At 37.3% G+C, this 115,343-nt stretch carries 113 protein-coding genes, 3 tRNA genes, 1 pseudogene and 1 CRISPR repeat array (2 of these 118 cut by a window edge); of the genes and pseudogenes, 98 read left to right on the top strand and 19 right to left on the bottom strand.

The annotated features are described in order from the left end of the window. The 9 genes from leuS to AC3B6Y_RS01685 all read left to right on the top strand — a co-directional run. On the top strand, nt 1-2,125 hold the 3' portion of the coding sequence (gene leuS, locus AC3B6Y_RS01725) for a leucine--tRNA ligase (RefSeq protein ID WP_489791216.1). Its footprint begins 296 nt before the window's first position; the window shows 2,125 of its 2,421 coding nt (coding positions 297-2,421); the start codon falls outside the window, past its left edge; its stop codon occupies nt 2,123-2,125. A 31-nt stretch (nt 2,126-2,156) separates the two neighbouring features. Continuing rightward, entirely contained in the window at nt 2,157-3,821 is a 1,665-nt protein-coding gene (locus tag AC3B6Y_RS01720; protein ID WP_489791215.1) for a putative polysaccharide biosynthesis protein, read from the top strand. Between the two features lie 219 nt (nt 3,822-4,040). Then, nucleotides 4,041-4,535 carry a hypothetical protein gene (locus AC3B6Y_RS01715; protein ID WP_489769656.1) on the top strand — a complete coding sequence of 165 codons (495 nt, stop codon included), beginning with the start codon at nt 4,041-4,043 and terminating at the stop codon, nt 4,533-4,535. Continuing rightward, nucleotides 4,532-5,254 (top strand): GntR family transcriptional regulator, encoded by a 723-nt coding sequence (locus AC3B6Y_RS01710; RefSeq protein ID WP_489791214.1) that lies wholly within the window; start codon nt 4,532-4,534, stop codon nt 5,252-5,254. The genes AC3B6Y_RS01715 and AC3B6Y_RS01710 overlap by 4 nt, the downstream gene beginning before the upstream one ends. Before the next feature lie 124 nt (nt 5,255-5,378). Further along, the gene (locus AC3B6Y_RS01705; protein WP_489791213.1) at nt 5,379-5,807 is read left to right on the top strand and encodes a PTS sugar transporter subunit IIA; all 429 of its coding nucleotides are present in this window, start codon (nt 5,379-5,381) and stop codon (nt 5,805-5,807) included. 14 nt (nt 5,808-5,821) lie between these two features. Next, nucleotides 5,822-6,295 (top strand): PTS sugar transporter subunit IIB, encoded by a 474-nt coding sequence (locus tag AC3B6Y_RS01700; protein WP_489769659.1) that lies wholly within the window; start codon nt 5,822-5,824, stop codon nt 6,293-6,295. Between the two features lie 11 nt (nt 6,296-6,306). Continuing rightward, nucleotides 6,307-7,092: a PTS mannose/fructose/sorbose/N-acetylgalactosamine transporter subunit IIC gene (locus AC3B6Y_RS01695; protein ID WP_489757733.1), complete on the top strand. Its 786-nt coding sequence runs from the start codon at nt 6,307-6,309 to the stop codon at nt 7,090-7,092. Continuing rightward, complete coding sequence (locus AC3B6Y_RS01690) at nt 7,082-7,909, top strand: PTS system mannose/fructose/sorbose family transporter subunit IID (RefSeq protein ID WP_489791212.1); 828 nt, start codon at nt 7,082-7,084, stop codon at nt 7,907-7,909. The genes AC3B6Y_RS01695 and AC3B6Y_RS01690 overlap by 11 nt, the downstream gene beginning before the upstream one ends. 21 nt (nt 7,910-7,930) lie before the next feature. Beyond that, on the top strand, nt 7,931-8,932 hold the full coding sequence (locus AC3B6Y_RS01685) for an SIS domain-containing protein (protein WP_489791211.1): 1,002 nt from the start codon (nt 7,931-7,933) through the stop codon (nt 8,930-8,932). A gap of 152 nt (nt 8,933-9,084) precedes the next feature. Here the strand turns inward: AC3B6Y_RS01685 and AC3B6Y_RS01680 are convergent. Then, nucleotides 9,085-9,168: transfer RNA gene (locus AC3B6Y_RS01680), tRNA-Leu, on the bottom strand. Nucleotides 9,169-9,226: 58 nt separating this feature from the next. Between AC3B6Y_RS01680 and AC3B6Y_RS01675 the strand changes: the two genes are divergently transcribed. After that, entirely contained in the window at nt 9,227-10,069 is an 843-nt protein-coding gene (locus AC3B6Y_RS01675) for an NAD(P)H-hydrate dehydratase (RefSeq protein WP_489791210.1), read from the top strand. Between the two features lie 92 nt (nt 10,070-10,161). Here the strand turns inward: AC3B6Y_RS01675 and AC3B6Y_RS01670 are convergent. Beyond that, nucleotides 10,162-10,232 (bottom strand) — tRNA-Gly (locus tag AC3B6Y_RS01670). Nucleotides 10,233-10,315: 83 nt separating this feature from the next. Here AC3B6Y_RS01670 and AC3B6Y_RS01665 point away from each other — a divergent pair. The 9 genes from AC3B6Y_RS01665 (at nt 10,316) to argS (ending at nt 22,825) form a co-directional block, all read left to right on the top strand. Further along, nucleotides 10,316-11,161 carry a YitT family protein gene (locus AC3B6Y_RS01665; RefSeq protein WP_489757737.1) on the top strand — a complete coding sequence of 282 codons (846 nt, stop codon included), beginning with the start codon at nt 10,316-10,318 and terminating at the stop codon, nt 11,159-11,161. A gap of 277 nt (nt 11,162-11,438) precedes the next feature. Beyond that, a complete protein-coding gene (gene cas9 / locus AC3B6Y_RS01660; protein WP_489791209.1) occupies nt 11,439-14,822 on the top strand; it encodes a type II CRISPR RNA-guided endonuclease Cas9 in 3,384 nt (1,127 codons plus the stop codon). Nucleotides 14,823-15,090: 268 nt separating this feature from the next. After that, nucleotides 15,091-16,005, top strand: coding sequence for a type II CRISPR-associated endonuclease Cas1 (cas1, locus tag AC3B6Y_RS01655; RefSeq protein ID WP_489791208.1), 915 nt, complete (start codon nt 15,091-15,093; stop codon nt 16,003-16,005). 62 nt (nt 16,006-16,067) lie between these two features. Next, nucleotides 16,068-16,376 carry a CRISPR-associated endonuclease Cas2 gene (cas2, locus tag AC3B6Y_RS01650; RefSeq protein WP_489791489.1) on the top strand — a complete coding sequence of 103 codons (309 nt, stop codon included), beginning with the start codon at nt 16,068-16,070 and terminating at the stop codon, nt 16,374-16,376. Further along, nucleotides 16,373-17,398 carry a CRISPR-associated protein Csn2-St gene (gene csn2-St / locus AC3B6Y_RS01645; RefSeq protein ID WP_489791207.1) on the top strand — a complete coding sequence of 342 codons (1,026 nt, stop codon included), beginning with the start codon at nt 16,373-16,375 and terminating at the stop codon, nt 17,396-17,398. Before cas2 ends, csn2-St begins: the two co-directional genes overlap by 4 nt. Before the next feature lie 16 nt (nt 17,399-17,414). Further along, nucleotides 17,415-18,836: a CRISPR direct-repeat array (repeat unit 36 nt; unit sequence GTTTTTGTACCCTTAAAGATTTAGCAATAGAAAAAC). A 168-nt stretch (nt 18,837-19,004) separates the two neighbouring features. Next, on the top strand, nt 19,005-19,265 hold the full coding sequence (locus AC3B6Y_RS01640; RefSeq protein ID WP_489757742.1) for a SemiSWEET family transporter: 261 nt from the start codon (nt 19,005-19,007) through the stop codon (nt 19,263-19,265). Between the two features lie 23 nt (nt 19,266-19,288). Next, entirely contained in the window at nt 19,289-20,635 is a 1,347-nt protein-coding gene (locus AC3B6Y_RS01635) for a hypothetical protein (protein ID WP_489791206.1), read from the top strand. Between the two features lie 79 nt (nt 20,636-20,714). Next, entirely contained in the window at nt 20,715-20,837 is a 123-nt protein-coding gene (locus AC3B6Y_RS01630; protein WP_489757744.1) for a hypothetical protein, read from the top strand. Between the two features lie 284 nt (nt 20,838-21,121). Then, complete coding sequence (gene argS, locus AC3B6Y_RS01625) at nt 21,122-22,825, top strand: arginine--tRNA ligase (RefSeq protein ID WP_489791205.1); 1,704 nt, start codon at nt 21,122-21,124, stop codon at nt 22,823-22,825. Nucleotides 22,826-23,045: 220 nt separating this feature from the next. Here argS and AC3B6Y_RS01620 read toward each other — a convergent pair whose 3' ends face one another. After that, a complete protein-coding gene (locus AC3B6Y_RS01620; protein ID WP_489757746.1) occupies nt 23,046-23,912 on the bottom strand; it encodes an RluA family pseudouridine synthase in 867 nt (288 codons plus the stop codon). A 43-nt stretch (nt 23,913-23,955) separates the two neighbouring features. Between AC3B6Y_RS01620 and AC3B6Y_RS01615 the strand changes: the two genes are divergently transcribed. From AC3B6Y_RS01615 to AC3B6Y_RS01605, 3 genes are all read left to right on the top strand, one after another. Continuing rightward, nucleotides 23,956-26,064 carry a transglycosylase domain-containing protein gene (locus AC3B6Y_RS01615; RefSeq protein ID WP_489757747.1) on the top strand — a complete coding sequence of 703 codons (2,109 nt, stop codon included), beginning with the start codon at nt 23,956-23,958 and terminating at the stop codon, nt 26,062-26,064. 15 nt (nt 26,065-26,079) lie between these two features. Continuing rightward, nucleotides 26,080-26,421 carry a YlbF family regulator gene (locus AC3B6Y_RS01610; protein ID WP_489757748.1) on the top strand — a complete coding sequence of 114 codons (342 nt, stop codon included), beginning with the start codon at nt 26,080-26,082 and terminating at the stop codon, nt 26,419-26,421. 170 nt (nt 26,422-26,591) lie between these two features. After that, nucleotides 26,592-27,548 carry a 3'-5' exoribonuclease YhaM family protein gene (locus AC3B6Y_RS01605; RefSeq protein WP_489775256.1) on the top strand — a complete coding sequence of 319 codons (957 nt, stop codon included), beginning with the start codon at nt 26,592-26,594 and terminating at the stop codon, nt 27,546-27,548. A gap of 140 nt (nt 27,549-27,688) precedes the next feature. On the opposite strand, the gene AC3B6Y_RS01600 is transcribed toward AC3B6Y_RS01605, so the two are convergent. The 3 genes from AC3B6Y_RS01600 to AC3B6Y_RS01590 form a co-directional block, all read right to left on the bottom strand. Continuing rightward, nucleotides 27,689-28,612 carry a peptidylprolyl isomerase gene (locus tag AC3B6Y_RS01600; protein WP_489757750.1) on the bottom strand — a complete coding sequence of 308 codons (924 nt, stop codon included), beginning with the start codon at nt 28,610-28,612 and terminating at the stop codon, nt 27,689-27,691. A gap of 110 nt (nt 28,613-28,722) precedes the next feature. Next, nucleotides 28,723-28,995, bottom strand: coding sequence for a hypothetical protein (locus AC3B6Y_RS01595; RefSeq protein WP_489757751.1), 273 nt, complete (start codon nt 28,993-28,995; stop codon nt 28,723-28,725). Further along, on the bottom strand, nt 28,992-29,438 hold the full coding sequence (locus AC3B6Y_RS01590) for an HIT family protein (protein WP_489791204.1): 447 nt from the start codon (nt 29,436-29,438) through the stop codon (nt 28,992-28,994). Before AC3B6Y_RS01590 ends, AC3B6Y_RS01595 begins: the two co-directional genes overlap by 4 nt. Before the next feature lie 91 nt (nt 29,439-29,529). On the opposite strand from AC3B6Y_RS01590, the gene AC3B6Y_RS01585 reads away from it, so the two are divergent. Genes AC3B6Y_RS01585 through trmB form a run of 3 tightly spaced genes read left to right on the top strand, consistent with a single transcriptional unit; the run spans nt 29,530 to nt 32,137 of the window. Beyond that, nucleotides 29,530-30,258: an ABC transporter ATP-binding protein gene (locus tag AC3B6Y_RS01585; protein ID WP_489757753.1), complete on the top strand. Its 729-nt coding sequence runs from the start codon at nt 29,530-29,532 to the stop codon at nt 30,256-30,258. Nucleotides 30,259-30,264: 6 nt separating this feature from the next. Beyond that, the gene (locus AC3B6Y_RS01580; RefSeq protein WP_489791203.1) at nt 30,265-31,473 is read left to right on the top strand and encodes an ABC transporter permease; all 1,209 of its coding nucleotides are present in this window, start codon (nt 30,265-30,267) and stop codon (nt 31,471-31,473) included. Between the two features lie 13 nt (nt 31,474-31,486). Next, nucleotides 31,487-32,137 carry a tRNA (guanosine(46)-N7)-methyltransferase TrmB gene (gene trmB / locus AC3B6Y_RS01575; RefSeq protein ID WP_489769673.1) on the top strand — a complete coding sequence of 217 codons (651 nt, stop codon included), beginning with the start codon at nt 31,487-31,489 and terminating at the stop codon, nt 32,135-32,137. Between the two features lie 141 nt (nt 32,138-32,278). Here the strand turns inward: trmB and AC3B6Y_RS01570 are convergent, their stop codons facing one another. After that, nucleotides 32,279-32,593, bottom strand: a complete 315-nt coding sequence (locus AC3B6Y_RS01570) for a hypothetical protein (protein WP_489757756.1) — start codon at nt 32,591-32,593, stop codon at nt 32,279-32,281. A 119-nt stretch (nt 32,594-32,712) separates the two neighbouring features. Between AC3B6Y_RS01570 and AC3B6Y_RS01565 the strand changes: the two genes are divergently transcribed. The 12 genes from AC3B6Y_RS01565 to AC3B6Y_RS01510 all read left to right on the top strand — a co-directional run bounded on the left by AC3B6Y_RS01565 (nt 32,713) and on the right by AC3B6Y_RS01510 (nt 49,687). Then, entirely contained in the window at nt 32,713-33,036 is a 324-nt protein-coding gene (locus tag AC3B6Y_RS01565) for a thioredoxin family protein (protein WP_489757757.1), read from the top strand. 18 nt (nt 33,037-33,054) lie between these two features. Continuing rightward, the gene (gene ytpR / locus AC3B6Y_RS01560) at nt 33,055-33,705 is read left to right on the top strand and encodes a YtpR family tRNA-binding protein (RefSeq protein ID WP_489791202.1); all 651 of its coding nucleotides are present in this window, start codon (nt 33,055-33,057) and stop codon (nt 33,703-33,705) included. A 26-nt stretch (nt 33,706-33,731) separates the two neighbouring features. Further along, a complete protein-coding gene (gene murC / locus AC3B6Y_RS01555) occupies nt 33,732-35,051 on the top strand; it encodes a UDP-N-acetylmuramate--L-alanine ligase (RefSeq protein ID WP_489791201.1) in 1,320 nt (439 codons plus the stop codon). A 184-nt stretch (nt 35,052-35,235) separates the two neighbouring features. Beyond that, a complete protein-coding gene (gene polA / locus AC3B6Y_RS01550; RefSeq protein WP_489791200.1) occupies nt 35,236-37,896 on the top strand; it encodes a DNA polymerase I in 2,661 nt (886 codons plus the stop codon). A 4-nt stretch (nt 37,897-37,900) separates the two neighbouring features. Beyond that, nucleotides 37,901-38,728: a bifunctional DNA-formamidopyrimidine glycosylase/DNA-(apurinic or apyrimidinic site) lyase gene (gene mutM / locus AC3B6Y_RS01545; RefSeq protein ID WP_489757761.1), complete on the top strand. Its 828-nt coding sequence runs from the start codon at nt 37,901-37,903 to the stop codon at nt 38,726-38,728. Further along, the gene (gene coaE, locus AC3B6Y_RS01540; RefSeq protein ID WP_489757762.1) at nt 38,701-39,324 is read left to right on the top strand and encodes a dephospho-CoA kinase; all 624 of its coding nucleotides are present in this window, start codon (nt 38,701-38,703) and stop codon (nt 39,322-39,324) included. Before mutM ends, coaE begins: the two co-directional genes overlap by 28 nt. 3 nt (nt 39,325-39,327) lie before the next feature. Continuing rightward, nucleotides 39,328-39,831 (top strand): transcriptional regulator NrdR, encoded by a 504-nt coding sequence (gene nrdR, locus AC3B6Y_RS01535; protein WP_489757763.1) that lies wholly within the window; start codon nt 39,328-39,330, stop codon nt 39,829-39,831. Continuing rightward, nucleotides 39,812-41,107, top strand: a complete 1,296-nt coding sequence (locus AC3B6Y_RS01530) for a DnaD domain protein (protein WP_489791199.1) — start codon at nt 39,812-39,814, stop codon at nt 41,105-41,107. Before nrdR ends, AC3B6Y_RS01530 begins: the two co-directional genes overlap by 20 nt. 9 nt (nt 41,108-41,116) lie before the next feature. Next, nucleotides 41,117-42,028 (top strand): primosomal protein DnaI, encoded by a 912-nt coding sequence (gene dnaI / locus AC3B6Y_RS01525; protein WP_489769678.1) that lies wholly within the window; start codon nt 41,117-41,119, stop codon nt 42,026-42,028. A gap of 263 nt (nt 42,029-42,291) precedes the next feature. Further along, entirely contained in the window at nt 42,292-44,238 is a 1,947-nt protein-coding gene (gene thrS / locus AC3B6Y_RS01520) for a threonine--tRNA ligase (protein ID WP_489791198.1), read from the top strand. Nucleotides 44,239-44,807: 569 nt separating this feature from the next. Beyond that, nucleotides 44,808-48,392, top strand: a complete 3,585-nt coding sequence (locus AC3B6Y_RS01515) for a BspA family leucine-rich repeat surface protein (protein ID WP_489791197.1) — start codon at nt 44,808-44,810, stop codon at nt 48,390-48,392. Nucleotides 48,393-48,721: 329 nt separating this feature from the next. Beyond that, nucleotides 48,722-49,687, top strand: coding sequence for an alpha/beta hydrolase (locus tag AC3B6Y_RS01510; protein WP_489775264.1), 966 nt, complete (start codon nt 48,722-48,724; stop codon nt 49,685-49,687). 69 nt (nt 49,688-49,756) lie between these two features. Here AC3B6Y_RS01510 and AC3B6Y_RS01505 read toward each other — a convergent pair. Continuing rightward, a tRNA-Glu gene (locus AC3B6Y_RS01505) sits at nt 49,757-49,828 on the bottom strand. A 51-nt stretch (nt 49,829-49,879) separates the two neighbouring features. Next, complete coding sequence (locus tag AC3B6Y_RS01500; RefSeq protein ID WP_489775265.1) at nt 49,880-50,530, bottom strand: CPBP family intramembrane glutamic endopeptidase; 651 nt, start codon at nt 50,528-50,530, stop codon at nt 49,880-49,882. Between the two features lie 39 nt (nt 50,531-50,569). On the opposite strand from AC3B6Y_RS01500, the gene AC3B6Y_RS01495 reads away from it, so the two are divergent. Genes AC3B6Y_RS01495 through AC3B6Y_RS01485 form a run of 3 tightly spaced genes read left to right on the top strand, consistent with a single transcriptional unit; the run spans nt 50,570 to nt 55,132 of the window. Further along, a complete protein-coding gene (locus AC3B6Y_RS01495) occupies nt 50,570-52,300 on the top strand; it encodes an ABC transporter ATP-binding protein (RefSeq protein ID WP_489757770.1) in 1,731 nt (576 codons plus the stop codon). Continuing rightward, entirely contained in the window at nt 52,293-54,134 is a 1,842-nt protein-coding gene (locus AC3B6Y_RS01490) for an ABC transporter ATP-binding protein (RefSeq protein ID WP_489757771.1), read from the top strand. Before AC3B6Y_RS01495 ends, AC3B6Y_RS01490 begins: the two co-directional genes overlap by 8 nt. After that, nucleotides 54,134-55,132, top strand: coding sequence for a serine hydrolase domain-containing protein (locus AC3B6Y_RS01485; protein ID WP_489791196.1), 999 nt, complete (start codon nt 54,134-54,136; stop codon nt 55,130-55,132). The genes AC3B6Y_RS01490 and AC3B6Y_RS01485 overlap by 1 nt, the downstream gene beginning before the upstream one ends. Before the next feature lie 59 nt (nt 55,133-55,191). Here the strand turns inward: AC3B6Y_RS01485 and AC3B6Y_RS01480 are convergent, their stop codons facing one another. Both AC3B6Y_RS01480 and AC3B6Y_RS01475 read right to left on the bottom strand, forming a co-directional pair. Then, entirely contained in the window at nt 55,192-55,818 is a 627-nt protein-coding gene (locus AC3B6Y_RS01480; protein ID WP_489791195.1) for a response regulator, read from the bottom strand. Further along, nucleotides 55,796-56,509: a sensor histidine kinase gene (locus AC3B6Y_RS01475; RefSeq protein ID WP_489791194.1), complete on the bottom strand. Its 714-nt coding sequence runs from the start codon at nt 56,507-56,509 to the stop codon at nt 55,796-55,798. The genes AC3B6Y_RS01480 and AC3B6Y_RS01475 overlap by 23 nt, the downstream gene beginning before the upstream one ends. Before the next feature lie 91 nt (nt 56,510-56,600). Between AC3B6Y_RS01475 and AC3B6Y_RS01470 the strand changes: the two genes are divergently transcribed. From AC3B6Y_RS01470 to AC3B6Y_RS01455, 4 genes and pseudogenes are all read left to right on the top strand, one after another. Continuing rightward, nucleotides 56,601-56,792 carry a hypothetical protein gene (locus AC3B6Y_RS01470; protein ID WP_489791193.1) on the top strand — a complete coding sequence of 64 codons (192 nt, stop codon included), beginning with the start codon at nt 56,601-56,603 and terminating at the stop codon, nt 56,790-56,792. Between the two features lie 215 nt (nt 56,793-57,007). Next, nucleotides 57,008-57,939: pseudogene (locus AC3B6Y_RS01465) on the top strand (ABC transporter ATP-binding protein). Nucleotides 57,940-57,946: 7 nt separating this feature from the next. Then, nucleotides 57,947-59,077, top strand: coding sequence for an ABC transporter permease (locus AC3B6Y_RS01460; RefSeq protein WP_489791192.1), 1,131 nt, complete (start codon nt 57,947-57,949; stop codon nt 59,075-59,077). After that, a complete protein-coding gene (locus tag AC3B6Y_RS01455; protein ID WP_489757778.1) occupies nt 59,064-60,206 on the top strand; it encodes an ABC transporter permease in 1,143 nt (380 codons plus the stop codon). Before AC3B6Y_RS01460 ends, AC3B6Y_RS01455 begins: the two co-directional genes overlap by 14 nt. 83 nt (nt 60,207-60,289) lie before the next feature. Here the strand turns inward: AC3B6Y_RS01455 and AC3B6Y_RS01450 are convergent, their stop codons facing one another. Next, nucleotides 60,290-61,645, bottom strand: a complete 1,356-nt coding sequence (locus tag AC3B6Y_RS01450) for a MurT ligase domain-containing protein (protein ID WP_489791487.1) — start codon at nt 61,643-61,645, stop codon at nt 60,290-60,292. A gap of 141 nt (nt 61,646-61,786) precedes the next feature. On the opposite strand from AC3B6Y_RS01450, the gene AC3B6Y_RS01445 reads away from it, so the two are divergent. The 19 genes from AC3B6Y_RS01445 (at nt 61,787) to AC3B6Y_RS01355 (ending at nt 75,895) form a co-directional block, all read left to right on the top strand. After that, nucleotides 61,787-62,380, top strand: coding sequence for a thymidine kinase (locus AC3B6Y_RS01445; protein ID WP_489757780.1), 594 nt, complete (start codon nt 61,787-61,789; stop codon nt 62,378-62,380). Then, nucleotides 62,381-63,478: a peptide chain release factor 1 gene (prfA, locus tag AC3B6Y_RS01440; protein WP_489775267.1), complete on the top strand. Its 1,098-nt coding sequence runs from the start codon at nt 62,381-62,383 to the stop codon at nt 63,476-63,478. Beyond that, nucleotides 63,456-64,301, top strand: coding sequence for a peptide chain release factor N(5)-glutamine methyltransferase (gene prmC, locus AC3B6Y_RS01435; protein WP_489757782.1), 846 nt, complete (start codon nt 63,456-63,458; stop codon nt 64,299-64,301). Before prfA ends, prmC begins: the two co-directional genes overlap by 23 nt. A 3-nt stretch (nt 64,302-64,304) precedes the next feature. Further along, complete coding sequence (locus AC3B6Y_RS01430; protein WP_489757783.1) at nt 64,305-65,324, top strand: L-threonylcarbamoyladenylate synthase; 1,020 nt, start codon at nt 64,305-64,307, stop codon at nt 65,322-65,324. A 12-nt stretch (nt 65,325-65,336) separates the two neighbouring features. Beyond that, complete coding sequence (gene upp, locus AC3B6Y_RS01425) at nt 65,337-65,966, top strand: uracil phosphoribosyltransferase (protein ID WP_489757784.1); 630 nt, start codon at nt 65,337-65,339, stop codon at nt 65,964-65,966. A 118-nt stretch (nt 65,967-66,084) separates the two neighbouring features. Continuing rightward, nucleotides 66,085-66,801, top strand: a complete 717-nt coding sequence (atpB, locus tag AC3B6Y_RS01420; protein ID WP_489757785.1) for a F0F1 ATP synthase subunit A — start codon at nt 66,085-66,087, stop codon at nt 66,799-66,801. Nucleotides 66,802-66,815: 14 nt separating this feature from the next. After that, complete coding sequence (gene atpE / locus AC3B6Y_RS01415; protein ID WP_489757786.1) at nt 66,816-67,025, top strand: F0F1 ATP synthase subunit C; 210 nt, start codon at nt 66,816-66,818, stop codon at nt 67,023-67,025. A 27-nt stretch (nt 67,026-67,052) separates the two neighbouring features. Continuing rightward, entirely contained in the window at nt 67,053-67,583 is a 531-nt protein-coding gene (gene atpF, locus AC3B6Y_RS01410; protein ID WP_489757787.1) for a F0F1 ATP synthase subunit B, read from the top strand. Then, nucleotides 67,570-68,115: an ATP synthase F1 subunit delta gene (gene atpH, locus AC3B6Y_RS01405; protein WP_489757788.1), complete on the top strand. Its 546-nt coding sequence runs from the start codon at nt 67,570-67,572 to the stop codon at nt 68,113-68,115. Before atpF ends, atpH begins: the two co-directional genes overlap by 14 nt. Before the next feature lie 22 nt (nt 68,116-68,137). Continuing rightward, entirely contained in the window at nt 68,138-69,664 is a 1,527-nt protein-coding gene (gene atpA / locus AC3B6Y_RS01400; RefSeq protein ID WP_489757789.1) for a F0F1 ATP synthase subunit alpha, read from the top strand. A gap of 18 nt (nt 69,665-69,682) precedes the next feature. Then, nucleotides 69,683-70,606, top strand: a complete 924-nt coding sequence (locus tag AC3B6Y_RS01395; RefSeq protein ID WP_489757790.1) for a F0F1 ATP synthase subunit gamma — start codon at nt 69,683-69,685, stop codon at nt 70,604-70,606. Between the two features lie 17 nt (nt 70,607-70,623). Then, entirely contained in the window at nt 70,624-72,078 is a 1,455-nt protein-coding gene (gene atpD, locus AC3B6Y_RS01390; RefSeq protein WP_489757791.1) for a F0F1 ATP synthase subunit beta, read from the top strand. 18 nt (nt 72,079-72,096) lie between these two features. Next, on the top strand, nt 72,097-72,525 hold the full coding sequence (locus AC3B6Y_RS01385; RefSeq protein WP_489757792.1) for a F0F1 ATP synthase subunit epsilon: 429 nt from the start codon (nt 72,097-72,099) through the stop codon (nt 72,523-72,525). A gap of 128 nt (nt 72,526-72,653) precedes the next feature. Further along, nucleotides 72,654-72,884 carry a DUF1146 family protein gene (locus tag AC3B6Y_RS01380; RefSeq protein WP_489769689.1) on the top strand — a complete coding sequence of 77 codons (231 nt, stop codon included), beginning with the start codon at nt 72,654-72,656 and terminating at the stop codon, nt 72,882-72,884. 88 nt (nt 72,885-72,972) lie between these two features. Then, entirely contained in the window at nt 72,973-73,962 is a 990-nt protein-coding gene (locus AC3B6Y_RS01375) for a rod shape-determining protein (protein WP_489757794.1), read from the top strand. 8 nt (nt 73,963-73,970) lie between these two features. Further along, the gene (locus AC3B6Y_RS01370; RefSeq protein ID WP_489757795.1) at nt 73,971-74,141 is read left to right on the top strand and encodes a DNA-directed RNA polymerase subunit beta; all 171 of its coding nucleotides are present in this window, start codon (nt 73,971-73,973) and stop codon (nt 74,139-74,141) included. 5 nt (nt 74,142-74,146) lie between these two features. After that, complete coding sequence (gene yidD, locus AC3B6Y_RS01365; protein WP_489757796.1) at nt 74,147-74,428, top strand: membrane protein insertion efficiency factor YidD; 282 nt, start codon at nt 74,147-74,149, stop codon at nt 74,426-74,428. Between the two features lie 11 nt (nt 74,429-74,439). Beyond that, nucleotides 74,440-74,676 (top strand): DUF2969 family protein, encoded by a 237-nt coding sequence (locus AC3B6Y_RS01360; RefSeq protein WP_489757797.1) that lies wholly within the window; start codon nt 74,440-74,442, stop codon nt 74,674-74,676. Between the two features lie 10 nt (nt 74,677-74,686). Further along, on the top strand, nt 74,687-75,895 hold the full coding sequence (locus AC3B6Y_RS01355; protein ID WP_489791191.1) for an FtsW/RodA/SpoVE family cell cycle protein: 1,209 nt from the start codon (nt 74,687-74,689) through the stop codon (nt 75,893-75,895). Nucleotides 75,896-76,014: 119 nt separating this feature from the next. Here the strand turns inward: AC3B6Y_RS01355 and AC3B6Y_RS01350 are convergent, their stop codons facing one another. The 4 genes from AC3B6Y_RS01350 to rpsD form a co-directional block, all read right to left on the bottom strand. Next, nucleotides 76,015-76,500 carry a universal stress protein gene (locus tag AC3B6Y_RS01350; RefSeq protein ID WP_489757799.1) on the bottom strand — a complete coding sequence of 162 codons (486 nt, stop codon included), beginning with the start codon at nt 76,498-76,500 and terminating at the stop codon, nt 76,015-76,017. 74 nt (nt 76,501-76,574) lie between these two features. Beyond that, nucleotides 76,575-76,853, bottom strand: a complete 279-nt coding sequence (locus AC3B6Y_RS01345; protein ID WP_489769692.1) for a hypothetical protein — start codon at nt 76,851-76,853, stop codon at nt 76,575-76,577. Continuing rightward, nucleotides 76,850-78,145: a replication-associated recombination protein A gene (locus AC3B6Y_RS01340; RefSeq protein ID WP_489791190.1), complete on the bottom strand. Its 1,296-nt coding sequence runs from the start codon at nt 78,143-78,145 to the stop codon at nt 76,850-76,852. The genes AC3B6Y_RS01345 and AC3B6Y_RS01340 overlap by 4 nt, the downstream gene beginning before the upstream one ends. Before the next feature lie 65 nt (nt 78,146-78,210). Continuing rightward, nucleotides 78,211-78,819, bottom strand: a complete 609-nt coding sequence (rpsD, locus tag AC3B6Y_RS01335; protein ID WP_489757802.1) for a 30S ribosomal protein S4 — start codon at nt 78,817-78,819, stop codon at nt 78,211-78,213. A 339-nt stretch (nt 78,820-79,158) separates the two neighbouring features. On the opposite strand from rpsD, the gene AC3B6Y_RS01330 reads away from it, so the two are divergent. The 14 genes from AC3B6Y_RS01330 to AC3B6Y_RS01265 all read left to right on the top strand — a co-directional run bounded on the left by AC3B6Y_RS01330 (nt 79,159) and on the right by AC3B6Y_RS01265 (nt 94,699). Next, nucleotides 79,159-80,850, top strand: a complete 1,692-nt coding sequence (locus AC3B6Y_RS01330) for a septation ring formation regulator EzrA (RefSeq protein WP_489791189.1) — start codon at nt 79,159-79,161, stop codon at nt 80,848-80,850. A gap of 48 nt (nt 80,851-80,898) precedes the next feature. Further along, on the top strand, nt 80,899-82,044 hold the full coding sequence (locus AC3B6Y_RS01325; protein WP_489791188.1) for a cysteine desulfurase family protein: 1,146 nt from the start codon (nt 80,899-80,901) through the stop codon (nt 82,042-82,044). Nucleotides 82,045-82,059: 15 nt separating this feature from the next. Continuing rightward, on the top strand, nt 82,060-83,277 hold the full coding sequence (gene thiI / locus AC3B6Y_RS01320; RefSeq protein WP_489757805.1) for a tRNA uracil 4-sulfurtransferase ThiI: 1,218 nt from the start codon (nt 82,060-82,062) through the stop codon (nt 83,275-83,277). 274 nt (nt 83,278-83,551) lie between these two features. Continuing rightward, nucleotides 83,552-86,197 carry a valine--tRNA ligase gene (locus AC3B6Y_RS01315; RefSeq protein ID WP_489791187.1) on the top strand — a complete coding sequence of 882 codons (2,646 nt, stop codon included), beginning with the start codon at nt 83,552-83,554 and terminating at the stop codon, nt 86,195-86,197. A 168-nt stretch (nt 86,198-86,365) separates the two neighbouring features. Continuing rightward, nucleotides 86,366-87,649 (top strand): bifunctional folylpolyglutamate synthase/dihydrofolate synthase, encoded by a 1,284-nt coding sequence (locus tag AC3B6Y_RS01310; protein WP_489757807.1) that lies wholly within the window; start codon nt 86,366-86,368, stop codon nt 87,647-87,649. Nucleotides 87,650-87,679: 30 nt separating this feature from the next. After that, nucleotides 87,680-88,327 carry a JAB domain-containing protein gene (locus AC3B6Y_RS01305; protein ID WP_489757808.1) on the top strand — a complete coding sequence of 216 codons (648 nt, stop codon included), beginning with the start codon at nt 87,680-87,682 and terminating at the stop codon, nt 88,325-88,327. Between the two features lie 98 nt (nt 88,328-88,425). Beyond that, nucleotides 88,426-89,418 (top strand): rod shape-determining protein, encoded by a 993-nt coding sequence (locus tag AC3B6Y_RS01300; protein WP_489791485.1) that lies wholly within the window; start codon nt 88,426-88,428, stop codon nt 89,416-89,418. A gap of 42 nt (nt 89,419-89,460) precedes the next feature. Beyond that, complete coding sequence (gene mreC, locus AC3B6Y_RS01295; protein ID WP_489757809.1) at nt 89,461-90,312, top strand: rod shape-determining protein MreC; 852 nt, start codon at nt 89,461-89,463, stop codon at nt 90,310-90,312. Continuing rightward, on the top strand, nt 90,305-90,841 hold the full coding sequence (gene mreD / locus AC3B6Y_RS01290; protein WP_489769697.1) for a rod shape-determining protein MreD: 537 nt from the start codon (nt 90,305-90,307) through the stop codon (nt 90,839-90,841). The genes mreC and mreD overlap by 8 nt, the downstream gene beginning before the upstream one ends. Before the next feature lie 19 nt (nt 90,842-90,860). Then, a complete protein-coding gene (locus AC3B6Y_RS01285; protein WP_489757811.1) occupies nt 90,861-91,523 on the top strand; it encodes a septum site-determining protein MinC in 663 nt (220 codons plus the stop codon). Between the two features lie 10 nt (nt 91,524-91,533). Continuing rightward, nucleotides 91,534-92,358, top strand: a complete 825-nt coding sequence (gene minD, locus AC3B6Y_RS01280; RefSeq protein WP_489757812.1) for a septum site-determining protein MinD — start codon at nt 91,534-91,536, stop codon at nt 92,356-92,358. 271 nt (nt 92,359-92,629) lie between these two features. Then, nucleotides 92,630-93,271: an amino acid ABC transporter permease gene (locus AC3B6Y_RS01275; RefSeq protein WP_489757813.1), complete on the top strand. Its 642-nt coding sequence runs from the start codon at nt 92,630-92,632 to the stop codon at nt 93,269-93,271. Beyond that, on the top strand, nt 93,264-93,908 hold the full coding sequence (locus AC3B6Y_RS01270) for an amino acid ABC transporter ATP-binding protein (RefSeq protein WP_489790292.1): 645 nt from the start codon (nt 93,264-93,266) through the stop codon (nt 93,906-93,908). The genes AC3B6Y_RS01275 and AC3B6Y_RS01270 overlap by 8 nt, the downstream gene beginning before the upstream one ends. Continuing rightward, nucleotides 93,905-94,699: an amino acid ABC transporter substrate-binding protein gene (locus AC3B6Y_RS01265; protein WP_489757815.1), complete on the top strand. Its 795-nt coding sequence runs from the start codon at nt 93,905-93,907 to the stop codon at nt 94,697-94,699. Before AC3B6Y_RS01270 ends, AC3B6Y_RS01265 begins: the two co-directional genes overlap by 4 nt. Nucleotides 94,700-94,760: 61 nt before the next feature. Here AC3B6Y_RS01265 and AC3B6Y_RS01260 read toward each other — a convergent pair whose 3' ends face one another. Beyond that, nucleotides 94,761-94,874 carry a DUF4044 domain-containing protein gene (locus tag AC3B6Y_RS01260; RefSeq protein WP_489757816.1) on the bottom strand — a complete coding sequence of 38 codons (114 nt, stop codon included), beginning with the start codon at nt 94,872-94,874 and terminating at the stop codon, nt 94,761-94,763. 334 nt (nt 94,875-95,208) lie between these two features. Here AC3B6Y_RS01260 and rsmH point away from each other — a divergent pair, with 334 nt between their 5' ends. From rsmH to AC3B6Y_RS01185, 15 genes are all read left to right on the top strand, one after another. Then, nucleotides 95,209-96,156: a 16S rRNA (cytosine(1402)-N(4))-methyltransferase RsmH gene (gene rsmH, locus AC3B6Y_RS01255; protein ID WP_489791484.1), complete on the top strand. Its 948-nt coding sequence runs from the start codon at nt 95,209-95,211 to the stop codon at nt 96,154-96,156. 26 nt (nt 96,157-96,182) lie between these two features. Beyond that, the gene (gene ftsL, locus AC3B6Y_RS01250; protein WP_489757817.1) at nt 96,183-96,551 is read left to right on the top strand and encodes a cell division protein FtsL; all 369 of its coding nucleotides are present in this window, start codon (nt 96,183-96,185) and stop codon (nt 96,549-96,551) included. Further along, the gene (locus tag AC3B6Y_RS01245) at nt 96,548-98,716 is read left to right on the top strand and encodes a penicillin-binding transpeptidase domain-containing protein (RefSeq protein ID WP_489757818.1); all 2,169 of its coding nucleotides are present in this window, start codon (nt 96,548-96,550) and stop codon (nt 98,714-98,716) included. The genes ftsL and AC3B6Y_RS01245 overlap by 4 nt, the downstream gene beginning before the upstream one ends. Nucleotides 98,717-98,731: 15 nt before the next feature. Further along, the gene (mraY, locus tag AC3B6Y_RS01240) at nt 98,732-99,697 is read left to right on the top strand and encodes a phospho-N-acetylmuramoyl-pentapeptide-transferase (protein WP_489791186.1); all 966 of its coding nucleotides are present in this window, start codon (nt 98,732-98,734) and stop codon (nt 99,695-99,697) included. A 10-nt stretch (nt 99,698-99,707) separates the two neighbouring features. Then, entirely contained in the window at nt 99,708-101,057 is a 1,350-nt protein-coding gene (gene murD, locus AC3B6Y_RS01235) for a UDP-N-acetylmuramoyl-L-alanine--D-glutamate ligase (protein ID WP_489791185.1), read from the top strand. Nucleotides 101,058-101,068: 11 nt separating this feature from the next. Beyond that, on the top strand, nt 101,069-102,169 hold the full coding sequence (murG, locus tag AC3B6Y_RS01230) for an undecaprenyldiphospho-muramoylpentapeptide beta-N-acetylglucosaminyltransferase (protein WP_489791184.1): 1,101 nt from the start codon (nt 101,069-101,071) through the stop codon (nt 102,167-102,169). A gap of 4 nt (nt 102,170-102,173) precedes the next feature. After that, a complete protein-coding gene (locus AC3B6Y_RS01225; protein ID WP_489791183.1) occupies nt 102,174-102,977 on the top strand; it encodes a cell division protein FtsQ/DivIB in 804 nt (267 codons plus the stop codon). Between the two features lie 77 nt (nt 102,978-103,054). Beyond that, entirely contained in the window at nt 103,055-104,362 is a 1,308-nt protein-coding gene (ftsA, locus tag AC3B6Y_RS01220) for a cell division protein FtsA (RefSeq protein ID WP_489791182.1), read from the top strand. Between the two features lie 35 nt (nt 104,363-104,397). Then, the gene (gene ftsZ / locus AC3B6Y_RS01215; protein ID WP_489769702.1) at nt 104,398-105,597 is read left to right on the top strand and encodes a cell division protein FtsZ; all 1,200 of its coding nucleotides are present in this window, start codon (nt 104,398-104,400) and stop codon (nt 105,595-105,597) included. A 14-nt stretch (nt 105,598-105,611) separates the two neighbouring features. Next, nucleotides 105,612-105,998: a cell division protein SepF gene (locus AC3B6Y_RS01210; protein ID WP_489769703.1), complete on the top strand. Its 387-nt coding sequence runs from the start codon at nt 105,612-105,614 to the stop codon at nt 105,996-105,998. A gap of 17 nt (nt 105,999-106,015) precedes the next feature. Further along, nucleotides 106,016-106,279: a YggT family protein gene (locus AC3B6Y_RS01205; RefSeq protein WP_489757826.1), complete on the top strand. Its 264-nt coding sequence runs from the start codon at nt 106,016-106,018 to the stop codon at nt 106,277-106,279. Further along, complete coding sequence (locus AC3B6Y_RS01200) at nt 106,279-107,040, top strand: YlmH family RNA-binding protein (protein WP_489769704.1); 762 nt, start codon at nt 106,279-106,281, stop codon at nt 107,038-107,040. Before AC3B6Y_RS01205 ends, AC3B6Y_RS01200 begins: the two co-directional genes overlap by 1 nt. A 29-nt stretch (nt 107,041-107,069) precedes the next feature. Further along, nucleotides 107,070-107,735, top strand: a complete 666-nt coding sequence (locus AC3B6Y_RS01195; RefSeq protein WP_489757828.1) for a DivIVA domain-containing protein — start codon at nt 107,070-107,072, stop codon at nt 107,733-107,735. A 201-nt stretch (nt 107,736-107,936) separates the two neighbouring features. Continuing rightward, the gene (ileS, locus tag AC3B6Y_RS01190) at nt 107,937-110,717 is read left to right on the top strand and encodes an isoleucine--tRNA ligase (protein WP_489791181.1); all 2,781 of its coding nucleotides are present in this window, start codon (nt 107,937-107,939) and stop codon (nt 110,715-110,717) included. Next, the gene (locus AC3B6Y_RS01185; RefSeq protein ID WP_489757830.1) at nt 110,714-110,932 is read left to right on the top strand and encodes a cold-shock protein; all 219 of its coding nucleotides are present in this window, start codon (nt 110,714-110,716) and stop codon (nt 110,930-110,932) included. Before ileS ends, AC3B6Y_RS01185 begins: the two co-directional genes overlap by 4 nt. Nucleotides 110,933-111,109: 177 nt before the next feature. Here the strand turns inward: AC3B6Y_RS01185 and AC3B6Y_RS01180 are convergent, their stop codons facing one another. Both AC3B6Y_RS01180 and AC3B6Y_RS01175 read right to left on the bottom strand, forming a co-directional pair. Then, complete coding sequence (locus tag AC3B6Y_RS01180) at nt 111,110-111,748, bottom strand: DUF421 domain-containing protein (RefSeq protein WP_489757831.1); 639 nt, start codon at nt 111,746-111,748, stop codon at nt 111,110-111,112. 10 nt (nt 111,749-111,758) lie between these two features. Then, the gene (locus tag AC3B6Y_RS01175) at nt 111,759-112,208 is read right to left on the bottom strand and encodes a DUF3290 family protein (protein WP_489757832.1); all 450 of its coding nucleotides are present in this window, start codon (nt 112,206-112,208) and stop codon (nt 111,759-111,761) included. A gap of 87 nt (nt 112,209-112,295) precedes the next feature. Here AC3B6Y_RS01175 and AC3B6Y_RS01170 point away from each other — a divergent pair, with 87 nt between their 5' ends. The 6 genes in view from AC3B6Y_RS01170 to mnmA are tightly spaced (at most 20 nt apart) and all read left to right on the top strand, a layout consistent with a single transcriptional unit that may run on beyond the window. Beyond that, nucleotides 112,296-112,838: an NUDIX hydrolase gene (locus AC3B6Y_RS01170; RefSeq protein WP_489769705.1), complete on the top strand. Its 543-nt coding sequence runs from the start codon at nt 112,296-112,298 to the stop codon at nt 112,836-112,838. A 5-nt stretch (nt 112,839-112,843) separates the two neighbouring features. Continuing rightward, nucleotides 112,844-113,017 carry a hypothetical protein gene (locus AC3B6Y_RS01165; protein WP_489791180.1) on the top strand — a complete coding sequence of 58 codons (174 nt, stop codon included), beginning with the start codon at nt 112,844-112,846 and terminating at the stop codon, nt 113,015-113,017. Nucleotides 113,018-113,037: 20 nt separating this feature from the next. Then, nucleotides 113,038-113,727, top strand: a complete 690-nt coding sequence (locus AC3B6Y_RS01160; protein WP_489757835.1) for a 5'-methylthioadenosine/adenosylhomocysteine nucleosidase — start codon at nt 113,038-113,040, stop codon at nt 113,725-113,727. 16 nt (nt 113,728-113,743) lie between these two features. Further along, nucleotides 113,744-114,889, top strand: coding sequence for a cysteine desulfurase family protein (locus AC3B6Y_RS01155; protein WP_489791179.1), 1,146 nt, complete (start codon nt 113,744-113,746; stop codon nt 114,887-114,889). 11 nt (nt 114,890-114,900) lie between these two features. Further along, nucleotides 114,901-115,245: a cysteine desulfurase gene (locus tag AC3B6Y_RS01150; protein WP_489757837.1), complete on the top strand. Its 345-nt coding sequence runs from the start codon at nt 114,901-114,903 to the stop codon at nt 115,243-115,245. 14 nt (nt 115,246-115,259) lie between these two features. Beyond that, nucleotides 115,260-115,343, top strand: partial view of a tRNA 2-thiouridine(34) synthase MnmA gene (gene mnmA / locus AC3B6Y_RS01145; RefSeq protein WP_489757838.1) — the 5' end (the start) only. Its footprint extends 1,026 nt past the window's final position; only the first 84 of its 1,110 coding nucleotides appear in the window; its start codon is at nt 115,260-115,262; its stop codon lies beyond the right edge, outside the window.

The following is a 115,343-nucleotide window of genomic DNA, read 5'->3' as shown; positions in this document are numbered from 1 at the left end:
TACGCAACAAAATATTGATACATTTAAGCGACAAATTAATTCGCTAGGTTTTTCTTACGATTGGGAGCGCGAAATTAATACTACTGATCCCAATTATTATAAATGGACACAGTGGATCTTTGAACAATTGTATAAACAGGGGTTAGCTTATGAAGCCAAAGTTCCTGTTAATTGGAGTCCAGATTTAGGTACAGTAGTCGCTAATGAGGAGATTGTCAACGGTAAAACTGAACGTGGTGGTTTTCCAGTTTACCGTAAGCCAATGCGACAATGGATGCTCAAAATTACGGCTTATGCGGATCGTTTATTGGATGATTTAGATTTAATCGATTGGCCCGTAAATATTAAGGAAATGCAGCGCAACTGGATTGGCCGGTCAGTCGGTGCTGAAGTTAAGTTTGAGATTGCCGATCATGATTTAACGTTTAATGTCTTTACGACACGGCCAGATACGTTATTTGGTGCTACTTATGTAGTCATGGCTCCAGAGCATGAACTAGTGGATCAAATTACTACCCCACAACAAAAAGCACAAGTTCAACAATATCAGGAAGCAACTGCTAAAAAGAGTGATTTGGATCGGACCGATTTAAATACTGAAAAAACAGGTGCTTTCACAGGCGCTTACGCTATTAATCCGATTAATGGCGATCGATTACCAATTTGGATTTCTGATTATGTCTTGGCTAGCTACGGGACGGGTGCTATCATGGCTGTTCCAGCACATGATGACCGGGATTTCGAATTTGCTAAAATGTTTGACTTACCAATTAAAGCAGTCATTGCGGGTGGTGATGTCAGTGATCATGCTTATACAGGTGATGGTGAACATATTAATTCGGAGTTTTTAAATGGTTTAAATAAACAGCAGGCAATTGATAAGGTTTTGGCGTGGTTAGAAGATCATCAGGTTGGCCAAAAGAAAGTTAATTACCGCTTGCGAGATTGGGTCTTTTCACGGCAACGTTACTGGGGTGAACCCATTCCAATTATTCATTGGGAAGATGGAACCACGAGTTTAGTTCCTGAAGATGAATTACCATTACGTTTGCCAGCAGAACATGATATTAAACCTTCAGGTACGATTGAAAGTCCGTTGGCTAACTTGACTGACTGGGTCAATGTGGTTGATAAAAATGGCCGCAAAGGTCGGCGGGAAACCAATACAATGCCACAATGGGCTGGTAGTTCTTGGTATTTCTTGCGTTATGTAGATCCACATAATGATGAAGCAATCGCTGATTATGAAAAATTAAAACAGTGGATGCCCGTTGATTTATACGTCGGTGGAGCCGAACATGCTGTGCTGCATTTACTGTATGCAAGATTTTGGCATAAGTTCTTATACGATTTAGGTGTTGTACCGACACCAGAACCGTTCCAAAAATTATTTAATCAAGGAATGATTTTGGGTAATAATCACGAAAAAATGTCGAAGTCCAAAGGCAACGTTATTAATCCTGATGATGTTGTCGATGAATATGGTGCTGATACGTTACGTCTTTACGAAATGTTTATGGGACCGTTAGATGCTTCCATTTCTTGGAGTGAAGATGGCTTAGCTGGTTCTTATCGTTTCTTAGAGCGGGTTTGGCGCTTATATATTAATGCAGATGATGACAACACTTTGCGGACTGATTTTATTACCGAGCAGCCGAATGCTGATTTGAAAAAGATTTATAGTGAAACTGTGAAACAAGTTAGTGATCATTATGAAAAGTTACAATTTAATACGGCAATTTCGCAAATGATGACTTTTGTCAACGCTGTGCAAAAGCAAGATCAGTTTCCAAAGGATTACGCTGAAGGTTTAATTAAAATGTTAGCCCCAATCGTACCGCATATTGCTGAAGAAATTTGGCAAAAATTAGGTCATGATGAATCCATCACTTATGCTCAATGGCCAACTTACAATGAAGAAGATCTAGTTAGTGCTGAAGTCGAAGTTATTTTGCAAGTTAATGGTAAGTTAAGAAATAAGATTACGGTGCCAGTTGATATTTCCAAAGCTGATTTAGAACAAAGAGCATTAGCTGATGAAAAGACACAATCATTTATTGCTGATAAAAAGATTGTAAAAACCATTGTGGTTCCGCAAAAAATTGTGAATTTTGTGGTAAAATAATAATTCATCAATTTTAGAGAGGATCAATTTGATGGATCAAGATGTCGAAGAGAATACAGTGACAACTGCGGTAACTGGTGGCAAAAATGATTTAATTAAGGGTTCAGCTTGGATGACGGCGGGAAGTATTTTTTCGCGAGTCTTGGGTGCTATTTATATCATTCCGTGGAATATGTGGTTTGGTTCCGTTTTAACGGCTACCTTGGCCAATGCCCTATTTGCTAAGGGCTATAATATCTATAGTCTGTTTTTGATAATTTCGACGGCGGGTATTCCCGGGGCAATTTCCAAACAAATTGCGCATTACAATGCTTTAAACGAGTATGCGGCGGGAAACCAGTTATTTAAACAAGGCATCAAAATCATGGCTTGGATGGGCATAATTAGTGCAGCGCTGATGTATTTTGGCGCACCGCTTTTGAGTGATTGGTTTGCTGATGGCAATGCCAATGCCATTCCAGTTTTAAGAGCCTTGGCGATTGCGTTATTAATCATTCCGTTGATGAGTCTCATGCGGGGCTATTTTCAAGGCTATTCACAAATGGCACCTTCAGCGGTTTCTCAATTAATTGAGCAAGTGGCGCGCGTAATTTATATGTTAGCGGCAACGTATTTAATTATGAAGGTGCAAAAGGGCAGTTATGTTAGTGCCGTAACGCAATCGACCTTTGCAGCTTTCATTGGTGCGGTCTTTGGTTTAGGAGTGTTGGTAATTTACTTTTTAAAGCAATTACCGCAAATTCGCCGTCTATCACGACAAAGTAAATTTGAAATTGATACACGTCATCAGAATTTTTTTGGAGAAATTATTCGCCAAGCAGTTCCTTTTATTATTCTGGATTCTGGCATTATCTTATTCCAATTATTTGATCAGTCGACGTTTAATTCAATGATGTCGTCGTTTCAACATTTTAGTAAAGACACATTGAATGCCATGTATGCTCTATTTGCCTTTAATGCAAATAAATTAATTATGATTGTGGTTTCTTTATCAACAGCGATGGCTGTTACTGCGATCCCCTTATTGTCAGCAGCTTATTCGCGTCATAACCAAAAAGAAATTCAAGATCAAATTGGTAATATCTTACAATTGTTTTTCTTAGTTATGTTACCGGCAGCTTTAGGCATGTATGCAGTAGCTAAGCCTTTGTATATTTTGTTTTATCGATATGATCAGTTGGGGATTTACTTGTTACAATTTAGTTGTGTAGTAGCTATCTTGTTAGGGTTATTTACGGTTTTGTCAGCTATTTTACAAGGACTATATCAAAATAAAATGGCGATTAAATATTTTGTGATTGGTTTTATTGTTAAAATGCTTGTACAATATCCATGTATTTTAATTTTTAGTAGTTTTGGGCCCTTAATGGCGACTGCTATTGGCATGGCGGTCACGTGTTGGCTGATGTTGCGATTATTGTGTGTGAAATTTGAGTTTAAATTACAGCCGACCATTAACCGTACTTGTGGCATTTTTATGTTAACAGTTGTGATGTTAGTATCCATTTTAATCTTGGATTTTGTTGCATATCATTTGGTGAATAATCAAGGTCGCCCGTGGGCTATTGTGTTATTATGCCTGGAAGTTGTATTAGGTGTTGGGATCTATGGTTATTTAATTTTAAAATCGCACTTAGCGGAGAAGATTTTAGGCTCCAAAGTTGCTAATTTACGGCAAAAATTGCATATCAATTAATCTGTTTTAAAAAACAATAAGGTTGGAACGCAATAATGAATTAATGTTCGTTTACTTCTAGATAGAGTACGATCATTAATCTTATTGTTCCAACCTTATTTTTTTGCTATTACAAGTTGATTAGAATCAGAAACAGTGGCTGAAAGTCTGAATAATTAGCGATTAAACGGTGGTATATAATATGTTAGTAATAAGCAATTTACCAAGCATGGAACGCTATTGATAGAATGGTCTGAAAATAATATGGAAGTAATTGATTTAAAAAAATATACGACTCCTCTTCAAAAAGTTAAGCAGCATCCGAAGTTGATTAACGTACAAGAAGTCGCAGAATCAGGTTTTTATAATACAATGTTTGCACAAAAAATAGGCCGCTTAAGAAAGCGCGTCTTCGTTTTGTTAGAACAACAGCAACCAACTGCCATTATCACTTCCTTAATTCCCAACCGCTTTTTACCACAATTGGATCAAAGTGATTTAATGGATTTGGAAAATCTAGTAGATTATCAATGTCAGGTTAATCAAATCACTCAAAATGTGATGTTGACATGGGCTAATGAACAGGAACGTAAATTGTTCAAACAAGAAGTTGACCGCTTACAAGTTTTGGTAGAAAAAGCAATTTTTCGTAACAATCAAGGAACGATTATTCGCTCGGAAGAAACAGTGCTGTTGCCGGACCAATTTATTTTTCAAAAAGGAGAAGGAGATTGAAGACCTATTTGTATATTGAAGCTAAGGAAAAAATTCTCAATTTAATTACTAGTGGGACTTTTAAATTTAATGAACGGATTTGGAATGAACGAACTTTAGTTAGTCAATTAGGTTACAGTCGTACAACTATTAAAAATGCGATTAATTCATTAGTTGCTGATAATATTTTGGAAAAAAGGCGCGGTGATGGGACGTATTTAGTGGAAGTGGGCACTAACAATTTGGTGAAAATTGGTGATGATGCGCCCAATTCGTTTACACAAATTATGCGTATTAATAAAATAAATACTACTAGTCGTGTTTGGTCATTTAAAGCCATTTATCATTCTCCCAAATTGCAATTGATTTTTGATAATAAATATGAAGATTTTTACGAGTTAATTCGGACTAGAATGGTGTCACAACAAGTAATCGCCTTTCAAAAATCTTATATTCCGTTTAGAGAATTTGAAGATGCCCATCGCTATGATTTTGGAAAATTGTCGTTGTATGATTATATGGCTTTTAGAAATAAAAAGCCAATTATGTTTCATACGATTTTTCAGGCCCAATCTGTTGAAAAAGCGCCCTTTGTTGCGGAGCAGTTGAAGTTAGCCGAAGAGCGTTATTTGCTTTATTTTGAATATCAAGGTTTTACTAAAAGAAAAAAAATAGTTGAATATACACAGTCATGGTATAATCCTAATTTTATTAATTATAAAAATACAATTCAGAGATGATTGGTCCCTAAATTGGTTTTAAAAATGAGGTCATTTTAAGAAATGGTCTTTTTTTTATTGCCTGAATTTGAAAATAGCTCTAGATTTAATAAATGAAGATATGGCTATAAAGAAGGTGAAAACTGTGGAAATAGTACTGGCAAGTCATTCAACTTTGGCGTTAGGAATGTATCAAACGGTGTCATTAATTATGGGGCAACAGCCGAAATTACATTATATTACAGCTTATGTTGATGACAATCTTAGTTTTCAGAAGCAATTATTGAAAACCATCACGCCCATAAAGAATGAACAAATTATTTTCTTAACTGATGTGTTAGGAGGATCTGTGAATAATGAGTTAGTTCAATTTGTCCAAGGAGAAGATAACTACTTTTTGATTACCGGAATGAACTTGCCCTTGGTCTTGGAACTGATCAATTACGTTAATGTAACTAGTCAAGTTGATGCGGTCACATTAATGCAAAAATTACAGGAATTAGTTTCCATGGGCAAGGATGGTTTACAGATCGTTATGGATGTCGCAGATTCCGTCGAGGATGAAGATTTTTAAGGAGAAACGAGAATATGATTGTAATGACTAGAATTGATTACCGTTTGTTACACGGCCAGGTGGCTTTTGCTTGGACCAATAATTTGTCTGCGAATGCGATTTTGATTGCTAATGATGCAGTAGCACAAGATACTTTTCGCAAAAAAACTTTACAATTAGCCAAACCAGCTAGTGCCAAATTGATTTTTAAATCAATTGCAGATTCTGCCAAAGCAATTAAGAGTGGTGTGACGGATAAATATCGAGTGTTTATTATCGTGGAGACAATTAATGACGCTTATCGCTTAGCTAAGTTAACACCAGATATCAAATTAATTGATTTAGGTTTAGCTAATAAAACAGAAAATAGTCAAAATATCGCTAAATCAGTCTATGTAACGGCAGCTGATGTGAGACAGTTAACGGATTTAGAAAATAACGGGGTTAAAGTGGTAGTTAAGCAGGCACCTAATGATCCGGACACTGAATTTTCAGCTTTAATTAAGTAAAGGAGAAAGTAATGATATTACAAGTTATCGGCATTTTCATTATTTCCTTAATTGCTAATATGCAAGATTTTTTGGGATCATCTTTTATTGGACGGCCAATTGTAACCGGTTTTTTGGTAGGCGTTTTGTTTGGTGATATTAAGCAAGGACTATTGATGGGAGCTACTTTAGAGTTAGCTTTTATGGGCTTAATGGGAGTTGGAGCAACTGTCCCGCCAGATGAAATTATTGGAGGAATTTTGGCAACAGCCCTGGCTTTAAAAAATGGTTACGGCGTGAGTGTTGCCTTGACATTGGTTTTACCAATTGCCACTTTGGGTTTACTAGTTAAGAATTTGTTGTACGTTGTCGTCTTTCCAGCCATGACACACAAAGCTGATCACTTAAGTGATGAAGGTAAAATCAAGGCTGCGGGCAACATGCATCTCTGGGCTGCCTTGACTAGAATTTTAGTTATGACTTTAGTGACAACGATTTCTTTTGCTTTGGGTAGTGGTTTGGTTAAAGCATTCGTACAAATCATTCCGAAAGCTTTAATCGATGGGATCACGATTACAACTGAAATTTTACCGGCAGTAGGTTTTGCAATGCTTATCAATATGTCGTTTTCCAAAAGTGTTGCGCCCTTCTTTTTCTTAGGTTTTGTCTGTTCCGCGTATCTAAAATTAGATATGGTTGCTGCATCGATTATCGGGGCTATTTTTGCCGGAATAATGTACCTAATAATGAATGAAATTCATAAAAATTCAACGACTAGTGCGAATACGCAGACGGAGGTACAAGAGGATGACTTCTAAGTCTCAAGAGCAAAAAAAGTTAACTAAAAAAGATTTACGTGGCATTTTTTGGCGCAGTATGCCCATGGAAGCGTCGTTTAACTATGAGCGGATGATGAGTATGGGCTTTGCTTATACGATGTCTGGAATTATTGATAAGTTATATGATCGTGTTGAAGATAAAACTGCTGCCTTAAAACGGCACCTAGAATTTTTTAACTGTACTTCAGCAACTTCGCCGTTTATTGCTGGTGTCTTGGCATCGATGGAAGAAAAAAATGCCAATGATCCTGAGTTTGATCCGAGTGCTATTAACGCTATGAAAACTGGATTAATGGGTCCTTTATCTGGCATTGGTGATTCTGTTTTCTGGGGTAGCTTGAAAATTATCGCTAGTGGAATTGGCATTTCTTTAGCGCAAAAAGGCAGTGTTTTGGGACCCATATTATTTATTCTAATTTATAATATTCCCAATTTATTAGTTCGCTACTATGGAACGATGTGGGGCTATCAATTAGGCAGTGCTTTTGTGGATAAAATGGCCAATGGTCTCATGAATATGATTACTTACGCCATTAATATTTTAGGTAATACGGTGATTGGGGTCATGGTGGCTTCCATGGTGGTCATTAAAATTCCGGTAGCAATTAGTGCAGGTAAGCATCCTGAAACAATTCAATCGGTTTTAAATTCAATTATGCCGGACTTAATGCCATTGCTGGTTACCTTCTTTATTGCCTGGCTGTTAAAGAAAAAGCATATTAAAATGATTTGGATTTTATTAACAATTCTAGTCATTAGTGTTGTCGGTGCATTCTTTGGCTTCTTGAAGCCTTAGTTAAATGAGGAGAATAAATCAATGTATTTTGATAAGCAAGTTTTTATCACCAATTATGAAGCAGCTGTCAATGAATTAGAACATGTTAGTACTGTGGCTGAGCAATTACAAGCAAAGCCCATTAGTAAAATTATTTTTACAGGATGTGGTGGTACCTATACGAAATTTGTAGATCTACGGCCCATGATGTTCAAACAGTTAAAAATGCCGTTTTTAATCGTTAGTCCCGAAGAATTAATTTCAGAATATTTTTCAGTGATTGATGAACAAACTTTGATTATTGCTGGCAGCAAAACCGGTGCCACTCATGAACTAATCCAAGCGTTAACAACTATTAGAGCGCAGAAAAAATGTCTGATGATTGGATTTATTGGTGATGACAATAGTCCTTTGGAACAGGCTGATTTGTTAGATGAACGCTTAAAGTCTATCGACACTGACGCTAATTTAATTGAGTTAGGTTGGTTAATTTTAAATTTATCAGGCAATTTGGCTAATGTTCAGGTGACCACCATCCAAAAGCAATTGTCTACTTTAGATACTAATTTAGTTCGGGGAATGGAAACTTTAATGCCCCAAGCTTTAGATAAAGTTAATAATACTGATTTAAAAGCACATCAGTTGTGGGTCGGTTCAGGTTTAATGTGGGGTGAAGTTTGCTGCTTTGCCAATTATTTATTAGAGGAGATTCAACGGATCAAAGCGCAAGCGGTTCATTCTGGAGAATTTTTCCATGGGCCAATGGAAATCGTCGATCGCAAGCAAAATGTCAATATTGTAGTTAACAGTGGTGGCAATCGGCAGAATGATTTGAGAGTGGTGAATTTTGCCAAGCAATTTACGAATGATTTGTTGGTAGTTGATATGCAAGCCTTTGAATTGGATCAATTAGACCAATCTTTGCGCGATTTTATTGAACCATACGCGTTAAATCACTACTTTGATACTTTGTTTAATATGTATTCAGTTAAGACGGGGCGCTCCGCCAAAACTCGTAGATATTATCGTTTATTAAATTATTAATTCAACAAAAAAAGCTCCCAATGTGGGAGCTAATACATAGGCTTTACTCATATAATATATGTTAAACTGATGTTGAAAAAAATTAATTCATAGTTTTAGCGGACATATGGTGAACCAATGCTTGCAAAACGTTGATAGATCAAGCGATTTTATGCCGTTGACAGGAGTCGAACCTGCACATGGTAACCCATACAGCGACCTGAACGCTGCGCGTCTGCCAATTCCGCCACAACGGCTTTACAAACAATTATTATAACAAATTTATACCAGAAAGTAACTAAGGATTTGATAAAAATGGAAAAATTAACAACAAAAATTTTACAAACGGTCATTCAACCACGGCCAGTTGACTCGTATAAAGGTACTTTTGGCAAATGTTTGATCATTGCAGGCAGTCAACAATTTGGTGGTGCGGCTTTAATGGCAACTGGTGCGGCACTTTATACCGGAACCGGATTAGTGACTTTAGCTACTGATCCAGAGAATCTCACTAGTTTAAGAACCACATATCCAGAAGCGATGGGCTTAGACTTGAATGATCCAAGAGCCATTTTAACAATGGTCCGAACTGTTGATGTCGTAGCGTTTGGTCCGGGATTACAAATCACAGCACCAATGGGCGATTTGTTAATTCAAATGGCGACCTTGTTGACGTCCAAACAAACACTGATTTTAGATGCTAGTGCTTTTGGATTGATCGCGCAAACTAAACTGAATTTAAAAAAAATTCAGGCGCATTTGATTTTGACACCACATGTGATGGAATGGAAAAAGCTCAGCCATTTATTACCATCACAACAACAGTTTGAGCGCAATCAGGCGACGCTTGATCAATTAACATTACCCCAAACGGCTTTGATCTTGAAAGGCGCCCCTAGCCATATTTATTTTAGTGGTAGTCAACAAATTTTTGAAAATACTGCTGGAACTCCTGCGATGGCTACCGGTGGCATGGGTGATACCTTAACTGGGATAATGGCCGGCTTTGTAGCCCAATTTGATTGGAGTCCAACAACTGTGTTGGCGGCTACTTTTGCACATAGTTATTTGGCAGAGCAATTAGCCCAAAAGCAGTACGTAGTTTTGCCAACACATTTAATTCAAGCGTTACCTCAGTTTATGAAATTGTGGCAATAATTGTTTTAAACTGGTTCGTGGCAAAGCCAAGTGCCTTTTTTCCAGCGCAATAAAAAAGAGCCCCTCAGGCTCATTGGTCAGTAAAATTATGAAGCGGATGACGAGAATCGAACTCGCGACGCCAGCTTGGGAAGCTGAAGTTTTACCATTAAACTACATCCGCAAAATATAAAATTATTATACACCTATTTAAACAAAATAGATATTTTTTTTGATATTTTTTTCAATTTCAGGCATAATATAGTTATGATAACAATTAGAAAAAACAAATACATCAAAAAAATATCGCGAATTTTGGGCGTGCTAGTGGGCCTGGAATTAATTGCAGTTAGTGTTTCAATGTTCTTCGATCCTCATAAAATTGCTGCTGGTGGGGCCACAGGAATTGCTATTTTAGTTAAGCAATTGTGGCAGGTGCCGCTATCCATGACACTTTTAATCTTCAATGTATTTATGTGGATTTTAACTTTGATCTTTCTTGATAAGGTTGCTGCAGCTAAAATCACGTTTGGCAGTTTGGTATTGCCACTCTTTTTAGCGATCACGCCGGATTTAATGATTATTAAAAATCCGCTGTTATCGGACATCATTGGTAGTATTGTTTTTGGCTTTGGTTTGTCAATTATTTATCGCTCAGGTTATTCAGCAGGTGGTACCACGGTTCCACCCATGATTTTTAATAAATATTTTCGCATCCGCAATGCCAATAGCTTGTTTGTTATTGATGGTATTGTCTGTTTGGGGAATATTTGGGTTTCGGGATTTGAATATTTCTTCTTAGCTATTTTATCAGTTGGTATTTCCACAATGGTGATGAATTATATTCAAACCGGTTTAGATAAAAAATTAGTTGTTTATGTTATGAGTGAGCAACACCAGGATGCTATTCAGACTATTTTGGAGCAAGAACTACAACTAGGAAGTACGGTGTTTGACGTTCGTGGTGGTCGTTCTAACGAACCGAAAGAAATGTTGATGATTGTGACCGATACGCAAAATTATCGGAGTATTTTAGATTTGATTTTTGATATTGATGCTGGTGCGTTTATTTTGGCGGATAGCATTGCTGAAGTGCATAATGGCAGTTTTTAATCCCTAATTAAAAATTTGCGAGGCGTTAACTTTTAAATTAGAGCTGATGCATGATTGGTAAAAGTTCAGAGTTAAGGGCGAGCAGAATTTCTCGTTAATTTAGTTTAGATAACGTTTCAAAAGCCAGAAGTTGGTGTTTAATTGCGCGCAGCACTAAAGTAAAAGTTCGTACTTTAATGTTGGCCGCAGTTAATACTCAACTTCTTTTTAATATTTTTGATTAATTCTTTAATTTATTTGTTAAAATAAAATTATTAAAAGGAAACGGAGCAAGGTTATGGCACAATCAATCAGTCTAGGCTTAGATATTGGGGTATCATCAGTTGGTTTTAGTGTCCTGGATTATCAAAAAGGGCATGTTCTAGAACTGGGCTCCAGGTTGTTTAACGCAAGCATTTCGGAAGAAAATGAGACGCGGCGTGATCGGCGTGGAAGTCGGCGATTGTTAAGACGGAAAAAACAACGCCGAATTGATACGGTTAATTTATTTGAACGTTCCAAGTTACTTCCTACACGTTCCAAAACCGATCCGTATTATATTAATTTGCCGCAAAATGTGAATCCGTATGCTTTACGAGTTAAAGGGTTAACGCAGCAGCTAACTCAATCGGAATTAGTAAGCGCTTTATACAACATCGTTAAGCACCGAGGAATTAGCTTTACCTTGGATGATCTAAAGAGCAGTAGTGACTATAGTCAGAGCTTAGAAATTAATGAGACTGACTTACAAACACAGACGCCAGCGCAAATTCAGCTGCAACGATTGCAAAAATATAATCAAGTACGTGCAAAAATTGAAAATACTGAGAATAATCAAGTTTTACTAAATGTTTTTCCCACCGCCGCTTTTGTCAAAGAAGCGCGGCAAATTATTGCTACCCAGCGGCAATTTTATCCCACCATTTTGACTGCCGAATTTGAAGAACAATTTTGTAAGATTTTACAGCGTAAGCGGGGCTATTATCAAGGACCTGGTAGTGAGAAATCACGGACGGATTATGGCATTTATAAAACAGATGGTCGGACCTTGGATAATTTGTTTGAGGAGTTGATTGGGCGTGACAGAATACATCCTGAAGAACTGCGGGCTTCGGCCGCTTCTTATACCGCGCAAGAATTCAATTTATTAAGTGATTTAAATAATTTAACGATTACCACTTATGAAGATGGTAAGATGCCGCCAGCTGATAAATTGCAGTTAATTGAGCAGCTACGGCAAGCTAAGGGTAATCCGTCAATGATGAAATTGATTAAAAAAATTAGTCATTGTGAAGAGCAAGATATTCGCGGTTACCGAGTGGATGAAAACGATAAACCAGAACTGCATTCCTTAGCTATTTATCGGAAAATGCGCAAAGCTTTTTTAAAACAAGATATTGAGATTAATACTTGGAGTACGGCTTTTCTTGATGATTTAAGTTTTATTATGACGCTTAATACTGAAGATGGTGAGATTAGAAAACAACTGCATCAACGGCTGCAACCCCAATATGATTTCTTGGACGATAGTTTAATTCAGGCTATTATTGATAATAAAGCAGCGTTTGAAATCAAAAGTAACAATAAATGGCACCGCTTTTCCATTAAAACAATGCGCGAATTAATTCCTGAAATGCAAAAGCGTCCAGTGGAACAAATGACCTTGCTTCAGGAAAAAGGTTGGTCTTTGCGCGATCAACATCGTTTTCAAGATGACGAGTATTTGCCCTACCGTAAGATTACGGAGGATATTTATAATCCGGTTGCCGCTAAATCCGTGCGGGAAGCGTTAAAAATTGTGAATGCTGTAACAAAAAAATATGGTCAACCAGATTATATTGTTGTGGAAATGCCGCGTGACAAAAACGAAAAGGATATGAAAAAGTATCTGGATCAATTAAAAAAGAATAATCGCAAAATTAAAGATCAAGCCATGCAAGAATTTATAACATCGGTTGGCAGTAAACAAGACGTTGATGATGGTTTACGTAAACAGGGTGGTAAATTATATACCAAAATTCGCCTGTGGTATGAACAACAACATAAGTGTTTGTATAGTGGCCAAACTATTGATGCATATGATTTATTACATTATCCAGAAAATTTTGAAATCGATCATATTATTCCCCAGTCAGTATCCTTCGATGATAGTTTAAATAATAAAACGTTGTGTTACAAAGAAATGAATCAACAAAAAGAAAAACAGACACCATATGAGTTTTTTAATATGAACCATGGTCAAGGTTGGAAAAAATTTGAAGCTCAAGTGTTAAACAATACCAATTTTTCTAAAGCCAAACGCGATAATTATTTATGCGATGAAGATTTAAGTGATTTAGAAGTGCGGCAGCGCTTTATCAGTCGTAACTTAGTTGATACACGTTACTCTTCACGCGTGGTCTTGAATAGTTTGCAAGAGTTTTATCGAGAGAAAAACCAAAAGACGAAAGTAGCCGTCATTCGGGGTAAATTCACGTCTAATATGCGTAAGCATTGGCATTTACCGAAGTCTCGAGAAACTTATCATCATCATGCAGTTGATGCGACGATTATTGCCGCGACACCGTTTTTGAAGTTATGGAAAAAATCAGGTGGTACGATTTTTCCAGTGAAAGTGTCAGAACATACGATTGATATCAAAACAGGTGCTATTTTAGACGATAAAGAATATGATCAGCAACTACTGAATTTGCCTGATAGTCATTTGGTGACAGAATTACAAGAGATAAAACCACGAGTGCAATTTTCGCACCAAATTGATAAAAAGATGAATCGTAAGATTAGTAATGACACTATTTATTCAGTCCGTAATGGTCAATTAGCTAAAGATAAGCAGCCAGCAGATTATATCATTGCTAAAATTAAAAATATTTATGATGCTACGGATTATGCCAAATTCAAAAAAGTGTATGATAAAGATCCATCTAAGTTTTTGATGGCTAAATTAGATCCACAAAGTTTTGCTTTGTTAGAGCAAGTGTTGCAACAATATCCTGATCAAATAGAAGAAATTGATCAAGCAGGTAAGGTGAAACCTAAAAATGTTAGTCCGTTTGAACTATATCGACGCGATCATGGTTTTTTGCACAAATATGCGAAGCATAACAATGGTCCGATTATTAAGCAATTGAAGTATTATGATAAAAAGATGGGCTCAAAAATTAGTGTTACGCCTCAAAACGCGCGCAATAAGCAAGTTATTTTGCAATCTTTGAAACCATGGCGCACTGACGTTTATTTAGACGAAGCTACTGGTGAATATCAAATCATGGGGATTAATCATTCTGATTTGAGTTGTGTTCATGGCACCTTTGGAATTAAAAGGGCTGATTATCTCGAAATCAAGGCACGAGAAGGGGTTCAGTCTGATGCAAAGTTTTTATTTTCGCTGTACCGGAAAAATCGGATTAAAGTGCAAAATTTAAAAACGAAAGAGCAAATGGAATTACTATTTTGGTCACGGACAACCAGCAATAAGAATTATGCAGAATTAAAATTATTAGATTCGTATGATAATTATTTGACGAAGATTCCACTATATGGTAACGCTAAAGAAGGCAAGCAAATTATTAAGCCGCTAGTACCCAAGGACTGTAAACTTTGGAAAGTCAATACTGACATTTTAGGTAATCCATACTACCTAGAGCAAGAAGAAAAACAGCCACAAAATATTCTTGATTGATTCTAATAAAGGTGTTATACTTACTCCCGTAAGGGACGCCTTATATGTTTGAATGTTCAAGCGACTTAAAGTTTTTCTATTGCTAAATCTTTAAGGATCTACAAAAATAAGGGTTCATCCCGAATTTATTGACTGCCTTTGGCAGTCATTTTTTTTACATAAAATTTTCCAATGTAGAAGTTTTCTTAATTTTTGACAAAAAAAAGATTGTCAAAGAATAAAATAAGCCTTATCATGAAAGCGATAACACTAAAAAGAGGCGTTTATTTTGGGTTGGCGGATCGTACATATTAAAGAAGGAGAATTATTGCGACTTAAATTAGATAATGTAGAAATTGTCAAATTATCTAAAACAATCTATATTCCGTTATCTGATATTAATACCATTATTTTGGAAGGCAATCGCACCACGATTACAACCAAACTGTTGGTGGGTTTAAGTCATAATAATATTGGCTTAATTATTTGTGATGATAAATATTTACCAGTAGGCATGTATCTGCCATATGGTCAATACCATCATTCGGCTCAAAGAGTAATTGCTCAAGCTAATTGGACTAGTCAACAGAAAGCTAGAATGTGGAAACAGGTCATTGCACAAAAAATGCTGAATCAAATTGCATTTGCCCGTTACAAGGGAGTGGAATTAGAACGCTTAGAAATGATGGAACAATTGGTCATGGAATTAACCGATGGTGATTTAACTAATCGTGAGGGTCAGGTAGCTAAAGTTTATTTTGATTCGTTGTTTGGCAATTCATTTACTAGAGATGCTGAGGTGTTAGTTAATTATGCAATGAACTTTGGTTATGCAATTGTCCGCTCGTGCGTGGCACGGTGTGTGGTAGCCGATGGCTTAAGTTCAATGTTAGGCATTTTTCACCGGAATGAATTTAACAGTTTTAATTTGGCTGATGATTTAATGGAACCCTTTCGGCCATTGATGGATTATTGGATTGATCAACAAGTCTTGTCAACAACCGACTATTTGAGTTATGAGGCGCGGATGAGCTTAATTAATTTTATGAATCAAGAAATGTTGATTAGCAATAAGAAAATGACGATGGATCATGTGATTCAGGAATTTGTGCAATCGTTTGTGAACGCCATGAGTACAGATGATCCACAAGCTTTGTTGACGATTAGCTTGCAAGATTTTATTCAGGCAAATAGTGCTGAGTAAACTTTTCATATTGGTGAATTGGTATTGTTAATTTATAGGAGGATCAGGTGAAATATCAAAATATGCGCTTACTTTGTATGTTTGATTTACCCATGGAAACAATTAATGAACAACGGCAATATCGAATTTTTCGCAAAGAGTTAATTCGCAATGGTTTTACCATGCTACAATATTCAGTTTATTATCGGACTTTACCCAATCGTGCAGCTGGTAAAAAATATGAACATAATATTCAGACTTTTTTGCCTAATCATGGTGAAGTTCGCTTATTAGCAGTTAGTGAGAAACAATTTGATGATATGAAAATTTTAGTTGGTAGTCGCAGTAATCAGGAAGCCTTGGTAGGTAGTAAAAAGCTGGTGCAAATATGAATTTACAAATTGAGTATCAAGATCAGCAATTTGTGGAAGTTGACTTAGACCAAATTCTTTATTTCGTGGGTCCTAATCATGATATGCTGTGGAAAATATTTCGTAGTTTTTATTTTTATCGTCAAAAGTTGGATGTTTCTGAGGCCAATATTTATGGTGAAAATGGTATTGAGTTACTGATTGATGATCATTTAATTGATTTAAAACATAATCACTTTTATTTTATTAATAGTCGTCAAGCGATTTATCAGCAAGTTATCTATCATAAACCATCTTTGTTCTTTGATTATCTGAATCAAAAGGAAAACGAAGTAGCTGTTACTCAACATTTAGAGCATATTAACAATGAATTATATCAACTATCTTTTTTACTACAGGATTATGTTGATAATTTTGCAGATAGTCTGCAAGTGGATTTAAGGGATCTAAATTATTTAGAGTTGTTAAAAAATAATTTGGTAGTCGGTTATCAAGAAAATCAAATCATGACACCAATTGAATTGATGAGTACTGATGAATTAGTGGATGAGTATCTCAATTTAATTACGGCTGTTGCCCAACGAACGGCTGATAAAATGTGGTTAATTATGTATAACCCTACGAGTTATTTATCAACTGATAAAATTGAAGAATTAGTAACTAAGTTAAAACAAATTATGCTTCAAACTAATTTACAAGTTATTTATATAGCGAATGATTTTCAAGGCGTCAGATTAGATAGTGCTGATATTCATAAAATAATTTTGGTTGGTCCTCATATTGAACAATTACCACCATTTGATGTTGTTATTCAAAGTCTAAAAAATCATTATCCCAATATGATGAATTTGTCTAATCAGCAAATCTTAAAATCTTTAGCCCAGTTACTACCCTTGATAGGTAGTAAGCGAGAGGTTGCATTATCATCAAAAGATTTGGTATTATTAAAAATAATAAATGATTTGCTGGATTATGAGACGTCATTTAATTTAGAAGATTATTTATTAACTGATGCAGAAATCTCTTTTTTGAAAAATCAATGATTATTTTCAATTTGAGGTTTTTGTACCCTTAAAGATTTAGCAATAGAAAAACTGCGAAAAGGAGATGGTGGCATGCAAGCCCGTTTTTGTACCCTTAAAGATTTAGCAATAGAAAAACTTTGGAAACTTACACGCCGTTAGAAATTAAGTTTTTGTACCCTTAAAGATTTAGCAATAGAAAAACAGCTACCTATGAGAACTATCAGTTGACGCAGTTTTTGTACCCTTAAAGATTTAGCAATAGAAAAACAAACGGATCGAAAATAATGTTTTAGGTTACGTTTTTGTACCCTTAAAGATTTAGCAATAGAAAAACGTTCTAGCTTACCACCCTATTGAAAAAGGAGTTTTTGTACCCTTAAAGATTTAGCAATAGAAAAACATACATGTACTAATGTACACTTGTAATAATGTTTTTGTACCCTTAAAGATTTAGCAATAGAAAAACCTTTGTCCGCTTCGGATTGACCGAAATATGGTTTTTGTATCCTTAAAGATTTAGCAATAGAAAAACAACGTGGAGACCCAAGGTGGATTGATTTGTGTTTTTGTACCCTTAAAGATTTAGCAATAGAAAAACACAGTACGTTAATGCGTTGGTTGAGGAATTGTTTTTGTACCCTTAAAGATTTAGCAATAGAAAAACATTAGAACTTTCTTTTCCTAATCCATTCATGTTTTTGTACCCTTAAAGATTTAGCAATAGAAAAACATTAAAGATACGGATATTGTTACCTTGATTGTTTTTGTACCCTTAAAGATTTAGCAATAGAAAAACTGGATCCGATGTCGATTTAACTGGCTATACGTTTTTGTACCCTTAAAGATTTAGCAATAGAAAAACATCTACATGATCCGAATCTGCATACTTAGTGTTTTTGTACCCTTAAAGATTTAGCAATAGAAAAACGTCCATGTCGCCACTGGGTCGTAACTAGTTGTTTTTGTACCCTTAAAGATTTAGCAATAGAAAAACTGGATCCGATGTCGATTTAACTGGCTATACGTTTTTGTACCCTTAAAGATTTAGCAATAGAAAAACATCTACATGATCCGAATCTGCATACTTAGTGTTTTTGTACCCTTAAAGATTTAGCAATAGAAAAACGTCCATGTCGCCACTGGGTCGTAACTAGTTGTTTTTGTACCCTTAAAGATTTAGCAATAGAAAAACGACGACAAGCTCTGGTTCTTCAAACACATCGTTTTTGTACCCTTAAAGATTTAGCAATAGAAAAACAATCATTAAAAATTGGCGGTATCAATTATCGTTTTTGTACCCTTAAAGATTTAGCAATAGAAAAACAATCATTAAAAATTGGCGGTATCAATTATCGTTTTTGTACCCTTAAAGATTTAGCAATAGAAAAACCACCATTGGTGTAAGCTATTCCACCATTGGGTTTTTGTACCCTTAAAGATTTAGCAATAAAACAACTATTTTTATTAAAACTCATTGATTGTAAAAATAAAATAAATTTTATTCTCTAAGTACAATTGTGAAATCAAAGTATTACGTATTTGCTAATTTAAACAATATGCACTATGATGAAATTACGCTTAAAATAAAAGCGCTACCAAAAGATCTATCACGGGAGATGTTTATTTGAAATTTGAGAAAGTCATTACTGTTTTAGGATGGATTGCTTCTATAACTGCCATTATTATGTACGTAGCGTATATTCCACAAATTATTAACAATTTACACGGTGTGAAAGGAAGTCCGATTCAACCGTTGGCAACAGCTTTTAACACATTGTTGTGGGTAATATATGCACTATGCAAAAAAGATCGTGATATTCCACTAGCATTGTGTAATGGTGCGGGAGTAATTTTTGGTTTGATTACTTTCTTAACAGCTTTATAAAAATAATTTAGAAAGGATTAGTTATGAAAACTATTAAAATTAGTGATACCTCTAAAAAAATCAAAATTAATGTGCCAGTTGTTTTTTCAGTTACAGAAGATCTCTCAGGCGATTTGTGGTTAGCTCATGATCAAGAAAATCATGAAATTATTTGTCAACGCTTACAAAAAGAAACTGATAAATTTATAGCAATAGTGTCTTTTGCACAAGGTGATGTTCAACTGCAATTAGATCATGTCTTGGAGCCTAGTGAAGTAGACGGCATCCAGGAGATCACATCAACTCAAGAGACTGATACTTATGTTCATTTGAATACAGGTGTTTTTGATTTGGAATTGTGCCGTGGTAATGCTCAAGGTGAGGGTTCCTCCAAATGGGGTTTACGTCATTTTAAATCAGTTCAGGAAGACAAAGATTTATTACCATCAGGTAATAATGCAATGGGCGGATTTTATGGTCCATTCTTCACCCCTGATAATGGTTTAATCAATCCTGCGGAACACTTGATTGTAGATATTCAGGCTTTGGAAGATGGCCCAATTTTTAAAAAATATCGTCTATCTGGCAGAATTCCTGACGGGTTAAAACCGGAACTATATGGTAAGCATTTTAGCTTGGATTGGTCTTTTTATTATAATGTTCCGTTCTTTTCACGGGTTTACCATGTGGATCATTTTCAAACAACAGTTAATCATCGTTCCATTACTGATAAGATTACCGTCGGTGATGAATTTGAAAGTGGAATCGGTCATCAAGTGTTTGATCGCTTTATTACCGATAGTGGCGTTTGGTATCGTGCCGGTGATCCGTATGCCAATGATTTGGCTGATAAGGTTCAAACGTTAGTTAATGATGGTCAAACGCGAGGAACAGCTTTTGAAAAGTTTCGGTCTTTGTTGACTGGCGATATGGCATCAGCACATTGGGATTTATATTGGCGGTTGTTTTCAGTTTGGGAAAATGCTTTGGAGCGCTCGGAAGATGAAGCACAATTGGCAGATATTCGAGCTCAAGCATTTGTAGAAGCCGAAACTAACGATCGACCATGGACTTATTCAAAGCAACCAGTCGATGTTAGCCAGGTAGCTGATCAAACTATCTTTGCGGGACCAGCAACTAAGTCAGCCGAAATTAATACGCAAACGCATCAAGCAATGATTTGGCAAACTGCGCAAGCAGCCGGTGCTTTTCAAATTGTTCAACGTCCTAATTCCGGTTGGCAGAATTGGGGTACTAACGGTGAAAATGAGTGTCCCGCTTTGCCGACCAATACTTCGATTCAGACAGCTTATGGGCCTTTCGAGGATAATTGGCAAGACGTTGCTGATAGTTTGGAAGCTTTAGCAAAAGTTGCTGTACAAGTTCAATAAAATAGTTCAAATGTTTTTGCTTGACATCCTAATATGTTCTGAGTAGAATAAGCAGAATTATATCTAGGAGGTAATGAGCATGAAAAAATTACGCATTCAACTTGATACAGCTTCACAAACGTTCATTGCCGTTGATCCCAGCAGAAATGTCAGTGGACAAGGCAAGACAATTCAAGAAGCTATTATGCATTTAAAACATTAATTAAAAACTATTTTAAAGGTTACTAATTTTTACCGTTGCTTGAAAATTTAACTTGAATCCTTTAAAATGAGTTTTGCAGAGAGTTAAGGTACATTTGGTTGTTTTAGTGAGGTCTTGTGAGTGTGAAAAGGCTACAGTCAAGTACCGTCGTGTCTTTGTGTTTTTTAAAATATGTTTAAATTAAAGTGGATTACTAATCAATTAGAGTGGTACCGCGGGTTAACTCGTCTCTTTCATATTTAATATGAAAGAGCTTTTTTTATGTTATGGAGGATCAGATAATTATGGATTTACAACAAGCCAAAGTAAGTATCCAAGAAGCCTTGCAACCAAATTTAACGAACAGTGATTTGACTGCTGACCAAATTTTGAATTTGATTGAAGTGCCGAAAAATACGCAAATGGGTGATTTTGCTTTTCCAACTTTTCAATTAGCCAAACAATTACATCAATCACCAGTGGTCATTGCGCAAGATTTAGTCAAACAAATTGATCCAAATGCCTTTGCTAAGGTGGAGGCTAAAGGACCTTATGTCAACTTCTTTTTACAGCGTCCAGCCGTAGCACAAACGACTCTGCAACAAATTCTTAATGAACAATTGAATTATGGTGCAACGAAACAGGGCAACCAACAAAAGATGGTGATTGATATGTCATCACCTAATATTGCAAAACCGATGTCGATGGGCCATTTACGTTCCACTGTAATTGGTAATTCTTTGGCCAAAATTTTAGCCAAGTTAGGTTATCAACCGATTAAGATTAACCACTTGGGTGATTGGGGCACGCAATTTGGTAAACTAATGGTGGCTTACAAAAAATGGGGTTCTGAAGCAGAAGTTAAAGCTGATCCGATTACCAATTTACAAAAATATTATGTTAAGTTTCATCAATTAGATCAAGAATACCCTGAATTAGATGATGAAGCGCGAGAATGGTTTAAAAAATTGGAAAATGGTGATGCTGAGGCTACGCATTTGTGGCAGTGGTTCCGCGAAGAATCACTCAAAGCTTTTACCAAAGTTTATGACGAATTGGGAATTAGCTTTGACTCTTATAAGGGTGAAGCCTTTTATAATGATAAAATGGACGAAATTGTTGATTTATTGGAACAAAAAGGTCTATTGCAAGAAAGCCAAGGGGCCGAGATTGTTGATTTAGGTGAACAATTACCACCAGCGATGATTAAAAAGTCTGATGGGGCTACTTTGTACATTACACGTGATTTAGCAGCGGCTTTATACCGTAAGCGAACTTACGATTTTGATAAAGCTTTTTATGTTGTTGGTAGTGAACAGAGTGTGCACTTTGAACAATTAAAAGCAGTATTAGCTAAAATGGGCTTTGATTGGGCAAAAGATATTGAACATATTAAGTTTGGTTTAATCACTTCGGGCGGTAAAAAATTATCCACACGAGCAGGCCGGGTGATCTTATTAGAAGACGTGTTGCATGATTCGGTGCAATTGGCCCAAAAACAAATTGCCGAAAAAAATCCTAACTTAGCTAATTCAGAGCAGGTCGCTCAAGAAGTTGGTGTCGGTGCTGTAATTTTTCATGATTTAAAAAATAATCGGACCGATAATTTTGATTTTCAATTAGATGAAGTCGTGCGTTTTGAAGGTGAGACTGGCCCTTATGTTCAATATACTCATGCACGAGCAATGAGTATTTTACGTAAGGCAGATTATCAAGCCCAAACTACAGAAATAACAGCCGCCACTTTAAATGATGAAGCTTGGAACATTGTCTTAACCTTAGCCAATTTTCCTAAAACGATTCAACAAGCTGCTCAACAAAAAGAACCTTCAGTCATTGCCAAGTATGCATTAAAGTTGGCGAAGTCGTTTAACCATTATTATGCTCATAACAAAGTTTTAGTGGATGATGACCAATTGCAAGCACGCTTAAACTTAGTGCAAGCACTAGCTTGGGTTTTGGCAGCTGCCTTAGACTTGTTAGGGGTTAAAGCACCTGATGAAATGTAATTAAAAACTTTATCTAAGCAGCAAACTATAATGTAAAAGTAAGGATGATTGGGATAAAAAAACTAGTCTACAATTAAGACTAGTTTTTTAAATACTCTAAAAATTAAATTTTTGTTGTTAAAAATGCTAAACTACAAAATAAAATTCTTTTTTAAAATTTATTGCAGTTGGTAGTTGATTGCTCCATGAATTTGGTCCTAATCGCATTTTATCTAATTAATTAACTAGTTAAGTCTAAAAAATCTGGCGGAATTTTGGTGGTAACTGTCTGTGTTTGCCAATCAAAGGGTTTTTGGTATTGTAATTGGTAAGCATGTAAATACATTCTGGAAGCTTTCAGTGGACTGTACAAGGGATCACCTAGAATTCCCACTCCTACAGCTTGTAAGTGAACGCGAATTTGATGGGTTCGCCCCGTTGTTAATTGTAGTTGCACTAAAGCCCAGTTTTTATTATGTTGTAAGATTTGATAATGTGTGCTAGCAAATTGGCCTTTGGGATCAATGCGTCGTTTGCGAGGATCTAAAGGATCACGGCCAATGGGAGCAGTAATAGTTTGAGTTGAGGGTAAAGTGGAACGATAAGGAATCACGGCCACATAAGTGCGTTGGAGTTGTTTCAAGGCTAATTGACGCTCAATAATAGGGACGATTAAAGGATCCTGCCCAACCATGATTAACCCACTAGTCAACATATCTAGCCGGTGTAACATAAGTGGTGGGCTTGGCAAAATAGCGGCTAAATGGTTAAATAAAGTATGAGTTTCTAAGGGTTGATTGGGATGTGTTTTAATACCGGCAGGTTTATCAACAATAACTAAATCTGAATTTTGAAAAATAATTGGACAATTGGTTGTCAATTGGGCTGAATAATGTTGCGGCGTGAGGTTGGTATTAAAGGCCAAATCAATTTGTTCGCCATTATGAACTAATTGATTGAAATAACGATAATGATGATTCACAAAAATTGAACGCTGTGTTCGTAGTTCGTGCTGCCACTTACGTGGTAAATACCAATTGTTTAACAATTGACGAATAGTGAAAACTTGCGGTGCATGTTGTAGAATTAAATGACGTTCTAATATCAATGAGTTACTCCATTTTTTGAAAAAATTAGGTTTGAGGGATACGATGAAACACAGTGAAAAATTTGACTGGTCTGCCGGAATCAAGTATTTATTGGCACAAATTGGTCACGGACTCCATTATATAACGAAAAGATTCCACTTGTTACGGTGGTTATTGTTAATTACGATGACCATTTTTTTGGTTTTTAGTGCAATTTTAACTTTTAAGGCGAAAACTGCTAACGTGAGTCATTTAAAAGCTTCTTTACAAACGACAACCACTATTATGGACGTCGACAATCATAAAGCTGGTTCGTTGTATTCACAAAAAGGAACGTATGTTGGTTTGCGGCATATTTCAAAAAATATGCAAAATGCGGTAATTGCTACTGAAGACCGCACTTTTTGGACCAATCATGGTTTTAGTCTGAAAGGTTATGCCCGTTCGGCGATTGGCTTATTACTCCACCATCAAATCGTGGGTGGTGGTAGTACTTTGACACAACAATTAGCGAAAAATGCTTTATTAACGCAAAAACAAACTTTAACTCGGAAAGCAGAAGAATTTTTCTTAGCCGTTGAAATAAATCGTGTTTATAGTAAACAAGACATCCTTTCCATGTATTTAAACAATGCTTATTTTGGTAATGGGGTGTGGGGAGTCGAAGATGCTTCCAAAAAATATTTTGCTGAATCGGCCAGTGAATTATCGCCAGCACAAGCAGCCACTTTAGCGGCTATGTTACGTAATCCCAGTTTTTATGATCCGTATCGCCATCCAGATAATTCTAAAGCTCGCCGCAATTTAATTCTGAATTTAATGGTGACTAACAAGACTTTGTCGAAGCAACAAGCCCAGATTAATCAACAAACGGCCTTAAGTTTAGATGATGGTTATCATAAACAAAGTGGTTATCGCTATCCTTCTTATTTTGATGCGGTCATTTCTGAAGCAGAAAGTCGATATCACTTAAGTGAAAATCAGATTTTAAATAAGGGTTATACGATTTATACTAGCTTAGATCAAACCGTGCAACAAAAGATGCAAGCTAGTTTTGATAATGATTATCTCTTCCCGCAAAGCGCTAGTGATAATACTTTATCGCAAGGTGCCTCTATTGCATTGAACCCGCAAACAGGTGGTGTTAGTGCAGTTGTTGGGGGGCGTGGTCCGCATGTCTTTCGTGAACTTAATCGTGCTACACAAATGAAACGGCAGCCGGGTTCAACGATTAAGCCATTAGCGGTTTATACCCCCGCCATTGAAAGTGGTTATAAGATTGATTCACCATTGCCTAATCAAGTGACGAGTTTCGGTAAAAATCACTATACGCCGACGAACGCTGATGGTTCTTATACGACTGAATTACCATTATATCAAGCACTCAGTAACAGTGAAAACGTGCCAGCAGTAGCTTTGCTGGATAAAATTGGTGTGAAAAAAGGCGTCGCTTCAGTGGAAAATTTTGGGATTAAAGTGGCTAAAAGTGATCAAAATTTAGCCTTAGCCTTAGGCGGACTACAGACCGGAGTGACACCTTATCAGATAGCGCGGGCTTATACAGCCTTTGCGAATAATGGTAAGTTAGCTAGTACGCATTTTATTACGAAAATTGTGGATGCTACAGGAGCGGTGGTTGGTCAAGATGAGCAAACTGCGTCTAAACCGATTATGAGTAAAAAGACTGCTCAAACAATGACTAGTTTGCTGCTGAATGTCTATGATCAAGGAACCGGCGCCGTCGCTAAACCAGCCGGTTATCAATTAGCGGGCAAAACTGGTTCCACAGAAGTACCACAAGATTATGGTAATGGTACGAAGGATCAATGGATGGTGGGTTATACACCGGATATTGTTGTGGCTACTTGGGTCGGATTTGACCGAACTGATCGCCAACACTTTTTACAAGAGGGTAGTGAGCAAGGAATTGGGCCTTTGTTTAAGAATGAAATGACGAATATTTTGCCGACTACTAAAAATACTAGTTTTGAAGTCAAAGATGCTGCTCAAATGGTGCAGCAGCAAAAGCATCATGCAACTGGTAATTGGACCCAGGGATTTGGTGATAATTTGAAGCACAAAGTCCAAGATACGATAAATAATTTTAATAATGCCAAACAAAGTGTCAGTCAATGGTATAATCAGATAAAAGGTCGCTGGGGCCAAGAATAATAAGGAGAATTTAGTATGGTTAATGTGTATGATACTGCTAATCAATTAGAAAAAGATTTGCGTCAATCAGAAGAAGTTTTAGGATTACAGGCTGCTTTTAATCAAATGAAAGCTGATCCGATGGCTTACCAAATGTTTCAACAAATGCAAACAATGCAGGATAAATTACAGCAAAAGCAAGTTAATAACCAAGAAATTACGGATGATGAAATTAAACAACTGCAAACTCTGTCTGGTCAATTAGCTAAATTTGATTCTGTACAAAAATTGATGGACCAAGAACGTAAAATTAATGCGATGATGGAAGAATTAAATAAAATCATTTCTAAACCGATTGCTGATATTTATAATAGTTAATCCCAAAAAACGATACCTTGGTGGGTATCGTTTTTTTTGTTATCTTGAGTTTATAGTTTAGTCACCTGATTAGACGATTGCATTTAATGGTGACGTTTATTAAACTAAGCTTAAATAAGAAGCTTGGGTGTTCTTTGCTCTATTTTAGATTAGAAAGAGGATGAAACATAGTGACTGATAAATTAGCTGCTTTACGCACTGGCGATACAATAGATGCTCCGGTTTTAATTGAACAAATGCACGTGCGTACTGCCAAGAATGGTAAACAATTTTTAGATTTAGTATTTGCGGATACTTCTGGTAAAATTTCAGGTAAATATTGGCAAGCTAGTGCAGAAGATGCCCAGAATTTTGTAGCGGGACAAATTGTCCAGTTAAAGGGGCAGTGTGAAACTTATCGTAATATGTTACAAATCAAAATCGAAAGTTTGAAGTTGACACCACCTGATAGCTATTCCGTTGCGCAATTTATGCAGCATGCACCATTAACCAAACAAGAGTTACAAGATCAAATTAATGAATTAATTTTAGAAATTACCCAACCCCATTGGAATCGCATTGTCCGGTACTTAATTAATCAGCACCAAGATAGTTTTTTTGAATATCCTGCAGCTAAAAGCAATCATCATGATTATGCAGGTGGTTTGGCTTTTCATACTGTTAGTATCGCGCGATTGGCTAACAATGTTTGTCAGCAATATCCGCAAGTTAATCGTTCATTGTTAATTGCGGGAACCATTTTACATGATTTGGGTAAAACCCGAGAATTAAGTGGTGCTGTTAATACCCAATACACGCTTGAAGGTAATTTGTTAGGACATTTAGTGATTATGGATGCGGAAATTGTGGCGGCTTGTCAGCAATTAAAATTGGATACCGAAGCAGAGGATATTGTCTTATTAAGACATATGGTCATTGCGCATCATGGCTTGCTAGAATACGGCTCAGCTAAGCGCCCCCAAATATTAGAGGCGGAAATTTTACATGCGCTGGACGAATTGGATGCGACGATTACGATGATTACCAAGGCTGAACGTAAAATTCAACCCGGAGAATTTAGTGAACGGATTTTTGGCTTGGATAATCGGCGCTTCTATCGTCCGCTTGAGCATACCACTAAGGATTAAAAAGGGCATTGAATTGAAACATTGCACCCAGTATTTTTGAAGAAGCTGGTAAGCTATAATTAAATGATTTTATCGTACAAAAAAACGCATCGCAGTTTGTTCACTGAAATACGCTTTTTTGTAATTAATATTTAGAACTCTTATTTAGAACCACTAGTGGATTTAGCATTATCTTTCTTGTTATTGTTAGATAAGAATCCAGACAAGACGTTCTTTAAGTCGTTATCTTTGATAGAAATATCAGAACGCTTCAAGACTTTCGTGATCACTTTTTGCATAGTTGCTGAATCATTCATCCGAGAAGCATAAATTTGATTCTTCAAAGTTTGTTCATGTTGCTTCATAGTACCTTTAGCTGGACGCTTAACCATCTTAATGACATGGTAACCGTAAGATGATTTGACAGGTTCTTTAGTATATTGACCTTGCTTTAATTTTAAAGCAGCTTTCTTAAAGTTAGCATCTAAAGAAGTGTCATTGTTATTGAAGGCTGGTAATTTACCACCTTTATTCTTAGTACCAGTATCTGTGGAGTACTTCTTAGCTAATTTATCAAAGCTTTGACCAGCATCTAATTTAGAGATTACTTCTTTGGCTGTTGCATCATCTTTAACCAAGATATGTTGTACTGTAACTTTTGGTGTATATTTTGCCCATTGTTTCTTTAATTGCGCATTAGAAATGTTGGTTTCCTTGCGAATGGCCACTTTGGTTAACAGTTGGGTCCGAATGGTATCTTTGAAATCACTCGCATCCATACCATTTTGTTGTAACAATGTATTGAATTGAGAACCATATTTATTCTTATATTGGTTAAATTCTTTGTTAACTTCTTTATCGCTAACTTGTTTACCATATTGTGACTTCAAAGCCTGAGCAATCACCATTTGTTGCAATTGCTGTTGTCCAGCTTGAGATTTTTTCATTTTTTGGTAAAGCTGTTCTTGAGTGATTTTACCACCCTTCATAGTTACCACAGCCTTATTGCCGGAACAACCAGCAACTAAGGTAACGGAGAATAAGGCAACTAAAGTCAAGATCCATTTACTAAACTTTTTTGACATAATCTACTTACACATCCAATCTTATTTTATCTTGAATTAAGATAACAAATACAAAGATAACACATTTATTATCTTTTTCCTACAAGTTAAATTATAAATTCATTAAAAAATCACAATTTAGTCGGAAAATCTTGCTGTAACTGTTTCAATTGTTGTTGTAATTGTTGCAAATCGGCAACAATGGGTTCTTTGCCCTGCATTAAAGTGGTTTGTAAATCTTTGAGGATCGGTAATGATTCGTCAGTTAATTGTTGCTTCAATTTTTTGAGTTCCAAATTTAAATTCTTCCAAGCAGCGATGCGCGGACGTTGTTGTTGCATAATTCTGTTGGCTCCAGCGAATAAACCAATGCCTGTTAATAAACCGAGGTTAAAACTTTTCATGCTTCATCTCCAAAATTCGTTTGAATAGTTGTGGCGATCTGATCTAACTTAGCAGCATCATACTGATCAGTATTGTCTGCCCATTTCATAGAAAAGCCGTCTTCTTCATTATAACGCGGAATTAGATGAATGTGGGAGTGAAAGACTGATTGATAAGCAATCTTGCCGTTGTTAATACAAATATTCATGCCCTGAATTTTCGGATCAAGTTGTTTAATCGCGCGGGCAATTTTGGGAATTCGGCTAAAGACCAAACTGGCCTGTTGGCTATCATAATCAAAAATATCTTTAATATGTTGCTTGGGAACAACTAAAACATGGCCTGGGGTGACTTGTGATAAGTCTAAGAAAGCTTTAACGACATCATCTTCATAAACGGTGTGACTGGGAATTTCCCCAGCAATAATTTTGCAAAAAACACAATTTGGACCTAGGTTGGTCATGATTTATTCCTCCTTAAGAATAAAAAATTATATCGGGTTAATTTCATGCTATCATAAATACAAAGCAATAACAGAGGGTAGGTAAAATTTTATGGCTTTAGTAGTAGAGCATTTAACTGGGGGCTATGGACGTATCCCGGTGATCAAAGATGAAAGTTTTACAGTGCGATCTGGAGAGACGGTAGGGTTAATCGGTTTAAATGGTGCCGGCAAATCAACAACAATTAAACATGTCATTGGTTTGTTAAAGCCACAAAAAGGGACGATTAGTTTAAATGACACTCAATTAGACCAAGACATTACCGCTTACCGCAGCCAAATTGCGTATGTCCCAGAATTACCAGTCTTATATCCTGAGTTAACTCTGAAAGAACATTTGGAGTTAACGATGATGGCTTATGATCTAAATCATGAAGCTGCTTGGCAAGATGCAAACCAATTACTCAAAACTTTTCGTTTAGCTGATAAGTTAGATTGGTTTCCGATCAATTTTTCTAAGGGAATGAAGCAAAAAGTGATGATTGTTTGTGCTTTCATGACTCAAGCGAAGCTATTTATTATTGATGAGCCCTTTACAGGCTTAGATCCGTTAGCTGTGAACGATTTATTGAAGTTGGTACAAGCCAAAAAACAAGCGGGTGCGGGAATTTTAATGTCCACACATATTTTGGCGAATGCTGAACAAAGTGCCGATCGTTTCCTTTTGTTAAATCATGGTCAAGTCAAAGCTCAGGGCACCTTGGCTGAAATTAAAGCCCAATTTGGGGCGCAGGATGATAATTTAAGTGACTTGTATTTACGTTTGGCTGAGGAGGGCTAAGTTAGCATGAAATCTCTATGGCAACAACGCCTGACACAGCATTTAAAAGAACAAGCCAAGTTTTTAAAATTGGTCTTTAATGAATATTTTATTATTGCCATTATCTTTATGATTGGCGCTTTTGGCTATTGGTATTCACAAGCTTTGACTCATTTGACGTTAAATTCGTGGTGGGTCAAACCCTTAGGTATTATTATCTTAACGGTTTGTGGATTATTTTTTAAAGTGGCGACGTTAATGCAATCCGCGGATACAACTTTTTTATTACCTAAAGAAGTGGCTTTGCGCGAATATTTGGTCAAGGCCCGTAATTATAGTTGGTGGTTACCGTGCTTGACTTTAATTTTGGTCAATTTTTTCTTAACGCCTTTTTGGGCTAAGGGCGCAGGTTTTAAGCCAACCACTGTGGTATTGATTGCATTGGCCACTTTAATTTTGGAAGTTGGCGTGATTAACAATCGCTTAGCTAGTAATTATGTGGAACAACCTGCTAAACTGTGGTGGGAAAGTTGCATTAGTTTTGTGGTGGTTTTGATTGTGGCCTTGTATTGGCTGCCGTTAGTCGGTGTTCTTTTAGCTTTAATCGTAACGGCGCTCAGTTTTTATCAATTACATCAACTCTTAAATCAACGGCCATTGCAGTGGACTTATTTAGTGCAGCAAGAACAGCAACGTAGTTACCAGCTGAAAAGATTTTATAATTTGTTTACCGACGTGCCAGGAATGAAGGGCAAATCACGACGTTATCGTTGGTTAGATGGCCTTTATCGTCCTATTAAATTGCAACAGGCGCAGAGTGGTCTCTATCTTTTTAGTCGCGGCTTTGTACGTAATACTGACTATAGTGGCTTATTTTTACGTTTAACCATTGTTGATTTGGTATTAATTGCCTGTTTGAAGAATGTCTGGCTGATTAGCATCATGAGTTCATTGTTTTTATATTTAGTCGAATTTCAATTGGTGCCACTATATAAAAGTTATGATACGAATGTTTTATTTCAAATTTATCCGTTGAGCACACACCAAAAGCAGCATAATTTTCAAACATTACTCAGTGTAATTTTAATGAGCCAATGGTTGTTAGGATTAGTAGTTTTAGTTATTGTCTATCATCTGCAACAAGTAACGCTCATTGCTGGTTTAGTCGGATTAATTATGGTAATATTTTTGCTTAAAGTTTATTTACCACACCAATTAAAAAATTTGGAAAGATAGGAATTATGTAGTTATGCGTTTACGAAACAAACCTTGGGTGCGAGGCTTGATTGCCGAACATCCTGAATGGATTTTAAATGAACCTGAGCCCCAAAGTATTCAAGGACAGTGGCAACAGCGGTTTACAAAGAACCAGCCGATTGAATTAGAATTAGGTTCAGGCAAAGGCCAATTTATTATTGCAAAGGCACAACAAAATCCAGAGCGAAATTTTATTGCAATGGAATTACAACCAGTTGCTGCAGCGATGATTCTGAAGAAACAGTTGCAGGCACAATTGCCTAATTTACAAATTTTAGTAGCTAATGGGCGGCAGTTGCCAGAATTATTCGCTACTGGAGAAATTAGTAAATTATATTTAAACTTTTCGGATCCGTGGCCCAAGACACGCCATGAAAAACGTCGGTTAACGGCACCCAATTTTTTGAAATTGTACCAATCGGTTTTACCGGCACACGGTGTTATAGAATTTAAAACGGATAATCAAGGTTTATTTGAATACTCCTTAGGCAGTTTTAATCATTATGGAATGCAATTTGATAAAATTAGCTTAAATCTCCATCAGAGTCCGTGGGCTGAACATAATATTATGACAGAATATGAAGCTAAATTTTCGCAAAAAGGCCAGCCCATTTATTATTTAGTTGCACATTTTCCTAATTAACGGTCAGTTTTTAGTCAAAGTCAATTAATTGCAAGTTGATAGTAAGAGTTGGTAGTTTTTGTGTACTGGTAGTTATAAAATTCAGATTATGTAATAAAAAAACACCAATCCGGAAATTTTCCAGTGGTGTTTTTTTAATAGTTAAACGCGTTGAATGTCTAATAGTTGTCCTGTTAAAGCTGATGCAATAAAATGATATTGTGCTTCTTCATCATCTTGCACAGCAGTAACGCCACCAACTAAAGCCCAGGTATCAGAGCCTTCAACATTAACTTTTTGGAACATTGGTTCAACCCAAGTAGTAATAATGTTGGTATCAGAACCTAAATTATTTTTAATTCGCTCAATTACTTGTTTACTATCAATTTGATGTATTAAGTATAAAGCACCAGCTCCGACAACAGCTGCTGTTGTTGAAGCAACGAGGGTTGATTTAACTAATCCCTTTAAACTCATAGATCTAACCTCCTCAGTTTATATATCTATTTTATCATTATATTATAAATAACGTTGGTAATTGACAACTTTTTTTTAGTTTGTAATATAGTTTATAGGTCAGAAAGGAATTGAAGACAATGAAAAAGCTAGAAGATCAAGCAACAACAAATATTGAACAATTAACGAAAGATGGTAAATTTATTTTATTTTTTGAAGCCGATTGGTGCCCCGATTGCAAATTTATTGAACCCGAGATGCCAGCAATTGAACAAGATTATCCAGAATATGAATTTATCCAAGTTGATCGAGATCAATTCTTAGACTTAGCCAAAGACTTAGGAATTATGGGTATTCCTAGCTTTGTTGCTTTTTCTAATGGCCAAGAAATTGGACGTTTAGTTAACAAGGAGCGCAAAACTAAGGCGCAAGTAGAGAGTTTTATGGATTCTTTAAATAAATAAAATTTAATTGGGAAAGATATGGTGAAACGATTGCAGATTAGTGTTTACAATCCAGCAGTTTTTGGTGACGTAGTTTTGATAATTTTAGGAGCCAACACTGCGGAGCAAAGTACAGTACAAAAGGGTAACATTGTACAAATTTTAAATGATCAAAATGAAGTAATTGGCTATAACTTCTTTGATGTGTTGGCCAAGTTGAATTTAAGTACACAAGCAGCGGGCCAGTTTCATTTGACTGCACCACAAATTCAAGTGTTAAATCAACAGTTACAAGCCGCAGGTTTTGCTGAGCAATTGGAAGTAGATACGACTGAGTATTTTGTGGCAGGTTTGGTCAAAGAAATGACCCCTCATCCTGATTCTGATCATTTGCGTGTTTGCCAAATTGAATTAGATCAAGGTCAAGTTGAGCAGATTGTTTGTGGTGCGCCCAATATTGCCGTTAATCAAAAAGTTGCAGTAGCCAAAGTGGGAGCCATGATGCCCGCGGGCCAGATTATTTATCCAGGTGTTCTTCGAGGTGTCAAAAGTAATGGAATGGTTTGTTCACCTCGTGAACTAGCCTTAGCTAATGCCCCACAAAAACGTGGCATTTTAGTTTTAGACGACCAAGTACCTACGGGTTCAGCGTTAGACTTTGACCAATTGAACCAAATTTTTGTGAAATAAGTAAATTTTACAGCAGAGGTAAACAAATGGAACAACCAATTTATCATTTTATCGGTATTAAAGGAACCGGTATGAGTGCCTTGGCGTTAATCTTGCATGATTTAGGATATGAAGTTGAAGGTTCTGATATTAGTAAACAAACTTTTACGCAAACTGGTTTGCAACAAGCGGGCATTCAGATTACCGATTTTGCAGCAACTAATATTCATCCCGGTTTGACGATTATTTTAGGAAATGCCTTTGGTGATGACAATCCGGAAGTCGCGCAAGCCCAAAAATTAGATTTACCAATCTTTACTTATCCACAAATGGTGGGCAAGTTGGTGAATGAATATACGTCGATTGGGGTAGCTGGTGCTCATGGTAAAACTAGTACAACGGGCCTATTAGCTTATGTTTTACAAGGAATAGCTCCTACTAGTTATTTAATTGGTGATGGTACGGGGAAAGGTGACCGGCAAAGCCAATTTTTCGTCTTTGAAGCTGACGAATATCGGCGCCACTTTTTGGATTATGCACCGGATTATTTGATTATGACGAATATTGATTTTGATCACCCAGATTATTTTGCCGACATTGATGATGTCTTTTCAGCATTTCAACAAGAAGCCAATCAAGTCAAAAAGGCGATTTTTGCTTGGGGTGACGATCCTTTATTACAGAAAATTCAAGCACCTAAAGGTACACAGTTATTTTATTATGGTTTGAATGATCGCGATGATTTTCAGGCAATTAAGATCCAAAAAACGACGCATGGTTCCAGCTTTGAAGTGCTGTATCATGGGCAAAATTTGGGGCAATTTCAAATTCCATTATTTGGTCAACATAATATTTTAAATGCGTTGGCGGTAATTGGTGTCAGCTATTTAGAAAAGATTGCGCCGGCAGAGATTCAACGAGAGTTACAAAGTTTTCACGGTGTCAAGCGGCGCTATAGTGAAAAGAAAGTGGCAGATATGGTGGTAATTGATGATTATGCTCATCACCCTTCCGAAATCAAAGCCACGATTGATGCAGCGCGCCAGCAGTATCCAGATAAACAAATTTTGGTTGTATTTCAACCACATACCTATAGTCGCTTGCTGGCATTATTACCTGGATTTGTGCAAAGTTTGGATTTAGCAGATCAAGTCTTTTTAACGGAAATTTTTGGTTCGATTCGGGAAAATCAAGGCCAAATTTCTAGTGCAGATTTAGGAGCACAATTACAGCATGGTGGGCAAGTAATTACCCAAGATCAGATGCAACCTTTATTAGACTACCATGATGCTGTGGTCATCTTTATGGGTGCAGGTGACATTCAAAAGTATGAAGTTAGTTATGAGCAACAATTAGCGCAACGCTAAAATTTGAAAATGAAGATTGAAACGAGCACTGAGACAGTTCAAGTTAATGGATTAAAACTGTTGATTAGCTTTCGCTTCAATTTTTTTTTATTATTTTGAAAAAGAAATCTTCAAGTTCTTTTGTATTTTCAAATCTATTTAACGAATAGTTTGTTAAAATTAAAGTATTAGAAGATGAGGTACGATGATGAAACCAACAAAATTAGTTTTAGTAGACGGTAATAGCATTGCTTTTCGAGCTTTTTTTGCGATGCATAATGTCCTAGATAAATTTGTCACACCAGATGGATTGCATACTAATGCCATTTACGCGTTTAATAATATGTTAGATTTGATTCTTACTAAAAGTCAGCCGGATGAAATGTTGGTTGCGTTTGATGCAGGAAAAACGACTTTTCGCACCAAAATGTATTCGGAATATAAGGGAAATCGTCCCAGTACGCCACCGGAGTTTCGCGAACAATTGCCTTTTATTAAGCAGTTGTTAGTGGCCCGGGGCATTAAAACTTATGAGTTAGCTAATTATGAAGCTGATGATATTATTGGTACTGTGGCCAAACAAGCGCAAGCTTTGGGCTATGAGGTGCTAGTCGTGACCGGCGATCATGATTTGACACAACTAGTGACGGAGCAAATTACAGTTGCGGTAACTATTAAGGGTGTTTCTGATTTAGAATTTTATACACCTGAGCATTTTCAAGAAAAATTAGGAATTACTCCTACACAATTAATTGATTTAAAAGGTTTGATGGGCGATACTTCAGACCATTATCCTGGGGTTAATAAAGTTGGTGAAAAAACTGGACTGAAATTATTAAAGCAATATGGTTCGATGGAAAACTTATACGCTAACTTAGATACTATGAAGACCAGTAAGCTCAAGGAACATTTACAAGAAGATCGTGAAATGGCCTTTTTATCTAAAAAGTTAGCAACGATTGATTGTCAAGCACCAGTGACGATCTCTGTTGATCAATTAAGTTATGACGGTGATCAAACGGAAATGTTAATTGAATTTTATCGTAAATTGAATTTTCAATCATTTTTGAACAAAATGGATGTTCCACTAAATCCCATTGCCCAAGAAGCTAAAAAACAAGCTGCTTATCAAGAATTGACGTCTGCAACATTAGCTAGTTTTATGCAGGATCACCAACCAGCTAGCATTATTATTGAAATGTTAGATGATAATTATCATGAAGCACCAGTCATCGGCATTGCATTGGGCAATCAAGATACGATTTTAGTAACTGATCAAATAGCAGTTTTACAAAATTCTCTATTGAAAGACTGGCTCCAAGATCCGCAACAGGAAAAATATGTTTTCGATTATAAAAGAGACTTAGTAGCATTAAATCGTTATCAAGTTCAGTTGGCTGGTGTTAGTTTTGATGGGTTACTAGCGTCTTATTTGATTGATGTGAATGACAACGCTAATGATTTAGGTGAAATTGCCCAATCTTATGGTTATAATGATTTATTACCCGATGTTGAGGTATACGGCAAAGGTGCCAAGCGCGCTGTTCCAGAAGCTAAAAAATTATGCGATCATTTAGCCAATAAAGTAGCGGCTTTGAATTATCTCCAAACACAATTGCCGCAGCAATTACAACAGCATGATCAAGACCAATTGTTTGATGAAATCGAATTACCTCTAGCCCGAGTTCTAGGGAAGATGGAAATTGCGGGAATTAAAGTTGACGCGACCACCTTACAGCAGATGAAAGTGCAATTAGATGAGCGGTTAACAAATTTAGAAGCAGCTATTTATGATAAAGCTGGTCAAAAATTTAACATTAATTCTTCGCAACAATTAAGCAAAATTTTATTTGAAGAGATGGGCTTAAAGCCCATCAAAAAGACTAAAACGGGCTATTCCACTTCTGTAGATGTTTTGGAAAAATTAAAAGATCAAGCACCAATTATTGCGGATATTTTGGAATATCGCCAGGTCGCCAAAATTCAATCAACGTATGTGCTTGGTTTATTAAGTGCGATTGCCCCTGATGGCCGGGTTCATACTCGTTATTTACAAACACTGACGCAAACGGGACGGCTTTCGTCAATTGATCCCAATTTACAAAATATTCCTGCGCGTGATGAAGGACGTGCTATTCGTAAAGCGTTTGTACCTAAAGAGTCATCTTGGCAATTATTTTCCAGTGACTATTCCCAAATTGAATTACGGGTTTTGGCTCATTTATCAGGTGATGAGCATATGCAACAAGCCTTTCAAGCTGATTATGACATTCATGCGCACACGGCCATGAAAATTTTTAATTTGGATAGTATTGATGATGTGACTGCGAATATGCGCCGGAAGGCCAAAGCAACTAATTTTGGGATTGTTTACGGGATTAGTGATTATGGCTTAGCCAAAAATATTGGCATTTCCCGCCGTGAAGCGGCGGAGTTCATTCAAGCCTATTTTGAACAGTATCCCAAAGTGAAACAATACATGGATCAAATGGTGCAAAAAGCCCGCGAAGATGGTTATGTCGAAACAATTATGCACCGCCGGCGCTATCTGCCAGATATTCATGCAAAGAATTTTCACTTACGATCTTTTGCGGAACGGACAGCCATGAATACCCCGATTCAAGGTAGCGCTGCTGATATTATTAAGATTGCCATGATTAATATGCAACGGCAGTTGCAACAACAACATTTACAGGCACGAATGTTACTACAAGTGCATGATGAATTGATTTTTGAAGCTCCTAGTACGGAAATTCCCATTTTGCAAGAATTGGTGCCACACGTGATGGATACCGCTGTGAAGTTGGATGTACCTTTGAAAGTAGAATCAGCAGCTGGTCAAACATGGTTTGACGCGGAAGGATAAAATAATGCCAGAATTACCAGAAGTAGAAACAGTCCGTCGAGGCTTAAATCAATTAGTTAAAGGACAAAAGATTGTTAATATTGAGGTGCTGTATCCGAAGATTATCGTCAATCCCTTACCAGAATTTAAGAAAGATTTGATTGGTGCGACGATTACCGATGTGGGGCGCCGTGCTAAGTATTTACTATTTCATTTTGATAATGATTTGACAATGATTAGTCATTTACGAATGGAAGGTAAATATCAAGTTCGGGATCAAAAAAGTGATTTTGATAAGCATGTGCATATTATTTTTGAGCTAGCCAATGGCCAGTATTTAGGTTATCGTGATGTTCGCAAATTTGGGCGCATGGAAGTTGTGCCCCGAACTGATGAGTTAACTACTAAAGGAATTGCTAAACTAGGTCCGGAACCCTTAACGCCGCAGTATACCTATGATTCATTGGTTAGCGGTTTACAGCGTAAAAAGAAAAATATTAAAGCTGTGTTACTGGATCAGCAAGTAGTTTCAGGCTTAGGTAATATTTATGTCGATGAAGTTTTATGGATGGCTAAAATTCATCCCGAGCAACCAGCCAATCAATTAACTGACGAACAATTACAGGCATTATATCCGGCCATTGCGGATGAAATAAAAACCGCCATTGCCGCTGGCGGAACCACGATTCGCAGTTATGTTGATGCTACCGGTCAAAAGGGTCAATTTCAATTACAATTAAAAGTCTATGATCAAGAGGGCCACCCCTGCCAACGTTGTGGCACGGCCATTGAAAAAATTCGCGTGGCGGGCCGAGGAACACATTATTGCCCGCATTGTCAACGGTTGAATTAATGGGGCGTGCGATTGGAATTACCGGTGGTATCGCGAGTGGCAAAACAAGTGTCCGTCAATTACTTAATCAAGCGGGCTTTTTAGTAATTGATGCTGACCACATTGCTCACCAAATCTTGGATACCAAAACGCCAGCTTTTAAAAAAGTGGTCCAACAGTTTGGAACTCAGGTTTTAACTGCTGATGGGCAGTTGAATCGCTCTGCTTTGGGGCAAATCGTCTTTGCCGATGCGAAACAATTGGATTGCTTAAATCAAATTGTGCAACCAGCAATTCGTCAAGAATTGGTACGACAAATTCAACAAGCACAAGCAACTTCACAAACTGTTTTCTTTGAAATTCCACTTTTATTTGAGCAACATTATGAACAAATTGTGGATCAAGTTTTAGTGGTTTATGTAACCCAGCAAGTTCAATTACAACGTTTACAAGAAAGAAATCATTTAACAGTTCAACAAGCATGTAGTAGAATAAAAAGCCAATTACCACTTCAACAAAAATGTCAATTAGCCGATTTTGTTCTTGATAATACTGGTGATTGGCAGCACTTACAGCAACAAGTTGACCAGTTTTTACAACAAGTAATTAAGGAGTAAATTATGATTTGTCCTCAGTGTCAAAAAAATTCTTCTCGGGTTATTGATAGTCGCCCGAGTGACGAAGGCCGGGTGATTCGTCGGCGCCGTGAATGTGAAAATTGTGGATATCGGTTTACAACTTTTGAGCGGATTGAGCATACTCCCGTTTTGGTCATCAAAAAGAATGGTAATCGTGAAGAATTTAGTCGTGAAAAAATTTTACGGGGCATTGTGCGTGCCGCTGAAAAAAGACCAGTGACTTTAGAGGCGATGAATCAATTAGTTAGTAAAGTCGAAGCTAAGATCCAAGCAACGGGTGAAAGTGAAATCAATTCGCGCCAAATTGGTGAATTTGTGATGCAAGAATTAGCCGGTGTCGATGATATTGCCTATATCCGCTTTGCCAGCGTTTATCGTCAGTTTAAGGATATTAACGGTTTGATGCAGGAAGTACAAGAAATGATGTTAGCTCAAAAAAATCAGGCAGAAAGCGAGACAACTGACGATGACGCAAGCGATGATTGATCCACTGTGGGGCTATTGGGTAATTGGTAGTAGTACGCTCACACAATTGGATTATCAGGTTTTAATTGACTTATATCAACCCATTATTGGGAGTGATGCTTTGAGCTTGTATCAGTTATTGTGGCAGCATCAAGTCCCCTTAGTTTCCCAGCGCAAAGCGCATTCTCAACTTTTAAATTTATTGGATCTTGATAGCCAGCATTTTTATCAAGCGCGGATTAAATTAGAAGCCGTCGCTTTACTGCAGACTTTTCAAAGTAAAGATAGTTGGGGTGATTATTTAATCTATCAATTGCAAAGGCCACTAGCAGGTGCTAATTTTTTTCAAGATAGTATTTTAACCACTTATTTACAAGAAAAAATTGGTCAACCCGATTTTCAACAGTTATTTAAAAAGTATCATCCTCAACTCCGCAATTTAGACCAAGCCAAAGAAATTACGAAAAGTTTTTTGGAAGTATTTCACCTATCTCACAAAGTAGTAGATGCCAAAGTTGAGTCTGATGCTCAACTTTCTACTGTTAATCAGCCCAATTATCTACCGACGGAATTAGCGACTTTTGATTGGGATTTCTTAAAGATTACTGTGCGTTCATACCACGTTGCGCCCCAGCAAATTGATCAAAATCAGTCAGAGTTATTTAATTTGCATACTTTCTATGGCTTATCCGAAGTTGAATTAGCGCAGGCAATTGGGCAAACGCTAAATGTGCAAACTGATCAAATTGACTTGCGTCGTTTAAAGTCCTTGATTCAAAAGCAATATGAACAACGGGTTAATTTGAAGACTGCAGCTTTGCCTAGCGCAGCTAAAAGGCCACCGGTGACTAATTTATCCACTAGTCAAAAAAAATTAATCAAGGCCGCGCAGAACCAAGCGCCAGCAGAGTTTTTAGCTAATAAAAAGCACCAAAAAAATGGTTTTGTGGGTAGTTCTGAAACTAGTATTTTGCGGAAGTTACAGGCACGCATGGTTTTACCAGCGGAAGTAGTGAACATTTTGGTAAACTATGTTTTGGATAATTCGCCCACTTTAACGCAAGGTTTTGTGGAAAAAATTGCTAATGATTGGGTGCAGCACGGAATTAAGACCGCACCGCAGGCAATTAAATATTTACAGGACTTTCCGCAAAAGCAAACCAAGAAAAAACGTTCAACCACAAATAAAAAAGAGTCCGGAACTGATTGGTCCAAAACCCCAAGTCAACAGGTTAATTCCGAACAATTAGCGCAGATGCAACGGCAATTGCGACAGTTACAAGATCATTCTGAGTGAGGTTAGATAATGGAAAAGTTATCGCAATCATTAGCCAAAATCATTAAAGGCCACCAATGGCAAAATCATTATCAAGATTTATTAAGAAAAGCGTTAAGCGATGAGGATGTGCAACACTTTTTAACGGCACACAAAGACCAAATCACCCAGCCAATTTTACAAAAAGGCTTGGATGCTATTTATGAATTTGTGCAAGCTAAAAGCCATATGCAAGAATTTGCTGCGGGTTATCAGCCGCGGCTGATTTTTAAGAATCAAATGATTCAAGTTACCTATGCTCCTGATGCGCAATTGGTAGCACAAAAAAAGCAGCAACGCTTTGAACGAAACTTTATGACCATTGATATGGCAAGTGATATCCGGCAAGCGGATTTAACTGACTTTGGCACGGGCGCTAGTGGGCGGCAAACGGCGTTGATGGCTGCTTTGAAGTTTGTCTTGAATTATTCCAAAAATGAATTTACACCAGGCTTGTATTTATCAGGAGATTTTGGTGTTGGTAAAACTTATTTATTGGGAGCGATTGCCAAAGAGTTGGTTAATCAACAGGTGGCAGTTTTATTAATGCATTTTCCAACTTTCGCGGTGCAAATGAAGAATGCCATTTCTGATAATTCTGTCTTAACGCGGATTGACGAAATCAAAGCGGTACCGATTTTGATGTTGGATGATATTGGCGCTGACTCATTGAGTTCGTGGGTGCGAGATGAAGTTTTAGGAGTCATCTTACAATACCGGATGCAAGAGAAATTACCGACCTTTTTCTCCTCTAATTTTGCCATGAATGATTTACAAAAGCACTTGGCAGTCAACCAACGTGGTGATCAAGAACCAGTGAAAGCAGCACGGATTATGGAGCGCATTCGCTTTTTAGCACGAGAGGTGGTCTTATCAGGACCCAACCGGCGCTTTCAGAAATAATTATGGATTGTAACTTGCAAAATTGAAAAGCGCGTGGTTTAATATGGACATAGTCATAAAGCTTGGACTGCAGGGAGAGTTAGCCAGAGACTGAAAGCAACTCATTAAAAGCTGAACCATTACATTGATGTTAATAAGTACGTGGTTGGTCGCATTAAAGACTGTGAGATAAAGTTTGGTTACTTTAATGTGGGTGGAACCGCGTCAATGACGTCCCTTAGACAATTTGTCTAAGGGACTTTTTTATTTGTAGGAGGATAAAAATGTCCCAAATTTCTTTAGAATTTCCTGATGGCTCAAAACGTGATTTTGAACAAGCAATCACACCATTAGAGGTTGCTGGTTCTATTAGTAACAGTTTGAAAAAGCAAGCCGTAGCGGCCAAAATTAACGGTACTTTAGTGGATATTAAACGTCCAATTACACAATCTGCTAAGATTGAAATTGTGACAAATAAAGATGCAGCAGCTGCTGAAGTGGCGCGCAATACCGCCATTTTCTTGTTAGAAGCAGCGCTCAAGCAAAAATATCCGGATTTACATTTAGGTGAACAAGCAGTGAATGATGACGGCTTTTTTGTGGATACTGATAAAGCCGGCAGTCAAGTCAGTGCTGATGAATTGAGTGCTTTACAGGAACAGATGGCACATTTCATTAAAGCTAATCAACCAATTGAACGCCAATTAATGGATAAGAGTGTTTTGGTGGAGCAATTCCAAGCTGATCCTTACCAAACAGAGATTTTAAAATCCATTGATAGTGTGCAAATTCCAGTCTTTAAAATGGGCGACTTTGTGAGCTTTGGTGAGACCGCACTTTTTCCTAAAGCGAGTGATTTAAAACATTATCAATTATTATCCGTTGCCGGAGCTTATTGGCAAGGGAAATCCAGTAATCCGATGTTGCAACGAATTTACGGTACAGCGTTCTTAAATGATGAAGATTTGCAAGCTGACTTAAAACGGCGGGCCGAAATTAAAGAACGTGATCATCGGACGATTGGTCGCGATTTAGATTTATTCTTCGTTGATCCTAAGGTTGGTGCCGGCTTAGCTTATTGGATGCCAAAAGGGGCGACCATTCGGCGGACCATTGAACGTTATATTATTGACAAAGAAATTGCTGCGGGTTATGAACATGTTTATACGCCTGTGTTGATGAATTTAGATACGTATAAGACTTCTGGTCACTGGGATCATTATCGCGAAGACATGTTCCCACCAATGGATATGGGCGATGGCGAAATGTTAGAATTACGGCCAATGAATTGCCCTTCACATATTCAGATTTATAAGCACCATATTCGTTCTTATCGAGAATTGCCGATTCGGATTGCTGAATTAGGTATGATGCACCGTTATGAAAAATCGGGTGCTTTATCTGGATTACAACGGGTGCGGGAAATGACCTTGAATGATGGTCATACCTTTGTTGCTTTAGATCAAATTCAAGATGAATTCAAAAAAGTTTTGCAATTAATGATGGATGTTTATCAAGATTTCAACATTGAAAATTATACTTTCCGTTTGAGTTATCGGGATCCTGCCAATACGGAAAAATATTTTGATGATGATGAAATGTGGGATCGTTCGCAAGGCATGCTCAAAGCAGCTATGGATGATTTGGGCTTGGATTATTATGAAGCTGAAGGTGAAGCAGCCTTTTACGGTCCAAAGTTAGATGTACAAACTAAGACGGCTTTGGGTAATGAAGAAACGCTCTCGACGATTCAATTGGACTTTATGCAACCTGAAAAATTCAATTTGAGTTATGTGGGTGAAGATGGTCAAGAACACCGGCCAGTGATGATTCACCGGGGCGTGATTTCTACCATGGAACGCTTCATTGCTTATCTGATTGAAATGTATAAGGGCGCCTTTCCAACTTGGTTGTCACCAATTCAAGTTGAAATTATCCCTGTTAATAATAAATATCATTTAGATTATGCTAAAGATTTACAAACGAAGATGCGCCAACAAGGTTTGCGAGTTAATGTTGATGCTCGTAACGAAAAAATGAATTACAAGATTCGTGAAGCGCAAACGCAAAAGGTTCCTTATACGGTGGTTGTTGGGGATCAAGAAGTGCAGAATGCGAAAGTTTCTGTGCGGAAGTACGGGGAGCAAGACAGCGTTGAAGAAGATATTAATATGTTTGTGGATAGCGTGATTGCTGATGTTAAGAATTATTCACGAACGGGTAATGAATAATAATCTGGTAAAGGATTTATTTTGCCTCAGACTAAAGGTTTAGGCACAAATCCATTACTTGTATCATAAATATTTAAGTTCTATAAAATTGAGACTGGGCCAAAAGTGTGTAGCAGTTGAGCATAGACTGTTGACTTTTGGAACGCAATAATTAATGTTTGCAGCGTTTTAGAAAACGTAGGAGCATTAATCTTGTTGCCCCAGTCTCTTTTTGTGTGCCAAAAAGTTTAAGTAACAAAGCAGAATTAACTTGTACAAAATTATCATAATACAATAATTGTTGATCTTAATCAAAGATTTAGATTAGTAAAGAAAAAATATTTTTAATTTATTTGAACGTGGAATTTGACTAGATAGAATTAATCTAATCATTAGTCAATTGGTGTATTATAATAACTTTAAAAACGTATCAATAGTTAATTTTTAACTAATATAAAGTCAAAAAAAGAAATTGAAGAAGAGATTACAAAGTTAGGACTTAATATGCTTGTGTGAGGTCAATGAGTAATTTTTAATTAGCAAATAAGTGCTTGGTTAAATTACAGATGATTAAAACGGAGGACTTTTCGATGAATAATAAATATTCTAAAATCGTGACCTTATTTGTCTTATTATTTGGATTTTTATTGCTTCAAAGTTCCAATTTGCAAGCTAAGACTTTGAAGCCACACACTGACTTTAGTCAAACAATACATACAGCTAATGATCTCTTGACCAGTCCACAGAACTTCAGTTCACTAACGTCGAGCAGTGCTAGGCAAAGTCGCGATCTCTTAAAAACTAAGCCAGCAATTAGTAACTTTACAGCTTTAACAGCGCCGGTCAGTGGAGTAGCAGGTACTTGTCCGTGGACCCTTGATGTTGATGGTACACTAACGGTGGGCGCGGGTACGTTAGATACTTACGGTTATTATAGAGATGTTAATACTAATTTTACTTACGAAGGTGAAAGTTGGTTGGAGCATAACAGTAATATCAAAAAAGTAGTTCTGCAACCAGGAGTTCAACTCCCAACTAACTGTGCCTATGTTTTTGCTAATTTAATATATTGTACTGAAATTGATGGCTTAGACAAGTTGGATACGAGTCAGGTTACTAATATGGCCAGTATGTTTTATAGGTGCTCCAAGCTTAGTGAACTAGACTTGAGTAACTTTGATGTCAGTCACGTTACTGATATGAGTTATATGTTCGATTATGTGGCTACGGGCAATATATTAAATGTTAATTTAAGTGGCTGGAAGACCAGTCAATTAAAAAATACTTCTGGCATGTTTATTGGAGATGATTTGACTGATTTTAATTTTCAAAATATTGACACTTCTAACGTCACTAGTATGGATTATATGTTTAATAGCGTTACGTGTACTGGAACATTGGATCTGAGATCTTTGGATACTTCTAATGTTACTACAATGTCAAACATGTTTGGTTATTCGCAAATTAGTGCTGCTGATTTAAAAGGATTTGATACAAGTAAAGTTACTGATATGAGTTATATGTTTAGAAATTCGGAATTTCAAAAACTAGATTTGAGTAATTGGGATACCAGTCAGGTCTATAATTTGGCAGCAATGTTTGACGAATGTCAACAATTGACGAAATTAAATGTCGGTGGCAAATTTGGAACATTTAGCAGTAGTCAACCTGTAATCACCAATAGTGACCTCGATGGTTCGAGTTTGTTTTTAGGTTGTTCCAAGTTGATCAATTTAAATCTGACTACATGGCGAACAGAGAACGTGATTAGTATGAAAAGTTGGTTTAAAGATTGTTCTGATTTGCAATCTATTACATGGAATAAGAAATGGTTTAATACCAGTAACGTAACTGTTATGTCTTTCATGTTTTACGGTTGTAGCAGTTTATTAAGGTTAGATGTCAGCGGTTTTGAAACAAGTAATGTTACATCCATGCCTTCTATGTTTTATGGATGTAGCAGTTTACCAAGTTTGGATGTGAGTGATTTTGAAACAAGTAATGTTACGTCCATGTCTTCTATGTTTTATGGCTGTAGCAGTTTACCAAGTTTAGATGTGAGTGATTTTGATACTAGCAATGTTACTGATATGTCTTCTATGTTTAGTGTCTGTAGCAGTTTACCAAGTTTAGATGTGAGTGATTTTGATACAAGTAATGTTAAATCCATGTCTTCTATGTTTTATGGCTGTAGCAGTTTACCAAGTTTAGACGTAAGTAAATTTGATACTAGCAATGTTAAGGATATATCTTCTATGTTTAGTGGCTGTAGCAGTTTACCAAGTTTAGATTTAAGTAATTTTGACACCAGAAAAGTCACTGATATGTCTCACATTTTTTATGCATGTGAAAATTTAACCAATTTAGATTTAAGTAGTTTTGACACTAGTCAAGTTACTGATATTTCTGATATGTTCTATAATTGTAGAAGCTTACCAAGTTTAGATTTAAGTAGTTTTGACACCAGTCAAGTTATTAGAATGTTTTATATGTTCTATAACTGTAGCAGTTTGACCCATTTAGACGTCAGCAACTTTAACACCAGTAAGGTTGTTGATATGGAAAGCATGTTCTCTGGTTGTAGCAATTTAACGAGTTTAGATTTAAGTAAATTCGATACCACTAAAGTTCAGTACAAAGAATCTATTTTATATTTTACGCAAGGTGATCATAATTTGTGGAAAATTAAAGTAAGTTCTAAGGTGCTCTTTCCTAATGCCTATCATTATAGCTCTAGTAGTAAGTACGATTGGTATAATGATTATGTAGACATGCCACAATTAGGTTTGACTTTTCAAGATGGCGCTTATCAATATAAAGTTTTAGGTCAGGCTGGGCAAAAGACCGGCGCTTGGCAAGCCGTGGGTGCAGGAACGGACCATCACCCAACTGGGACCATTTATCCGACCCGAGATTCATTGGATGATGATTTTTTACGTAATGCTAATCGTCCGAGTCAAGATCAAGATTCGGACGCCAGTAAGGGAAATCCTACGCAAACTTTAGTCTGGCAGCATCAGTTAAAGAATCAAACACCGCAAGTAAGGTTTGGGACATTGGGCACTACAAATATGGACCTAGAATATTGCCATGATTATCAAGATAAGAGTTTGCCCGCTATACAACTAAGCGGAAGCGTGATTGATAACGATAGTTCTCGAGTACAGTTGTATTATGCCATTGATCCGGTAGATACGACGCCAACTTTAGCTGAGATTGAAAGCTATCAAAAATTACAGCCCACACCTTTGACTATTCAAGATCCGTCATTGGCGCAATCTTGGACAGCAAATATTATTGATCAGACTGATTTAAAGACTTTAGCCACTCCCAAAGCTGGTGGTCATCAAATTAAAATTTATGCTGTGGATAGTGGGGGGCAATTCACTAATGAAAATCCGCAGGCTTCAACAGCAGCAACAGTTAATGTAGCAGAGAATAGTATTGTTCAGCTTAATTATTTGGATAATAATACGAACCAACCAATTTTTAATACCGATGAAAATGGAACCAAGCCTGCTAAGACGGTTGTCGGTGTGGTTGGCAAGCCGATAGATCCGACAGATCAAGCTAATTTTCCAACTGCAATTAAGACAAAGCATTATCGTTATACCTTAACTAACGCTTTAGAAATACCACCAGTTTTCCCAGCTATTACTACAGATCCCTTGTTACCATTAACACCTTATCAATTAGATTTGAAATATAATTCAGGTACGATGAACTTGATTGTGCCGGATACGCTAGACTTTGGCACCAAGATTGTACAAACGGCTAAGCAAGCTTACGATTTGCCGTATGATGCCACACGAACAGCATTAAAAGTAACGGACATGACGGGAGTACCGAGTTGGCAACTCAGTTTAGCGATTGCAGATTTCACTAGTGATCAAACGACAACGCCATTAACAGACATTTTCCAATATTTACCTGCTGGTAGTAGTACGCCAACTGCCATTTCGCAAACGCCGGCAGTAATTGATCAGTATGACAAGCATCATACGCTTGTTGATGGTTCTGGTAAGGCGGTTACTGATATTTCAACAGGTTGGTGGGATACTAGTCATCACCAAATCGCGGGTCCAAAGCTCGATTTGCGGCAATTACAAGTTCCAGTCTATAAAGCAGATTATCATGCTACAGCAACATGGTCGTTAGTCAACTCACTACAATAAAACAAGCTGTTAGTCTTGTGAGCGCAATTGTTTTCAGATTTAATGTTTTGAAATAAGAACTAATTATATATATGTAAATAAAAGGTTTATGTAAAGTAGTGTTGATAATTAATTTTGAACTAACTAGATTGGCAATTTACCTAGTTAGTTTTTTTCTTCTAACATATGAACAGTATTTAACTATTATTTCTGGCTAGATTATTAAAATGATAGCGCTTATTATAAATGACAGGGACAACTTTGTATTGATTACTCAATGATACAAGGTTTAATCCTAGAGATAAGAGTTTTAATTTCAGTATTAAGAAGATCATTGGGAGGTTGTTTGAATGAAGATTCAGACTTTTTCGTTAAAAGCTGATAATCCAGCAGTGACGTTGACAACGTATTTACTAGATGATTCAAGCGAAACTATTAATGGTGGTAATCGGCCTGCCATTATTATTTGTCCGGGTGGTGGCTATTTTAATTGTTCAGATCGCGAGGCGGAACCCATTGCTTTAAAATTTAATGCATTGGGTTATCATGCCTTTGTTTTACGATATAGTACTTATAATGATGGTTCCGCAGATTTACCGGATTTAGTTGATTTACCACCGAAAAAAGAGCGATTATTTCCACAACAGTTATTAGAATTAGGCCAGGCTATGGTTTTGGTCAAGAAAAACGCAGCAAAATGGCATGTGGATCCACAAAAAGTGGCCGTTTGTGGCTTTTCCGCTGGTGGACATAATGCCGCTTTGTACGCAACTAATTGGCATCGTGCTTGGTTTACCAAGCATTTTGGAGCCGATAAGAATTTATTACAACCAGCGGCTTGCATTTTAGGTTATGCTTTAACAGATTATGTTATGTTGAATCAACAAATTAAAGAAGTTATGCAAGGAATGGATCAGCAGTTTATGAAGGCGTCGATGGTCGCTCTATTAGGTCAAGAAGAACCTTCATTAGACCAATTACAACAAACTAGCCCGGTTTTACAAGTTGACCAAAATACGCCTGCTACTTTTATTTGGGCGACTGCGGATGATCCGTTGGTTTCATCATTACATTCGTTGAAATTTGCAACAGCCCTAAAAGAACAGAATATTCCGTTTGAATTACATTTGTTTGAACATGGTGCGCACGGTTTGAGCTTGGCCACGCAGGCGACTGCTGCTTCGCAAAGTCAAATTGTAAGCGATGTTGCCCTGTGGTTTGATTTGTGTGCTACTTGGTTACAAAAACGTTTTGCGTTGCCGTTACCCAAGTTGAGTGCTTTTGAACAAATGTTAGCTGACAATCAAAAAGCTTAGCTGGTATTGATTTTTTAACAAAAAAGCTCCCAATGTGGGAGCTCATACATAAACTAATCAATCATAATATCACCCGTACGGGAATCGGACCCGTAACTCCACCTTGAGAGGGTGGCGTCTTAACCATTTGACCAACGGGCAATCAAACAATAACTATCATACTGAAAAATCGATTGTTCGTCAAGCATTGTTTTACAAAGCCATCAGGATAGCTGCAAGATTGTTTAATAGATGTAAGCAAATATCACTTTTAATATTTTGGGTACGCACATAGAGTAATCCGAGTAATAAGCCGATGAGAAATTTAGATAAAAAATAGATAGGGTCTTTCGAGAGATGGACTAATCCGAATAAAACGGCGCTGATAAAAGCTCCGAGATATAAGTGATCAGCAAAAAACCAATTAATGATTAGGCCACGAAAAAGAATCTCTTCAGTAATTGGGGCAATGAAAATGGCATAGATCACAAATAAAACTGGAGATGCTTGGGCTAAGTGGAGTAAACTATTCACGTTGGTATTGTCAGTCGTTTTCATTAATGGTAGCAATACTAAATTGATAACGATTACTAAGACAAACGCAATACCAATCAATGTATAAGTGGGCTTAGATAGCTTGTGCGTAGGGAAAGTTTGGCTGTGTTGCAGTCCCCACCACATAATTGTGATGACTATTAAAATACTAAGACCAAAGCTTAACGTAATTTGGAAAGGAGCTAGGTGTTCTTTAGCAGTTAGTTGCAAAATAATTAAAGGTAATTGTTGTAATAAATAAAAAAAACATAGTCCTATAATTAAAAAAATTGTGGTAAGATAGTGGTTATTTTGATGCTTAAGTTTCATAAAATTAACCTTTCTAATTAAGGGAGTGGATTAAAGCGCATGTTTCGAATTATGAAAAATCGAATTCCTCTATGGAGTGTATTAGGGGCGATTCTCTTTATGGTTTTACAAGTAATGGGCAATTTGTATTTGCCGAATATTACTTCAGATATTGTTAATAATGGGATCACTAAAGGTGATACTCATTATATCATAATGGCGGGAATCAAAATGATCGGAGTGTCGTTACTGGTTATTATTGCCGCAACGGTCAATGTTTCTCTAGCTTCACAAGCATCACAAAAGTTAGGGAAAAATTTACGGAGTGACATTTATCGTAAAGTTTTGTATTTGTCGAATGATGAATTTGATCAAGTGGGAACTTCTTCATTGATTACCAGAACGACCAATGATGTGGTGCAAATGCAAAATGTCACAATGATGATGTTACGAATGATGATTATGGCACCAATTATGATGTTAGGTGCTAGTTTTATGGCTTATCAAAAAGATCAGCAGCTGACTAAGATTTTCATTATTGTCTTACCAATTCTCATCGTGGTAGTCGGCGTGATTTTATATTTTGCGGATCCTTTGTTTCGTAAAATGCAGGAAAAGACCGATCGGTTGAACTTAGTTTTTCGTGAAGGTTTAACTGGCGTGCGCGTGATTCGAGCTTTTCGCCAAGATGACTGGGAGCAAAAGCGGTTTGCGGCCGCTAATCAAGATTATACGCACAATGCCCAAAAGGTCTTTTCCATTGTAGCCGTGATGTATCCACTAACGACTTTAATCATGAGTGCTACTAATATTGCTATTACATGGCTGGGTGCGAAGTATATATCCATGCAAGTGATGCCCATTGGTAATTTGTTAGCCTTTATGACGTATGCTTCACAAATCTTAATGAGCGTTATGATGTTATCCATGATTTTTGTGGTCGTGCCCAGAGCTCAAGCTTCCGGGGTGCGGATTAACGAAGTTTTACAATTACAAAACCAGATCGTGGATCCAAAACAACCACAAGAATTGCAACAAGCTAGTGCAGCGGTAGCGATGCAACAGGTTACTTTTAGCTATCAAAATGCGCAGCAACCGGCCTTGCAAAAGATTGATTTTCAGGCGCAGGCCGGGCAAACTGTCGGAATTATTGGAGGAACTGGTTCTGGCAAGACAACCTTAATCAACTTGTTATGTCGGTTATATGATCCGCAGACCGGACAAGTTTTGGTTGATGGTCATGATGTCCGGCAAGTTAAGCAACAAGATTTGCGGCATGCTATTTCTTTGGTACCACAAAAATCAATTTTATTTAAGGGTACGTTACGCCAAAACTTACAGTATGGTAACCAACAGGCAACCGATGCCGAGTTGTGGCATGCACTCAAAATTGCGCAGGCCGATGATTTTATTGCCGCTGAAAAGGGCTTAGATACCTTGGTGGAACAAAATGGTGATAATTTCTCTGGTGGTCAAAAACAACGCTTGGCGATTGCGCGCGCTTTAGTGAAGCCAGCTGATATTTATATTTTTGACGACTCTTTTTCCGCGTTGGATTTTAAAACTGATTCCCAATTAAGAAAAGCCTTAAAAACTGATCCAGCGATGCAAGATAAAGTCGTCGTCATTGTCGGCCAACGAATTTCAACAATTTCTGATTCCGATGTTATTGTTGTCTTAGATCAAGGTCAGATGGTTGGTTTAGGAACACATCAAGAGTTGAAACAATCTAATACAACTTATCAAGAAATTATTAAATCTCAATTGAAAGGAGATACAATGAATGCCTAAAAATCATTCTGATCGTCGAAATTTTGGTCAACGTAAACCCCAAAACTTTTGGAAGACCACCTGGCGTTTATGCCGGTATTTATCCGATTTTTGGTTCTCAATTATTTTGGTACTAATTTTGGCTGTCACAGCCACGATTTTTCAAATTAAAACACCGAAGATTTTAGGTGAAGCGACAACGGAAATCTTTAAGGGTGTCATGACCGGTTTAGCCAAACAAAAGGCGGGTTTTAATATTACGCAATTCCCAGTTAATTTTGGCAAAATTGAACAAATTTTAGCAATTGTTGCTTTAATGTATTTGGGTTCGGCCGTTTTTAATTTCTTACAACAAATTTTGATGACGCGTGCTTCCCAGCAAACGGTTTACAAATTGCGGCGGGATTTAAAATTAAAAATGAAGTTTTTGCCGATTAATTATTATGATACCCATGATAATGGCGATATTATGTCGCGGGCGATTAATGATATGGATAATATTGCTAGTACGTTACAACAAAGTATTACGCAATTAGTTACCAGCATTGTCACTTTGGTCGGAACATTATGGATGATGTTCTCGATTAGTTGGAAATTGACTTTAATTGCCTTAATCACCGTTCCGGTTAGTATCATTGTGATTGGCTTGATTGCGCCCAAATCGCAAAAAGCTTTTTCTGCTCAACAAGCTTCTTTGGGATTATTGAATAATCAAATTGAAGAAAATTATGGTGCGCATTTAGTAGTTAAAGCCTTTAATCATGAACCAGAAGCTTTAGCAGAATTTGAAGAAGAGAATAATCGCTTATACCATTCTGCTTGGAAAGCACAACTCTGGTCCGGTTTAATGATGCCGTTAATGACTTTTGTGAACAATTTGGGTTATGTGGGCGTCGCTATCTACGGGGGCATTCAAGTAGCTCATGGTCGTTTGCCGATTGGTGATATTCAAGCTTTCTTGCAATACACGCAACAGTTTTCACAACCGATTAATCAATTAGCTAATTTATCCAATACGATTCAAGCAACAGTTGCTTCAGCAGAGCGGATTTTCGCCATCATGGATGAGCCAGAAATGCCGCACACACATGTTGATATTGCTGACGAAGAAACTGCTAATTTGATTGAATTGGATCATGTGCAATTCGGCTATCAGGGACAACCACTGCTTTTAAAAGACTATTCGCTACAAGTTAAACCGGGTGAAATGGTGGCAATTGTGGGACCAACCGGCGCCGGTAAAACAACGATTATTAACTTGTTGGAACGCTTTTATGATATTAGTGGTGGTTCGATTAAACTAGCTGGTCAGGATACGCGTAACTTAAAGCGTGAAGATTTGCGGAGTCACTTTGCGATGGTGCTGCAAGATACATGGTTATTTACCGGCAGTATTTACGACAATTTAAAATATGGCCGTGAAGATGCAACTCAAGAAGAAATTATGGCGGCTGCTAAAGCTGCGCACGTCGATGAATTTGTGCAACAATTACCACAAGGCTATGACACAATTTTAAATGAAGAAGCTTCTAATATCTCTCAAGGACAACGTCAGTTGTTGACCATTGCGCGAGCTTTTGTAGCAGATCCGGAAATTTTAATCTTAGATGAGGCGACTTCCTCAGTTGATACGCGCACTGAGATTCATATTCAACATGCTATGGAGCGTTTATTAAAAGGCCGGACGAGCTTTGTGGTGGCGCACCGTTTATCAACCATTCAAGATGCTGACCAAATTATTGTCATGAATCAAGGATCAATTATTGAAACAGGCACGCATGACGAGTTATTAGCCCAAAACGGCTTCTATGCTGATTTATATAATTCTCAGTTTAGTGGTAGTGTGGCGCTTTAATGGCAGTAAGGACAGATTATCTACTGGTTAAAATTCACCAACTAGTGGTAGAACAAGTAGTTCCTGGAGTCAGTTGTGCTTTAATTACACCGGACAATTGCTATCAAAATTGTTGGGGTTGTAATGCTTGGCAACCGCAAGTTACGCAACTGCACCAAAACAGTTTATATGACTTAGCTTCGTTAACCAAAGTTTTAGGTACGACGACTGTTTTACTAAAGTTGATTGAACAGGGAATATTATCCTGGGATAGTAAAGTAGCGACTTATTTGCCATTATTTACTGATCAACGTGTGACTTTGACGCATCTAATGACGCACACTTCTGGCATTCGGGGTTACATTCCTAATCGTGATCAATTATCGGCATCGCAATTGTTAGTTGCCCTACAAGAATTACCGATCACAACTGAGTTTGAGCAAGTAGTGCGGTATACCGATACGGGGCCAATTTTAGCAGGCTTAATCATTGAACAAATTTATCAACAACCAGTACAAACGGTCATTGAACAAGAAGTTTTACAACCCTTAGGGTTAACGACAGCAACGTTTCATCCGGAGGCAGCAAAATGCGTCGTAACTAATCAACGGGCTGGTCATTGGTTACAGGGAGAAGTTCATGATCCTAAGGCTTATCAATTAGGTCAGCATTGTGCTTCAGCCGGTTTATTTGCTGCTATAACGGATTTAATCCGATTTACGCAATTTATGCTGGGACAATTATCAATTTTGCAGCCACCAATTCAACAGGATATGGTGACCGGTTTATTTCAAGATTTTACCCAGCATCATTTAGGACGTTCATTTGGTTGGGATCTCCGCAAAAATGCGCAACAACAATGGGTGTTGTATCATACCGGCTATACAGGGAACTTTTGGTTGATTGATCGCTTCCGTCAGCGAGCATTAATTGTGTTGAGTAATCGGGTACACCCGTTTAATAACAATCAACGTTTCTTAAGTCAAAGAGACGCAATCGTGAATTTATTTTTACAATAAGGAAAAATAAAGACAGTTTATTGAGGAATCAAGTTAGAATCCCATCTAAACTGTCTTTTTTAGTAGTTTTGATAGTAATAAATAGCTAATTGAGTGCGATCGCGCAACTGCAGTTTGGTTAATAATTGACTGATCTGATTTCGAATCGTGCCCTCACTTAAAAACAAAGTTTGAGCAATTTCCTTGTTGTTTTGTCCAGTGGCCACTAATTGGAGGATTTCTTGTTGCCGTTGAGTCAAAGACTCATGGGTAGCATTTAATTTAGACGGAATGTTGGGCCATTGATGTTGGATTTTAGAAACAATTTCATCGCCATAAATGTATTGATTATTGGCAACGGCGTGAATAGCGGGCACGATACTTGTGAACTTTTGTTTGATTAAATAACCTTTAACACCAATTGCCAGTGCTTGACTAATATATTCATTATCACTAAAAGTTGTCAGCAATAAAATTTTTGCTCGTGGATATTTTTGTAAGATAGTTTGTGCCGCTTTTAAGCCTAACTGATCTGGTAGGCGAATATCTAACAATAAGACATCAGGTTGAATTTGTTCGTATAGATGTATAGCGGCTTGTGAATTATAGCCACAAGCACTAACTGTTAACTGTGAATCAGCTTCAATAATAGTAGTTAAAGCTTGTGTAACCAAATGATCGTCATCAATTACGATTACCCTGAGCATTAGTTAGTCCTCCTTTAGGAATAATTAAAGTTACGAAAAATTGGTCTGCTTTGGTGTGAAAGTGAATTTGTCCATTTAATTCTTGAGCACGTTGTGTCATGTCCGTTAATCCCATTCCTGGCTGATAGTTGGTGGGCGCACCGTTATTAATGATTTGTAAACGATTAAAAGCCGGTAATTCTTGAAAATTAAATCGAACTAAAGTTGCATGGGAGTGTTTCATAATATTAGTTAAAGCTTCTTTAATAACCAAGATAACATTGGTTTGTTGCCGGGAATTAAGAACAAAAATCTGTCCGTGGCACTTTAGTGAGCAAAACTGAAAATTATTACATAAAAGTTCGAATTCTTGTGGGAATGATAAGGATTTATGCTGTAATTGGTGAACGTTTAAACGAATACTATCTAACGCTTGGTTCATGGTTTGTTCTAAATTAATGAGTAATGGTTTTAATTGTTCATTTTGATTGATCGTTTGTAACGCGGCTACTTGCAAGAGACTGCTAGATAATAAGTGACCGACGTTATCGTGAATGTCACGGGCAATTTTGTTACGTTCATTGGCAATTTGTAATTGTAATTGTGTTTGATTAGCACTTTTTAAAGCAACATTTTGTTGCTTCAATCTTTTTTGTTGTTCAAAACTATCATCTTGTAACTTTAAATTGGCTTGATAAAGTTGTCGAATCAACTGATTACAATGATTCAAGATGAACGTTATGAAAATTAATCCCAAAAGCAAACTACTGGTCCAGTTAAAATGCCAGATAAGAGGAATACTAATGATTAATAAACAATATTTCCAGGGAAATTTAGTCCATTGTAGAGTGAATAAACAAACCATTGGCAGAAAAAAGCAAAAATTTGGTTGCCAGATGCTTAAACAACTAGTTGTGATTAGTGGAATCCAGCCGGGATTAAAGGAAACTGGTAATAATAAGCTACCTAAACATAAGATACTGATTAGAGGGTAAATAACTGCAGTAGTTGTTGTTTGCTGATGATAAAATAATAGTCCACAAATGACTGTAATAATTAGTAGTGACCACTGATTGTATTTAGTTGGTGAATGCAGCATTTTGACTCCTTTGTGACAAATGTCATTAGTTGTTTGAATAAATGTAACTATTTAATATGGAATACTTCTATTATATTAAATTTAAAGTTCAAAAACAGGGGGCTTCTTATTTTGATAATTGATGTGCACAATTTGGTTAAACGTTATGATAAGCAAAAAGTTTTAAATCATTTGAATCTGCAAGTTAAGCCAGGTGATATTTTGGGTTTGTTAGGCCCCAATGGCAGTGGCAAATCAACTTTAATTAATTGCATTTTAGGCCTATTAAAATATGATCGGGGTGAAATTAAAGTTTTTGATCAAATCATGACTCCGACTAATTACGCAGTGAAACAAAGGATCGGTTTAGTTCCGCAAGAATTAGCATTGTTTGCTGAATTGACCGTACAAGAAAATGTTGATTATTTTGTGGTTTGTACGTGCAAGACAAGTAAAAACGTCGGACTTTAGTTAATCAAGCTTTAGAATTGGTGGAACTTCAGGACTTTAGGAAATATTATCCCAAACAATTAAGTGGTGGCTTTAAACGACGGTTAAATATTGCTTGCGGGATTGCTCATCAACCAGAATTGATTTTCTTTGATGAACCTACGGTTGCCGTAGATCCACAAAGCCGAAATAAAATTTTGGAAAGCATCAAACAGTTAAACCAAAACGGCGCTACCATTATTTATACCACGCACTATATGGAAGAAGCTGAATATTTATGTGATCCTATCGTAATCTTAGATCGAGGCGAAATTATTGCTCGAGGGACTAAAGACCAATTAATTGCAATGATTCAAACTGATTCTAAGTTAATGATGGAAGTCCCACAAATTACACCTGAACAATTGCAGCAGTTAACCAAGCTTCCAGGAATGGTGCGTGTGGAATATCAATCTCGACAGTTAGTTTTATGTAATCAAAATTTGAATCAAAATTTAGTAACGATTTTGGAGTATTTTACCCAAAATCAAATTTTATATGCCAATTTAAAAATGCAACAACCTGATTTGAATGATGTTTTTTTAACGATCACGGGACGTAAATTACGCGATTAAGGAGCAGATGATGAGACTATTAATTAAATATCGTTTAAAGATATTGATTAAACAGCGTTGGTTCTTGTTTTGGATGGCAATATTTCCATTAGTTATGGGAATCTTAATGAAATTAGCTTTTAGTCAATTAGACCAAGATGCTACCACGTTTAACTTAGACCAAATTTCAGTGGCAGTTGTTGACCATAAACAGACAGATACGCACTTATTAAAGCAGGCTTTAACACAATCTAGAATGCAACATCAAAAATTGTTTAAAGTGCATCAATTGTCACAAAGTACGGCTCAACAACGACTACATGCGAACCAAATAGCCGGTTGTTTTGAATTTAAACAAGGACAATGGCGGCTAAATATTATCAATTCGGATGACCAACAACGGATTTTACAAGATTTTTTGACGACTTACTTACAAAATTACCAAATTATTCAACAACAAATTGCCAAAAAACAAAGTATTAACTTACCGACAAATCGCCAGTGGTTGAGTAATCAAGCGCGTCCCCGAAATTTTAGTATTTTGAGTTTTTATTTCTTTGCGCTATTGGCATTGTCAACTATGGATGGCTTTACGATTGGATTGACATTGAATTATGATGAACAACCGCAACAATCAGCCCGTGGAATACGTCTACAAATCAGTCCGCTTAATTATTTGAAAATTTGGTTCAGTGATTTAGTGGCTGCTTGGGTCATTTTTTATATCATTATGTTAATAGCTGTCAGCTTCTTTCATTGGGTACTACGAGTCAGCTTTGGTTCCCACATAGGTTGGTTATTGGTAACGATTGCATTAGGTTGTTTATTAGCCATTACTGGTGGTCAATTATGGGGAAAATTACTTGCAAAAAAGAATCTAAATCAACAACTGAGTTTAGGGTTGGTACTAGTTTTAACCAATTCATTTTTGAGCGGAATGATGGGTGATACTGATTTTAAATTTTGGATTGATGTTCATTTACCGATATTGGGACAATTAAATCCTAATAATTTACTGACTAATTGTTTTTATCAATTATTCTCCTATCGCAAACTGCAAGCATATTATCAAAACTTATGGTGGTTGATAATTTTATTAGTAATCTTATTTGTGATTAATCTTGTCTTACAAAGAAGAAAGAGCTATGACTATTTATAAAACTGTGTGGAAAATTTTGCGAAAGAATTATAGCACTTTATTAATTAGCTTAATTGTGACAATGGCGATGGTGATTTTTATTAGTTTCCAAACCCAGACCACTTCTTTAAGTCAACCAAAAATTGTTGTCTTAAGTTCAAATGAAAATAAGACAGTGAAGGCTTTTAAGGCTTATTTAAAAGATCAAAAAGCTTACCAGGCAGTTGGAAAATTTCCGACTAATAAATTAAGTGATGCTTTATACTACCAAGAAATTGACGCCGTGGTTAAATTGCCGGCTAATTTGCAGCAGCGATTACAAGCACACCAAAAGTTTAAGCTGAAGGTCCAACTAGCTCCTAATGCTAGTTCTCAACTAGCAGGAAAATTGATTAATCGCTATTTTAATACACTAGTTAATTATCAAAGAAATAATGCTCAATTGTCCTGGTCCCAAATTTTAAGTAAAACAAAAACTAACTTAAAGATTAAAGGTCAAATTGATTATGATCATGATTACTACAGACAACGACAAAATACGATCGCAGCCGCTTTTTATGGTGCTTTAGCTTATGGCTTAGCAATGACCATTTTTAGTGGTTTTCAAACCGTAAGTTTAAAATTTAATAAATTTGAAATCTATCAACGTAATTTTTGTTCACCCAATTCTCTCAAAAAAATTCGTACTCAAATTAACAATGGTTTGTTGAGCTATTTAGCAATTATTTTTGTCTTGTTTATGATTTTAATCGAAGTATTTGCACAAAGTTCTTGGAAAGTAATCGGTTTTTATTGGCTCAATTCTTTCTTATTTGCATTAACAACTACAGCTTTAGCTTCATTGGTTGCTAGTATTGCTAAAAATGCAGCTACCATGAATAGTTTTTCGACCATCTACGTTTTAGGATCATGCTTTTTAGGCGGAGTTTTTATTAGTCAAGAGTTTTTGCCGAAGATAGTGCATCAAGTTGCAGCTTTAACACCGACTTATTGGTTTGTGAAGGTCAATGATTTGATTGCGAACGATCAAATGCTTTCAGGTCAATTTTGGAAATTTGAACTCATTTTAATTTTGTTTGGCTTAGTTTTTCTTGTTTTACAGGCCCTGTATCAACGCTTACAAAACCAACAATTGGTGTTTAATGAATAATAATTATAAAAAGACGCAGCCAAGAATCAATAAGATCAATCATCTTACGATTCCTGCTGCGTCTATTTTAGTTTGACTAAACATTAAGCTAAATTCTTTTGTTTAATGTAGCCTTGATCGACTAATTTTTTGCGTAATTGTAACATTGCCGTATAAGTAGCTAAAACATAAATCTTTTCGGGTGCTTGTTGTTTCAACTTAGTTAAAAAGGTATCTAAATCAGGAACATGTTGTAATTGTTCTGCTTTAACGCCAGCGACCTGAAAGCGAAAATGGATGTCATGCCAACGTTCACCGCCAGTAATCACTTGGGGCATCTTGGTAAATGGTAATTGTTCAAAATTACCATCCCAAATCCAACTAGTATCAATACCGTCAGCATAATTAGCATTTAATAAAAATCCGAGACTATATGGATCATCGTCGGAATTTAAGGTACTGATCACTTGGTTTAAGCCCACAGGATTTTTAACGAGGATAATGGTTAGCTGCTTATCATCTAACGTGATGACTTCTTGGCGACCGAAAACTTGTTCATTATAGCTGAAAGCTTGCTTAATTTGATTAGGCGAAACGTTAAACTCACTACCAGTAGCATAAGCAGCTAAAGCATTGTAGATGTTATACATGCCCCCAATATTAATGGTAAAGTTAGTTTGATCAATTGCAAAGCTAGATTGATTAGGCATTAACTGTTCAGTACTGGTCACTTGATAATCTAATTGTGGTCGGTGGAAATGACAATGAGGACAGAAATAATCGCCTAAATTAGCATAAGTAATCATATGATAATGCATAATCTGATGACACTTAGGGCAAAGAACACCATCAACATTAAAATCGGCCCGTAAATCAGTGGTTAATTGCTGCTCGTTGCCAAAGCCGTAATAAATTTTAGGATTGGGCAAGTCATCAACTTGAAAAATGGCAGCATCGGCATTGATAATTAATTTAGCTTGCGGTGCTAATTTAATGCCCGCTCGAATTTTGTCCCAGGTAGTATAGATTTCACCGTAGCGATCCATTTGGTCTCGAAAAATATTAGTCAAAATAAAAGCGCTGGGCGTCATGGCTTGACAAATTGGTTCGACATTAGCTTCATCAACTTCTAAAATGGCAATTTTTTTAGTAGCATCATCTCGCCGATCACTTAAAAAAGCTGATGTAATTCCTTGGATCATATTGGAACCAGTCGGGTTGGTTAACAGATGATCGTATTCTTGCTGTAAGATTTTAGTAATTAAGGAAGTAGTTAAAGTTTTGCCATTAGTCCCCGTCACAATAATCACTTGATAATCTTGACTGAGTTCTTTTAAAACGTTGGGATCAATCCGGTAAGCTAATTTCCCGGGTAAGGAACTGCCGCGATGAAAAACATCATGCAAAATTTTATAAGTTACTTTGCCGCAAGTGGCTGCTAGTTTTGATTTTAAGCTCATGTAAACACCCTTTTTAATTAATAAAAAAATCATACCATAAAAATTCTGCTAAGGTATAGTTGATTAGTATTTATCTATAGAAGTTTGTTCAGAATTGCGTATAATAAAAAGCGGTGAATCTAAATAAAGGAGTTCCAAGTTGTGGCACAATTATTCTTTCGCTACGGGGCAATGAATGCTGGTAAATCAATTGAAGTTTTAAAAGTAGCTCATAATTATGAGGAACAAGGCAAGCATGTTCTTTTATTGACCAGTGGTTTAGATAACCGTAATGGTGTGGGTAAGATTGCTAGTCGGATTGGTCTAACGCGTGACGCATTAGCATTGATGACTCAAGATAATTTATTTGAACTAGTTCAGACGCAAACTTTAACTCAAACAATTTCTTGTGTTTTAATTGATGAAGCTCAGTTTTTAACAGCTGAGCAAGTCAAACAAGCGGCTCGAGTAGTTGATGATTTGAGTATTCCAGTGATGGCGTTTGGTTTAAAGAATGATTCATTAAATCACTTATTTTCTGGCTCAGAAGCCTTATTAATTTATGCTGATAAGATTGAAGAAATGAAAACAATCTGTTGGTTTTGTGAGAAAAAAGCTATCATGAATCTCCGTGTAACTAATGGTCAGCCCGATTATGGTGGTCAACAAGTGCATATTGGGGGCAACGAATCATATTATCCTGTTTGCCGGCGGCATTATTGGCATCCAGCAATCAAAACAGAAGGTGAGAAATAAATGGACAAAATTTTTGATCAATTGCAGGGCTTAGTTGAACGTTTTGAAGAACTGCAAGAAATGATGAGTGATCCAGAAGTGATTAGTGATACACCTCGTTATTTGAAAATTTCTAAAGAAGCAGCTGATATGCAAGAAGTTGTTGATCAATTTAAAAAATATCAACAATTAAAATCAGATATTACAGAGAGCAAGGAAGTATTAAACGAAAGCCATGATGCTGATTTGGAAGCTTTAGCTAAGGAAGATTTGGCAGAAATGGAACCGCAGTTACAAGCAACTGAAGAAAAAATTAAATTACTGATGCTTCCGAAAGATCCCAATGATGATAAAAACATTATTATGGAAATTCGGGGGGCTGCTGGCGGTGATGAAGCCAGCTTATTTGCCGGTGACTTGTTAAATATGTACGAACACTATGCTGAAAATCAGGGTTGGCATTTTGAAATTATTGATGAAAATAAAACCGAAGTTGGTGGCTATAAAGAAGTAGCCATGATGATTACGGGTAAAAATGTTTATTCCAAATTAAAATTTGAAAATGGCGCTCATCGGGTACAGCGAGTTCCTTCCACAGAATCTGCTGGTCGGGTGCATACTTCAACGGCTACGGTAGCAGTGATGCCCGAATACGATGAAGTAGATTTAGAAATTGATCCGAAAGATATTCGCGTTGATGTTTACCGTTCTTCCGGTGCTGGTGGGCAACATATTAATAAAACTTCTTCAGCAGTCCGTATGACCCATTTACCGACCGGTATTGTAGTGGCAATGCAAGATCAACGTTCACAGCAGCAAAATCGGGAAAAAGCCATGCAAATTTTGCGTTCGCGCGTTTACGATTATTATGAATCCCAAAACCAAAGTGATTACGACGCAGAACGGAAATCAGCAGTAGGAACTGGTGATCGTTCTGAACGGATTCGGACTTATAATTATCCGCAAAATCGGGTGACTGATCACCGGATTGGTTTGTCGTTAAACAAACTAGATAAAATTATTGGTGGTCAATTAGATGATATTATTGATGCGTTAATTTTGTCAGACCAAACTCAAAAATTGGAGCAAATTCAAAATGGTTCCACCAAGTTATATTGATGCCCAACAATGGGCTTTTTTAATACTTCAAAATCTGCCGCAAGGTCCAGAAATTGCCCAATATTTATTACTGGAATTAACTAATTGGACGCCGAGTCAGTTACAGTTTCATCAAAAAGATGTTGTTCCGTCAGAACTTTGGCAAAGATATCAAGCTGTTATTCGTCAAGCTCAGACGGGAGAACCGCCCCAATATATTTTGGGTCAAGCGTGGTTTTATGGCCGCCAGTTTCAAGTTAATGCCGCTACTTTAATTCCACGGCAAGATAGTGAAATGATGATCGCACAGATCTTGCAAGAGCACCCCCACGGCCGCTTGTTAGAACTGGGTACCGGTTCAGGAGCATTGGTAGAAACCTTGGCATTGGAAGGTCAATATCAAGCCGTCACTGCGACCGATATTTCCTCAGCGGCTTTACAAGTGGCGCAGGCTAATGCCCAACGATATCAGCTGACAATTGACTTTCGTCAAGGTGACTTATTTGCACCAGTGGCCGAGCAATTATTTGATGTAATTGTTTTTAATCCACCATATATCGGTGAAGAGGAACGTAAGTATATGGATCAATCAGTTTTAGAGTTTGAACCGCAGCAAGCATTATTTGCCACAGAACAAGGTTTAAGTTATTATCGGCGCATTTTTGCCCAATTTAGTCAATTTTTAGCACCAAATGGCCAACTTTATTTAGAATTTGGCTTTCAACAACAAGAAAAACTTAGTAAAATGTTTCAAGAGCAGGTCACGGGCTACCAAATTCAATTTTTCCGTGATTTGTCAAATCAACCGCGTTTTTTGCGAATTCAACGAAAAGAGGTGAATTAAATAATGGAAACGAAAATGTTTACTCGTGCTGATTTACCACAAGCAGCCCAACTACTAAAAGCTGGTCAATTAGTTGCTTTTCCAACCGAAACGGTTTATGGCTTAGGTGCTGATGCAACTAATGCCCAAGCCGCAGCAGCGGTTTATGTAGCTAAGGGGCGTCCGAGTGATAATCCGTTAATTGTTCATGTTAATTGTCCCGAGATGGTGTGGCAATACGCTGATGTGCAATTTAAATCCTTAGCTGAGCCTTTAATGAAGGCTTTTTGGCCGGGACCGTTAACCATCATCCTACCAGTTGCCGATCATAAGCTCTCTAAAACTGTTACCGGCGGCTTAAAGACGGCGGCTTTTCGGATGCCTGATAATCAATTGACTTTGGATTTAATTAGTGAGGTACAACGTCCTTTAGTTGGGCCTTCAGCTAATACTTCAGGCAAACCGAGCCCAACTTTACCGGAACATGTTTACCATGATTTACATGGTAAAATCGCGGGGATTTTAGCTGATGGTGCCACACGCGTCGGGCTTGAATCCACTGTTTTAGATTTAACTAGTGAGGTGCCCACAATCTTACGTCCGGGTGCTTTAACTGAGCAACAATTGTCCAAAGTTATTGGTACAGTTCAAACTAGTCATCATAAGGTTCAGGCTGGTGAAATTCCGAAAGCTCCGGGGATGAAGTATAAGCATTATGCTCCTAAAGCCCAGGTAATTGTTGTGGATCAGCCTCAAGATTTTGCTGCAGCATTAACTTGGGTGCAACAACAAAAGAAAGCTTTTGCCGTTATGGCCACTACTTCAGTTTTACAATCGTTAGATTTACAACAAGCAACAGATACTTTTTCATTGGGAGATTCTTTAAATTCAGCCAGTCATTTACTGTTTGCTGCCTTAAGACAATTTGATTTAAATGATCAAATTGAATATATTTTGGCGCAAGGCAGTTCTGATCAAGACTTAGGAATCGCTTATATGAATCGATTAAATAAAGCAGCTGGTAACCAGCATTTTAAAGCATAGGAGGAATTTAGGATGTCTAAATTTACAGTATTAAATCATCCCTTAATTCAACATAAATTAACCATTATCCGTAATAAAGATACGGGTACTCGCGTCTTTCGGGAGGTCGCTAATGAAATTGCCGAATTAATGGTTTATGAAATTACCCGCGATTTACCATTAGAAGATACCGAAGTAATTACTCCAATGGGTAAAAGTACACAAAAACAATTAGCTGGTAAAAAATTAGCCGTTATTCCGATTTTACGGGCTGGTTTAGGCATGGTTGACGGTGTTTTACGATTGATTCCAGCTGCCAAAGTTGGGCATATTGGCATGTATCGTGATGAAGAAACGTTAAAGCCACATGAATATTTTGTTAAATTACCACCTGATATTGATCAACGTGATTTGTTGATTGTAGATCCAATGTTAGCCACTGGAGGCTCTGCTAATATGGCCATTGAAGCCTTGAAAAAACGCGGTGCGCAAAATATGCGTTTAGTCGTTTTGGTAGCAGCGCCCGAAGGTGTACGGGCCGTACAGGAAGCGCATCCTGACGTTGATATCTATGCAGCATCTTTGGATGAAAAAATTACTGAAAGTGGTTATATTTTCCCAGGATTGGGTGACGCCGGCGATCGCTTATTTGGAACTAAATAAATTTTGAATTTTATGAGAAAATGTCTTTGATTTTATAACTTTTGGTGGTAATCTAGCCATGTGCCTTACTTTTTATTAAAAGGCAATGAAAAATAATGAAAGGGAGGAGTTGTGCTGGTTGGATGATTCATATCAATTTCTTTCAATTGGTGGGTTAACTTTTAATGTTGCCAATTGCTTGTCAACATTAATAGCTGCCGTGATTGTTTTTTTGGCCTTCTTTTTTATGTCACGCAAAATTAAAATGCGTCCAGGAAAAGCCCAAAATATGCTGGAATGGTTAGTTGATTTTACGAATAATATTGTTAAGTCATCGTTTCCCCAGAAGAGTGAAGCTCAACCATTTATGCTGTATGCATTTGTAATGTTTGCGTTTATCTTTATTTCCAACCAATTAGGCTTAATGTTTGAAATCATTGTTGGTGGTAAGACGTATGTTAAATCGCCAACATCGGATCCGATTGTAACAATGAGTTTAGGCATTATTACTTTGGTTTTATCGCATTATTTTGGCGTCAAAAAGCACGGCTTTGGTGGTTATTTAAAAACATATCTACAACCGATTGCTTTTTTATCACCAATTAACCTTTTGGAAGAGTTTACAAACTTTTTAACACTATCTTTACGGCTTTATGGAAATATCTTTGCTGGTGAAGTTTTGTTAAGTTTGATAACGAAACGTCTGGCACCATCATACGGAGTATGGACTTATATTGCTTCATTTCCATTAAGTATGATTTGGCAAGGTTTTTCTGTCTTTATCGGCGCTATTCAGGCTTATGTTTTTGTAGTTTTATCAACGGTTTATATTTCTGAAAAAGTAGTTAGTGAATAATGGAGGTATTTTAAATGAAATTTTTAGGTGCAGGTGTCGCAGCGGGTTTAGCAGCTTTGGCGGCTTCTTATGGTAATGGACACGTTATTTCCAAAACAATTGAAAGTATGGCTCGTCAACCAGAAATGTCTAGTAAATTACAATCAACTATGTTTATTGGTGTTGGTTTAATTGAAGCTGTTCCTATTTTAGCTATAGTTATTGCTTTCTTATTAGTCTTTTAATTACGAGAAAAACTTCTTTAGAAAGGAATGACGGTCGTGCAACCAGGATTATTATTGGCAGCACAATCATCCTCAACTGGTGATTCACTATTCGTCTTAGTATCCTTTATTGTCTTAGTGCTTTTAGTTAAGCATTTTGCTTGGGGTCCGATTACCAAAATGATGGATAAACGGGTGGATAAGATTACTGGTGATCTTGATTATGCAGATAAAGAGCGTAAACAAGCCGATGAATTGAAGCAAAAGCGTGTTGCAGCTTTACAAAATTCTAAAGCTGAAGCTGTCCAAATTGTTGCTGATGCCAAAAAGTCTGGTGAAGATCAACGAACTTCAATTGTTGATCAGGCACACTCAGAAGCACAAGATATTCATCAACGTGCTCAAGCAGATGCCCAACAGGCGAAAGCTGATGCGATGAAGTCAGTCCAACATGACGTGGCTCAATTATCAGTAGATATCGCGACACAGATTATTGGTCGTGAGTTGTCAGTTTCGGATCAACAAGACTTGATTGACTCATACATTAAGGAGTTGAATCCAAGCCATGAAACTAAATAAGGATGAAATTGGTCGCCGTTATGGAAGAGCTTTGTTTGAATTAGCTACAGAGCAAGATCAACAAGTTGAAATTCTTGAAGAGTTAGATGCTATTCAAGCAGTTTATGAACAAATTCCTGATTTAGGCGATATTTTAACTGATACGCGTTTATCTTCTTTGAAAAAACAGAAACTATTAGTTGTAATTAAGCAAAATGCTAGTACGTTAATGCAAAATTTTTTGCAGTTATTGTTTGAATATCATCGCCTAGATGCTTTTACCGAAATTAGACGATTTTATCAGGACTTGTATAATCAAGCAACGGGTGTTTATCAAGCAACGGTAACCACGGCTATTGAATTAAGTGATCGTCAACAAACCGCTTTAAAAAATGCAATTGGTCGCCAGTTTGCTGCAAAAAAGGTAATTTTAACGATTCATTTGGATCCGCAAATTATTGGTGGTTTGATTGTACAAGTTGGTGATCAAATTATTGATGGAAGTGTTAATTCGCGCTTGAAGCGAATGAGCCAATTATTGCTGAATAGTTAATTAAAGTATAGAGGTGAATTTGATGAGCATCAAAGCTGAAGAGATCAGTTCTTTAATTAAAGAGCAGTTAAAAAATTATCAAGATGATCTTGAAGTTGAAGAAATCGGTACTGTAACCTATGTTGGTGACGGAATTGCTCGTGCTCATGGATTAGATAATGTCATGTCCAATGAATTACTAGAATTTACTAATGGTTCATTTGGAATTGCCCAAAATTTGGAATCGACAGATGTCGGCATTATTATTTTAGGTAAATTTGATGATATTCGTGAAGGCGATAAAGTTAAGCGAACTAAACGGATTATGCAAGTGCCTGTTGGTAAAGAGTTAATTGGTCGGGTAGTGAATCCATTAGGTCAACCAGTAGATGGTTTAGGCAAGATTGACACTGATAAGACTCGTCCTATTGAAACGCCGGCTCCAGGTGTTATGGATCGCCAATCAGTTTCTGAACCTTTGCAAACCGGCTTAAAAGCGATCGATTCGTTAGTTCCAATTGGTCGTGGTCAGCGGGAATTAATTATCGGTGATCGGAAAACTGGTAAAACGTCAGTAGCGATTGATACTATTTTGAATCAAAAAGATCAAAATATGATTTGTATTTATGTAGCTATCGGTCAAAAGGAATCCACCATTCGTGCGCAAGTTGAAACGTTGCGGAAGATGGGAGCCATGGATTATACAATCGTTGTGGAAGCTGGTCCTAGTGAACCAGCACCGCTACTTTATATTGCACCTTATTCTGGGGCTGCGATGGGTGAAGAATTCATGTATAACGGTCAACACGTGTTGATTGTTTACGATGATTTAAGCAAGCAAGCTGCGGCTTATCGTGAAATTTCGCTATTGTTACGGCGGCCACCAGGGCGTGAAGCTTATCCAGGTGATGTTTTCTATTTGCATTCTCGTTTATTGGAGCGGGCTGCGAAGTTAAATGACAAATTAGGTGGCGGGTCCATGACCGCGTTACCGATTATTGAAACGCAAGCCGGCGATATCTCTGCTTATATTCCTACGAATGTTATTTCGATTACTGATGGACAGATTTTCTTACAAAGTGATATGTTCTATGCCGGCAATCGACCAGCTGTTGATGCGGGAACTTCAGTCTCTCGGGTCGGGGGCGATGCCCAGATTAAAGCTATGAAAAAAGTTGTTGGTACTTTGCGGTTAGATATTGCTTCCTACAATGAATTAGAGTCCTTTGCCCAATTTGGTTCTGATTTAGATGAAGCTACACAAGCAAAATTAAATCGTGGTCGTGTGACGATGCAAGTGCTCAAACAACCATTACATGATCCAATTCCGGTCGAAAAACAAGTTATTATCTTTTATGCCTTAACCAAGGGCTATATGGATAACTTGAATGAGGATCAGGTTGCTGATTATCAAACACAATTGTGTGATTATTTTGCTGGTAATCATGCTGATTTGTTAAAAGAGATTAAGACCACTGGTAATCTGCCGGACACTAAGAAGCTAGATAGTGCCGTTCATGATTTTACTGAAGGTTATCAAGCTAATTCAACTGAACAGCAAGCGCAGTAATAAGGAGGAAAAAGGCATATGGTAGAATCCTTAATGGATATTAAACGCCGCATTTCTTCGACTAAAAAAACTGGTCAAATTACGCATGCGATGCAAATGGTTTCGGGATCAAAATTAACGCAAATTGAGAAGAAATCTATTGCATATCAGTTATACGAACAAAAAATTAAAGAAACGATGGGGCATTTAGTTGCTAGTAAAATAGTTAATAATTACGAAAGTGAAGACCCCCAAAAAGGGGTTTTATCGCTGGATCACTTGTTAAAAGTGCGGCCGGTGAAAAAAACTGCTTATATGGTAGTTACTTCTGATCGTGGTTTAGTTGGCAGTTACAATTCAACTATTTTAAAGGCAACAATGGAATTATTAGAAAAGAATCACCACAATGATAAAAGCCAATTTACAATTATTGCTGTTGGTGGCACCGGAGCAGACTTTTTTAAAAAACGAGGCTACGATGTTGCCTATGAATATCGTGGTGTGGAAGATGTTCCAACTTTTTTGACTATTTCTAATTTGGTGAAAGCGTGCGTTGAGTTATTTGATGATGGCGTATTTGACCGTTTAATTTTATGTCATAATCATCATGTTAATTCATTAACTTCACAATTTGTGACCGATGAATTATTACCTATTTCACGCGATGTTGCAAACAAAAAAGATTTACAGCATCCCAAATTACTCCAAGAGTATATCGTTGATCCTGGTGTGGAAAGCGTCTTAGAAAAAATTGTGCCACAATATATTGAATCAGTAGTTTTTGGTTCAATTATGGATGCCAAAACAGCCGAACATGCTGCTTCAATGACTGCAATGAGAACGGCTACTGATAATGCTGATGATCTGATTGATAGTTTGTCATTACAGTATAATCGTGCGCGGCAGGCACAAATTACGACCGAAATTACCGAAATTATTAGTGGCGCGGCGGCTTTGGAATAAGGAAAGGAGTTATTTGAATGAGTCAAGGAAAAGTAGTTCAGGTTATCGGACCTGTTGTTGATGTATCATTTCCACTGGATGGCTCCTTACCAGATATTAACAATGCTTTACTTGTTAAGACTAATCAAGGAAATGAAATTACTTTGGAAGTTTCTTTGGAATTAGGTGATGGAGTAATGCGGACGATCGCGATGGCCGGAACCGATGGTTTACAACGGGGAACGGCTGTTGAAGATACTGGTCATCCGATTAGCGTTCCAGTTGGTGATGTGACTTTAGGACGAGTCTTTAATGTTTTAGGCGAACCAATTGATAATGGTGAGCCCCTTGAAGCGGATGTTCAACGGGAAAGTATCCATAAAGAAGCTCCTAAATACGAAGATTTAAATACGACTTCTGAAGTTTTGGAAACTGGTATTAAAGTGATTGATTTACTGGAACCTTACTTGCGCGGTGGTAAAGTCGGCTTGTTCGGTGGTGCCGGTGTTGGTAAAACTGTGTTAATCCAGGAATTAATTCATAATATTGCTCAAGAACATAATGGTATTTCTGTCTTTACCGGTGTGGGTGAAAGAACCCGTGAAGGTAATGACTTGTACTATGAAATGAAAGAATCTGGTGTGCTGGCTAAAACTGCGATGGTCTTTGGTCAAATGAATGAATCTCCCGGTGTGCGGATGCGGGTGGCTTTAACTGGTGTTACGATGGCTGAGTACTTTCGTGATGTGGAAGGTCAAGATGTGTTACTATTCATTGACAATATCTTCCGCTTTACACAGGCTGGTTCAGAAGTTTCGGCTTTGTTAGGGCGTATGCCTTCAGCGGTTGGTTATCAGCCAACTTTGGCGACCGAAATGGGGCAGTTGCAGGAGCGAATCACTTCAACTAAAAAGGGATCCATTACTTCTATTCAGGCGGTTTATGTGCCGGCGGATGATTATACTGATCCTGCTCCAGCAACAGAATTTGCCCATTTGGATGCCACTACCAACTTGGAAAGAAGTTTAACCCAACAAGGAATTTATCCAGCTGTTGATCCGTTAGCTTCAACTTCTAGTGCTTTGGATCCAGAAATTGTGGGTCAAGAACATTATGAAGTGGCAACCGAAGTACAGCATGTTTTACAACGTTACCATGAATTGCAAGATATTATTTCGATTTTAGGTATGGATGAATTATCTGATGAAGAAAAGCAAATTGTTGCTCGTGCACGGCGCATGCAGTTCTTCTTATCACAGAATTTCCATGTTGCGGAACAGTTTACCGGTCAGCCAGGTTCTTATGTTTCTATTGAAGATACCGTTAAAGGCTTTAAAGAAATTTTGGCTGGTAAATATGATGATGTACCTGAAGATGCCTTCAGAAGCGTTGGAACTATTGATGAAGTTTTGCAAAAAGCTAAGCAAATGGGTTATCAACCAGCTGATGAAGCAGCTTCTACCACTAAAACTGATGATGTAGCAGCTAGTTAATGATAGGAGGTTAAGGTTATGGAAGACGATTCTGTCTTAACTGTCAATATTATTACTCCCGCTGGTCAAGTTTATTCTCATCATTCCAAACGTGTAGTAGCTCGAGCTAGCGATGGTGATTTGGGAATTTTGCCGAATCACTTACCAATTATCGCTACTTTGAAAATTGCTGAAGTACGCGTATTGCGAGCAAACAATGAACATCAAGAAGATGCGATTGCGGTCAATGGTGGCTATTTAGAATTTAAAGATAATGTATTAAATATTATTGCTGATAGTGCTGAACGGGCACGTAATATTGATTTGCGCAGGGCACGTTATGCTAAGCAGCGAGCGGAAGAACAAATCAAGCACGCAGAGACTATTCAAGACATTGATGAAGTTAAACGAGCGCAGGTAGCCTTGGCCCGGGCAATTAATCGGATCAATGTTTATAATCATCGTTAAAATCCTCTTATTGATAAGAGGATTTTTTCTTTTCTAGCGATTGGTATGATAAAATCAATGATAGAAGTTTAGTAGAGTTGTTTGACAACTAGCTCTCAAACAGTTTTGGATTAAAAGGAGATTTTTCTGTGAAACAAGTCGGAATTCAAAGTTTATTAACTTTGTGTAGTCACGTTTTTTTTATTTGGATCGCGTTTTTAGCAATTCAAACGTTAAACTGGGATAAGTTATTACACAATCATACTAATAATTTAGGGAAAATTTTAATTACCTTTTTGGCGATTGCTTTAGGATATACTGTGAGTTCTTTTTTTATTAGTTTAATTCAAACTTTTCAAAATTTGATTTTTATGTTTTAAAGTCATTGTAATTTATCGCTAATATCCATTTAGCGCAGCCAGTTATGTTATAATCCTATCTTGTGAAGACTTTTTTTGGAGGCTTAAAATGGCAAAATCGATTGGAATTGATTTAGGAACAGCTAATGTCTTAATTAATGTTCAAGGTGAAGGTATCGTTGTAAATGAACCCTCTGTAGTGGCAATTAATACGGATGATAATCATGTTTTAGCAGTAGGTACGAAGGCTTATCAAATGGTTGGTCGAACACCGGGCAATATTAAGGCTATTCGGCCTCTGAAAGATGGCGTAATTGCTGATTTTGATATTACGGAAAAAATGTTACAATACTTTATTGATGAAATAAATGTTAATTCCCGTTTCTCTCATCCCACGATTATGATTTGCTGTCCAACAAATATTACTTCTATTGAACAGCGATCAATTATTGAAGCGGCTGAACAAACAGGTAGTAAAGATGTTTACTTAGAATTGGAACCAAAGGTAGCAGCTGTGGGCGCTGGTATGGATATCTTTAAACCACAAGGTAACATGGTCATTGATATTGGTGGTGGAACCAGCGATATTGCTATTTTATCCATGGGCGATATTGCAGTCAGCAAATCAATGCGGTTGGCTGGTGATGAGATGAATACTGCCATCCAAAACTATGTCAAATTACACAATAATATTATTATCGGTGAACGCACAGCCGAAGATATCAAAAAACAGATTGGTTCAGCGTTTGAACCCGATCCTAATAAGCAAATTACGATTCGCGGTCGCGATGTTGCTACTGGCTTACCAGTGGGAGTAACTATTTCTGAAGTAGAAACTCAGGCGGCTTTAGCGGATATTTTAAATTCGATTATTGCAGGCGTTAAGACAGTTTTGGAACAGGCAGCTCCGGAATTAGCAGCTGATATTATTGATCGGGGAATTATGCTCACTGGTGGTGGTTCCTTAGTTAAGGGCATTGACAAATTGTTTGCACAGGAATTACAAGTTCCAGTGATTGTAGCTGAAGATCCATTAGATACAGTAGCTAAGGGTACTGGCATCTTATTAGAACGATTAGCTAATAATAAAAAGCGTTAGGTTGAATTATGAACGGATCATTTGGAAATCATTTAGTTAAAGTTATTTTAAAAATTATTTTAGCTTTTATTATTTTATTCATATTAGGCATGATGATTGGAGCTGTTATTGGCGGCGGTAATCCTTTAACGCCGTTGTTGCCAAGCACTTGGATTCATATCTTTAAGTTTTCTAATTAATTACCATGTTAATTAGGTTAATTAAGTTATATCAAAAGTATCTCTCTCCTTTACTGCCACCTAGTTGTCGATATTATCCGACTTGTTCGGCCTATATGATTGAAGCTATCAAAAAAGAAGGTAGCTTGCTTGGATTTATTATGGGATGTGCGCGGATTTTAAGATGTCACCCTTTTGTTAAAGGTGGATTTGATCCAGTTCCAGATCATTTTACGTTATTGAAAAATCGCCATCCTGAACAGTATGAAGATGAAATTATCGCGCAGCGGTTTCATCCTAAAAAATGAAAGAGGAATTTATGAGAACAAAAGAACGTAAATTTAATGTTAACTTAGTTGAAGCGGGTACCAACAGTTGGAAAGTGACTTTAGCTAAAGGACGTCAAGACCAAACCATTGCTCGAATCAATCAAAGTGATTCCAAGCATTTTGAAGTGACACTGATTGATGATAGCAATTCGACTAAATTAGTTGCGTCGGATTTAAATGAAGCGTTAAATATTGCCTTAATGCAATTTAATCTACATTTACACTAGAGGATTCGTTATGGGATTAGGAAGTAAATCTAAAAGTAATCTTGATGAAGATAATTCTCGCATTGATTACGGGGTTATTTTTTCGGTAATGCTCTTGGCTTTGATTGGTTTGGTTTCAATTTATGTAGCTGCTTCGCACGATTTAAGAAGTGGTGGCCCGTGGCATATGGTTCTTTCGCAATTGGTTTGGTATTTGGTTGGGGCTATCGGTGTATTTATTATCATGCACCTTGATGCAGAACAATTATGGAGTATTGCTCCATATGCTTACTGGATTGGTATCGGTTTATTAATTGCAGTATTGTTTTTTTATAGTCGTGAATATGCGGTGAAGACTGGCGCTAAAAGTTGGTTTGCTTTGGGTCCATTTTCCTTTCAACCATCGGAGTTAATGAAGCCAGCTTTTATTATTATGTTAGGGCGCGTGGTAACGATTCATAATCACGCTTATCCTAAACATGATTTGCACAGTGATTTAATTTTAATTGGGCGAATTCTGTTATGGTCCTTACCAGTTATTTTATTGATGCTCTTACAAAAAGATTTTGGGACGATGTTAGTTTTCTTAGCCATTATTGCAGGTGTCATGTTAGTCTCCGGTATTGATTGGCGCATTTTGCTAACGTTGGTGGCCATTGTAGGAATTTTAGGTGGTGGCGCCATTTATTTAGTGTCGACTGGTGATGGACGGCAGTTTTTGAGTCATTTAGGTTTTCATGCTTATCAGTTTGAAAGAATTGATTCTTGGTTAAACCCGTCAGGAGATACTTCGAATTCTAGTTATCAATTGTGGCAAAACTTAAAAGCAATTGGTTCTGGTAAATTATGGGGTAAGGGTTTTAACCATTCTAATGTCTATGTCCCTGTTAGAGAGTCGGACATGATTTTTTCAGTTATGGGTGAAAACTTTGGTTTTATTGGCTCCTGTTGCTTAATTTTGATCTATTTTATGTTAATTTCACAAATGGTAAAAGTGACCTTCGATACTAAAAATGAATTTTATGCGTATGTCTCCACGGGGATCATTATGATGATTTTATTTCATGTCTTTGAAAATATTGGTATGAGTATTGGTTTATTACCAATGACGGGTATTCCATTACCATTTATTTCACAGGGTGGTTCTGCACTATTAGGTAATATGATTGGAATTGGAATCATTATGTCAATGCGTTATCATTATAAGAGCTACATGTTTAGTAATAACGATTTTAAGTAAGCAGACGAATTGAAATGAATTTATTTTATAATTATGTAACAATTAAAAAAACACTTTAGGGTAATATCTAAGATGATTGATGCAGATATTAACTAAAGTGTTTTTTAGTTGTTAAATTTTTACTTTGATTCAGTGCCAGGCTGTTCTTTAATAGTCTGATTTTGTAAGTCGGTTCTCACGACCATGACATCGCAAGGAGCATTGCGAGTGACAAATTCTGTGACGGAACCAATTAATAAACGTTCGACAGCATTTAAACCAGTAGCGCCAATGACGATTAGGTCAATATTTAAATCTTTCGGAATAGTGCGGGCAATTTTGGTTTTGGGTGCACCATACTGAATCGAAGTTTTGACGGAAGTAACGCCCTTTTTTAAAGCTAATTGTTCATATTCATCAATGGTTTGTTGAGCAGTTTGAGAAACTTGTTCTACCATTGAGGAATCAAAACTGGAAACATCCTGAAAAGCTCTCGTATCCACAACATGTAAAATTGTTAATGCGGCCTGGTTGCGCTTAGCAACCTCGACTGCTTTGTTAAATGCCATTTCTGCTTCAAAAGAACCATCAACTGGTACTAAAATGGATTGGTAATTTTGTAACATCAAATCCCCCCTAATAACTTATCTGCGATACAATAGCTATTTTAATTGATTTATAACAAAAATGCACATGTGAGTTACTTATCTAGTTGGACAACTATTAAAGAAAAACCACCGACAATTAAACTACCAATGACTAAAGTCGCTAAATTCCAATCAAGTGGTGCCCAAATTAATAGAATAATTCCTAGTAAACTGACTAAAAATAGGAAAGTGGCCGTAATGAGAGCCACTTTTTTTAATTGTGGTAAATTTTCTTGTTTAACAGCAATGAAAGGGTGATCTTTAGTAGTAATTAATAATACTGCCAAAATTAGCATAATAATAATAAAAATAGCAATTAAGAGTTTAATCATGACTGGTCCGCCTTGTTGGATTTATTTTGTAATATTTTTAAATGCTGGTAAGTCTTTTGTAAATTAGTTTCATATTGACTATTATTTTTGGCGTGATAATATTGCGTTCCTTTTAATTTAGTGGGTAAATATTGTTGAGCCACCCAATCATTTTTAAAATCATGTGGGTATTGATAACCTAAACCATGCTGCAAGAGCTGAGCACCTTGATAATGAGTATCTTTGAGATCATCAGGAATAGTGCCAATTTTACCGGCTTGAACGTCGGCTAATGCCGCATCAATTGCATTAATGCCCGAATTTGATTTGGGACTTAAACAGAGTTCGATGACACTATCAGCCAAGGGAATTCGAGCTTCTGGCAGTCCAACTTGCTCGGCTGCTTGACAAGCAACTACTGTTCGTTGGCAAACTGGAGGATTAGCTAGTCCGATGTCTTCATACGCACAGATCATTAAACGACGAATGACTGTTTTTAATTCACCAGCTGCCAGTAAACGAGCCAAATAATGTAATGCCGCATCTGTATCGCTACCACGAATCGATTTTTGAAAAGCTGAAATGACGTCATAGTGACCATCACCGTTTTTATCAGCAGTTAATGTTTTACGCTGCAGGGATTCACTAATGATTTCGGCGGTAATAACAATTTGTTCTTGCTCATTTTGCGGAGTCGATTTGACTGCCAATTCTAAGCCATTTAATGAGCTCCGTAAATCGCCTCCGGTAGCAGTAGTTAAAATTTCCATAGCAGAATCGGTGATTTGCACAGGATATTGACCTAGTCCTTGAGCTTGATCGCTTAAAGCACGCTGAATAGCTTGTTTAATATCAGAAGCGCTGAGCGGTTTAACTTCAAAAATTTGGGTTCGACTGCGAATTGCGGGATTGATAGCAATATAAGGATTTTCGGTGGTGGCCCCAATTAAAATAATTTGCCCACTTTCTAACAAAGGTAATAAAAAGTCTTGTTTGGTTTTATCTAAACGGTGAATTTCATCCAGTAGCAAAACAACCGTGCCACTCATCTTGGCTTCCTCGGCTACAATTTGTAATTGTTTTTTAGAGTCCGTGGCCGCATTAAGTTGGCGAAAAGCATATTGACTGCTGCCAGCAATGGCACTAGCAATGCTGGTTTTGCCGGTCCCGGGTGGACCATATAAGATCATGGATGATAAAAGTTTAGCTTGCACCATACGCCAGATGATTTTACCAGGGCCGACTAAATGTTGTTGTCCCACGACTTCAGATAAGGTTTTAGGACGCATACGATAAGCAAGAGGTTGACTCAAGTTATGATCCTTTCTCACAAAAAAAAGCAACCCGAAGATTGCTTTTTTTGTGGAACAAAAGTAAATTACAAAATTTGGTTGTAAAATTCAACGACTAAGGATTCATCAATTTCTGGAGCTAATTCATCACGTTGTGGTAAACGAATTAACTTACCAGTCATTTTATCTTCGTCAAATTCTACAAATGGTAAACGTGCTACGTTAGCTTCCAAGGCGTCCTTGACAACTTGCAAGTTTTTGGAACGATCACGTAAAGAAATTTCTTGTCCTGGTTGAACTTCATAAGAAGGAATGTCAACGCGTTTACCGTCAACAGTAATATGACCATGATTAACCAACTGACGTGCTTGTGCCCGTGTAGTTGCTAAACCTAAACGGTAAACAATGCTGTCTAAACGAGTTTCCAATAAAATCATAAAGTTTTCACCATGTTTACCTTGGCGAATTTTACCGGCACGTAAGAAGACATTTCTAAATTGACGTTCATTTAAACCATACATTAAACGTAATTTTTGCTTTTCTTGTAATTGAGTACCATATTCTGATAACTTGTTCCGATTCTTGGGACCATGTTGTCCCGGAGCATAAGGACGACGAGCTAATTCTTTACCAGAGCCAGATAAAGAAATTCCTAACCGACGTGACTTTTTCCAAGTAGGGCCTGTATAACGCATAAAAAATTCCTCCAAAATTTTGATTGGAGTAAAATAATGAACGTTTGAGTTCAACATTCGTGCAGTTAATATTACAATCTTCACCTTTTGCAGCTGGAGGTTACACAATTGAACATTCGAGCTATTAACTGTTGACGAGCTTGTCACTCAGTGCTGCAATTATTTTACACGCAGTTGATTTTAGTTACTTTAATAGAAAAAGTCAAGCTTTTAAGCAACACGATTAATGGCTACAATAATAGTAGAATAGATTTTAAGACTTTTTTAAGGATTAATGATAGCTTTATTTGTTATAATAAAAATAAATTGCTAATTAATGTTCATATGAGAGGCTTAAATTTGATATTTTTTATTTTAGTCATTATTTTAATCGTTGTGATGATCATTGGTATCATTTACTTTTATCAGAAAAATTTAAAAACTATTAATCAGTTAACGGCACAATTTGATCAGCTCAAAGAAGACAACCTAGATACTATTTTGGATCAAATAGCCGATTTAAAATTAACTGGCGCTAGTTTAGATCATTTTCAAAAAGATCGTTCAGCTTATCAAGCTAGCAAAAGCCAAATTATAGATCTACAAACACAATTGATTAGTATTTCAGAAAAGAATGCGAGTTTTCGGGTGTTAACGGCTTGGCATCAATTGAAGCATTTGACACAAATTCTTACGGAGCAGAAGCAAAAATTACTAACTGCTAATAAGGGCTTAAAACAATTATTTCAAAGTATTCAACAAAACCAGACGACATTAAAAGATTTGCAGACCAAAGTTCAACAACAACAACAGTTGTTAAATGATCGTGAAGAATTAGCTGATTTGGTCGTCCCTTTAAGTGAACAGTTAACACAAATCATGACGCAATTTGCACTCATTGAAGATAAAATTAATCAAGGTGACGCTTTGGCGGCCCAACAAGATCTACAACAAATTAAAGCTGCTTTAGCCAATTATCAGCAACAATTACAACAAGTGCAACAGCGTTTAAAGATTGATTATTCCGAACAATTAAAAGAGTTACAAGCAGCGGAAAAGAAGATGCAATTTACCAGTATCAAAATGACTGATCCGCAGATTAGTACGGAATTAAAAGACATTAAGCAATTACTGCAACAAATGCATTTGTTACTGGTGAAATTAAATTTTGACGAATTTGATCAGCTTAATCAGCAAGTCCAGGATAAAATTGACTATTTATATCATCGAATTACACAGGAATGGCGAGATAAACGCAAAGTTCAGCGTAATCAACCAGTAGTTGGCGATTTTATCCGGCATGCTGAACGTCAAAATCGGTTACTCAAACAAAAAATTAATCAGTTATTAGACGAGTACGTTGTGAATGAAGGCGAGCGGCAGCTAGCCAATTCCTATTCACAAAAAATTGCTCAGATTAAAACTGAATATCAAAAGCAATTGAAATTGATTCGGGATGAACAGGCTATTTTTTCCCAGGTTTGGCAACAGTTACAACAATTAAATCAACAATTACAAGATATCGAGCAACAACAAATTAAGATTGAGCAAAATTTAGATGGTTTAGTAGATGGCAGATCTGTGGCAACTAATTCTTATCAAGAATTTACGATTAAGTTAGATCATTTACAACGCCAAGTAGCTGTTTTGCACTTGCCTGGAACATCGAAAGACTATCAAAAATATTCTGCCATGGTTACAAAGGAAGTTAATAAAGTCGGGAAAATGTTAAAACAATTGCCGATAGATGTTGAAGAATTGACCAAGCAATTATTTGTGACACAAGAAGATTTAAATAATTTTGAACAGTTAACCCAGCAATTACTTGCTGATGTACAAATTACTGGGCGCCTGTTACAATATGCTAATAGATATGTTGCAACGGTACCCGAAGTAAAAACTGCTGCTCAAAAGGCCCAGATGCAGTATGATCAAGAATTTGATTATCATCAGGCCGTACAAACGATTGCTACAGCTTTAGAGAAAGTTGAGCCAGGAGCAGTGCAACGAATTGAAGATTTGTATTATTCAGATTATCCTCAAAAGTCCTAAGCTTCGTAGTTAGGATTTTTTTCTTGGGATTGGGAGTGTTGAAGCTTTATGATTTATTTTGATAATAGTGCCACCACCTTAGTTGAACCATCAGTTTTAAAAACTTATCAACAGGTGAGTCATGATTTTTGGGGCAATCCTTCGAGTTTGCATCATTTAGGAGATAAGTCGACCCAAATTTTAGAGGCAGCGCGCCACCAAATTGCCACTAGTTTGGGTTGTGATAGTGATGAAATATATTTTACTAGCGGTGGTTCCGAGGGTGACAATTGGATTATTAAGGGGACTGCTTTAGAAAAGCAGGTTTTTGGAAAACATATTATTTCCTCACAAATTGAACATCCCGCGGTGACTAATACTTTGCATCAATTAGAAAAGTTAGGCTTTGAGGTCACTTACTTACCGGTCGATAAAAGCGGTCATGTTCAGGTCGCTGATGTTCAACAAGCATTGCGTAAAGACACGATCTTGGTAACGATTATGGCCGTGAATAATGAAGTGGGCGCAATTCAACCGATTAAGGCGATTGGTGATTTACTGAAAGCTTATCCTAATGTTCATTTTCATGTGGATGCTGTACAAACAGTTGGTAAAAATTTACGTTCACAATTAATGCATCCTCGGATTGATTTTGCTACTTTTTCAGGTCATAAGTTTCATGCTCCGCGCGGCATTGGTTTTATTTATGCCAAAAAGCAACGGAAAATTGCGCCGCTAATTAATGGTGGCGGTCAAGAACAGAATTGGCGTGGTGGAACAGAAAATACACCCGCGATTGCCGCTATGGCCAGAGCTTGGCGTTTAGCCACAACTGATCAAGCAGCTAAAGCTAAAAAACAACAACAGTTGCGACAGATGTTATTTGATCATTTACAGACATTACCAAATGCTGTTATTTTTTCACAAATGGATGATAGTTTTGCACCGCATATTTTGTGTTTTGCGATCAAGGGTGTGCGTGGTGAAACGATTGTGCATGCTTTTGAAGAGTATGATATTTATTTATCCACAACTAGTGCATGTTCGTCACGAAACGGTGAAGAATCGATTACTTTAAAAGCAATGCACGTTCCAGATCAGATTGCGACTAGTGCGGTACGAGTGAGTTTGGATGAAATGAATACAGTTGCAGAAATGCAGCAGTTTATTGAAGCACTAGATAAAATTTATCAACATTTTCAAGTTTTAAATTAGGAGAGCCACAAATTTATGGAATATACAGAAATTATGGTACGCTACGGAGAATTATCGACTAAAGGCAAAAACCGCCGGAGTTTTATTGACCGTTTACATGGCAATGTCGAAAAAGTTTTACATCCGTATCCGCAAGTACGAATTCATCCCAAACGAGATCGCATGCATATTGCCTTAAATGGTGCTGATGCTCAAGGCGTTATGCAGCAGTTAAAATCGGTATTTGGCATTCAAAATTTTTCACCCAGTGTCCGGATTGCTAAGGACTTAACGGCCATTAAACAACTAGCTTTAGCGATGGTTCAAGAGCAATATAGCGGAACGCAAACTTTTAAAATTACTACTAAACGGGCCGATCATACGTTTGAGTATGATACGAATCAGATTAATTTGGCTGTAGGCGATTTTGTCAGTGAAAATTTACCAGATATTCAAGCAGAGATGCGCCAGCCCAATATTAAAATTCGGATTGAGATTCGGGTAGACGGAGCTTATTTATCCAGTCAGACCTATCAAGGCGCGGGCGGCTTACCAGTAGGAACCGCCGGTAAAGCGCAGCTAATGTTATCAGGGGGAATTGATTCACCAGTTGCTGGTTATTTGGCGCTAAAACGCGGTGTTGATATTGAGATGGTGCATTTTTATAGTCCGCCTTATACGAGTGAACATGCTTTACAAAAGGCAAAGGATCTAACTGTGAAGTTAGCCAAATATGCTGGTCATATTCAGTTTATTCAAGTACCTTTTACGGAAATCCAGGAAACGATTAAGCAGCAAGTTCCTGAGGGATACTTGATGACTGTTCAACGGCGTTTTATGTTACGTTTGACAGACTTGATTCGCCAACAACGTCAAGGCTTGGCCATTTTTAATGGTGAGTCGGTGGGGCAGGTAGCTTCTCAAACGTTAGAGAGTATGGCAGCGATCAATGATGTGACAACGACACCAATTGTCCGTCCGGTTGCTACGATGGATAAAACTGAAATCATTAAAATTGCTGAAGAGATTGATACTTTTGACTTGTCAATTCAACCATTTGAAGATTGCTGTACTATTTTTGCACCACCACGTCCAAAAACGAAGCCTAATTTACAAAAAGCCCGGCAATATGAAGCGTTGTTAGATGTTGATGGGCTAATTAAACGGGCCTTGGCTGGAATTGAAGTAACTAACATCACACCATTTGATAGTTTTTTACAACAAAAGGATGAAGAAATCGAATCTTTGCTGTAATAAAACTTGACGTGTTAACTTTTTTTTCTTATTATTAAATAAATATTAAAAAGCAATGAGCAAGAGGCTTTGAGCAGTTGATTTACAGCGAGACTATCATAGTGAGAGTTAGTCGGTGAACTAATCAAAGTAGTAACTTGTGAGCTTGTCTGAATGACCGGGAATCCGTTATCAAATTAAGATAAAGTCATTGACTTTAAATTAGGTGGTACCGCGTATGCCCACATTCGTCCTAAGTAATTAGGACGATTTTTTTATTTTAGGAGTTGAAAATATGTCTGAAGAATTTACAATGTCCGCTAAATATGATCATAATGAAGTTGAAGTGGGACGTTATCAACAATGGGTGGATGACGGTTTGTTTAAGCCCAGCGGTGATAAAAAAGCCAAGCCTTATTCGATTGTTATTCCACCACCAAATGTCACTGGTAAGTTACACTTGGGACATGCTTGGGATACAACCTTACAGGATATTTTGATTCGTCAAAAACGAATGCAAGGTTTTGATACATTATATTTACCGGGAATGGATCATGCCGGAATTGCGACCCAGGCCAAAGTCGAGGCTAAACTGCGTGCAGAAGGTAAGACTCGGTTTGACTTAGGGCGTGAGGCCTTTGTTGATGAAGTGTGGAAGTGGAAAGAAGAATATGCTCAAATTATCCGTTCACAATGGGCTAAGATGGGCTTGTCCTTAGACTATTCCCGCGAACGGTTTACCTTAGATGAAGGATTATCAAAAGCGGTGCGCAAGGTGTTTGTTGACCTTTATAACAAAGGTTTGATTTACCGTGGTGAGTATATTATTAATTGGGATCCCCAATTACAAACAGCTTTGTCAGATATTGAAGTTGAGCATCAAGACGATGCTGGAGCTTTTTATCATGTTAAGTATCCGTTTGCTGATGGTTCCGGTTTTATTGAAATTGCGACAACGCGTCCCGAAACGATGCCGGGAGATGTGGCAATTGCAGTGTATCCGGGAGATGAACGCTACCAAGATATCGTGGGTAAGGAAGTGATTCTACCATTATTTGGTCGCAAGTTACCAATTATTGAAGATCATTATGTTGATCCTGAATTTGGAACTGGGATGGTTAAAATTACGCCCGCACATGATCCTAATGACTTTAAAGTCGGTAATCGTCATAATCTAGAGCGGATTAATGTCATGAACGCTGATGGAACAATGAATGAGCAAGCCGGTAAATATGCGGGAATGGATCGTTTTGAGGCGCGTAAGGCAATGGTTCAAGATTTAAAGGATCAGGGCTATCTTCTTAGCGAAGAACCAATTACTCATAGTGTTGGGCATTCAGAACGTTCTGGAGTGCAAGTTGAACCCCGTTTATCCACTCAATGGTTTGTGAAGATGAAACCCTTAGCTGAGATGGTGTTAAAAAATCAACAAACTGACGGCAAAGTCCACTTTGTGCCTGAGCGTTTTGAACATACCTTTGAGCAATGGATGGAAAATGTCCATGATTGGGTAATTTCTCGGCAATTATGGTGGGGACATCGCATTCCCGCTTGGTATAATAAAACTACTGGTGAAATGTACGTAGGCGAAACTGAACCCAAAGATGCCGAAAATTGGGAACAAGATCCAGATGTGTTGGATACGTGGTTCTCTAGTGCATTGTGGCCGTTTTCCACTTTAGGTTGGCCAGATGAACAAAGTGCTGATTTTCAGCGGTATTTCCCAACCAATGCCTTAGTTACTGGATATGATATTATTTTCTTCTGGGTAGCACGGATGGTCTTTCAAGGGTTAGAGTTTACTGGCGAACGGCCCTTTAAAGATGTTTTGATTCACGGCTTAATGCGTGATGAAAAAGGCCGTAAGATGAGTAAGTCTTTAGGTAATGGGATTGACCCAATGGATGTCATTGATCAGTATGGTGTTGATGCACTCCGGTGGTTCTTAATTACTGGTTCTGCGCCTGGGCAGGATACGCGATTTAGTTACGAAAAAGTGGGCGCTGCTTGGAACTTTATTAATAAAATTTGGAACGCTAGTCGGTTTGTAATTATGAATTTAGCCGATACTCCGGCACCAAATACTATGCCTCAAGCACAACAACTAGATTTAGCTGACCAATGGATTTTGTCAGAATTAAATTCCACCGTAGAAAATGTTCTCCGATTGTCTGATAAGTACGAATTTGGTGAAGTCGGTCGCGCACTGTATAACTTTGTTTGGAATGAATTTTGTGATTGGTTCATCGAATTTAGTAAGGCCACGCTCAACGGAACTGATGAGACTAAGAAACAAAATAAACGCTATGTGTTAGCTTATGTTTTAGATCAAATTTTGCGTTTATTGCATCCTATTATGCCATTTGTCACTGAGAAAATTTGGTTAACGATGCCACATGAGGGTCAATCTTTGGTCGTTGCAAAATATCCACAAGTTCATCAAGAATTGGCACGGCCCCAAGCAGTGGAACAAATGCAAATTGTGATTGCGATTATTAAAGCCATTCGCCAGATCCGTTCTGAGGCCAATGCTCCCTTAGCGAACCCGATTGACATCTTAATTAAGCCGCAAGATACAACGAAGTTAGCTTTGATTCAAGCTAGCCAAGACTATATTGAACGCTTAGGCCATCCTAAAGATTTACAAATTGCCGTTGATTTAACGGCTCCCAAATTAGCGTTCAGTGCCGTTGTTGATGGAGCAGAGGTTTATGTACCATTAACGGAATTAGTCAACGTGCAAGATGAAATTGCGCGCCAAGAAAAGCAATTGGCTAAGATTCAAGTCGATATTGATTTCTTAAATAAAAAGTTAAGTAATCAAGGATTCGTTGATCACGCACCCCAAGCAGTGGTTGAACAACAACGAAATAAGTTGCAAGATAATCAAGAACGCTATGCTAAAATTCAAGCGCGCATTCAAGAATTGAAAAATAATTAGTTTTTATTGGAAAAGATAACGATAAGAGGTTGAGACCAAGGTCTTAGTCACTAATTGTAGTCAAAGTGCACAAAAGGCTTCTGGCGAACGATTGTGATTATAAGCATAGCGGTGGAAAGGCACGCTGGTCTCGCCTCTTTTTTGTGTAGTAAAAAAGGAGTAATGACATTGATTACTAATTATCAAGCGGCATTAGATTACATTCACAGCTTGCCCCACCTGCATCAACAAAATACGTTAATGTTTGTTAAGCGGGCTTTAGCCTACTTTGATAATCCCCAGAATCAAATCAAAACTGTCCATGTCACAGGAACTAACGGTAAAGGGACTACTTGTTATTATTTAACACAATTATTAGTGAAGAGTCATCAAAAAGTCGCCACTTTTGCTTCACCATATGTAGTAGACTTTACCGAGCGCTTCTTAATTAATGGTCAGCCGATCACTCCTCAAAAAATTATTGCCTTGACTAATCAAGTCAAACAAGCAGTGAGTGATTTACAGAAATTAGATGAGCAGTTTTATTTAGTTGAATTTGAATTTTTAGTAGTGATGATGTTCTTATTATGTGTCCAAGAAAGAGTAGATTATGGTGTTATTGAAGTCGGAATTGGGGCACAACATGATAAAACCAACGTGATTACACCTGAGCTATCGATTGTGACAAATGTAGCCATGGATCATTCTGCTTTGATTGGTCCGACACTATTGGATATTGCTCAAGAAAAAGCCGGAATTATTAAACCCCAGACGCCAGTGATTTTGGGGGCTTTAACTCCTGCTGTGCAACAAGTTTTTCTACAGCGGGCGCACCAATTAAAGGCCCCAGTTTATAGTTGGCGAAAGGATTTTCAAGCAACTGATATTCACGTTCAAGCTGTGCAAAAGACTAATTTTACTTGGTCCAATAAACAGTTTGTTTATAAAGATTTGCAATTAAAAACTTGTGCGCAATCACAAATTATTGACGTTGCTTTAGCATTACAAGCGTATCATTTGTTAATTTCTAATCCGCAGCCGGCAGTCATTCGGGCTAGTTTAAAAGTGCCCGGTTTGTTAGCACGGATGCAAGTTTTACAAAGTAAGCCCTTGGTAATTGTTGATGGTGCACATAATTTAGCAGCCATTCAACAGTTAATCAATGATTTACAGCCTATTAGGAAAAACCGTTCGTTAAAAATTTTGTATGCTGCGATGAATGATAAACAGCATCAAAAAATTTTACAGCAATTGGCCACGGTAGCTACAAAAATTGTGGTGACTAGTATGCCAGAAGCCCGGGCAGCGACTGCTCAAGATTATTGTTTACCGGCCAGCGCAACTTTTATTGAATCATGGCAAACATCGTTAGTACAAGCACTTCATGATTTACAAAATTCTGAGATCTTATTAATTTGTGGCTCACTACATTTTGCCGGAGAGGTGTTGCGTTATTACAAAGAAAAGTTTTGATTTTGCATAGTTTATTTTGAGGTGAAGAAAATGAACTTAGAGCAACGACTCGCGCAATGCGGTGGTCAAAACTTAACCTTATCACAATTATTGGTCAGGCTGTTAGCTGGTGACACTAACCAACAAACAGTGCAACATTTTGTGCAAATGGTGGCTTTTGAAAGTAATGATTTTAAAAATCTCGCAGTATTAGATAATTTTACTGATTTTAAATGGCGCCAATTTGATTCGAATTTAATTATTCAATTTCAAATTCTTTGGGAAACAGCCCAACGTTTGGTAGCCCAGCAGCAGTTAGTTGTGGGAGAAAAAATAACGATCGCACAATTAGCGCAGCATTTATTAACGAAATGGCGTCAATTACAACATGAAGAGTTAATCGGCTATTTTTTTAATAATCAAAGTCAGTTGTTATTAGAAAAAATTATTTTTAGAGGTTCATTACAACAAGCAGCTGCGCAACCGCGCGAAATTTTACGATTTGCTTTACAACTACCTTGCAGTCAATTGTTAATTGCGCATAAACATCCGAGTGGTAATCTCCAGCCATCTACCGCGGACATTATTTTTACACAAAGATTACAAAATTGTAGTAACTTGCTGGGAATTAAATTGCTGGATCATTTGATTATTGGCGACGATCAATTTAGCAGTTTTCAACGACTAGAATTATTGTAAAGATAATGCAATAAATATTTTTGAATTAAATTTTTGTATGATATACTTTAATAGATAGACTAAGTACTGTTATTTAAGGAGATAGTGTTTTGTTTGGAATGCGGTCACGAAAAGTAGGTATAGATTTAGGAACTGCGAATACAATTGTTTATGTTGATGGGCAAGGAATTGTTTTGCGTGAGCCCTCAGTAGTTGCCAAGAAGACGGCAACTGGTGAAATCGTTGCTGTAGGTGCTGAAGCTAGAGCAATGATTGGCAGAACTCCCGGAAGTATTAAAGCCATTCGGCCGATGAAAGATGGGGTTATTGCAGATTATGATACAACTGCAGCCATGATGAAGTACTTTTTGGATAAAGCAGTAGGCAATACCAAACCTGATGTGATGGTTTGTGTCCCTAGCGGCGTCACTGAAGTAGAAAAACGAGCAGTTATTGAAGCTACACAAAATGCTGGTGCTCAGGAAGCTTATCTAATTGAAGAACCGTTTGCTGCAGCCATTGGTGCTGGTTTACCAGTTATGGATCCAACCGGTAGCATGGTGGTCGATATTGGTGGTGGAACCACTGATGTGGCAACTATTTCTTTAGGTGGCATTGTGTCGAGTCGTTCTATTCGAATGGCTGGTGATAAATTTGATGAGTCCATCATTGCATATGTTCGTAAACAATTCAGTTTGTTAATTGGCGAACGGACTGCTGAACAACTCAAGATTGAAATTGGTTCAGCTTCATTACAAAGTGCAGAACAATTGGGAGACACGAGCATTCGGGGACGTGATTTAGTCAGTGGTTTGCCGAAGACCGTTGACTTGTCAGCAATTGATGTGGCGACCGCGATTCATGAAGACATTGAAGAAATTGTGACAGCTATTAAAGAAACTTTGGAAGCTACTTCTCCAGAAATTGCCGCAGATATTATTGACCATGGCATTGTTTTAACCGGTGGCGGCGCTTTATTAAAGAATTTGGCGGATGTTATTTCGGATTCGACGAAAGTTCCCGTTTTTGTGGCACAGGATTCTTTGGATTGTGTGGCCATTGGAACTGGTGAATCACTGAAAAATCTGGAAGTAATGAAGCGTAATAAATAATAGGTGGGGTAGCCCACTTTTTTAATTATCTGGAGGTTTGCAATGCGAAACTTTTTTTCTAATAAAAAGTTGATTATCATCATGTTAGTAGTCATTGCCACCTTCGGCATGATTGCTGCTTCAGTGACTTTTAGTGATCGTAAGTCACAACCATCAGTCATCCATCAGTTAGGAAATGATACAATTGGTGTTGTTGGTAACGTGATAGCTTATCCTGCTAATACGGTACGGAGTTGGGGAAGCGAAATCAGTGATTTAACAAAGACGTATCAAGAAAATCGGCATTTGAAAAAACAAATTGATGATTTAGCACAAACGAAAGCACAAAATAGTGTTTTAAAAAAAGAAAATCAAGATTTAAAAAAGCAAGTTAAATTGAATAAGACGTTAACTGATTACCATCAGATATCGGCTGCTGTGACAGCAAGATCACCTAATGAATGGCAAAACTATTTAATTATTAATAAAGGTTCGATTGCTGGTTTGAAAAAAAATATGCCGGTGATGTCCGGATCTGGCTTGGTTGGGCGAATTATTGAAGTTAATCGGACTAACTCCAAGGTTAGTTTAATTTCCACTGACAAATCATTAAGTAATAAATTTGCGGTCGAAATTGTCAAACCACATGGTAATGATGCGAGCGGAATTATTGGGCGTTACGATAAGGACAATAATTTGCTAGTTATGACCAATGTCACTTCTACTAAAGGCATTAAAACCGGTCAACAAGTGGTTACTTCTGGTCTGGGTGGTTTGACCCCTCGTGGTTTGTTTGTTGGTAAGGTAGTTGCCATGAAAAAGGATGATTATGGATTAGTCTCTTCAGTTTATGTGAAACCAGCAACAGATTTAAATAACTTTACGATTGTGACGGTTATTAGTCGAGATGTTTAAACAGATTGATTTGAGAAATAAGACTACTAAATATATTTTGCAAGTACTGTTATTATTAGTCGGCTTTTTTTTGGACGGCTTGTTAAAGCAATTTTTTGCAGTCTTTAATTTACCGTCTTTTCAAGTTTCAGTGCAGATCTTACTCATCATTATTGTTATGATGATTTTACGCGATCAACAAGTGGATAGCCACTTGTTTTGGTATACTCTAATTTTAGGGATTGTTTATGATTCTTATTATTCACATATTTTTGGTTTGTACACTATTGTGTTACCACTAGTGGGCTGGTTGACTAATAAGATTCGGAAATTTGTGCCGAAAACGCTTGTTTTTGAATGGTGTATTTATTTTATCAGTTTGACGGTTTCTTTAATTTATTTATTTTTGATTGGTAATTTTTTAAGTTTAATTACAGTAGATATTGCGCATTTTGTCACTGATTGGTTAGGTCCAACATTGTTAGTTAATTCCATCTTCTTTGTCATTTTGTATTATCCTTTGACCAAAGTTTTAGACTGGTTGATGTAAAATAAGTGGGGAGATTAGTATGAAGAGTGCAGTTTTGAAGGGAAAAGGTCAAACTTATTTCTTAGAAATTATTGACGGTAGTGATTTTTCAGAAGCTTTAATCCAGGTACAGGAGTTATTAAAGCAAATTCAAACGCAGACTCCCACGCAACAATCGCTAGATCTAACGGTCGATACTCAAACTCGGTGGTTAAATTTACAACAAAAAAAAGATTTAAAAGCGGTGATTGCGCAGTTTCCAGTATTTAAGTTACAGCAAATTATCAGTCAGGTGATTCCTAAAAGTGTTGTACAACAACATTTGCTTCAAGGACAATTGAAATTAGAAACGCGGATTATCCGTTCTGGACAAATTATGAATTACCCGGGAAATGTGTTGTTATTAGGTGACGTCCATGCAGGCGCACAAATTCGCGCTGCTGGTAGTGTTTTTGCAATCGGTTCTATTGAAGGAATTGTGTGTGCGGGTTATCCAAATAATGATACAGCTGTGGTCGTGGGTGATATGACGCATGCTAGTCAAGTTCGAATTTGTGATTTGATTCAAATTGTGTCGGATATTGATGATGCGAAGTTTGATGCTAAGTCTTTTTTCTATGTCAACGATTTGCATTCGTTAACAACAGCTTCACTTGATCAATTATTGAAGATTAGACCACAAATGGAAATTATTTTAAATTAGGGGGAGTTTGATGGGAACGTCAATTGTTGTCACTTCCGGTAAGGGCGGTGTCGGTAAAACTACAACTAGTGCTAACTTAAGTTTAGCTTTAGTACAAGCCGGTAAGCGAGTTTGCGCGGTAGATTTGGATGTTGGTTTGCGTAATCTTGATGCTATTTTAGGATTAAGTAATCGGATTATTTATGATTTGGATGACGTGTTGAATGATCGCGTTAACTTGATGCAGGCGTTGGTTCAACATCCCGATCATCCTCAAGATTTTTCGTTACTGGCTGCTTCACAAAATGTTGGACAGTCTAGTTTAAATATCTCCAAAATTAAAACTATTATTACTGAATTAAAACAAAATTTTGATTTTGTTATCTTGGATTGTCCTGCAGGAATTGAAACAGGTTTTAAAGCTGCGGTGGCGGTAGCTGATAGTGCAATTTTGGTCACGACCCCGGAGGTGGCAGCGGTTAGTGATGCTGATCGGGTGGTCGGTTTATTGGAGCAATCTAATTTAACTTACGGACTGCATTTAGTTATTAATCGAATTCGCTTACAGATGATTAAAAATGGTAAGTCTATGGATATTCAAAGTATCGTAAACCGCTTGTCAATTCCTTTAATTGGTGTTATCATCGATGATGATGAAGTAATCGCTACTTCTAATCAAGGTCAATCAATATTGCAGGAGAAGCTTGATAATCCAGCGGCCGTTGGTTATCAGAATTTGGCTCACCGGATTCTCGGTGATCAAATTCCATTAAATGAGATTAGTCTTAATCAAGAACAAGCAACTGCTAAAAAAGACGGTTTTTGGCGACGAGTATTTCATCATAATGAAAAATAAAATATTTAATTATGCGACAATGAACAAGATAGATATGTGCGCTAATTTAGAGAAGCTGTGGTTGGTGCAAACAGTTATTAGTGACAGCATAGAACACACTTGTGAGTCAAAAGGTTTAAAGCCCGTTCGGTTTAGCATCCGTTATTTTGTGCAGTTTATAACTGCCTAAGTTGTCAAATGTGAGTTTGGCAAAAAATGGGGTGGCACCGCGGAAAATTTCGTCCTCTTGAGTTTTTTAACTCAAGGGGATTTTTTAGTTGAAGGAGAAATTATGAAATATATTGGAGAAATTTTACCATCATTATTGAGTGGCACCAAAGTAACCGTGGAGTTATTCATTGGGACTTTAATCTGTTCGATTATTCTCGGAATTATTGTCGCTTTAGGGTTACGAAGTCGTTGGCATTTATTACGTTGGATTTTAGATGCTTACGTTTGGCTGATGCGAGGCACGCCATTATTGCTCCAATTAATCTTTATTTTTTATGGATTACCAACGATTGGCATTGTTTTTGAACGGATGACAGCCGCTTTCGTAGCTTTTATTTTAAATTATACAGCTTATTTTGCTGAAATTTTTCGTGGGGGGTTGCAGGCGGTTAGTCAAGATCAGCGTGAAGCAACAGCCTTATTAGGATTATCGTCATGGCAAAGTTTTCGCTTTGTGATCTTGCCACAAGTAGTCAAAATCGTCTTACCATCCATGGGTAATGAAGTTATTAACTTGATCAAAGATTCGTCATTAGTTTATGTATTAGGAATTGGTGATTTATTACGGGCAGGTAATGTGGCCACAGCGCGTGACGTCACGTTGGTCCCCTTAATTTTAGTTGGTATTATTTATTTAATTATGACAGGGGTTTTGACATTAATACAAAATTGGATTGAACGGAGATTTTCATACTATGAATAGACAACCGAAATTACAACTGAAACAAATTACTAAAACTTTTGGCGATAAATTAGTTTTAGACAATATTAACTTACAAGTATTGCCCGGACAAATACTATCAATTGTCGGTCCCAGTGGGGTTGGTAAAACCACGTTATTAAGAACTATTCTGGGATTGGAAAGTGTAGATCACGGCGAGTTCTTCTTGGACGGACAGCCGTTTACACCGCAAGATCATAGTCAAAATAACGTGGGGGTTGTCTTTCAAGATTATCGACTATTTCCTAATTTAAGTGTTTTGGATAATTTACTACTGGCCCCCATTCAAGTTCAAAAACGCTCGAAACAACAAGCTCTGCAAAAAGCTCAAGAGTTGTTAGATTTATTACAAATCGCACCGCAAGCTAAGCTTTATCCGTTTCAATTGTCCGGAGGTCAGAAACAACGAGTAGCAATTGCCCGAGCTTTAATTTTAGAACCCAAAATTTTATGTTACGATGAACCGACGAGCGCACTGGACGCACAGAATCGGCAACAAGTCACTAACTTATTACGCAAATTTCAGGCCGACCAAATGACGCAACTAGTTGTGACGCACGATTTAGATTTTGCTCAGCAAGTTTCTGATCAAACATTTGAGTTGAGGACAAGCAAATGAAAAAAATTTGTAAATATTTAATTTTATTAAGCTTGTTAGTATTTGTTGGCGGGTGTCAGCAAAACACGCACCGGATTGGTAGTAGTAATAATACATTAATTGTGGGCTTGGATGATTCTTATGTACCTATGGGATTTGTGAAAAAGTCGGGCCAATTAACTGGCTTTGACGTTGATCTGGCCAAATTAGTTGGCAAAACCATTCATCGAAAAATTATTTTTCAACCGATTGACTGGTCCATGAAAGAAACGGAATTACGCAACGGAACGATTGATTTAATCTGGAATGGTTATACTAAAACGCCGCAACGTGCTAAGAAAGTCGCCTTTTCACGGCCGTATTTAAAAGATGAACAAGTTATCGTTGTCAAAAAGGCTTCAGGGGTTCACCAAATTAAGCAATTAACGGGAAAAACTTTAGGAACCCAATCTGGCTCAGTGGGTTATTCCGATTTAATGCAGCAACCGCGTTTATTGAAGAATAAAATTAAAAATCAAACGCCGGTTTTGTATGATAATATCGAAAATGGTTTTTTGGATTTAAAAGCAGGACGAATTCAAGGCTTTTTATTTGATCGGGTGTTTGCTGAATACTATTTAGCCCATACTAAAAATGCACAGCAATTTCAAATTTTGGATACGCCGTTTCCCACTGAAAGTTTTGCAGTTGGGATGCGCAAACAAGATACGCAGACGCAGCATTTGATTAATTCAACATTGCGGAAATTAAAAACCAATGGTCAATTGAAAAAATTGAGCGAGAAATGGTTTCAACAAGATATTTCTGAGTAAACTTGTAGTAATATAAAAAAGGATGAAGTTTATACGACCTCATCCTTTTCTTCTGGTCAGTTTAGAAACCACCCATGACAGCAGGAATTACTACACCAGCGATGGTTACAATAATCATGGCCCAAACAAAAATCTGCGTAATTATAGTAAAAACACTTTTCTTTTTTTTCTTCAAAAAACTTCACCTGAAATCTTTCATATTGGAATTATCTTACTTGAATCTTCAGAAAAAAGCAACTATCACTAATCATGAACATATGTTCGAGCTATTAGCGATAGTTTTTTGACAAAAAAGACTAAATTAGAATATTTTTTACTGATTAGTGGTGCTAAAAGTGAGATTGTGGTAACATTCATACAGAGAAGTGGGACCAATATACCTACTTTTAATAGTAGTGAGTTATTTTTTTACAGATAATTTGTGACAAAATTATTTTTAATTAAATGATTGTTCGGTTTATCTTTAATGTAGAATCTTACTTTTATATTAATAATTATTTTTAGGTGGTATTATGTTCCAACATAAAACAGTGCTCTTAAATCCGACTGTCGATGCTTTACAAGTTCATGATGGTGGTGTTTATATTGATGCCACTTTTGGTCGTGGCGGTCACACACGTTATTTATTAAGTCAGGGTCATCATTTAACAGTGATTGCTTTTGATCGTGATCAAGAAGCCATTTTAGTAGGTCAAGCTTTACGTCAAACAACTAATGAAGAAACTGATAATCATTTAGAATTAGTGATGGCTAATTTTGCGGATTTAAAAGAGCAGCTAGCAGCGTTAGGTATTACGACGGTCGATGGGATCTTATACGATTTGGGGGTCTCTTCACCACAGTTTGACGATCCTCAACGTGGTTTTAGTTATCGCTACGATGCGCGATTAGATATGCGGATGGATCAAAGCCAAGAATTAGATGCTTATCAAATTGTTAATACTTATTCAGCTGCTCAGCTAGCAAACATTTTTCAACGTTACGGTGATGAACGCTTTGCTAAGCGCATTGCCCAGGCAATTACTCGACAGCGTTTAAACCAACCAATCACAACGACCTTTGAATTAGTTGATTTAATCGAAGCTTGTTTGCCAGCGCCAGCGCGTCGAAAAATGAAGAAGCATCCTGCTAAAAAAGTTTTTCAGGCTTTACGAATTGCGGTTAATGATGAGTTAGCATCGTTAGATCAATCTTTAGAAGCGGCGATTGATTTGTTAAAATTAAACGGTTTTCTGAGTGTCATTACTTTTCAATCATTAGAGGACAAAATTGTGAAACAGGTTTTTCGGCGTCACAGTGAAGTTAATGTTCCACGCGATTTACCGGTTATTCCTCCAGAAATGCAACCAGAATTGAAAGTTATTACCAGAAAGCCGATTTTACCTAGTTCAACTGAAATTGAACAAAACCACCGTGCTCATAGTGCGCATTTACGAGTAGCTCAAAAGATTAAATAAACAAGATTAGGAATCGAGATAGTTGAATGGAACCCAATACTGTACGTCAATTAGACTCTTTAACTGAAACTAAAACTCAGACTAATAAAGTACAAACAGCTGTAGAATTAAACACTAAAAGTGTGCCTTTTTCCGGGTTTGAAAAAAGTTTGGTTTGTTTAATTGGCTTAATCGTAATTATCATGATGTATGGTTTGGTTCATTTACGAACACAGACAATTGTTCAGCAGCATCATGCCCAGGACCTGGCTGAACAAACCCAAAAAGTATTAAATTCGAACACAGATTTACATCAAGAAATTATTGAGTTAAGTAATTCAGGTCGACTGTTAAAGATTGCTCAAAAACACAATTTACAGTTACATTCTGATAATATTAGGAATATTTCTAAATGAGTCAAAAGTTTAATTCTAATAATGACAAAATCAATATCAGCAAGGCAAGACGTGATCGAAGAATTATCGGCCGATTCTTCCTTCTTGTTATTGCCTTATTTTTTATAGTTTGCTTGGTGCGGTTTAGTTACATCGCACTGAGTGGGCATGTCGGTAGTGTTGACTTAACACGGCGCACAGAGCAAAAATACCGCCATAAAAGAGTTCTATCATCTAAGCGGGGCAATATTTATGCGGATGATGGTTCTAAGATTGCTTATAGTGATCAATCGTACGAATTATTTGTCGTTTTGGATCATACATATAAAGGAGCTGGTGGTAAACCTCTATATGTTCAAAACAAAAAACATACGGCTCAGGTTTTGAGTCAGTATATTCCACTGAGTCAGAAAAAAATCTTACAAATCTTGCACCCCCAAAACCGGCATGTGTTTCAAGTGGAATTTGGTTTAGCGGGGCAAAAGATTAGTTTGAGTGTTAAAAAAGCAATTGAGAAACACCATCTCCCGGGGGTTTATTTTGATGCAGTACCGGATAGATCATATCCTAACGGCACTTTTGCGTCTAATACGATTGGTTTAGCACAAGTTGGTCGTCACGCTCAGCGCGCCAAAGATCAAGGCCTAATGGGATTAGAAAGTTTTTATGATAAGATTTTACAAGGTAAAAATGGCTATGAGGTTCGTTATACTGATCCTGAAGGTTATACGCTGCCACAAACGCATAAGAAAACAGTGCTGCCGGTGCAGGGGGATAACGTCTATACGACGATTGATGTTAATTATCAACATTATTTAGAACAGTTACTGACCAAGGTTTATCAAGAATATCGACCCCAATCCATGCAGGCTATTGTGACCGATCCTAAAACAGGACATATTTTAGCTATTTCACAGCGACCGACTTTTGATCCTCAAACTCAGAACAATCTGATGCATTCTTGGCGAAATATTAATTTACAAGATAGCTATGAGCCAGGATCAGTTTTTAAAGTTTTGACTTTGGCAGCTTCTATTAACTCACATCATTACAATCCTAATCAATATTATCGTTCCGGGGCAATCACTATTGGCGGACGAACTATCCATGATTGGAATACCAGTGGGTGGGGCGAGATCCCCTTTAATCAAGCTTTTCCACGTTCGAGTAATGTCGGAATGGTTGCTTTGGAGCAACAAATGGGTGCGAAAACTTGGCTAAAATATATGCATAAATTTAAAATTGGCCAGTTAACGCATATTAATTTGCCTGGTGAAGTAGCTGGTCAAATTAATTTTCAGCATGCTTCTGATCAAGCCATTACTGCTTTTGGTCAAAGTGTTTCGGTGACCGGCATGCAAATGGTGCAAGCTTTGGGCGCAATTGGTAATCATGGCAAAATGATGCAGCCCCAACTAGTTAGTCGCATTGAAAATCCCAATAACGGTTCTGTTCAAACGATTAAACCCAAACAAGTTGGACAGCCAGTGACGGACCAAACGACTAAACAGGTTCTAGCTGCAATGCGCGAAGTGGTCCAAGATAGTTACGGCACGGGCACAGTTTATAAAATTCCTGGTCAAGATGTTGCAGTTAAAACGGGGACAGCACAAATTTCGGGGACTAACGGCTATTTAACTGGCAGTAATGATTATCTATATTCGGTGGCTGGCTTAGCACCGGCCAAATCACCTAAGTATTTAGTTTATATTACGATGGAGAAACCGAGTGTGATGACTAAGGCTCCTGAACAAATGTTGTCTGAAGTCTTTAATCCGATGATGCAACGATTGTTAGGAACCGGTAAAATAGAAAATGTACAATCGGATAATACTGCAATTACGATGCCTGAATTATCCAATCAAAATTTAACTACGGTGCAACAAGCGCTACAAAAGCAACAGTTAAAGGTTGGTATTGTCGGCACCGGTTCCAAGGTAGTACAACAGTTGCCGAGTGCTAAAGCAGCTGTGACACCTGATCAACGTGTCATTTTGTTAACCAATGGCGCAATGACTATGCCTGATGTTCATGGTTGGTCGAAAAACGATTTATTAAAATTAGCCGATATTACTGGTAAAAAGATCGTGATTAAAGGTCAAGGTTATGCGGTGCGGCAAAGTGTGCCACCGCAGGCAGTGTTGAATAGTGTGAAGGAAGTAGTTATTCATCTGAAACAAAAATAAAGCGAGGATTGAGAAATGAATTTGGGTAAAATGATAATCCCATTAATTAGCAGTTTAATTTTGGTAGTAATTTTTATGCCACTATTTATCAAGGTGATGTTGTCTAATCGTGAAGGTCAACAAATCCGTGAAGAAGGTCCTAGTTGGCAAGAATATAAAGCCGGTACCCCGACAATGGGAGGCGTGATCTTTTTATTGGCGATGGTGCTGACTAATATTTGGGTTGGAACATGGTTGGAATTATTTACTAATTCCTTGATGCTGATTAGTTTAATGCTCCTACTGTTTGGCTTAATTGGTTTTTTAGATGATTTTATTAAATTAAAAAATCATCGTAATTTAGGTTTATTGGCTTGGCAAAAATCCTTATTACAGCTGTTATTTGCAATAGTTTTTTGCGGACTCTATCTTTACTATCAATTACCAACAGATTTACAATTTTTTGGTTATATTTTTCATTCTCTGATTATTTATGTAATTTTTATGCTAGTTTGGTTGGTTGGCTTTTCTAATGCGGTTAATTTAACGGACGGTTTGGATGGTTTAGTAACTGGGTTAACGATCATTGCTTATTTGACTTATGCTTATATTGCATACAAACAAACTAACTTTGATGTTGTTGTAGCTTGTTTAAGTGTTGTTGGCGCAATGATTGGCTTTATGATTTTTAATCATAAACCGGCTAAAATTTTTATGGGCGATGTTGGTTCCTTAGCTTTAGGTGCTGGCTTAGCAGCTGTTTCTTTGGTGTTAGGAATACCGTGGTCATTATTGTGGATCGGAATTGTATTTGTTGTGGAAACGGCGAGCGTGATGATCCAAGTGTCTGTGTTTAAAACAACAGGGCATCGAGTGTTTAAGATGTCGCCAATTCATCATCATTTTGAAATGTTGGGCTGGTCAGAATGGAAAGTTGTGTTAGTTTTTTGGGCAGTTGGTCTATTGGCAGCATTAAGTTATATAATCATATTTGTGAGTTAAGGAGGACTTAATGAAAGAGATTAATGATTATCAAGGTCAAAAAGTGCTAATTTTGGGTTTGGCCAAAAGTGGTTTTAATGCAGCGTTATTACTAAACAAATTAGGTGCAACTTTAACTATTAATGATCAACAAGACAGTTCGGAAGCCCAACAATTACGGGATCGGGGACTGAAAGTGCTTACGGGTAGTAATCCAGTTTCATTACTGGAGCAGGATTTTGATTTGATCGTTAAAAATCCGGGTATTTCGTATGAATTACCTTTAGTCAAGGCGGCAATGGAACGCAATATTCCTATTATTACAGAACCGGAACTGGCTTACGAAGTCTCGTCAGCACCTTTTGTGGGAGTAACTGGAACTAATGGTAAAACCACAACGACGACTTTAATTCAGTTAATTTTAGACCAAGAACGGGCAGCTGGACACGCTTATAAAGCAGGTAATATTGGCATCCCTGTCTCGCAGGTGGTACAACAAGCAACTCCTGTTGATGATATTGTAGTTGAATTGTCCAGTTTTCAATTATTAGGCGTTACCAAGTTACGTCCGAAGATTGCGGTACTGAACAATATTTATGAAGCACATTTGGATTACCATAAAACGCGAGAGAATTATGTGCGGGCCAAAATGAAAATTACACAAAATCAAACTGCAGCCGATTACTTTGTGGTGAATTTTGATCAAGAAGAATGGCGAACTTTAAGCCAGCAAACCCAAGCACGGGTAGTGCCTTTTTCACGGTTGGACGTTAGTGAACAAGGAGCTTATCAAAAAGGGCAGACACTCTATTTCCGGCAGGAAGCAATCATTGATGTTGATCAAATTGTGCTACCCGGACAACATAATATTGAAAATTGTTTAGCAGCGATTGCTGTGGCTAAGTTAATGGGTAAATCTAATCAAGCTATTAAACAAGTTTTAACTACTTTTCAAGGGGTTAAGCACCGGATTCAGTTTGTTAAACAATTACATGGTCGTAAAATTTATAATGATTCTAAAGCAACTAATATTGAAGCAACCATTGTGGCATTGCAAGCTTTTAAGCAACCATTAGTTTTAATTGCCGGTGGATTAGATCGCGGTTTTGAATTTGATGACTTAGTTGAACAATTACGTCATGTTAAAGCCATTGTGTTATACGGTCAGACGAAATATTTAATGCAAAAGGCTGCACAAAAGGCGGGAGTCGCAACTATTAAACTAGTTGATAATTTAGATGAAGCGGTACCTTTAGCCTATCAATTAACGGCACCAGGGGATGTTTTGTTATTATCACCGGCAGCTGCTAGTTGGGATCAATTTGCAACTTTTGAACAACGGGGCGATCAATTTATCAGTGATGTTGAAAAACTGAATTAGGATGGTTAATTATGAGAATAATTGTATCTGGTGGCGGAACTGGTGGGCATATTTATCCAGCTTTAGCTTTAATTAAGCGATTGAAAGAACGACATTTAGTGAGCGAAGTTTTGTACGTCGGCACTGAGGCAGGCTTAGAGCAAAAAATTATTACGCAAGAAAATATTCCGTTTCAAACTTTGCGTCTGCAAGGTTTCAAGCGTAAATTGTCCTGGCATAATGTTCAAACTTTATGGCTATTTGCTAAGAGTATTCAGCAAGCTAAAAAAATTGTTACTGATTTTCAACCAGATATTGTAGTAGGGACTGGGGGCTACGTTTCTAGTGCAATTGTGTTAGCTGCCCACCTAAAAAAAATTCCGACGGTCATCCATGAACAAAATTCAGTAGCTGGTCTAACTAATAAATTTTTGGGGCATTTTGTGGATCGGATTGCGTATGCTTTCGAGGATGTGGTAGGGCAATTTAAGGAAAAATCTAAATTAGTATTTACGGGTAATCCTCGGGCACAAGAAGTAGCTAAGTTGCAACCTAATCAACGCTTACAAGAATTTGGTTTGGATCCAAAACAACCTACTGTTATGATTTTTGGTGGTAGTCGTGGGGCTCGTCCAATCAATGAAGCAGTAGTTGCTAGCTGGGATTATTTCAGTCAAGCAGCATTTCAAGTTTTATTTGTGACTGGACAAGTACATTATGATAAAGTACGTTCGCAGTTGCCACAGCAACTGGCCGCCAATGTGCAAGTAGTTGCTTATATTGATGATATGCCAGCTATTTTACCTGATTTAGCGTTGATCGTTGGGCGCAGTGGTGCGACCTCCATTGCTGAATTAACAGCTTTAGGAATTCCAGCGATTTTTATTCCTAGTCCTTATGTCACTAACGATCACCAAACTAAGAATGCCCAATCATTGGTCAAAGAGCATGCTGCTTTGTTGTTACCTGAATCAGAATTGACCGCTGCTAGTTTGGAACAATTGTTGACTAAAACAGTAAATGATTCCCAACTATTACACCAAATGTCTATGCATGCCCGCCAATGGGGGGTAGCTGATGCTAGTGATCGGTTAATTCAGGTCTTATTAGACTTGATTACTACTGAGAAGTAGATTGATGAAAAAAAATAAGTCCAATGAATTATTACAATTTAAAAATCAATATCATCGCTCACAATCGGAAGCCACTAAGTCGCAGACTTATCACCAGCGGTTGCACAAAATATTACCCGGAAGTTTAATTATGCTAGGCTTAGTTAGCTTAATCTTAATGATTGGCTATTTATTTTCGCCGTTGGGTCATGTCCAAAAAATTTCAGTTGTGGGAGTTAACTATTTAGGTGCGCAACAAGTAATTGATGCCTCCAGAATTGATAAAAATACATTAGTGCTGCAGACATTAGTTGAACGTTCCAAAATTGAAAAGCAGATTAAAACCAAAGTGCCTTTAATTAAAAAAATCAGTTATCATTATCAACAATTTAATCAATTAACTTTTACAGTTCAGGAATATCAAACCGTCGGTTTTATTACAAAAAAGCAAGGCTATTATCGTGTTTTGGAGAACCAGCAATTAGTTAATCAAAAGTTGAAACAACCCATTGGTAATTTTCCTGTTTACCAAAACTTGAATACTAAAGTTACGTTAAAGCAAGTGGTTAAATTATACCTGTCTTGCTCGCCAAGTTTACGGAGTGATATTTCAGAAATTCACGGTAGTAAAAATACGAAGGAACATCCCTATCGGGTCAACTTATATATGAATGATGGTAATTTGGTCGTAGGGGATATTCGCACTTTAGCTGCTAAACTCAAATATTATCCTGCTATTTCGAAAACTATGTCTAAAAATGGTGTTATTAATTTGGAAGTGGGGGCTTATTCAAAACCTTTTGGTACAGCAGGTCTGAAGGTGGAATAGTTCTAAAAACTTTGGTATCATTAATTTAATAGGTTTATCCATTAGTAAATCTGAAAATGTTGTAGGAGGATCATAGAATGGATGATTCACGAATCATTGTTAGTTTAGACATTGGAACCACGTCAATGAAAGTAGTGGTGGCCAATGTTACAAACTCACAAGCTAATATTATTGGCGTGGGAAGTGCCCATTCGCAAGGAATGAATCGCGGAACGATAGTGGACATTGATCAAGCAGCAATAGCGATTGGTGAAGCCGTAAAAAAAGCTGCCTCGCAATCTAATACTGAAATCAGCGATGTAGTGGTTGGTCTTCCTGCTAATGGTTTACAAATATTTAAAGCACATAGCATGATTGCTTTAAATGAACCCTCTAAAGAGATTACTGCTGCTGATGTGCAAAAAGTAATTACAGCTTCCATGGTCCAAACTTTGACCCCTGAATTAGAATTTGTGGCGCTGTTACCAGATAATTTTTGTGTAGATGGTTTTAAAAATATTAAGGATCCGCGCGGCATGATTGGTAGTCGCTTAGAGTTTAATGGCATTTTATATGCGTTACCGAAATCTATCATTCATAATATGCAGCGTGCAATTCAAAAAGCAGGTTTAAATATTATTTATGAAGTTTTAGCGCCTTTGGCTTTGAGTAAGGTAGCTTTAGATAAAGGTGAGCGTAACTTCGGTGCAGTAGTTATTGATTTAGGTGGTGGTCAAACTTCGGCCTCCATTATTCATGATAATAAATTGAAATTTACAGCGATTGATCCAGAAGGCGGTAATTTGGTAGCTCACGATATTTCTGTGGTTTTAAATACAACGTTGGACAATGCTGAAAAGTTACAACATTATTATGGTAATGCTGATGTGGGAGCAGAAATGGCGGAGGAAACCATCCCCGTGGAAGTCGTTGGTCAAGATCAACCGCAAAACATCTCCAGTCAGTACTTAGCTTCGATTATTGCTGCACGAATGCAACAAATTTTTCAACGGTTGCAGCAAGGATTAACTAGTATTCACGCCCAAGATTTACCAGGTGGAGTCATTTTGACGGGTGGTTTGGCTGAAATGGCGGGAGTCAATACTTTAGCACAGCAAATTTTAAAAATGAAAACTAAAACATTTATTCCGGAACAAATGGGATTACGGCATCCGGCTTTTACTGAAGGGCTAGGTTTGGTATTATATGCACAAGGGTTAAATGATTTGGATTTGATTGCTTATAATGTTGTTCATACTTCTAAAGGTATGACAGCAGTTAAAGCAGATACAAATCGTCCTGATTCTTTAGACAATATTAAAACAACGCCAGTCAAAGAAAAATCGCATAAATCAAGAACAACTAGTGAAAAAATTAAAAACTTTTGGAGTCGTTTTTTTGATTAAAAAAGCGTGAGGCAGATCAGGAGGAATTTGTTAGAATGGACAGTTCAATGGACAGGAAAGAAAAAAATTCGGCAGTAATTAAAGTCATTGGTGTTGGTGGTGCCGGTGGTAATGCTGTTAATCGAATGGTTGAAGAAAATATCAAGGGCGTTGATTTTATTGCAGCTAATACTGACATGCAAGCTTTAGATCTTTCACAAGCTAATACTAGGTTGCAATTAGGACCTAAGTTAACACGAGGATTAGGAGCAGGTTCTGATCCAGATATTGGTCAAAAAGCTGCAGAAGAAAGTGAAGATGTGATTTCTGATTTATTAAAAGAATCAGATATGATCTTTATTACTGCTGGTATGGGGGGCGGCACTGGTACGGGGGCAGCCCCAGTGATTGCCCGGGTGGCCAAAGATTCTGGAGCTTTGACGGTTGGTGTTGTTACTAGACCATTTATGTTTGAAGGACCCAAACGTGCGAAGTTTGCTGATCAAGGTATTGAGGAATTAAAGCAACATGTTGATACCTTGGTGATTATTGCTAATAATCGTTTATTAGAGATAGTTGATAAAAAGACGCCGATGAATGAAGCATTACATGTTGCGGATGATGTTTTAAGACAAGGTGTTCAAGGTATTTCAGATTTGATTACTTCGCCCGGTTTTGTGAACTTGGATTTTGCGGATGTCAAAACAGTTATGTCTAATCAAGGCTCAGCCTTAATGGGTATCGGTACAGGCAATGGTGAAAACCGGATTGTGGATGCTACTAAAAAAGCTATTTCTTCACCATTATTGGAAGTATCGATTGATGGCGCACAGCAAGTTTTATTAAATATTACTGGTGGTCCTGATTTATCATTATTTGAGGCGCAAGAAGCAGCAAGTATTGTTTCTGAAGCAGCTACAGAAGACGTTAATATTATTTTTGGAACTTCTATTAATGACAGTTTGGGCGATGAAGTCAAGGTTACGGTGATCGCAACGGGAATTGATGACGAACACCAAAGTTCTAAAAACGCAGCTGTAACTAAAAAGCCGACGCCAACGACTGCAACAGAAGACAATGCAGATCAACAATTGGATGCTTGGGGAGTTGGTAGTGATAATTCTAATCAAAATCACGGTTCAAAGTCTGGAACGAATGACTTTGATATTTTCCGACAATCCAATGTATTAAATGATACGGATAATGAAGACGATGATTCCATGCCTCCTTTTTTAAGACACAATCCTAAGAACTAAGGAGAGATATTAAAATGGCCTTTGAAAAATTAGCTAGTTTTTTTGGTTTAGATGATGATGCTGAGATTCCAACTCAAAAAGAACCAGCAGAACAATCGTCTAAAAATAATAATATTGTGGCGTTAAATGCCCACAAAGTAGCCAAACAAAGTGAAATTCAAATTGCACGGCCACTTTCTTATCCGGATGCTAAAAAAATCACGCAAGAATTGTTAAATCAAAATGCCGTTATTGTTAATTTTCAACAAGTCAATGATGAGCAAATGCGGCGAATTGCTGATTTTTTAACGGGTGCGGTTTATGCCTTAAAGGGTGATATTCGTCAGATTGATGAGCGGGTATTTTTATATACACCTTTGAATTTTCAGATTGATAATATAACGATGGATTTTAATGATTAAGTTGAGGTTAAGTTAACGTGGCCAATTTAATGTCTGGTCTGCCAGTTGTTTTAGTAAATTTGTTAGATCTTTATGAATGGTTGATTGTGATTTGGGCTTTGTTAACTTGGTTGCCCGGAGCTGCCCAATCAAAATTAGGCTTATGGCTGAGAAAATTAGTGGAGCCTTTTTTAGGTATTTTTGATCGGATTATTCCACCGATCTTTGGCCTTAGTTTTTCACCAATTTGGGCTTTTTTAGTCATTGGTTTAGTTAAGCAATTAATAGTACGGTTGTTTTAATGGATTTTAATTCGCAGAATAAGGCAATTTTATTTAAATTACAATCGCTCATGCAAACGGCCATGACAACCTATCAATCACAATTGAGTCCGTTTTTGAATCCTTATGAGCAGCGCTTGGCAAATCAATTATTGACGCAATTTACAGAATTAACTCCATATTGGTCCGGTGGTTTTCAAAGAGCCCAACGGAGAAGATTACTGGTAGTACCGCCTTATATTCCTTTTCAGTCCACGGATTTACAGTTACAATTATTTCAAATTAATTTTAATCATAAATTTATTGATTTACAGCACCACCAAATTTTAGGTAAGCTGCTTAATCTGGGGTTAGACCGGAACAATTTTGGCGATATCATTACTGATGGGACTAATTGGCAATTTGTTTCTGAGACAAATCTTACTGACTTATTAGTCAATGAGGTACACCAAATCGGTAAAAATACGGTTAGGTTGCAGCCAATATCTTGGCAACAGCTATTATTAATTAAAAATGACTATACAATGTTAACTCTGAATGTCCATTCCATGCGCTTAGATCAAATTCTCAGTACGGGTTTTAAACTGAGTCGTCAGAAGGCAAAAGAATTAGTGCAGCGTGGTTTAGTATCCATTAATTGGCAGCATGAAAAACGCAGTGACTATCTTTTGACAATTGGTGATACAATTAGTGTGCGTGGTAAGGGACAATTGAGTATTGTTGATTTACTGGGACAAAATAAGGATTATTGGCAATTGTACGTTCAGCTTTATCAGCATTAAGTTAATTAAAACCAAGGAGGCTCTTTAGTATGACTTTAACTCCCCATGATATTCAAACTCAGGAATTTAAAACACAGTTGCGTGGTTATGATAAAAATGAGGTTGATCATTTTCTGGAACAGATTATCCAAGATTATAGTGAGGAACTTAAGACCAATCATCGTTTAGAGTATGATCTCAAGGATTCCAAGGCTCAAATTGCTTATTTTAATGATTTACAAAATACAGTTAATGAGTCCATTATTATTGCCCAAAATGCTGCTGATCAGGTTAAAAAACAAGCTGATGAACAAGCTCAAACAGTAATTGCCCAAGCGCGAACTAACACTGAAAATATGGTTGATCAAGCAATTCAACAAAGCCGCCAAATTATTCAAGACGCCCAGACTCAGGCGCAAAATTTAGTCACACAAACGCAGACTTTGCAAAAGCAAATGGCTGAAAGTTACCAAGCTTTACAACAAGTTGTAGATGAGCAACAGCATTTATTAAGTTCGCAGTCTTGGCAAGGATTGTTAACTGCGGATGATAATCAAACGTTAGTTGATAATATTCATACAACTGTACAGAATTACTTAAACAAATTGGATCAAGTAGCGGCAGAGATTAAAAATGACGACTATGATGATTTGGTTCCAAAGAAAGATTCGACAAAAGTAGTTGACAAAGCAAATAATAATGTTGATAATCAATAATAAATATTACAAAAGATTCAAGTAACTTCTGATCTTGTCAGCGAATTTGGGATAGTGTAAGCCAAATCAAGCGCTCGAAGTTTACTTTATCAGCTTTTGTTTTACACATCTGTAATTTATATACTTACTTTTTGGGTGGTATAGCGAGTGATTCGTCCTAATTGAGGGACGAATTTTTTTATTTAAGGAGGTTTTTAAACGATGAAAATTAAAGAAACCCTAAATTTAGGTAAAACCGATTTTCCAATGCGTGGTAATTTACCCAAAATGGAGCCCCAGTGGCAAGCAGATTGGGAAGAAAATCAAATTTACCAACGTCGGCAAAAGTTAAATGCCGATTGTCCAGCTTTTGTGTTACATGATGGACCACCGTTTGCCAACGGTAATATTCATATGGGCCACGCCATGAATAAAATTACTAAGGATTTTATTGTGCGTTACAAATCAATGGCTGGTTTTCGGGCACCTTATGTTCCTGGATGGGATACACACGGCTTACCAATTGAACAACAGTTGACAAAGCAAGGTGTAAATCGTAAAGAAATGACCTCGGCCCAATATCGCCAATTATGCTATGATTTTGCAATGAAAGAAATAGAAAAACAACGTACGGATTTTAAGCGTTTAGGCGTCAGTGGTGATTGGGATAATCCATATATTACATTGCAACCTAAGTATGAAGCTGAAGAAGTACGGGTTTTTGGTAAAATGGTGGAGCGCGGACTGATTTATCGTGGTAAAAAGCCGGTTTACTGGTCTCCATCTTCTGAGTCAACTTTAGCGGAAGCTGAAGTGGAATATCATGATATTAAATCCCCGTCTTTGTATGTGGCTTTTCCGGTCAAAGATGGTAAGGGTGTAGTAGATGATGATGCGGAATTTTTAGTTTGGACCACAACACCTTGGACGTTACCAGCTAATGAGGCGATTGCCGTTAACCCACGGTTTGAATACTCATTAATTAAATTACCAACAGGCAAAAAATATGTGGTAGCTAGTGACCGAATTGAATACTTGGCACAAACTTTAGAGTGGGATCAATGGCAAGTAATTCGTGAATATAAAGGTTCCGAGTTTGAATATTTAGTGGCCAGTCATCCTTTTTATGATCGTGATTCAGTCTTAATTTTGGGTGATCATGTTACCTTAGATGAAGGAACTGGTTTAGTGCATACGGCTCCTGGTCTTGGTGGCGATGACTTTAACGTCGGAATGAAATACCATTTAGACGTATTATCACCAGTGGATGGTCAAGGACGCTTAACTGATGAAGCACCAGGTTTTGAAGGTGTCTTTTATGACGATGCTAATAAGATGGTCACAAAACTGTTGCAAGAAAAGCAGACATTAGTTAAATTAGACTTCTTTACGCATAGTTATCCGCATGATTGGCGAACCAAAAAGCCAGTGATTTTCCGGTCTACGCCGCAATGGTTTGCTTCCATTGACAAGATGCGGGATGAGATTTTAGATCAAATTGATCAACTAGATTTTCAGCCAAGTTGGGGTAAAACTAGACTTTATAATATGATTAAAGATCGTGGTGATTGGGTCATTTCTAGACAGCGGATCTGGGGCGTACCTTTACCAATTTTCTATGCTGAAAATGGTGATGCAATCATGACTCCCGAAACAATTGAACATGTAGCGCAATTGTTTGAACAATATGGTTCCAATGTTTGGTTTGAAAGATCTGCCAAAGAATTGTTACCAGAAGGTTTTAGTTACCCGGGGAGTCCGAATGGCCAATTTACTAAAGAAACAGATATTATGGATGTTTGGTTTGATTCTGGGTCCAGTAATCAAGCAGTTTTGAAAACACGCCCGGACCTACATTTTCCATCAGACTTGTATTTGGAAGGTTCTGATCAATATCGGGGTTGGTTTAATTCTAGTTTAATTACTTCGGTGGCAGTTACGGGTCAAGCACCATATAAAAAGATTTTATCGCAAGGCTTCACCTTAGACGCTAAGGGACGTAAGATGAGTAAGTCATTGGGCAATGTCATTGTTCCTAGTGATGTTGAACGGCAGTTCGGTGCGGAAATCATTCGCTTGTGGGTAGCTTCAGTTGATACCAGTTCAGATGTTCCTGTTTCTATGGATGCCTTTAAACAAACGTCAGATGCGTACCGGAAGATTCGCAATACACTACGTTTTATGTTGGCCAATACCAGTGATTTTGACCCTCAAGTAGATACAGTGGAATATGCTAAGTTAAGTTCAGTTGATCAATATATTCTTGTTAAATTAGATCGCTTAGTTGCTAAGGTTTTGGCCAACTATGATCATTATGATTTTGTCGATATTATTAAACAAGTTAATGAATTTTTGATTAATGATATGTCTGCATTTTATTTAGATTTTGCTAAAGATGTGGTTTATATTGAATCCAAGAATTCGTTAGCCCGGCGACAGATGCAGACGGTTATTTACGAAGCGACAGTTAAGTTAACTAAATTATTGACACCTATTTTGCCACACACAATGGAACAAGTTTGGCTACAATTAAAAGAACCTGAAGATTATGCCCAATTAACACAGATGCCCACGGTTGAAAACTATGACAATGCTGAACAGATTTTGACTGATTGGCAAGAATTTATGGACTTTCGCACCGATGTTTTGAAGTCATTAGAAAATTTACGTGATCAAAAATTGATTGGTAAATCGATGGAAGCCGCAGTAACTATCTATCCTAATGATCATTTAAGACAACTTTTGACCAAATTAAAGGTTAATGTTGGACAATTATTGATTGTTTCGCAATTTAATATTTCTGACCAACCGTTAACTCAAGCTGATGAATATGATGATGTGCAGGTTAAAGTTACTCCTGCTAGTGGTCAAGTTTGTGAACGGTGTCGCATGACTAAGGAAGATGTTGGTCAAGACAAACAGTTAGCAATGTTATGTGCCCGTTGTGCACAAATTGTCCGTCAAGATTATCCAGAAGCTGTAGTAGAAGGATTGGAAAAATGATTACCGGAACAGTAGATTGGTTTGATGATAAAAAGGGGATTGGCGAGATTATTACTGCGAAAACGCAGCAAAGGGTATTTGTATATTTTACAGCTATCAGTGGTACGGGGTTTAAAACCTTAACCGCAGGCCAAAAAGTTTATTTTGAAATGGCGCAAGGATTTAAAGGTCCACAAGCGGTTAATGTCCACGTGCAACCGTCAGTCACAGATTAAATACAAATAAAAATGCTCTATGGCAGTTTTAGCTGCTATAGAGCATTTTTAGAGATGATCAGTCATCATGGTGAGTTAATTACTAACTAAAAAGAAAATCTTACAGTATAATGGTAATGTTATTTGACTAATTTTCAAAAAAATAAACAATTAATCAAAAGTTATGTTTAGCAGAACTTAATGTTGAATACCGTAAGGAAAGATGCGCAGTCCTTCGTGGTCCACCATGGCGATATAAATGTCGGAAATTTGATAGCCTTGTTGGTTTAACTGGTCGGTGACCCATTGTTCAGTGTGATTAGTGTATTCCAAACCGAGTTGATCAAGTTGTCCATCCATAATGACCGGAAATTGATATTTGAGATCTTTTTTAACGGTAAAACTAATTTGACCATTTTGTTCCCAAACGGCTTTATCAATATCGTTCAAATCATTGATACCAGCTTGACGTAACTTGAAAGCTAAGTCATGCGCGGATAGCCCCGCTTTGGCAGTTCTTTCAGATAAAATTTTGCCATTCGAAATAATAATTGTGGGTTCGCCGTCTACAAAATGTTTAATTAAGTGATTATGATTGGTTAAAAATTTCATCGTAAAGACCACCAAGGTCCAGATTAGCAAAACAATGAAAAATTGTAATAACGTAATTTCAGAGTTATATAAAACGCCACCAATAATTCCGCCTAAGACAAAATTTTGCATTTGATCAATCACGTTACTAGGAGCTAAATTGGATTTACCTAATAGATTAATTTGAATAATCATGGCAAAAAATCCCATAATGAGTTTAATAAAAGTTTGCCAATAAAAAGTCATTTGTTACCTCCTAGTGGTTAATAATGTGAATTTTCGGATTAGTTAAGTGGACGCGAACTAATTCAAAACTGGAATTGTCATTATTTAAATTGACTTTCATAATTTTAGAATTAATTTTGATTAACATACCGTTAGTTAGAATTGTTGAATTAGAATAAATGTGCTTGACTGGAATATGTTGATTGAGACTAACTTGTTTGATCAAGCTGGCAACTTGACTATTACCATTGGCAGAGTTGCGGTTTTGTTGCCAATTATCATATTGGATAGTTAATGTTAGTAGCAGAGCTAAAATCGTGATAATAGTCAATTCACGGTACTTGCCATCATCGCGATGGCTCAAAAAAAGTAATAATGATATGATGACAATAGTCAGTAAAATAACATTAATCAATAAGATAATATTGTTGACGTGGCTAGGTTGTTGCGTTAGGTAATGATAAGTATAAAAGTTAGACAAACTAGACCCCCCATTCTCTAACGCTGATTATAGCAAGAAAATTCGAATTAATAGGGATTAACGCATTATTTTAAACGGAGGGCTAAATTGGACTTCACGGAAAAGAAATTAAGTACTAAGCAAATTTTTTCAGGACGGGTGATTGATGTCGCTGTAGAGACCGTGCTGTTACCTAATCAGAAACAAGCGACACGAGAAATTGTTCATCATCATGGAGCCGTTGGGATTTTAACGGTGATTGATCAACAAATTTTATTGGTGAAGCAATGGCGGGAACCACTCCGACAATTGACTTTAGAAATTCCAGCCGGTAAAGTGGAACCTGATTGTGTTGATCTCAAAAGTGAAGCTTTACGAGAATTGAACGAGGAAACTGGCTATACTTGTTCAAAGTTACAATTTTTGACGGGTTTTTATTCTACGCCGGGCTTTAGTGACGAATATATAACTTTATATTATGCGCCAGCGGTCCAACCAGTAGCGCACAAGCGACCGCTAGATCCGGATGAATTTTTATCAATTGAATTATTGACGTTAACTCAAGCCCAAAATCAAATTCAACAAGGGTTAATTTGTGATGCTAAAACGATATTAGCCATCATGTTTTGGCAACAATTAATGGGAGCTTAATTGAGATGAAAGAAACTACAGATTTAGATCAACAAGATACAACATCTGAGACCGTTCCAACTTGGAGCCGCTTTGATCCGCAAGCTAAGTCTAGTCGGTTAAAACAATGGTTGAATCGGTGCATTATAATAGTTGGCTTGTTAATTTTGTTAGTTTATTTAATTTTATTTTTTGTTTAACTTAATAGGAGGAATGAAGTATGAAAATTGGTGTTATTGTAGCAATGGCTGAAGAAATGGGTGTTTTAACTAATTCTTTGTCTAATAAAACGGTGGAAAAAATTGCCGGAATCGAGTTAATAGTTGGTTGTTACCAAAAACACCAAGTAGTGGTGGCACAAAGTGGTATTGGCAAAGTACAAGCGGGGATGGTTACGACCATCTTATGTAATAATTACCAACCAGATGTGCTAATTAATACTGGTTCAGCTGGCGGAATTGGTTCAGGCTTAAGTGTGGGTGATGTTGTGGTTTCTAAGCAGGTTGCTTATCATGATGTGGATGTAACAGCCTCTGATTATCCGAAGGGACAACTACCACAACAACCGCTTTATTTCCAAGCTGATTCTAAATTGGTTCAGCAAGTAGTGGACGCCGGACAAATGGTTGGGCAAACTAGCCGTGTGGGCTTGATTGTTTCAGGTGATCAATTTATTGGTAGTCAGCAGCAAAAGGATCAAATTTTACAAGATTTTCCGGATGCTTTAACTGTAGAAATGGAAGGTGCAGCCGTCGGACAAGTGGCTACACAATTTAAAATTCCATTTGTCATCATTCGAGCAATGAGTGATGTTGGTGATGATCAAGCCAATGTTTCCTTTGATGAATTTGTCCAAGATGCGGGTCAACGTTCAGTACAGATGTTATTAAACTTTATGGATCATAATTAAGAAGGTAATAATAATCATGGAGCATGTTTATTTAGATAACGCCGCGACGACGCGGTTGGCGCCGGCAGTTGTGACTACGATGGAACAACAATTAGCTAATAATTTTGGTAATGCCTCTACACCTAATTTTTACGGCCGCCAAGCACGAGCAGTTTTGGATGATACCCGAACGGTAATTGCTCAAAGTATTAATGCGCAACCGAGTGAAATTACGTTTAATAGTGGTGGTTCAGAAGGTGACAATACTGCGATTATTATGGCTGCGTTGAGCCAGCAACAGTTGGGTAAGCATATTATTACGACAGCAATTGAGCATGAAGCCGTTTTAAAATCTATGGCTTATTTAGAGCAAAAAGGTTTTGAAGTTACTTATTTGCCAGTCGACGAATTTGGCCAGATTAGTTTAACTGATTTTCGGCAAGCTTTACGGCCTGATACGATTTTAGTATCTATTATGACCGTTAATAATGAAGTGGGGACACAAAACCCAATTGCAGAAATTGGTCAAATTCTCAAATCACACCAAGCTTTGTTTCATACAGATGCGGTACAAGCTTACGGCCATCAAACTTTGGATGTACAGCAATTAAATGTCGATTTATTAACTACTTCGGCTCATAAATTGAATGGACCTAAAATGTTGGGCTTTCTGTATGAACGAACTGGTGTCAATTTACCATCTTTGATTCATGGTGGTGATCAAGAAAACAAAAAGCGGGCTGGTACGGAAAATATCCCTGCGATTGCTGGTTTACAAACTGCTGTGCAATTTCACGATAGTCAACAAATTCAGCAGGATCGAGAGCGTTTTACGGGCTATAAACAGTTAATCATTGATCAATTAACAGCACACAAGGTTGATTTTGCAGTTAACGGCCCCAAAATAACGGCAAGTGCGCCCAATATTTTGAATTTGTGGCTCAAAGGCTGGGCAACTTCGATTTTACAAATTAAATTGGACCTAGCAGGGGTCGTCATTTCGGGTGGTTCTGCTTGCACGGCGGGGAGCTTGGAACCGTCGCATGTGTTAACTGCGATGTTTGGCCCAACTAGTGACCGTGTTAATGAATCGATTAGGATTAGTTTTGACACTTTTACAACTAAAAGTGATATACTCAAACTTACTGATAATTTAATTCAAATTGTTCGTGAAAAAATTTAGGAGGTGGTTAAATGCCAATGTTAGCTCAAGTAACTGGTGATTCAGATCAGTATCAAGTTCATCCTCAGATTAAAGTGTATGCTCTGCAAGATATTGGCTTTACTAAATCAAGCCAAGGAAATTTTTCATGGGAACAACCACTGAGTGCGCTGTCGCCATACCAGGCTGCTTATGTGTTAAAAGTTAAAATTAAACGGGATTTAAAAACTTTGAATCTGGCAGTGACGGATAGTAGTGGTTTGCAAAAAATTAATATTTTTAAATTGAAAGATAATGAAGAATTGCTGGAGCAGTATCATTATGCGTTAGATAATTTGCTTCAACGACAGATTATACAAAAAGTAAATAATAGTTAGAAAAGGTGAATTGATTGGCAAAAAAGCGTGTAGTTGTAGGTATGAGTGGTGGAGTTGATTCTTCCGTCTCAGCTTTATTGTTAAAGCAACAAGGTTAT

It is taken from the genome of Bombilactobacillus sp. ESL1092 (assembly GCF_058107465.1).
Note: the sequence above shows the minus strand (reverse complement) of the source record. Positions and strands in the feature narration are given on the sequence as shown.

Coding starts and splice junctions, on each gene's coding strand:
- AC3B6Y_RS01720 (WP_489791215.1), top strand. CDS start 2,157: ATGGATCAAGATGTCGAAGAGAATACAGTGACAACTGCGGTAACTGGT.
- AC3B6Y_RS01700 (WP_489769659.1), top strand. CDS start 5,822: ATGATTGTAATGACTAGAATTGATTACCGTTTGTTACACGGCCAGGTG.
- AC3B6Y_RS01695 (WP_489757733.1), top strand. CDS start 6,307: ATGATATTACAAGTTATCGGCATTTTCATTATTTCCTTAATTGCTAAT.
- AC3B6Y_RS01690 (WP_489791212.1), top strand. CDS start 7,082: ATGACTTCTAAGTCTCAAGAGCAAAAAAAGTTAACTAAAAAAGATTTA.
- AC3B6Y_RS01685 (WP_489791211.1), top strand. CDS start 7,931: ATGTATTTTGATAAGCAAGTTTTTATCACCAATTATGAAGCAGCTGTC.
- AC3B6Y_RS01675 (WP_489791210.1), top strand. CDS start 9,227: ATGGAAAAATTAACAACAAAAATTTTACAAACGGTCATTCAACCACGG.
- AC3B6Y_RS01665 (WP_489757737.1), top strand. CDS start 10,316: ATGATAACAATTAGAAAAAACAAATACATCAAAAAAATATCGCGAATT.
- cas9 (WP_489791209.1), top strand. CDS start 11,439: ATGGCACAATCAATCAGTCTAGGCTTAGATATTGGGGTATCATCAGTT.
- cas2 (WP_489791489.1), top strand. CDS start 16,068: ATGCGCTTACTTTGTATGTTTGATTTACCCATGGAAACAATTAATGAA.
- csn2-St (WP_489791207.1), top strand. CDS start 16,373: ATGAATTTACAAATTGAGTATCAAGATCAGCAATTTGTGGAAGTTGAC.
- AC3B6Y_RS01635 (WP_489791206.1), top strand. CDS start 19,289: ATGAAAACTATTAAAATTAGTGATACCTCTAAAAAAATCAAAATTAAT.
- AC3B6Y_RS01630 (WP_489757744.1), top strand. CDS start 20,715: ATGAAAAAATTACGCATTCAACTTGATACAGCTTCACAAACGTTCATT.
- argS (WP_489791205.1), top strand. CDS start 21,122: ATGGATTTACAACAAGCCAAAGTAAGTATCCAAGAAGCCTTGCAACCA.
- AC3B6Y_RS01615 (WP_489757747.1), top strand. CDS start 23,956: ATGAAACACAGTGAAAAATTTGACTGGTCTGCCGGAATCAAGTATTTA.
- AC3B6Y_RS01610 (WP_489757748.1), top strand. CDS start 26,080: ATGGTTAATGTGTATGATACTGCTAATCAATTAGAAAAAGATTTGCGT.
- AC3B6Y_RS01600 (WP_489757750.1), bottom strand. CDS start 28,612: ATGTCAAAAAAGTTTAGTAAATGGATCTTGACTTTAGTTGCCTTATTC.
- AC3B6Y_RS01595 (WP_489757751.1), bottom strand. CDS start 28,995: ATGAAAAGTTTTAACCTCGGTTTATTAACAGGCATTGGTTTATTCGCT.
- AC3B6Y_RS01590 (WP_489791204.1), bottom strand. CDS start 29,438: ATGACCAACCTAGGTCCAAATTGTGTTTTTTGCAAAATTATTGCTGGG.
- AC3B6Y_RS01585 (WP_489757753.1), top strand. CDS start 29,530: ATGGCTTTAGTAGTAGAGCATTTAACTGGGGGCTATGGACGTATCCCG.
- AC3B6Y_RS01580 (WP_489791203.1), top strand. CDS start 30,265: ATGAAATCTCTATGGCAACAACGCCTGACACAGCATTTAAAAGAACAA.
- trmB (WP_489769673.1), top strand. CDS start 31,487: ATGCGTTTACGAAACAAACCTTGGGTGCGAGGCTTGATTGCCGAACAT.
- AC3B6Y_RS01570 (WP_489757756.1), bottom strand. CDS start 32,593: ATGAGTTTAAAGGGATTAGTTAAATCAACCCTCGTTGCTTCAACAACA.
- AC3B6Y_RS01565 (WP_489757757.1), top strand. CDS start 32,713: ATGAAAAAGCTAGAAGATCAAGCAACAACAAATATTGAACAATTAACG.
- ytpR (WP_489791202.1), top strand. CDS start 33,055: ATGGTGAAACGATTGCAGATTAGTGTTTACAATCCAGCAGTTTTTGGT.
- murC (WP_489791201.1), top strand. CDS start 33,732: ATGGAACAACCAATTTATCATTTTATCGGTATTAAAGGAACCGGTATG.
- polA (WP_489791200.1), top strand. CDS start 35,236: ATGATGAAACCAACAAAATTAGTTTTAGTAGACGGTAATAGCATTGCT.
- mutM (WP_489757761.1), top strand. CDS start 37,901: ATGCCAGAATTACCAGAAGTAGAAACAGTCCGTCGAGGCTTAAATCAA.
- nrdR (WP_489757763.1), top strand. CDS start 39,328: ATGATTTGTCCTCAGTGTCAAAAAAATTCTTCTCGGGTTATTGATAGT.
- AC3B6Y_RS01530 (WP_489791199.1), top strand. CDS start 39,812: ATGACGCAAGCGATGATTGATCCACTGTGGGGCTATTGGGTAATTGGT.
- dnaI (WP_489769678.1), top strand. CDS start 41,117: ATGGAAAAGTTATCGCAATCATTAGCCAAAATCATTAAAGGCCACCAA.
- thrS (WP_489791198.1), top strand. CDS start 42,292: ATGTCCCAAATTTCTTTAGAATTTCCTGATGGCTCAAAACGTGATTTT.
- AC3B6Y_RS01515 (WP_489791197.1), top strand. CDS start 44,808: ATGAATAATAAATATTCTAAAATCGTGACCTTATTTGTCTTATTATTT.
- AC3B6Y_RS01510 (WP_489775264.1), top strand. CDS start 48,722: ATGAAGATTCAGACTTTTTCGTTAAAAGCTGATAATCCAGCAGTGACG.
- AC3B6Y_RS01500 (WP_489775265.1), bottom strand. CDS start 50,530: ATGAAACTTAAGCATCAAAATAACCACTATCTTACCACAATTTTTTTA.
- AC3B6Y_RS01495 (WP_489757770.1), top strand. CDS start 50,570: ATGTTTCGAATTATGAAAAATCGAATTCCTCTATGGAGTGTATTAGGG.
- AC3B6Y_RS01490 (WP_489757771.1), top strand. CDS start 52,293: ATGCCTAAAAATCATTCTGATCGTCGAAATTTTGGTCAACGTAAACCC.
- AC3B6Y_RS01485 (WP_489791196.1), top strand. CDS start 54,134: ATGGCAGTAAGGACAGATTATCTACTGGTTAAAATTCACCAACTAGTG.
- AC3B6Y_RS01480 (WP_489791195.1), bottom strand. CDS start 55,818: ATGCTCAGGGTAATCGTAATTGATGACGATCATTTGGTTACACAAGCT.
- AC3B6Y_RS01470 (WP_489791193.1), top strand. CDS start 56,601: ATGATTAATAAACAATATTTCCAGGGAAATTTAGTCCATTGTAGAGTG.
- AC3B6Y_RS01460 (WP_489791192.1), top strand. CDS start 57,947: ATGATGAGACTATTAATTAAATATCGTTTAAAGATATTGATTAAACAG.
- AC3B6Y_RS01455 (WP_489757778.1), top strand. CDS start 59,064: ATGACTATTTATAAAACTGTGTGGAAAATTTTGCGAAAGAATTATAGC.
- AC3B6Y_RS01450 (WP_489791487.1), bottom strand. CDS start 61,645: ATGAGCTTAAAATCAAAACTAGCAGCCACTTGCGGCAAAGTAACTTAT.
- prfA (WP_489775267.1), top strand. CDS start 62,381: ATGGACAAAATTTTTGATCAATTGCAGGGCTTAGTTGAACGTTTTGAA.
- prmC (WP_489757782.1), top strand. CDS start 63,456: ATGGTTCCACCAAGTTATATTGATGCCCAACAATGGGCTTTTTTAATA.
- AC3B6Y_RS01430 (WP_489757783.1), top strand. CDS start 64,305: ATGGAAACGAAAATGTTTACTCGTGCTGATTTACCACAAGCAGCCCAA.
- upp (WP_489757784.1), top strand. CDS start 65,337: ATGTCTAAATTTACAGTATTAAATCATCCCTTAATTCAACATAAATTA.
- atpE (WP_489757786.1), top strand. CDS start 66,816: ATGAAATTTTTAGGTGCAGGTGTCGCAGCGGGTTTAGCAGCTTTGGCG.
- atpF (WP_489757787.1), top strand. CDS start 67,053: ATGACGGTCGTGCAACCAGGATTATTATTGGCAGCACAATCATCCTCA.
- atpH (WP_489757788.1), top strand. CDS start 67,570: ATGAAACTAAATAAGGATGAAATTGGTCGCCGTTATGGAAGAGCTTTG.
- atpA (WP_489757789.1), top strand. CDS start 68,138: ATGAGCATCAAAGCTGAAGAGATCAGTTCTTTAATTAAAGAGCAGTTA.
- AC3B6Y_RS01395 (WP_489757790.1), top strand. CDS start 69,683: ATGGTAGAATCCTTAATGGATATTAAACGCCGCATTTCTTCGACTAAA.
- atpD (WP_489757791.1), top strand. CDS start 70,624: ATGAGTCAAGGAAAAGTAGTTCAGGTTATCGGACCTGTTGTTGATGTA.
- AC3B6Y_RS01385 (WP_489757792.1), top strand. CDS start 72,097: ATGGAAGACGATTCTGTCTTAACTGTCAATATTATTACTCCCGCTGGT.
- AC3B6Y_RS01375 (WP_489757794.1), top strand. CDS start 72,973: ATGGCAAAATCGATTGGAATTGATTTAGGAACAGCTAATGTCTTAATT.
- AC3B6Y_RS01370 (WP_489757795.1), top strand. CDS start 73,971: ATGAACGGATCATTTGGAAATCATTTAGTTAAAGTTATTTTAAAAATT.
- yidD (WP_489757796.1), top strand. CDS start 74,147: ATGTTAATTAGGTTAATTAAGTTATATCAAAAGTATCTCTCTCCTTTA.
- AC3B6Y_RS01360 (WP_489757797.1), top strand. CDS start 74,440: ATGAGAACAAAAGAACGTAAATTTAATGTTAACTTAGTTGAAGCGGGT.
- AC3B6Y_RS01355 (WP_489791191.1), top strand. CDS start 74,687: ATGGGATTAGGAAGTAAATCTAAAAGTAATCTTGATGAAGATAATTCT.
- AC3B6Y_RS01350 (WP_489757799.1), bottom strand. CDS start 76,500: ATGTTACAAAATTACCAATCCATTTTAGTACCAGTTGATGGTTCTTTT.
- AC3B6Y_RS01345 (WP_489769692.1), bottom strand. CDS start 76,853: ATGATTAAACTCTTAATTGCTATTTTTATTATTATTATGCTAATTTTG.
- rpsD (WP_489757802.1), bottom strand. CDS start 78,819: ATGCGTTATACAGGCCCTACTTGGAAAAAGTCACGTCGGTTAGGAATT.
- AC3B6Y_RS01325 (WP_489791188.1), top strand. CDS start 80,899: ATGATTTATTTTGATAATAGTGCCACCACCTTAGTTGAACCATCAGTT.
- thiI (WP_489757805.1), top strand. CDS start 82,060: ATGGAATATACAGAAATTATGGTACGCTACGGAGAATTATCGACTAAA.
- AC3B6Y_RS01315 (WP_489791187.1), top strand. CDS start 83,552: ATGTCTGAAGAATTTACAATGTCCGCTAAATATGATCATAATGAAGTT.
- AC3B6Y_RS01305 (WP_489757808.1), top strand. CDS start 87,680: ATGAACTTAGAGCAACGACTCGCGCAATGCGGTGGTCAAAACTTAACC.
- AC3B6Y_RS01300 (WP_489791485.1), top strand. CDS start 88,426: ATGCGGTCACGAAAAGTAGGTATAGATTTAGGAACTGCGAATACAATT.
- mreC (WP_489757809.1), top strand. CDS start 89,461: ATGCGAAACTTTTTTTCTAATAAAAAGTTGATTATCATCATGTTAGTA.
- mreD (WP_489769697.1), top strand. CDS start 90,305: ATGTTTAAACAGATTGATTTGAGAAATAAGACTACTAAATATATTTTG.
- AC3B6Y_RS01285 (WP_489757811.1), top strand. CDS start 90,861: ATGAAGAGTGCAGTTTTGAAGGGAAAAGGTCAAACTTATTTCTTAGAA.
- minD (WP_489757812.1), top strand. CDS start 91,534: ATGGGAACGTCAATTGTTGTCACTTCCGGTAAGGGCGGTGTCGGTAAA.
- AC3B6Y_RS01275 (WP_489757813.1), top strand. CDS start 92,630: ATGAAATATATTGGAGAAATTTTACCATCATTATTGAGTGGCACCAAA.
- AC3B6Y_RS01270 (WP_489790292.1), top strand. CDS start 93,264: ATGAATAGACAACCGAAATTACAACTGAAACAAATTACTAAAACTTTT.
- AC3B6Y_RS01265 (WP_489757815.1), top strand. CDS start 93,905: ATGAAAAAAATTTGTAAATATTTAATTTTATTAAGCTTGTTAGTATTT.
- ftsL (WP_489757817.1), top strand. CDS start 96,183: ATGGAACCCAATACTGTACGTCAATTAGACTCTTTAACTGAAACTAAA.
- AC3B6Y_RS01245 (WP_489757818.1), top strand. CDS start 96,548: ATGAGTCAAAAGTTTAATTCTAATAATGACAAAATCAATATCAGCAAG.
- mraY (WP_489791186.1), top strand. CDS start 98,732: ATGAATTTGGGTAAAATGATAATCCCATTAATTAGCAGTTTAATTTTG.
- murD (WP_489791185.1), top strand. CDS start 99,708: ATGAAAGAGATTAATGATTATCAAGGTCAAAAAGTGCTAATTTTGGGT.
- murG (WP_489791184.1), top strand. CDS start 101,069: ATGAGAATAATTGTATCTGGTGGCGGAACTGGTGGGCATATTTATCCA.
- AC3B6Y_RS01225 (WP_489791183.1), top strand. CDS start 102,174: ATGAAAAAAAATAAGTCCAATGAATTATTACAATTTAAAAATCAATAT.
- ftsA (WP_489791182.1), top strand. CDS start 103,055: ATGGATGATTCACGAATCATTGTTAGTTTAGACATTGGAACCACGTCA.
- ftsZ (WP_489769702.1), top strand. CDS start 104,398: ATGGACAGTTCAATGGACAGGAAAGAAAAAAATTCGGCAGTAATTAAA.
- AC3B6Y_RS01210 (WP_489769703.1), top strand. CDS start 105,612: ATGGCCTTTGAAAAATTAGCTAGTTTTTTTGGTTTAGATGATGATGCT.
- AC3B6Y_RS01200 (WP_489769704.1), top strand. CDS start 106,279: ATGGATTTTAATTCGCAGAATAAGGCAATTTTATTTAAATTACAATCG.
- AC3B6Y_RS01195 (WP_489757828.1), top strand. CDS start 107,070: ATGACTTTAACTCCCCATGATATTCAAACTCAGGAATTTAAAACACAG.
- ileS (WP_489791181.1), top strand. CDS start 107,937: ATGAAAATTAAAGAAACCCTAAATTTAGGTAAAACCGATTTTCCAATG.
- AC3B6Y_RS01185 (WP_489757830.1), top strand. CDS start 110,714: ATGATTACCGGAACAGTAGATTGGTTTGATGATAAAAAGGGGATTGGC.
- AC3B6Y_RS01180 (WP_489757831.1), bottom strand. CDS start 111,748: ATGACTTTTTATTGGCAAACTTTTATTAAACTCATTATGGGATTTTTT.
- AC3B6Y_RS01165 (WP_489791180.1), top strand. CDS start 112,844: ATGAAAGAAACTACAGATTTAGATCAACAAGATACAACATCTGAGACC.
- AC3B6Y_RS01160 (WP_489757835.1), top strand. CDS start 113,038: ATGAAAATTGGTGTTATTGTAGCAATGGCTGAAGAAATGGGTGTTTTA.
- AC3B6Y_RS01155 (WP_489791179.1), top strand. CDS start 113,744: ATGGAGCATGTTTATTTAGATAACGCCGCGACGACGCGGTTGGCGCCG.
- AC3B6Y_RS01150 (WP_489757837.1), top strand. CDS start 114,901: ATGCCAATGTTAGCTCAAGTAACTGGTGATTCAGATCAGTATCAAGTT.